Below are 110,345 nucleotides of genomic sequence, written 5' to 3'. Positions count from 1 at the left end.
GCGGCGCGTTCGATTTCTTCCAGATTGCGGTCCAGGGCGTCGAAGTCCTCCGCCTCCAGTTGGGCATAGGCCAGCGCGACGCGGAGCGACCGGTCGCCGGGCTGCGTGGCAAGCGAGTGCTGGTAGTAGCGCATCGCATCCCGCGGCCGGCGCACCAGCATCGCGGCGTCGCCCGCCGCCTGCAGGGCGTAGGGCGGCAGCGCTTCGCCGCCGGCTTCGAGCAGAGCGACCTGGTCCCACGCTTCGCTGCCGGCGCCGCGGGCGACCAGGGCGACGAGGCGGTCCTGGCGCAGGCTGCGCGCCACTGCCGCCAGCCCGGGGTCGGCGGCCGCCAGCTCGAGCAGCGCTGCGTTGTGCGCCAGCGCCTCGTCGATCAGGCTGTAGCGCCGGGCCGTCCAGTCGTCCTCCATCTGCCGGCGGCCGGCGCGGATCTGGTCGGCGTTGTCGGCCTGGCGCTTCCACAGCTCGGCCGCGGTCGGCCGCGGCACCGGCTCATCGGCGGCGGCCGGGGAGATGCAGAGGAAGGCAGCCAGCGCTGCGGGTGCGACGGACCTCAGGTGGGCTGTGCGGGGCATTCGGACGGGCTTCCGGGCAAAGCACCGGACTATATCGATGCGGCCGGACGTGGGTGGAGTGATTAATGCACGATGCGTGGCACGATCCCGAAAACCTCACCGTCATTTCCGGGCCGCGGAGACGTCCGCAGGCAGGGGATCGCAACGAAACGGCACTTCTCGGCGCGAGTGTGACAAGGTCCTCGGCCGGCCGCCGGCATGCGACGTAGACTCGTGTCAAACCGTTGAGGAGTCCTCCCCCATGTCAGCACTTTTCCGATCGATACAAGCCGCTCTCGCCGCAATCGCGGTGGTTTCCGCGCAGGGAGCCATCGCCGCCCCGGCGCTCAATCCTCTCAGTACCGCCGCCCAGGCCGTGGGCGACGGGTTGTCCGCCACGTGGGTCCAGGTCCGCGACGATGCGCGCTTCAGTTCCCAGCCGTGGGCCGAGCCGGGCCAGGCGCCGATGCCGATCGGCAGCTACGGCTGGGGCGACGGCATCTGGGGCACGGTGGACGTGCCCTATCTGCAGGGCCTTGCCGACGGCGATCCGAGGATCGTCGGCCGCGTCAGCGGCACGTCGGCGATCAGCTTCGCCAACGCGACCTACAACGATCTCGCCGCCGGCGGCGCCTACGGCACGTGGGGGTACGACTACGCCCGCACGCTCGCGCCGATCATCGGCCTGACCGGGCAGCAGACCAACTACGCCGCCAGCTTCACCGGCTACATCTACATCGCCGCGGCCGGCCTCTACGACTTCGGCCTGTTCGCGGACGACGGCTTCGTGTTCTCGCTGAGCGGCAGCGACGGCGAGTATTCGGTCGCCCACTCCACCCACGCCGGGAGCACGAACGGGCGCGACTACTACACGCTGAGCGGCGCCAACGGCGACTCGGCGGTCGAACTCGCCATCGGCTACTACGGCGTGTCGCTGGATTACTACAACCGCCTGGAAGCGGGGGTCATCGACCTCGCCTGGTGGCAGCCGGGGTCCGAAGCCTGGCACAGCATCGGGACGGACAACCTGTTCGACCAACTGCCTGTGTCGAGCGTGCCCGAGCCCAGCGTGCCCGCGATGATCGGCGTCGGCGGCCTCGTCATGCTGCTGCGCCGCCGGCGCATGTAATCCCCGCCCGGCCAGACGGCATCGATCGGCACCTGCGGGTGCCGATTTTCTTTGCGGGCACCGTCTTGGTGCATCCGCGGTGTTGCGGTGCATTGGTCGCGGGCATGGAGCGCCGCGGCATCCCGCCCTGGCGCATCCGGCCCGCGCGCCCGCCTTGCCCGTTGCCGCGCCGGGAACCGCTGGCGCCGCGGCCCTTGCGCCCGTCCGCATCATGCCCGCCGGGTCTTTGCGGGTTCTGGCACACCCCTTGCTGAACATGAAGCGACAACGCGCTGGCGTTGTGCCTTCTCTCAGCTCATAACAAGGGGTCCGTCGATGAATCGCCGCAATTTCGTCAAAGCGCTCACGCTGTCCGCTTCCATCGCCGCCATCGGCCTGCCCGCCGGGGCGCATGCGGCCGACCCGATCAAGGTCGGCATCCTGCATTCGCTGTCGGGGACGATGGCGATCTCCGAGACCGCGCTGAAGAACGTCGCCCTGATGACGATCGAGGAGATCAACGCCAATGGCGGCGTGATGGGCAGGAAGCTCGAACCGGTGGTGGTCGACCCGGCCTCCAATTGGCCGCTGTTCGCCGAGAAGGCGCGCCAGCTCGTCAGCCAGGACAAGGTGGCGGCGGTGTTCGGCTGCTGGACCTCGGTGTCGCGCAAGTCGGTGAACCCGGTGTTCAAGGAACTGAACGGCCTGCTGTTCTACCCGGTGCAGTACGAGGGCGAGGAACTCGAGAAGAACGTGTTCTACACCGGCGCCGCGCCCAACCAGCAGGCGATCCCGGCGGTCGAGTACCTGATGAGCGAGGAAGGCGGCGCCGCCAAGCGCTTCGTGCTGCTGGGCACCGACTACGTGTATCCGCGCACCACCAACAAGATCCTGCGCGCCTTCCTCAAGAGCAAGGGCGTGGCCGATGCGGACATCATGGAGGACTACACCCCCTTCGGCCATTCCGACTACCAGACCATCATCGCCAACATCAAGAAGTTCGCCGCGGCGGGCAAGAAGACGGCGGTGATCTCGACCATCAACGGAGACTCCAATGTGCCCTTCTACAAGGAACTCGGCAACGCCGGCCTCAAGGCCACGGACGTGCCGGTGGTGGCGTTCTCGGTCGGCGAGGAGGAACTGCGCGGCGTGGATACGAAACCCCTGGTCGGCCACCTCGCGGCGTGGAACTACTTCATGTCGGTGAAGAACGCGGAGAACTCCGCGTTCGTGAAGAAGTACCGCGACTGGGCGAAGAAGAACGGCGTGCCCAATGCCGACACCGTGGTCACCAACGACCCGATGGAAGCCACCTACGTCGGCATCTACATGTGGAAGCAGGCGGTCGAGAAGGCCAAGTCCACCGACACCGACAAGGTCATCGCCGCGCTCGGCGGCCAGACCTACAAGGCGCCGTCGGGCTTCACGCTGACCATGGACAAGACCAACCACCACCTGCACAAGCCGGTGTACATCGGCGAGGTGCGCGCCGACGGCCAGTTCGACATCGTCTGGAAGACGAAGGAGCCGATCCGCGCCCAGCCGTGGAGCCCCTACATCCCCGGCAACGAGTCCAAGCAGGGGATCTGAGCGCAGCGTTTCTCCCCGGAGCCGGCCGGTCTGCCCGGCTCCGCGGCGGAAGGCGAGTCCGCCGTGCGGCATGCAGACCGTACTCTCCTCCCGCAGCAACTTGGGGCCGGCGCAGGCCGGCCCGTCTTTCTCTCCGGATGGAGATGCCATGTTCCGACTGATTCTTTCCGGACGCATGCTGGGCCTCGCCCTGTGGCTGGTGCTGGCTGCCGCTCCGGTCCGGGCCGCGCTCGATCCGTCCCTGCTCGCGGGCTTCGCCGGCGATTTCCAGAGCCGCATGAACGCCATCGAGGCGCTCGGCGTCGCCGGCGGCGACGATGCGCGGCGCGTGCTCGACGCGCTCGAGGCCGGCAATCTCGGCGTGGCCGCGGACAAGGCGGTGATCGTCGATGGCGACACGGTGCGCGATGCCGCCAGCGGCGAGGCGCTGGCCGGCGGACGCGACGACGTCGAACTCATCACCGTCAACAACCGCGTGCGCCGCACGCTGGCCGGCGCGCGTGCCGCACTGGCGCTGACGTCGGCAGACCGCGCCGAGCGCCTGGGCGCCGCGATCACGCTCGGCGACAATCCCAACGAGACCCTGCTGCCGGTGTTCGAGCGCGCGCTGGCCGCCGAAACCGACGAGGAGATCCGCGGCATCCTGGCGCGCGCCGCCGCGCGCATCAACCTCGCCTCGCCCGACGCTCCGACCCGCCTGCGCGCGGTGCGGGCGCTGGGCGAATCGTCCGACCCGGCGGTGAAGAACCTGCTCGAAGGGCTGCTGCAGAAGCACGACGGCGACTGGGTGGAGGCACATGAGGACGTGCGCGCCGCGGCCGGCACGGCGATCGCCGCGATCGACCGCCGCATCGCCGTGGCCGAGGGCGTCGGCACCGTGTTCTCGGGCCTGTCGCTCGGCTCCATCCTGCTGCTGGCCGCGCTGGGCCTTGCGATCACCTACGGCGTGATGGGCGTCATCAACATGGCGCACGGCGAACTGCTGATGGTCGGCGCCTATGCCACCTTCCTGGTGCAGGGCCTGTTCCGCAGCCATCTGCCGGCGTGGCTGGACTGGTACGTCGCCGCCGCCATCCCGGCCGCCTTCCTGTCTGCCGCGCTGGTCGGTGTGGCGATGGAGCGCCTGGTGCTGCGCCACCTGTACGGCCGCCCGCTGGAAAGCCTGCTCGCCACCTGGGGCCTGTCGCTGGTGCTGATCCAGGCCGCGCGCGTGGTCTTCGGCCCGCAGAACCTGGAACTCGCCAACCCGGCCTGGATGTCGGGCGGCGTCGAACTGGCCGCCGGCGTGGTGCTGCCGTACAACCGCATCGCCATCATCGGCTTCGCGGTGTTCGTGCTGACGCTGATCTGGCTGATGATGCAGAAGACGCGGCTGGGCATGTTCGTGCGCGCCGTCACGCAGAACCGCCCGATGGCCGGCTGCGTCGGTGTGCCCACCGCGCGCGTCGACACGCTGGCCTTCGCCATCGGCTCGGGCGTGGCCGGGCTGGGCGGGCTGGCGCTGTCGCAGATCGCCAACGTCGGCCCGGCGATGGGCACCGGCTACATCGTCGATGCCTTCATGGTCGTCGTGCTCGGCGGCGTGGGACAACTGGCCGGCGCGGTGTGGGCGGCGCTGGGGCTGGGCATCGTCTCCAAGTTCCTCGAAGGCTGGGCTGGCGCGGTGATCGCCAAGATCCTGGTGCTGGTGTTCATCATCGTCTTCATCCAGAAGCGGCCGCAGGGGATTTTCGCGCTGAAGGGGCGGTTTGCGGATGGCTGACTCGTTTGTTTGCTGCGCCGTCGCGGGGGAACGCGTCGGCCGGGGGTGTCCGCTCCAGGGCTGCGGAACTCGCTGCGCTCGGACAGTCCTCGCCCTTGCGCGGACACCCCCGGCCGACGCTGGCGCGGCGGGCCGGAAAGGCCGAAAAAACCGGCGGTGAATACAGGCAAGCGAGGCATGCACGGCGCTATTTCAGCGTGGTTTTGACGGCCTGCAGGCCCGAGGCGATGCAAGCGGTGGCGGGGATATTCGTGGCGCAGGCGAGGACTGTCCGAGCCAAGCGAAGCGACGGCGAGTTCCGCAGCCTGCAGAACGAATACCCCCGTCGGCGCGGTTCGCAGGCACTCAGCCGACGGAACCCCAAGAAGTCTTGAACCCAGGAAACAAGGAGGCGCCAACCCAATGCGCACCCCATTCACGATCAGACTGATCCAAAGCACGCCGCGCTCCGGCTGGCTCGCGATCGCGCTCTTCGCCGCCGTCACGCTGGCCGGCGTGCCGCTCGCCCATCTCGTGCTGCCGGAATCGAATCCGCTGCACCTGTCGGCCTACACCGTCAGCCTGCTCGGCAAGATCCTGTGCTACATGGTCGTCGCCGTGGCGATGGACCTCATCTGGGGCTACGCCGGCATCCTCAGCCTCGGCCACGGGCTGTTCTTCGCGCTGGGCGGCTACGCCTTCGGCATGTACCTGATGCGCCAGATCGGCCGCGACGGCAGCTACGGCGCCGACATCCCCGACTTCATGGTCTTCCTCGACTGGAAGGAACTGCCCTGGTACTGGGCGGGCTCGGACGCCTTCCTGTGGGCGCTGTTCCTCGTCGTCGCCGTGCCGGGCATCGTCGCCTTCGTGTTCGGCTGGTTCGCGTTCCGCTCGCGCATCAAGGGCGTGTACTTTTCCATCATCACCCAGGCGCTCACCTACGCCGCCATGCTGCTGTTCTTCCGCAACGAGACCGGCTTCGGCGGCAACAACGGCTTCACCGACTTCAAGCGCATCCTCGGCCATTCCATCACCTCGCCCGAGATGCGGGTGACGCTGTTCGCGCTGTCGGCCGCGCTGCTGATCGCCTGCCTCGTCCTCGGCCGCTACCTCGTCACCTCGCGCTTCGGCCGCGTGCTGGCGGCGATCCGCGACGCCGAGAGCCGGGTCATGTTCATCGGCTACAACCCGCTGCACTACAAGCTCTTCATGTGGACGCTGTCGGCGGTGCTGTGCGGGCTGGCCGGCGCGCTGTACGTGCCACAGGTGGGCATCATCAACCCCTCGGAGATGAGCCCCGCCAATTCGATCGAGATCGCGGTGTGGGTGGCGGTCGGCGGGCGCGGCACGCTGGTCGGCGCGGTGCTCGGCGCCGGCATCGTCAACCTCGCCAAGAGCTTCTTCACCGTCACCGTGCCGGAATACTGGCCGTTCTTCCTCGGCTTCCTGTTCATCGCGGTGACGCTCTACCTGCCCGACGGCGTCGTCGGCCTGTGGCGCAAGCTGCGCGCCCGCCGCGCACCGCCCGCTGCGCCCGTGGCAGCCGCCGCGCCACGGCGTACCGCCGACCGCCCCGGCAAGAGCCGGGACGATGCCGCTACTACGGCCAAAGGAGCGACCGCATGATGCAGACCACCGAACTCGACCGCGCCGAGGCGCTGGCCGCCGCGCAGGCTGCCGAGCGGGCCAACCAGAGCCGGGAGCAGTGGGAGGGCGAGGCCACCATCGGCCACGTGGTGAAGCCGGGCGAACTCGACCTGTCGCACAACGTCATCCTGTACCTGGACGACATCACGGTGAGCTTCGACGGTTTTCGCGCGCTGAACAGGCTGTCGCTGACCATCGACGCCGGCGAACTGCGCTGCGTCATCGGCCCCAACGGCGCGGGCAAGACGACGATGATGGACGTCATCACCGGCAAGACCCGCCCCGATTCGGGCAAGGCTTTCTTCGGCCAGACCATAGACCTCACCCGCCTGACCGAGCCGGAGATCGCCCATGCCGGCATCGGCCGCAAGTTCCAGAAGCCGACCATCTTCGAGCAGCACACCGCCTTCGAGAACCTCGAACTGGCGATGAAGACCGACAAGCGCGTGCGTCGCACGCTGTTCGCCAGCCTGCGCGACGACGAGCGCGACCGCATCGCCGAGGTGCTCGAGCAGATCCGCCTGACCGGCGAGGCCGACCGCCCGGCGGGCTTGCTGTCGCACGGCCAGAAGCAGTGGCTGGAGATCGGCATGCTGCTGATGCAGGAGCCGCGGCTGTTGCTGCTCGACGAGCCGGTGGCGGGCATGACCGACGACGAGACCGAACGCACCGCCGAACTGTTCGTGAGCCTGGCGGGCAGGCACTCGCTGATGGTGGTGGAGCACGACATGGCTTTTGTCGAGGCGCTCGGCGGCAAGGTCACGGTGCTGTGCGAGGGCTCGGTGCTGGCGGAGGGGGATCTCGCCACGGTGCAGGCGGACCCGCGGGTGATCGAGGTTTATCTGGGGCGCTGAATCGGGGGTGCCGTGGCTGGGTTGTGGTGGGTGACGGGTGGGGGTTGCGGTTCCGACCGCCGGCTGCGCGGGGTATTCCTTCCAGGGGCTGCGGAACTCGCCCTGCGGGCTCGGACAGTCCTCGCCCCTTCCAGGAATACCCCGCACATCCGGCTTGGCGTGGTTGCTGGCTCCGCGTCCGAAGGGTCGTGCAGGCAGGCCGGATCGCCGGGTTTGCCAGCCGTCGGGCACCGCCGGCGCCAAGCGCGACACGCGGGGCATTCGTGGAGAGGGCGAGGACTGTCTGAGCGAGCGCAGCGAGCGAGTTCCGCAGCCCTCGGAACGAATGCCCCGCGTGGCGCGCGGTTACGGGCATGAGCCGCAGAGCTTCCCCAAAACGGCGAGTCACCGGACCAACCACCCATGAAACGAATACGCCGTGAAATCCGGAAACACGGCCATGAGCCAAAAAAGGATCGAGCGATGCTGAAGGTCGAAAACCTGAACCAGTACTACGGCGGCAGCCACATCCTGCGCGGCCTGTCCTTCGAAGTGCCGGTGGGCAAGGTCACCACGCTGCTGGGCCGCAACGGCGTCGGCAAGACCACGCTGCTGAAAACGCTGATGGGGCTCGTGCCCGCCGCCTCCGGCAGCATCGGTTTCGGCGGCCGCGACATCACCCGCGCGCCGTCCTACCAGCGCGTGCGCGCAGGCATCGGCTTCGTGCCGCAGGGGCGGGAGATCTTTCCCCGCCTCACCGTGGAGGAAAACCTCCTCATGGGGCTGGCCACCCGGCCGCGCGGCTCCGCCATCCCGCCGCGCATCTTCGACATGTTTCCGGTACTGCGGCAGATGATGGGCCGCCGCGGCGGCGACCTCTCGGGCGGCCAGCAGCAACAGCTCGCCATCGGCCGCGCGCTCGCCTTCGGGCCGAAGCTGCTGATCCTCGACGAACCCACCGAGGGCATCCAGCCCTCCATCATCAAGGACATCGAGCGCGCCATCCGCAGCCTCGCCGCCACCGGCGAGATGGCGATCCTGCTGGTCGAGCAGTACTACGACTTCGCCCGCGCGCTCGCCGACCAGTACCTGGTGATGGAGCGCGGCGAGATCGTCATGCGCGGCGCGGGCGCCGACATGGATGCCGACGGCGTGCGGCAGGTGCTGTCGGTCTGACGCCGGCGGCGCTCAGGCCGGCACGCCGAGGATCACGTTCGACGCCTTGATCACCGCGGTGGCGGGCACGCCGGGGGCGAGGCCGAGTTCGGTGACGGCGTCGTTGGTCACGATGGCGACGATCTCGGTGCCGCCGGGCAGGGCGACCACCACCTCCGCATTCACCGCGCCGGGGGTCACCGTCTTCACCGTGCCGGCCAGGCAGTTGCGCGCCGACAGGCGGATGCCGCTGCCGTCGGTCATCAGCATCACCCACGGCGCCTTCACCAGGGCGACGACCTTCCCGCCGGGTGCCAGTTGCAGCGACCGGGCGCTTTCCAGCGTGATGATGGCGACGAGCTTGTCGCCGCTGGCCAGATCGATCCCCACTTCGGCATTGACCGCGCCGGCGGTCACGGCGGCGACGGTGCCTTCGAATTTGTTGCGCGCACTGATCTTCATGGCGTTCTCCTGATGGACGGGTTGCGATGGGCGGGACACGTTGCGGTGTTTACTACATATAATCCGTAGCGACCTTGCAGCGCGGTCTCGAACGGGACTGTACGCAGAAGCGCTGTAGAAAATCGACCATGGAAATTCCGCGCCGCGGCGGGGTGTCCTTTATATAAACCCGGGAACATAGTTCGACGAAGACCATGGCCGGCAACCGCTTCCTCGCCCGGATGTCGCTCGAGAACGAGATCGGCGTGGCGCTTTCGGACACCCGCATCCGGCTGCTGGAGGAAATCGGCCGCAAGGGCTCGATCAACCAGGCGGCGAAGGCGGTGCCGCTGTCGTACAAGGCGGCGTGGGACGCCATCGACACCCTGAACAACCTCGCGCCCGAGCCGCTGGTGGTGCGGGTCATCGGCGGGCGCCAGGGAGGCGGCACCGAACTGACCGAATACGGGCGCAAGATGGTGGCGATGTACCGCGCGCTCGAGATCGAATACCAGGCCGCGCTCGACCGCCTGTCCGAACGTCTGGACGAGGCCGGCGGCTGCGACGTCGGCGGCTTCCGGCAACTGATGCGCCGCATGAGCATGAAGACCAGCGCCCGCAACCAGTTTTCCGGCGTCATCACCGGGCTGCGCGACGGCGGGGTGGATTACGAAGTCCGCATCCGCATCGACGCGAACACCGAGATCGCCGCCGTCATCACCCGCACCAGCGCGGAAAACCTGGCGCTGGCCATCGGCAAGGACGCGTTCGCGCTGGTGAAGTCGTCCTCGGTGATGCTTTCCGTCGACCCCGGGTTGCGGCTGACCGCGCGCAACCAGTTGTGGGGCGAGGTCGCGGCGGTGCACGAAGGGCCGGTCAACAACGAGGTGACGCTGGCGCTGCCTTCCGGGCGCAGCGTCACCGCGGTGGTGACCGGCGACAGCTGCAGGGCGCTGGGCATCGCGCCCGGCGTCGCCGCCTGCGCGTTCTTCAAGGCGTCGAGCGTGATCCTCGCCGCCGCAGACTGAATGACTGCCGTTTTCTTTCTTCCACTGGAGCCAGACATGAAGCCGTCGCTGTCCCGCCTGATCGCCGTCCTGGGTGCGAGCCTGCTCGCGTGCGCCGCGCACGCCGCCGAAGTCCAGATCGCCGTCGCCGCCAATTTCACCGCGCCGATCAAGGACATCGCCGCCGAATTCGAGAAGGACACCGGCCACAAGGTGGTCGCCGCCTTCGGCCCGACCGGCGGCCTCTACACCCAGATCAAGAACGGCGCGCCGTTCGAGGTCTTCTTCTCGGCCGACGACACCACGCCGGCCAAGCTCGAAACCGAGGGCGACGCCGTCGCCGGCTCGCGTTTCACCTACGCCATCGGCAAGCTGGTGCTGTGGTCGGCCACCGCGGGCTATGTGGACGACAAGGGCGAGGTGCTGAAGAAGAACGCGTTCAGGCACCTGTCGATCGGCAACCCGAAGACCGCGCCCTACGGGCTGGCCGCTACGCAGGTGCTGGACAAGCTCGGCCTGGCCGACGCGGTGAAGCCCAAGCTGGTCGAAGGCACCAACATCACCCAGGCTCACCAGTTCGTCGCCACCGGCAATGCCGAGCTGGGCTTCGTCGCGCTGTCGCAGGTGTACAAGGACGGCAGGATCACCGGCGGTTCGGCCTGGATCGTGCCGGACAACCTGTACGAGCCGATCCGCCAGGATGCGGTGATCCTCGCCCGCGGCAAGGGCAACCCCGCCGCGGCCGCGCTGGTCGAGTACCTGAAGGGGCCGAAGGCCGCGGCGGTGATCAAGGCTTACGGCTACGACCTGTAAGGGCACACTTCCGGCATGAGCACGCCCCGCCCGGCAGCCCGAACGGGGCCCGCCCTCCCGGGGGAGTGGCGCCGCGCGGCGGCGGGAAGGTAGTCCGGTGAGCCTGTCCGCGTCCGACCTCGCCGCGATCTGGCTGACGCTGGAACTGGCGTCGCTGACTACCGCGCTGCTGCTGGTGATCGGCACGCCGGTGGCGTGGTGGCTGGCGCGCACGCGCTCGCGGCTGAAGGGGCCGATCGGCGCGGTGGTGGCGCTGCCGCTGGTGCTGCCGCCCACGGTGCTGGGCTTCTATCTGCTGGTGACGATGGGGCCGCACGGCCTGGTCGGCAAATTCACCGCCGCGATGGGGCTGGGCACGCTGCCCTTCACCTTCGCCGGGCTGGTCGTCGGTTCGGTGTTCTATTCCATGCCCTTCGTCGTACAGCCGCTGCAGAACGCCTTCGAAGCCATCGGCGAGCGTCCGCTGGAAGTGGCGGCCACGCTGCGTGCCGGGCCGTGGGACACCTTCTTCACCGTGGTGCTGCCGCTGGCGCGGCCGGGCTTCGTCACCGCCTCCATCCTCGGCTTCGCCCACACCGTGGGCGAATTCGGCGTGGTGCTGATGCTGGGTGGCAACATCCCGGGCAAGACGCGCACGGTGTCGGTGCAGATCTTCGACCACGTCGAGGCGATGGAATACGCCCAGGCGCACTGGCTGGCCGGCGGCATGGTGGTGTTCTCCTTCTTCGTGCTGCTCGCCCTGTATTCCGGCCGGCGCTTCAAGGCGGGGCCGGGCTGATGCGGGGGAAGTCGTAGTGAATGCCGCCGATCCCCCGCTGGCCGACCCTGCCTTCGCCCGCGCCGCCGGTGCCGCCAGGGGCGGCATCCGCGCCCGCTTCAGCGTCCGCTACCCGGGGTTCGCGCTCGACGTCGACCTCGATCTGCCGGGGCGCGGCGTCACCGCGCTGTTCGGCCATTCCGGCTCGGGCAAGACCACCTGCCTGCGCTGCATCGCCGGCCTGGAGCGGGCGTCCGAGGGGCGGATCGAGATCAACGGCGAGCTGTGGCAGGACAGCGCCGCGGGTATCTTCGTGCCCACCCACAAGCGCTCGCTCGGCTACGTGTTCCAGGAGGCCAGCCTGTTCCCCCACCTGTCGGTGCGGCGCAACCTGGAATACGGCATGCGCCGCGCGGGTGCGAACAAGGTGTCGTGGGAGCAGGCGGTGGAACTGCTCGGCATCGGCCATCTGCTCGACCGCATGCCCGGCCACCTGTCCGGCGGCGAGCGCCAGCGCGTCGGCGTGGTCCGCGCGCTCCTCACCAGTCCGCGCCTGCTGCTGATGGACGAACCGCTGGCCGCGCTGGACCTCAAGCGCAAGCACGAGATCCTGCCCTACTTCGAACGCCTGCACGACGAACTCGACATCCCGGTGCTGTACGTCAGCCATTCGCCCGACGAAGTGGCGCGGCTGGCCGACCACGTCGTGCTGCTCGACGAGGGCGGAGTGGTGGCCCAGGGGCCGCTGGCCGACACGCTGGCGCGGCTCGACCTGCCCACCGTCTTCACCGACGATGCCGGCGCGGTGGTCGAGTCGGTGGTCGCCGAGCACGACGACCGCTACCACCTGACGCGGCTCGATTTTCCCGGCGGCAGCGTGCTCGTCGCCCGCCGCCCCGAGCCGCTCGGCCGCCGGCTGCGCTTTCGCGTGAATGCGCGCGACGTCAGCCTCGCGCTGGAGCGGCTGGATGGCAGCTCGATCACCAACCTGCTGCCGGTCACCGTGGCCGGCGTCGCCGATGCCGACACGCCGGCCCACGTGCTGGTGCGCCTCGACGCGCAGGGCACGCCGCTGCTGGCGCGGATCACGCGGCGCTCCTGCGATCAACTGGGCGTCGCACCCGGCAGGCCGATGTGGGCGCAGATCAAGACCGTGGCGCTGCTGGGCTGAACGGCGGCCGTCCGCCGTCCCGCCGGCGGCGGTGGAGCGCGCATGGTGGCAGGTGTGCCGCCGCTCGCCCGCGGCGAAGCCGTGCCGGGTGCTGCCGTTGGCGAGCGTCCGTGTCGCCGCTCCAAGCCCTGCAGTCGCCGCGAATGCCAAAGGAGCCTGCATGAACGCCCGTTTCTCCGCCTCCCCCGGCCGCCGCCGGGCCCTTGCCTTGCTGGCCCGGGGCGTGCTGATGTTGCTTGTGCCGCGCCACCTGCGCGCAGCCGCTCCGATGCCGGTGGTGGTGCTCACCGGCTATCCCGAGGAAATGACGAGCCGCTTCGAGGCGGCGTTCGCAAAGGCCCATCCGCAGTACCGGCTGAGCATCCGGTGGTACCACGGGGCCGAGGCACTGTCCCTGCTGTCCGGCCCCGGGCAAGGCGGCGTGGATGTCTACTGGGCGGCGTCGCCGCGCACCTTCGACCGGCTCAAGGCGGCGGGAGCCTTCCAGTCGGCCGGCATCGACCGCGACGGCCTGCCCGACCATGTCGGCGGCACCCGCATCTCGGATGCCGACGGCTACTACCTCGCCACCGAACTCGCCGGCTACGGCTTCGTCTTCGATGCGGCGGAACTCGGCCGCCTCGGCGTCGCCGTGCCGCGGGACTGGACCGACCTGGCCGATCCGCGCCTGGCCGGCCGCATCGCGCTGCCGAATCCGGCCCGGGTGGGCTTCGCGCAGGTGATGGCGGACATCGTGCTGCAGTCCTACGGCTGGGAGCGCGGCTGGGCGCTGTGGAGCGAGATCGCCGGCCTGTCGGTGCTGGTGGGCAGCGGTGGGCGGCGTGTGGCCGAGGCAGTGGGGCCGGGCCGCGCCGCGATCGGCCTGTCGATCGATTTCCTCGCCGCGGCGGCGATCGCCGGCGGAGCGCCGCTGGGCTTCGCCTATCCGCGGCACGGCGGCATCAATCCCGCGCACATCGCGATCACCGCCGGCGCGCCCAACCCGGACGGCGCGCGGGCCTTCGCCCGCTTCGTGCTGTCCGGGGAGGGGCAGCGCCTGCTCGCCGATCCGGACATCCGCAGGCTGCCGGTGCGCCCTGCGGTCTATGCCGGCCTGCCCGTTGGCTACCACGATCCGTTCGCCGCCGCAGCCGCCGGCGGCTACGCCTACGACAACGCTGCCGGGCGGGACCGTCTGGCGCTGGTGGCGTCGGCGTTCGAGCAGATGTACGTGCAGGGGCACGAGCATCTGGCTGCGCTGTGGGGGCGCATCCACGCCGCCGAACGCCGCGGGCTCGACGCCCGCGCCATGCGCGCCCGCCTGTGCGCGCCACCGCTGTCCGAGACGGAGGCCGCGGCCCCCGTGATGCTGGCCCGGTTTCGCGACCGCCCCGACGGCGCCGAAGGGGCGCCTCGCCGCGTCGAGATCGACTGGCAATGGGCGGCGGCGAAGGCTCGCAGCGAAGTCGGGCGCATGCTGGACGAAGCCGGCGCATGAGGGCTCCTGCCGGCTGCTTCGGCCCGGGGCCGGCGTGCCCGATCCGCGCCGGCAGGCCGTGCCGCCGGACGAGGGAGCGGGCAGTGCCGCCCGCGTAGAATCGGGGAATGAATCCGCCCGCCACCCCTTTGCCGGCCGCCTGCCCGGTCTGCCTCGCCGCCGCGCCGCGCTTTTTCATGCACATCGGCGGGTTCGACTACGGGCGCTGCGACGCCTGCGAGGCGACCTTCATGCTGCCGGCGCAGCATCCGTCGAAGGAGGCGGAGCGCGCGGAGTACGTGCTGCACCGCAACGATCCGCTCGACGAAGGCTATCGGCGGTTCCTGGACCGCCTCGCGCGGCCCCTGCTGGCGCGGCTGGGGCGGGCCGGCGAGGGCCTGGACTATGGCTGCGGGCCGGGGCCGCTGCTGGCCGGGATGCTGGGCGAAGCGGGGCACAGTGTTGCGCTGTACGACCCCTTCTTCGCTCCCGACGAGGCCGTCCTGCGGCGCAGCTACGACTTCGTCACCTGCACCGAGGTCGTGGAGCATTTCCACCGCCCGGCCGCGGAATTCGCCCGGCTCGACGCGCTGCTGCGCCCGGGTGGCTGGCTCGGCATCATGACCTGCTTCCAGACCGACGATGCCCGCTTCGCGCGCTGGCACTACCGGCGCGATCCGACTCACGTGGCGTTCTATCGCGAGGCGACGTTCCGCGTGCTGGCGCGGCGCCGCGGCTGGCAGTGCGAATTCCCGGCGAAGGACGTGGTGCTGATGCACAAGCCCGCGCGGTGACGGCGGGCTGCCGCCGGAAGCGTCCGAAGGGATGTTCCGGCCGGGCCGGGCGGCTGTGGCGCCCGGTCCGGCTGGCGGGGCTCAGGCCGCGCGGCGGCGGCGCCCCAGCCCCAGCCCGGCGAGGCCGGTCGCGAGCAGCGCCAGCGAGGCCGGCTCGGGCACGCTGGCCGGCGGGTCGGCGGTGATCATGTCCTGCGCGCCGGGCGCCTCGAAGGTCATCACGTAGCGCTTGTCCAGGCTGTCGGCGAGCGGGATGGCGTCGAAGAACTTCTGGACCCAGTCCTTCGTTTCGCGCTCGAGGTCGTTGATGCGCACGGAAAAATCGCCCGAGGCCAGGTTCCACTTGTCGCGGGTCTCGTAGAGGCTTTCCCAGATGCCGAGCTGGACCGCCGCGCCCTGCAGCCCGGTGAGCGGGCGCGCCCAGGCGTAGGGGTCGGTCCAGTCGTTCGAATCGCCGTTCAGCACGTAGTTGACCGCGCCCAGGAAGTCCAGCGTGCGCTGCGCGGGGCCATTGAAATTGATGGCGTAGCGCACGACCTGGCCGCCGTCGATGTTCTCGTACAGGTCGTAGCAATACATGAAGAGCTTGCCGACGCTGTCGATGAAGATGCTCGGGCCGACGCCTTCGAGCTGGCTGGCGGTGCCGCTGAAGCGCCCGGCCATGACGCTGACCTCGGTATGGCCGGGGTAGCTGACGCGCACCGTATCCGACGCCGCGCCGCTGAAGTAGCCGAAGATCGGGTTGTCGAAGGTGACGGTCAGGGCTGCGGCGTTGGCGCCGCCCGCGGTGAGCAGCAGCGAGGCGAGCAGGGCGGGGGTCGAGAGTTTCATGGCGGACTCGATGGTTGGTGACGTTGCTCCCTACTGCACGGTCCATGCCACATTCTTTATCGGTTTGATTTATATGGTTTTCTGCGAATGCGTGCGGGGCGGGTCGGGGCCGGTGTAAGAAAGATCGACAAATATCGTTTAAAAACAAAAAGATAGATTTCGAATTCGGTTGGCAGGAACGGTTTTGGATGCGATGACTTCCGTCACGCTGCCGGTTCCGGTCCGGATCGGCCTGCGTGACGTATTGACGCCGGTGATGGAAATGGCCTGTGGGTGGGGACGATGGGGAAGAGCGGAGATGCACCGGAATCGTGCATGACGGCGCAGATGCCCCGTTCCGGTGCGCGTATTCCGGGGCGGCATGTGGAAAATGGGCCGACAGATCGCGGTTCGCCCGGTTTTTCCGCCGGATTTCCTTCGCGGTCAGGCGCATGCATTCCGGCAGGGCATTCATGCGATTGCCCGTGCATGCCGGACGAAGGCGCTGGCCTGGAATTTGCATATCGGGCTGCATGAACGATGTGGCGATCGCTTCCCCCGACCTTCCCGGCCGCATTCCGCCCGTCGCGGGGCGCTGGCATGCCGCGCTGCGGCTGGCCTACGAGAAGCGGGGCACGCGCACCGTGCTCGCCGGGCGTGCCCATCGCGGCCCGCTCGTGGTGCAGCGGCCGCTGTATCCGGAGGGCGACGCCGTGTGCCACACCATTCTGGTGCATCCGCCCGCGGGCATTGCCGGTGGGGATGAATTGCGCGTCGACGTGACGGTGGGCAGCGGCGCCCACGTGCTGGTGACCACGCCGGGCGCGGGCAAGTGGTATCGCAGCGCGGGCGCGCGGGGCGGGCTGGCGCAGCGCATCGACGTTGCCGCCGGCGGCATCTGCGAGTGGTTGCCGCAGGAGAGCATCGTGTTCGACGGGGCGCTCGGCGATCTCGCGACCGAGGTGAGCCTGCATGGCGATGCCTGCTTCGTCGGCGCCGAGATGCTGTGTTTCGGGCGCACGGGCTCGGGTGAGCGCTTTCGCCACGGCGAACTGGCGATGCGCACCCGGATCGTGCGCGACGGGCGGCCATTGTGGCTGGAGCGTGGCGTGGTCGAGGGCGGCGGGGCGCTGCTGGGTTCGAAGGCGGGGCTGCAGGGCCGGCCGGTGGGCGGCAGCCTGCTGGTGGCGTCGCCGCGCTGTACCGCGGATTTGCTGGAGGCGTGGCGCGGGGTGGAGCCGGCGGCGGGCGCCGGGGCGGTGACCTTGCTGCCGGGGCTGCTGGTGGCGCGCTGGCTGGGGCCGGCGTGCGAGCCGGGGCGGGGGTGGTTCACGCGCTTGTGGGCGGCGGCGCGGCCGGTGGTGGCGGGGCGGGAGGCGCGGATCCCGCGCATCTGGAATACCTGATGGATCTTGCTGGCGGCGCATCGGCGCCGCGGGGGGAACGATGGAACTGACTCCACGAGAGAAGGACAAGCTGCTGATCTTCACCGCGGGGCTGCTGGCGGAGCGCCGGCGCGCGCGCGGGTTGAAGCTGAATCATCCGGAGGCGGTGGCCTTCATCACCTGCGCGATCCTGGAGGGCGCGCGGGACGGGCGCACGGTGGCGGAGCTGATGGGCTACGGGGCGACGCTGCTGAGGCGCGAGGACGTGATGGAGGGGGTGGCGGAGATGATCCCGGACATCCAGGTGGAGGCGACCTTTCCGGACGGGACCAAGCTGGTGACGGTGCATGACCCGATCGTGTAGTTCGTTGCGCATGGTTCAGGTCGTGTAGTCCGTTGCGGATGGCCCGCGCCCGTCGCACGGGGTATTCGCTGCGCAGGCTGCGGAACTCGCCCTGCGGGCTCGGACAGTCCTCGCCTGCTCCGCGAATACCCCGCACGCCGGGCGCTACGTTCGACTGTGCCGGGTCTCCGGGCGCAAAGGAGACAACGTTGCTGCGCTCGTTTGGGAAGTCCTGGCCTGCGCTGCGAATGACCGGCATGGCGGTCGCTGCCGCTGCGGCTTTCCGGACGCGGTCCGTGTATTTGGGAGATGAAGGGATGATTCCCGGAGAACTTTTCGTCGCCGACGGCGACATCGAACTCAACGCCGGCCGCGCCACCGTGACGGTGGTGGTGACCAATACCGGCGACCGGCCGATCCAGGTCGGTTCGCATTACCACTTCGCCGAGACCAATGCCGCGCTGGATTTCGACCGGGCGGCGGCGCGCGGTTTCCGGCTGGACATCGCGGCGGGGACGGCGGTGCGCTTCGAGCCCGGCCAGTCGCGCACCGTGGCGCTGGTGGCGCTGGATGGCGAGCGCGAGGTGTACGGTTTCAACGGCCTGGTGATGGGGGCCCTGGACGAGCCGCGCCCGCCCGCTCCCGGGGCGGTTCGGGGGGAGGACTGAGATGGCGAGGATTTCGCGCCGCGCGTATGCGGAGATGTTCGGCCCGACGGTGGGCGACAGGGTGCGGCTGGCCGACACCGAGCTGGTGATCGAGGTGGAGAAGGACTTCACCATCCATGGCGAGGAGGTGAAGTTCGGCGGCGGCAAGGTGATCCGCGACGGCATGGGACAGGGGCAGGGCGTGGCGGCGGACGTGGCCGACACCATCGTCACCAATGCGCTGATCGTCGATGCGGTGGCCGGCATCGTGAAGGCGGACGTCGGCCTCAAGGACGGGCGCATCTGGAGGATAGGCAAGGGCGGCAATCCGGACGTCCAGCCGGGGGTGACGGTGCCGGTGGGCGCCGGCACGGAGGTGATCGCCGGCGAGGGCATGATCCTGACCGCGGGCGGCATCGACAGCCACATCCACTGGATCTGCCCGCAGCAGATCGAGGAGGCGCTGGCGAGCGGCGTGACGACGATGCTGGGCGGCGGCACCGGGCCGGCGACCGGCACCTTCGCGACGACCTGCACGCCGGGGCCTTGGCACATCCACCGCATGCTGGAGGCGGCCGAGGCGTTTCCGATGAATCTGGGCTTCTTCGGCAAGGGCAACGCCAGCCTGCCGGCGCCGCTGAAGGAGCAGGTGGCGGCCGGCGCGATGGGGCTGAAGCTGCACGAGGACTGGGGCACCACGCCGGCAGCGATCGACAACTGCCTGACGGTGGCCGACGAGATGGACGTGCAGGTGGCGATCCACACCGACACGCTGAACGAGTCGGGCTTCGTGGAAGCCACGCTGGCCGCGTTCAAGGGCCGCACCATCCACACCTTCCACACCGAGGGCGCGGGCGGCGGCCATGCGCCGGACATCATCAGGGCGGTGGGGCGGGCCAACGTGCTGCCGTCCTCGACCAACCCGACGCGGCCCTACACGGTCAACACCATCGACGAGCACCTGGACATGCTGATGGTGTGCCACCACCTCGATCCGGCGATCGCCGAGGACGTGGCCTTCGCCGAGTCGCGCATCCGGCGCGAGACCATCGCCGCCGAGGACATCCTGCACGACACCGGCGCGTTCTCGATGATGAGTTCCGACTCGCAGGCGATGGGCCGCGTCGGCGAGGTGGTGATCCGCACCTGGCAGACCGCGCACAAGATGAAGGTCCAGCGCGGCGCGCTGCCGCAGGATGCGGGCGCGGGCAACGACAATTTCCGCGTCAGGCGCTACATCGCCAAGTACACGATCAACCCGGCGATCACGCACGGCATCTCGCACGTGGTCGGCTCCATGGAAGAAGGCAAGCTCGCCGACCTGGTGCTGTGGCGGCCGGCCTTCTTCGGCGTCAAGCCCAGCCTGATCCTGAAGGGCGGCATGATCGCGGCGGCGGCGATGGGCGACCCCAACGCTTCCATCCCGACGCCGCAGCCGGTGCATTACCGGCCCATGTTCGGCGCCTTCGGCAAGGCGCTGAAGACCTCGGTCACCTTCGTCTCGCAGGCCGCGCTGCACAACCCCGAGGTCGCCGCGCTCGGACTGGCCAAGCCGCTGGTGGCGGTGCGCGGCTGCCGCAGGCTGGGGAAGGGCGACATGGTCCTGAACGATGCGATGCCCGCGATCGAAGTCGATCCCGAAACCTACGCCGTGCGCGCCGACGGCGAACTGCTGGTGTGCGAGCCGGCGGACGTGCTGCCGATGGCGCAGCGCTATTTCCTGTTCTGAGTCCCGCCATGCGCATTTCCGTCACGTCGCGGCAGGAGGGTGATCCAATGGATATCGAATCCCGGAGCGTGAGTCCCGCACCCGCGGTGCTGCTGATCGAAGCCTTGTACGACGGCGATGCGCCGGCCACCGACGCGCTGGAGCTGGACTTCAACTACCGCACCAAGAGCCGGTTGCGCGCAGCGCTGGCTTCCGGCGCCGAGGCCGGCCTGTTCCTGCCGCGCGGCACCGTGCTGCGCGGCGGGCAGAAGCTCGTGGCGAGCGACGGCCGCATCGTCGCCGTGGTCGCGGCGGAGGAGGACCTGCTCGAGGCGCGCTGCGCCTCGGCCGTCGACCTGGCGCGCGCCGCCTTCCACCTGGGCAACCGCCACGTCGCGGTGCAGGTCGGCAGCGACGCCGGCGGCGACTGGCTGCGCCTGCAGGCCGACCACGTGCTGGAGGGCATGCTGGCGGGGCTGGGCGCGCGGCTGCGTGCGCTGCGCGCGCCCTTCGAGCCCGAGGCGGGCGCCTATGCGCCCGGCCATCAGCATCCCGGCGACGGTTCGGGCGCACGCATCCACATGATGGCGGGGCAGTGAGCATGGGTGCCGGCGGCGCTGCCATGTTCCATCCGGCGGAGGGCGCCCCCGCCACGGCGGCGAGATCCGGCGGCGCATCCGCCTCCTGTGTCGCGGCGCCGGACGGCCTGCTGCCGCTGGTGCGCCTGCTGCAACTGGCCAGCCCGACGCTGCCGGTGGGCGCCTACACCTACTCGCAGGGGCTGGAGTGGGCGGTGGAAAGCGGCATGGTGCGCAGCGAGGCGGACGCGGCGGCGTGGATCGGCGACCTGATGGAATGGAGCCTGGCGCGCTTCGAGGCGCCGCTGATGGCGCGCCAGCTCGCCGCCTGGGCGGCGGGCGACGACGGCGAGGTCGTACGCCTCAACGGCGACTTCCTCGCCAGCCGCGAGACGGCCGAACTACGCGCCGAGACGGTGCAGATGGGCTGGTCGCTGGCCGGGCTGCTGGCCGGGCTCGACGCCTTCGCCGCACTGCCCGGCTGGCGCGGGCGCCTGCTGTCCGTCGATACGCCCTGCTTTCCGACCGCCTGGTCGGCCGCGGCGGCAGCGTGGCAGGTGCCGGCCGGGCAGGCGCTGGCGGCCTACCTGTGGGCCTGGGCGGAAAACCAGGTGGTGGCGGCGGTGAAGGCGGTGCCGCTCGGACAGAGCGCCGGCCAGCGCCTGCTCGCCGCGCTGGGCGGCGGCATCCCGCCGCTGGCCGCGCTGGCGCGGGACCTGCCCGAGGCGCGCTGGAGCAACTACACCCCCGGCCTGGCGATTGCCAGCAGCCGGCACGAGACCCAATACACGAGGCTCTTCAGATCATGACCACGACCTCATCCCCGCATCGCGGCCCGTTGCGTGTCGGCATCGGCGGGCCGGTCGGTTCCGGCAAGACGGCGCTGACGCTGGCGCTGTGCCTGGCACTCCGCGGCCGCTACGACATCGCCGTCGTCACCAACGACATCTACACCGCGGAGGACGCGCAGTTCCTGGTGCGCAACCGGGCGCTCGCGCCCGAGCGCATCATCGGCGTGGAGACCGGAGGCTGCCCGCACACCGCGATCCGCGAGGACGCCTCCATCAACCTCGAGGCGGTGGACCGGCTCAACGCGCGCTTTCCGGCGCTGGACATCATCTTCGTCGAATCCGGCGGTGACAATCTGGCGGCCACCTTCTCGCCCGAGCTGTCGGACCTGACGATCTACGTCATCGACGTGTCGGCGGGCGACAAGATCCCGCGCAAGGGCGGGCCCGGCATCACCCGCAGCGACCTCCTGGTCATCAACAAGATCGATCTCGCGCCGCTGGTGGGCGCCTCGCTCGAAGTGATGGACCGCGACGCGAGGAAGATGCGCGGCGAGCGGCCCTTCGTCTTTTCCAACCAGAAGACCGGACAGGGGTTGGTGGATATCATCACCTTCATCGAGCGGCAGGGACTGCTGGCCCCTGCCGCCGGCAACGCATTCCAAACCTCAGCAGGGGAACCCTCATGAACACCCGCAAACTCCTGGTTTCCGCCGCCCTCGCCGCCGCGTCGGGCACCGCGCTCGCCCACCCGGGCCACGAGACCGCCAGCTTCTTCAGCGGCTTCTCGCATCCCTTCGGCGGGCTGGACCATCTGCTGGCGATGCTCGCCGTGGGCCTGTATGCCGCGCAGCGGCAGGGCGCGGCGCGCCTGGCGCTGCCGGCCGGCTTCGTGCTGGCGATGCTGGCGGGCGCCGGGCTCGGCGCGATGGGCGTCGCGCTGCCGGCGGTGGAGTCGGGCATCGCGCTGTCGGTGCTGGTGTTCGGCCTGCTGATCGCGCTGGCGGCACGCCTGCCGCTGGCCGCGGGGCTGCCGCTGGTGGCGGCGTTCGCGCTGTTCCACGGCTACGCCCACCATGCCGAGATCGGCGGCGCGGCGCTGGCGAGCTATGCCGCGGGCTTCGCGCTCGCCACCGCCGCGCTGCATGCCTGCGGCTATCTGCTGGCGCGCTGGATGCCGGAAACGGCGGCGGCGCAGCGGCTCAAGCGCGCCGCGGGCGCGGCGATCGCAGGCGTCGGGGCGGTGCTGCTCGGCGCCTGATTTCCGCGGCGCGGGCCGCGGCCGTCGGGGTCAGAGCGCGTTCTTTCTGCGCCTGGTGCCCGCGGCAGCTCCGCCCGCGCGCCGCTCTTCCTTCCTAGACGACCCGGTTCGGCGGCGTCTGCCCGGCGAAATGGGCGCTGAGGTTGTCCACCGCCATCAGGCCCATGCCGGTGCGCGTCTCGCGCGTCGCGCTGCCCAGGTGCGGCAGCAGCACGACGTTTTCCATCTCCAGCAGGGCGGCGGGCACGCGCGGTTCGTGTTCGTAGACGTCCAGCCCTGCGCCGGCGATCAGGCCGTGGCCGAGGGCATCGGCCAGCGCGGCCTCGTCCACCACGTCGCCGCGTGCGGTGTTGATCAGGAAGGCGTGGCGCTGCATCGCGGCGAAGCGGGTGGCGTTCATCAGATGCCGCGTTTCCTCGCCGCCGGGGCAGTGCAGCGACACGAAATCGGCCTGCGCCAGCACTTCCTCGACGGTGTCGCATTGCAGCGCGTCCAGGCCGTCGAGCCGTTCGGGCGCGAGCCGGCTGCGGTTGAAGAACACCACCTTCATGCCGAAGCCGTGCTGCGCGCGCCGCGCGGTGGCCTGGCCGATACGGCCCATGCCGATGATGCCCAGCGTCTTGCCGCTCACCCGCGTGCCGATCATGTGCGTCGGCCGCCAGCTCCGCCACCGGCCGGCGCGCACCAGCCGCTCGCCCTCGCCGGCGCGGCGGGCCGTCATCAGCATCAGCATGATGGCGAGGTCGGCGGTGCAGTCGGTCAGCACGTCGGGGGTGTTGGTCACCGCGATGCCCAGCGCCTTCGCCGCGTGCACGTCGATGTGGTTGTAGCCCACGCCGTAGTTGGCGATGATGGTCGCGCGCCGGCTGGGCACGTCGAGCACCTCGGCGGTGAGGCGGTCGGCCACGGTGGTCAGCAGGCCGTCGGCGGTCTGCAGCGCCTCCTGCAGCTCGCGCGCGGTGAAGGGGCGGTCGTCGGTGTTGAGCTGCGCATCGAAGCGCGCCTGCAGTTCGCGCTCGACTTCCTCGGGCAGGCGTCCGGTCACGATCACCTTGGGTCTGGCGGCAGCAGTGTTCATGGCGAGATCCTCTTCATTCCGGATGCGAAGGTGGGTGGGCGGATGATGCCGCCAAAGCCGGACGCCCGCCAGCCGTGCGCGAAGGTCCCGCGCGCTGCTACATTCCGGCCTGCCAGCGTGGCGCGGCCGGCGCGCCCATGCTGTCGCCTTTCCCATACGCCAAAGGAGTGATGACGATGACGAGCCCCAACATCCTGGTCATGGCAGGCAGCGCCCGGCGGGAGTCGCTGGCGCGCCGCCTGGCGCAGGCTTGCGTGGCGCCGCTGCAGCACGCGGGCGCCGAGGTGAACCTGGTGGAGCTTTCCGACTACCCCGCGCCGCTGTATCACGGCGACCTGGAGGCCGAATCGGGCCTGCCCGACTGCATCGTCAGCCTGCAGCAGCAACTGGCCGCCTGCGACGGGCTGCTGGTGGTCAATCCCGAATACAACGGCTCGATCTCGCCCCTGCTCAAGAACACGCTCGACTGGTGCTCGCGCCCCAATGCCGAAGACCCGGCACGCTCCGGCGGCGCGGTCTATGCCGGCAGGGCCGCGGCCGTGGTGGCGAGTTCGCCGGGGCCGCTGGGCGGCATGCGGGTGCTGTTCCACGTGCGCGACATCCTCGGCTACCTCGGCATGCAGGTCATCCCGCAGCAACTGGCGGTGGGCCGTGCCAACGAGGCGATCGGGCCCGACCATCGCCTGGCGGACCCCAGGCAGCAGGCCACGCTGGAGGGCGTGACGCGGGCCCTGGTGGAGACGTCGCGGCGCCTGCGCACCTGAACATCGGCGGCGGCCGGCACGGCATCCGCCCGACTCCGCCAGCCGCCGCGCCCGTAGCGCTGGCGCATGCGTGCCGGTTTCCGGCGAATGTTCGCGCTGCGTGAACAATGTTTTTCGTCCGTTGCGACCGTGTCTGGCCTCACCCACAATCGTCGGGCTTCTCGGGACAACGACATCTGACAACGGAATGGAGACCCCATGCAGCGTCGCGACTTCCTGGGAAGCCTCAGGCGGCGCCGCGGCGGGCGCGTTTACCACTTCTTCGTCAACAGGATCTTCAGCGGGTACGGCAAATTCCGCCGTACCTCCAACGCCTGGTTCAGTGTGGCGGAGATGAACGTCGCCGCTTCCTGCAGGCAGCGAAGTGAGTGCACCGCCGGCCGCCCTTGCGGCGGCCGGCGGTGCGGATTTCCGGGGCCCGGTCATTCTGCACCCCTCCCTCTCCTCGTGCCGGGCCCCTGTTGCGGGTCGCCGTTCCGCCAGGGACGGCGACCTTTTTTTGCACCTTCGGCGCCACGCGCCCCGTCGGCCGGCCTCAGGGCAGGGCGGGGTAGTCGGTGTAGCCCTTCTCGCCGCCGCCGTAGAAGGTGGCCGTGTCCCAGGCGTTGAGCGGCGCCTTTTCGCGCAGGCGGCGCACCAGGTCCGGGTTGGAGATGAAGGGCTTGCCGAAGGCGACGATGTCGGCCCTGCCTCCGGCAACGGCGGCTTCGGCCAGTTCGCGGTCGTAGCCGTTGTTCACCATCCACGCCGCGCTGCCGCCGGCTTCCCGGTAGGCCGCGCGCAGCGCCACGTAGTCGAAGGGCTCGTCGCCCTGCTGGTAGTCGCGCGCGCCGCCGGTCTGGCCTTCGATCACATGCACATAGGCCAGCGGCCAGCGTGCCAGTTGCTGCACCACGTAGGTGAACAGCGGCTGCGGATCGGGATCGGCAGCGTCGTTGGCCGGCGTCACCGGCGAGATGCGGATCGCGCAGCGGCCGGCGCCGATCTCGTCGACGACGGCCTGCATCACCTCCACCAGCAGCCGTGCGCGGTTCTCGATGCTGCCGCCGTAGGCATCGGTACGGTGGTTGCTGCCCGAGCGCAGGAACTGGTCGATCAGGTAGCCGTTGGCCGCATGCAGCTCGATGCCGTCGAAGCCTGCCTCCATCGCCGCGCGCGCGGCGCGGCGGTAGTCGGCGATGATGCCCGGGATTTCGGACAGATCGAGCGCGCGCGGCTGCGAGGTGGGCACGAAGCTGCCGTTGCCGTCGGCGTCGATGATGTAGGTCTTCGTCCTGGCGGCGATGGCCGACGGCGCCACCGGCGCGCCGCCGCCCGGCTGCAGCGAGTCGTGCGACACCCGGCCGACGTGCCAGAGCTGCGTCACGATCCGGCCGCCGGCGGCATGCACCGCGTCGGTCACGCGCTTCCAGCCGGCGATCTGCTCGGGTGCGTACAGCCCGGGCACGTGGGCATAGCCCTGGCCCTGCTGGGTGATGGCGGTGGCCTCGGTGATCAGCAGGCCGGCGCTGGCGCGCTGGGCGTAGTAGGTCGCGGTGACCGGCGCCGGCACCGCGCCGGGCGAGCGGTTGCGGGTGAGCGGCGCCATCGCGATGCGGTTGGCGAGTTGCAGATCACCGGCGGCGATCGGGTCGAACAGGGTCGTCATGCGCGGGCTCCATCGAATGCGGTGGTTGAGAAAGGGAACCATCATTGTCGCTCACATCGCGGCGCGCATGCGACCGCGGTTCCCGTCGGCGCTTGGCTACAATCGCCCGGGATGGGGCAGGGCATCGAGGCCGGGGCGGACGGCGCCCGGCATCCGGCGCCCGATGAAGCCCCGGAACGAGAGCCGAAACGGAACCCGGAAAATGCTCAGGCGCAGACTCTACCGCGGGCGCGATGCCGTCCGCGCCCAGGACATCGCGGACTTGCGCGCGATGGCGGCGCGGCGCGTGCCCAATTTCTGCTTCGAATACCTCGAGGGCGGGGCCGACGACGAACTCGGCCTGGCGCGCAACCGCGCGGCCTTCGACGGCATCGACCTGCTGCCGCGCACCCTGGTCGACGTTTCCGCGCGCGAGTTGGGCTGCACCTTGTTCGGCGAACGCATCGCCATGCCCGCGCTCATCGCCCCCACCGGCTTCAACGGCCTGCTGGCGCGCGAGGGCGACCGCCTGCTGGCGGAGGCCGCGCGCGACGCCGGCATCCCGATGTGCCAGAGCATGGTGTCCACCGTCGCGCTGGAAGAGATCGTCGCTACCGGCGTGCGCCACTGGATGCAGATCTACCCGTTCAAGGACCGCGCCAACCTCGCCGGCGTGGTGCGGCGCGCCGAACGCGCCGGCTCGGAGGCCATCGTGCTCACCACCGATGCGACGGTGTTCGGCAACCGCGCGTGGGACCGCCGCAACTACCGTGCGCCGATGAAGCTCGATGCGCGCAACCTGCTCGACGCCGCGCTGCATCCGCGCTGGATCGCCGACGTGCTGGTGCCGCACGGCATGCCGCGCTTTAGCAACCTGGGCGACTTCCTGCCGCCGGGCATGGACAGCGCGCGCAACGCCGCCGCCTTCCTGTCGGCGCAGATGGATCTCACCCTGAGCTGGCGCGACATCGGCTGGCTGCGCGACCTGTGGCCGCGCAAGCTGCTGATCAAGGGCATCCTGCTGCCCGAGGACGCCCTGCGCGCGAAGGAGGCCGGCGCCGACGGCATCGTCGTCAGCAACCACGGCGGCCGCCAGCTCGACACCTGTCCGGCGCCGGTCGAGATGCTGCCTGCCATCCGCGCCGCCGTCGGCCCGGACATGACCGTCATCGTCGACAGCGGCCTGCGCCGCGGCAGCGACTTCGTCAAGGCCCGCGCGCTCGGCGCCGATGCGGCCATGTCGGGCCGCGCCACGCTGTATGGCCTCGCCGCCGCCGGCAAGGCCGGCGCCGCCCGCGCCATCGGAATACTGCGCAGCGAGATGGAGCGCACGCTGGGGCTGATCGGGTGTCCGGCGATGGCGGACGTGACGGCGGAGTGGGTGCGGCGGCGCAGCGCGCCGTGAAGGCACGACGCGCGACCGCGGGGAACTGCCGGGATGCGCCGGGCCGCCCGCCCCGGCGCATGGATTCCGCTCAGCGCATCGATTCCGTATTCCCCAGCCGCCGCGCGATCGCCTCGGCGCATGCCTTGACGAGGCGGGCGGTGTTGCCGTCCCAGCCGGTGTCGAAGGTGCCGGCCGGGCCCATGGCGGTGATGGCCAGCGTCAGCTTGCCGCTGTCGTTGAAGACCGGCGCGGAGAAGGCGTTGATGCCGGGGATGGGGTAGCCGAGCGCGCGCGCGAGGCGGTGGCGGCGGACTTCGGCGATGGCCGCTTCGGTGTCTTCGGCCGGGGGCTGGCCGGATTCCGCGGCGAGGCGGGCGAGTTCGTCCTGCAGCAGCGGCCGCACGACGCGGTCGGGCAGGAAGGCGGCGAAGCAGCGGCCGGTGGCCGAGCGCATCAGCGGCACCATCACCGTGCCGGGACGCATGTTGACGTGGATCTGCTTGTTGCATTCCTCGATGTGCACCACCGTCGGGCCCATGTTGCCCCATACCGCGATGGCGACGTTGAGCTGGATGTCGTCGGCCAGGCGGGCGACCTCGGGCATCGCCGCCTTCAGCGGGTCGAGCGCGTGCAGCGCGGTGAGGCCCATCTGCAGCGAGAACGGCCCCAGGCCGTAGCGGCCGGTAAGGGCGTCCTGCTCGATGAGGCCGAGCTTGCCGAAGCTCACCAGGTAGGGATGCGCCTTCGCGGGTGGCATGCCGGCTTCGCGCGCGAGGTCCTTCAGCATCATCGGCGCGCCGTTGCGCACCAGCGCCTGCAGCAGCAGGCCGCCCACCTCGATGGACTGGATGCCGCGGCGGTCGCCGCGTTCGCCGGGGCGCTGGGCGTCGTCCCGCACTTCTGCGGCCTCGCCGGTGGCGGGGCCGGGCGCCGTCGCGCTGCCGCGCGGGCGTCCGCGTCCGCGCCTGGGTTCGCCGCCTGCCGTTTCGTCTTCCTGCATGTCCGTTCCTCCACGGCGGGTGATGTTAGCAGCAATGTTCCGGTGCAGAAGTCCGCACCGGAGCGGCTGTCCGGCTGTTCAAAATTAGATAATAAAAAATAAATTGACCATAAACGAACAAATGTCTAGGATTCGCAGCATCCACCCCGGAGTGCCAAAGGAGAACCCATGAGCACCAAGCAATTCGCCTCGCAGGCCGACCTCGAAGAAAAGAAGATCAACTGGGAAAAACTGTCCGACAACGCCTACGCCTACACCGCCGAGGGCGATCCCAACACCGGCGTGATCATCGGCGACGACTCGGTGATGATCATCGACGCCACCGCCACGCCGGTGGCCGCGCAGGGCGTGATCGCCAAGGTGCGCGAGATCACCGACAAGCCGATCAAGTACGTGGTGCTGACGCACTACCACGCGGTGCGCGTGCTCGGCGCCTCGGGCTACAAGGACGAAGGGCTGCAGCAGATCATCGCCAGCCGGGACACCTACGACCTCATCGTCGAGCGCGGCCAGCAGGACATGGATTCCGAGATCGGCCGCTTCCCGCGCCTGTTCCAGGCGGTGGAGAGCGTGCCGGGCCTGACCTGGCCGACGCTGACCTTCAGCGGCGAGATGACGCTGTGGCTGGGCAAGCTGGAAGTGAAGATCAGGCAACTGGGCCACGGCCACACCAAGGGCGACACCATCGTCTATCTGCCGTCGCAGAACATCTGCTTCTCGGGTGACCTGGTCGAGGCCGACGCCGCCTGTTACACCGGCGACGCCTACCTGGCCGACTGGCCGCAGACGCTGGACAACCTGGCGGCGATGGAATTCGACAAGCTCGTGCCCGGCCGCGGCCCGGCGCTGACCACGCCCGGGCGCGTGAAGGCGGGCCTGGCCTACACCCGCGACTTCGTCTCCACGCTGTACCGCAGCGCGCAGGAGGCGGTGGCGCAGGGCATGGACCTGAAGGCGACGATGGCGCACACCCGCGCCAACATGGACCCGAAGTTCGGCCAGGTCTTCATCTACGAGCACTGCCTGCCGTTCGACGTCACCCGCGCCCACGACGAAGCCAGCGGCATCCGCGACCCGCGCATCTGGACGGCCGAGCGTGACCGCCAGATGTGGCACGCACTGCAGGAATAAGGCGCAAGGAGCCCGCCGAGGGACTTCACCCCGGTCAGGCGCCCAGCAGAGGCCCGGCCGGACAGGCAGCAACATCCAGGAGGAGACAGCCGTGCTCAGCACGTTCCAGTACCCGAAGTTCGAATACGTCCGCCCGCCCGAGATCGCCGAGGGGCGGGACGGGCGCTACCCGGTGGTGATCGTCGGCGCCGGCCCGGTGGGCCTGGCCGCCGCGATCGACCTCGCGCAGCAGGGCCAGCGCGTGCTGCTGCTCGACAACGACGATACGGTGTCGATCGGCTCGCGCGGCGTGTGCTACGCCAAGCGCGCGCTCGAAGTGCTCGACCGCCTCGGCTGCGGCGAGGAAATGGTGCGGAAGGGCGTGTCGTGGAACGTCGGCCGCACCTTCTTCCGCGAGGAGGAAGTGTTCAGCTTCGATCTCTGCCCGGAGCCCGACCACCATCGCCCGGGCATGATCAACCTGCAGCAGTACTACCTCGAGGACTACCTGGTGAAGCGGGCGCGCCGGTTGCCGAACCTGGAGATGCGCTTCCGCAGCAACGTCATCGCGGTCACGCCCGGCGACGACGGGGTCACGCTGCGCGTCGAGACGCCCGACGGCGCATACACGCTCGCCGCCGACTGGCTGGTCGTGGCCGACGGCGCGCGCAGCCCGATCCGCACCATGCTGGGGCTGGACATCGAAGGCAAGATCTTCATGGACCGCTTCCTCATCGCCGACGTGGTGATGAAGGCCGAATACCCCACCGAGCGCTGGTTCTGGTTCGACCCGCCCTTCCATCCCAACCAGTCGGTGCTGCTGCACCGCCAGGCCGACAACGTCTGGCGCATCGACTTCCAGCTCGGCTGGCAGGCCGATCCGGAAGAGGAGAAGAAACCTGAGAACGTCATCCCGCGCATCAAGGCGATGCTCGGGGATGAAAGGGAATTCGAGCTGGAATGGGTCAGCGTCTACACCTTCCAGTGCCGGCGCATGAACCGCTTCAACCACGGCCGCGTGCTGTTCGCCGGCGACTCGGCGCACCAGGTGTCGCCCTTCGGCGCGCGCGGCGCCAACTCGGGCATCCAGGACACCGACAACCTGATGTGGAAGCTCAAGCTGGTGATGGACGGCAAGGCGCCGGCCGCGCTGCTCGACACCTACACCGAGGAGCGCGGCTACGCGGCGGACGAGAACATCATGAACTCGACCCGCTCGACCGACTTCATCACGCCCAAGAGCATGGTCAGCAAGACCTTCCGCAACGCGGTGCTGGACCTGGCCGAGCACTATCCGTTCGCACGCGCGCTGGTCAATTCCGGGCGGCTGTCGGTGCCCAGCTTCCTTGCCGACTCGCGCCTGAACACCGCCGACGGCGAGCGTTTCGCCGGCAACATGATCCCCGGCGCGCCGATGGACGATGCGCCGGTCGAGGCGGCCGACGGCACGCAATGGCTGCTCGGCGGCGTCGGCAGCCGCTTCCAGGCGCTGTACTACGCCGAGGATGCCGCGGCGCTGGATGCCGGTACCGTCCACGCGCTGGCCGGGCTCGCCGATGCGGCGGTCCCGGTCGAGGCCGTCGTCGTCGCCGCGCGCGGCACCGCGCCGGGCGGGCTCAGGACCCTGATCGACGCGAAGGGCCGCGTCCGCGAGCGCTACGACCTGCAGCCGGGCACCACCTACCTGCTGCGCCCCGACCAGCACGTGGCCGCGCGCTGGCGCAACCTCGACATCGCCAAGCTGCGTGCCGCGGTGGCGCGTGCGACCTGCAACGCCTGACGGAGACCGCCATGCCCCTGAACACGCAACCCAACCTCTCCGAACCCGGCAAGCGCTATTTCCGCGCCTTCAGCCCCGGCGACGACTTCTACGAGGCGCTGATCGAAACCCACCGCGACCTCAGCGACGAGCAGAGCGCGATGGTGAACGCGCGGCTCATCCTGCTGCTCGCCAACCACATCGGCGACATCCCGGTGCTGCGCGAGGCGATGCGGGTCGCGCGCGAAGGCGTGGCCGGCGCGGGCTGAGAGACCGCGCGGCGCGGGCGGCTGCCTCCGCGCCGCATCCCGCCGCCAGCGGCAGCCATCGGCGACGGCCCCGCGAAGGGGCCGTCGCGTTCGTGCGTCCCGGCATGGGCGCACTCCTGCCGGCGCAGGGCGATCCTTCCCTTGGGCACGTTTCCCGATCTCCGCTGGCCGGGCGCGCAGGGGCCGGTACCCCGGTCCGGCGGAGGCTAGCGATTGTTGCTGCGCTCGACGATGGCGCTGCGCACGCCGCTGATCTGGCCGCGCACGACCTTCCAGAAGTTGGCGGTGCCGTCGATCAACTTCCAGGCGTTGGAGCGATGGGCCAGTTCCCCCACTTCGGGCAGTGCGTCCCGCAGATTCCGCAGCCCGAGGATCTTGACGTATTTGCGCACCGTGCTCGGACTATGAATGAGCAGCACGACGCGCCAGCCGTATCGGCGGCCGAGCATGAGCATGCCGATGGCGCTGCCGAGGTCGTTCAGGTTCCCGGTAAAGTCGTTGATCGCACGATCGACGACTTCGAGGATCTCCTGATCATTCATTCCAGCCAAGTGTGTCTCTCCAGTCGCATCGCAGGCCGGCAATCTTGTAGCGTCACCTCGCTGCCGAATCAAGTCCCCCGAAAAAGAACGTGCTCCATTTCATGGATTGGCAAGTCCCGGCGTTCACCGCGACGGCAGCGGCGGCCGTCGCTCCTTATGAACGCCTGGCCGCCTGTCTGCGCATTGCTGGCAGGTTATCAGCAGGGTCGGGGCATTGGGGCCGATGGCCACGCCATGCTCGGCTGCGGACCGGTACAGCGCTTCATGGAGCGTCCGCTCGTGAATCGTCGTCTCGGCCTTGCAGTAGCGGCAGATGAAACGAAGCGTGCCGGCAGCCGCCGTACAGGGCACCCAATATATGATTTTCTTGCCGTCCAGATCGCGCCCCACCAGGTGATGGGCCTCCATCACGCGCAGGGCGGCATAGACCGTCGACAGGCTGAGACGGCGGCCGCGGTGTCTGAGTGCTTCGAACAGCGATTCGACGGTGGAGCGCATGCCGGGCGCCGCGATCAGCGACTCCATGATCCAGAGGCGACAGTTCGTCACCGCCAGTCCGCTATCGCGAAAGCGTTCGGAAATCTCGGTCATGTCCGGAAGGATCAAAAGGAAATGCCTTCGCGGTTTTCCGCGAAGGCAGAAGTGCCGGCGGAAGATCAGAATGCCGCGTTCAGCGACACGCGGAAGGTGCGCGGCGCGCCCGGCGTGATGTTGGTGTTGCTGTTGGCGTTGATGTAGTACTTCTTGTCAAACAGGTTCTCGACGTTCAGTTGTGCGCTGAGCGACTTGCTGAGGGTCAGGAAGACCGCAGCGTCGACCCGCGTATAACCGGGCAAGGTGACGTTCGGATACGCGTTGCTCGCAGTCGCGACCTGTTCGGTCGATGCGAGCATCTTCGTGCGGTGGATCACGCCGACACCCGCGCCCCACATCGGCGAGAAGTCGTAGCGGTTCCACAGCGTGAAGGTGTGGCTCGGCACCTGCCCCAGTTCGGCCCCGTCGCGGATGGTGGCGGACGTGTCTGCGAGCATCTTGGCATCGACATACGAGTAGCCGCCCGAGACGCTCCACGCCGAAGTCAGGTTGCCGGCCAGTCCGATCTCGATGCCCTTGGAGCGCTGCCCGTCGGCGAGCATCGTCCGGGTGTTGGTCGGGTCGGTCGGGTCCAGCACGATGACGTTGGTGCGATCCAGTTGGTACAGCGCCAGCGAACCCGTCAGGTTGGACGCCATGTCCCACTTCACGCCGACTTCGTAGTTCTTGAACTTCTCCGGCTTCAGCGTCGCGTTGGTCACGCTGAGCGAGGAGAGCTGGTCCCCTGCGCGCGGCTGGTAGGCAATGCTGTAATTGGCATAGATCGAAGCGGCCGGCACCGGCTTGTAGATCACGCCAACCCGGGGCGACATCAGATGATCGTCCGCATTGATCGTCTGGCCGTTGCGATTGTTGCGGAAGTCGACTTCGAAGCGGTCGTAGCGCAGGCCGCCGATGACGAAGAATTGCGGCGTGAGTTCGAGCTGGTCCTGCACGTACAACGCCGAGACCGTCGATTTGCTCGAATTGTCGGCATCGGAGGCGGACTGGCGATAGGTCACGGGCAGATTCGTCGTCGGGTCCGAAAGCGGCACGTTCACGCTGGTGACGTTGCCGGGGAAGTAGCCGGTCTTGCGGAAGTTGGTGGTGTCCTGCTTGCCCAGCTCCATGCCCACCAGCAGCTTGTGCCGCACCGGCCCGGTCTGGAAGTCGGCGATGACGTCGGTCTGGTTGAACAGGCTGTCGCGGCTCGTCGCGTTGTTGTACGCGCTGATCGCAACCCTGGTGCCGGCGGCATTCACGGCGCCGGGAAAGACGTTCTGGTAGAACTTGTCCTGCGTGGACCAGCGCGTGCGGTTGCGCAGCACCAGTCCGTTGTCGAACTGGTGCTCGATCGAAGCGCTGACTGCGTCGAGTTCCGTCCCCGTCGGGCTGCCCTTGGCATTGCCGAAGAAGGTCGAACGGTCGGTGCCGACCGGCGCGCCGCGGTAGGAACTGATGCCGCGGTCCGCGATACGGTCGTCCTTGAAGTGTTCGTACCCGGCAGTGACGAGCGTCTTGGAGGACGGGCGCCACGACAGGGTGGGGTTGATGCCCGAGCGCTCGAGCGTCACGCCATCGCGATAGCTGTCGGAGTTCTCGTACATCCCCGTGATGCGCACGGCCGCCACATCGTTGATGGGCTGGTTGATGTCGGCGGTGACGCGGCGGTTGTCGTGGGAGCCCAGGGTCAGCGACGCACCGTACAGCGGCTGCCAGTTGGCCTGCTTGCCGATGCGGTTGATCAGGCCGCCCGTAGCCCCGCGTCCGAAGATCATGGCATTCGGCCCCCGGAACACCTCGACGGCCTCGATGTTGTACAGATCGCGGTAGTACTGCACGTCGTCGCGAATGCCGTCGATGAAGAAGTCGCCGGTACTGCTGATGCCGCGAATGATGGGCGTCTCGCGGTTGCCTTCGCCCTGCGCGAAGCTCACGCCGGGGACGTAGCGCACCGCTTCCGCAATGTTCTGCACGGAGCGGTCGCGCATCTCCGCGGCTGTCACCACGCTGATCGACTGCGGCGTGTCGCGCAGGGGGGTGTCCGTGCGCGTGGCGGTACTGGTTGCGCGGGCGTTGTAGCCCGTGTCGCGTTGATCGCCGGCGGTCACGACTACGGCGGGCAGCACCGGTTCGACCGATTGCGCGTGCACCTCCACTGGGGCCGTCGAACCAAGCGTTGCCAATACCATCGGCAGGGCCGCGGCCAGCGGGAGCAGAGCGGGGCGCGGCGGAGCGATCACCGCGGACTGAAGGTCAGGTTTCATTTGGAAGATAGACAGGACGCTGAGTTATGGAGGTCGGGATATATGCGAGCCACAAATAGGATTGATTCGCATTTACTCAGTCTATCCATCGAAAAGTAGTACTGTCAACGACTACTATTCGTACTTTGGTTGTCTACTTCGCACGAACTACCCTTGACTGTGCCAAGACCGGATCCGGCCGTGCAATGGCAATCGCCGGTGTGGCGCGCTTCCGGCGGGCGGATCGCCTCGATGGCGCTCCGTTTGGCACGCGCCGCCGCGAAGTGGTTATTGACAATGCGACTTCCGGGCTCTAGATTCGCTCGCCACTGAGAATGGATCTCATTCGTGGCTCGCCCCGACGGTGCCGGCGTTCCGGCCCCGGCCTTGCCACCCGCGAGCGAACGTCATCGCGGCACGGATCCGGTGCCGTATCGGCTTCGGTGCCGGCCCATCTACCGGCCATGTATCTGCCTGTCGCGGCGACACCATAGGGACACCATGCTGGACATCTTCATCGTCATATCGCGCGAGCTGGCCGAAGCGCTGCTCGTCATCGCCTCATTGCGCCTCATGGCGTGGGAGACGGATAGAAGGATCACCGCCAGCCCCATCGTCTGGAGTGCCGTGCTGGGCGCCATTGCCGGCGTCCTCCTGATGTCGGCGCTGACCCGGATTGCGCTCGATGTCCGACTCAACGCACTCGTTTCGATTGCGTTCAGCCTGAGCGTGCTCTGGACCGCGACCTCCACCTACGCTTCGGCCAACAGCCTGTATGGCCATGTGGAAGACGCGGTCGACACATGGCTGCATCGACTCGCCCGGGGGCCGGCCGTCATCGGCATTGCCTTCCTCGTCACCTTCCGCGAAGCGCTCGAAGTGATGGTTTTCCTGAGGGGCGTACAGGTCGACCCGTGCTCCGTCGCCAGCCTTTCCGCGCTCGGACTGGCCTTGTCGATGCTCGTGATTCTTGTCGGAGCGTTCAGATCGATCGCCACGCGCAGATCGTTGCTCGCCGCCTTCCGGCTGTCTGCCCTGCTCCTCGCATTCGTCGCCATTCGCCACCTGCTCATCGGCATCGGCTCTTTGCTGCAGGCCATGGTCCCGCCGGACATGACCGCGCCTCTTGCCGGATTCCTCGCAGGCGGTCCATGGCATGCTTTCCTCATTGCCGCATTGATGATTCCCGTGCTGACCGGATTCGTCGGAAACTGGTGGAAGGAAAGTACTCCCGCTTTTCTGCTCGGATCATCCGACACGACTCCAATACGCCGCTAGCCGCGTTTCCACTGGAAGCCCTTCAAGATCCTCGAACATCGGATGGTTCCCGACGGGAATCCTGCGGATGTCGGGGCCGCCCTGCGGCTTCGCCGCGGATCTGTAGCCGGTGCGATGCCGGGCGGGCGCCGCAGCGCCGATGGCGGTGCCGGACAGGTGCATCCGCCACGGCAGCGTTTCTACCGTCAGACGCGGCACGCGTTCGCTTTGGCGGTTCTTGGGCGACGCCGCTAATTGCACCGCCAAGACCGGCTTTCAGTGGCGGCGGCCCGCCGTCAGCGGCCGCAGTCCCCGTGCTCGCGGACATGGCGGAACAGACAGGCCCTGAGGCTTTCCGCCGCCGGCGTCAGCGACCGCCCGTTGCGGGTGAACACGTAGAAGCGGCGGGTGATCTCCGGCGCGATCAGCGGCCGCATCTCCAGCCGGTGCAGGCGCACCAGCGAGGCGGCATAGGGGATGCAGATGGTCACGCCGAGGCCGGCGGCGACCATGCTGAGCGCGGTGGACATGAAGGTCACGACGGTGCTGGGGTCGAGATCGAGTTCCCGCATCGCATTGTGCAGGTCGACCGACAGGCGTTCGGTGAACTGTCCCTGCAGCGTGATCAGCGGGTAGTCGACGAGGTCGGCCCAGTGCACGCGCTCGAGTGCGGCCAGCGCGTGGCCGGGGGGAAACACGGCGTGGAAGGGCAACTCGAAGAGCGGTGTGGCGTCGATGTCGGAGTTCGGGTCGCGCTCGGGGCCGACGCCGAAATCCACTTCGCCCGAGAATACGCGCGAGGCCACGCTTTCCACCGCGCAGTCGATCAGCCGGATCTGCACGTTGGGAAAGTCCCTGCCGAAGGCGGCGATCACTTCCGGCAGCAGCGTGCATGCCATCAACTGCGGCGCGGCGACCCGCACCACGCCCGTCTTCAGCGCCTTCAGGTTGGCGACTTCGTCCAGCACGCCGTCGAGATCGAGCAGGATCTTGTCGATCAGCGGATAGATGCCGCGCCCCACGTCCGACAACTGGATGCGCCGCGTGCTGCGGTCGAACAGGCGCACGCCGAGCGACTGCTCCAGTTCCTTGATCAGGCCGCTCAGCGCGGACTGGGTGACGAACAGGCTTTCCGCGGCGAGGGTGAAGCTGCCGGTGCGGGCCACCGCGATGAAGGCGCGCAACTGGCGTAGCGTGATATTCATCGGATCATCCGATAAGTGGATCTGAAAAAGCCGTTTGAATGATAGAAGCTTTTGAACTGTAATTCCGTTGCACCGCATCGGATACGGACGTGATTGGCGCCGCGGCGCGCGCAATCACCGCAAATACAAGGAGAGGAGACTGCAATGGGCTCAATCGTGCAAAAGATCCACCACGTGGCATACCGCTGCAAGGATGCGCTGGAGACCGCGCGCTGGTACGAGAAGCACCTCGGCATGAAGCTGGTGCTGTCGATCGCCGAGGACGCCGTGCCGTCCACCGGTGAGCCCGACCCCTACATGCACATCTTCCTCGATGCCGGCATGGGCAACGTGCTGGCCTTCTTCGAGCTGCCCACGCGCAAGCCGATGGGCCGCGACGAGAACACCCCGGCGTGGACCCAGCATCTGGCGCTACAGGTCGATTCCATGGAGACGCTGCTCGCCGCCCAGGCGCGCCTGCAGACCGCCGGCATCGAGGTCGTCGGTCCGACCGACCACGCGCTGTTCCAGTCGATCTACTTCTTCGACCCCAACGGCCACCGGCTCGAACTGGCCTGCAACACGCACCTCCCGGGCATGCTCGAGGCGCTCGACAAGGTCAAGTGGGACATGCTTGAAGAATGGGCGCAGACCAAGAAGGCCCCGAAGCACGCGGCCTGGATGCACGACGGCAGCTACAAGGAGATGTTCAAGTGAAACTTGCCACCCTCAAGCAAGGCGGCCGCGACGGCACCCTGGTCGTCGTCAGCCGCGATCTCGCCCGCTGCCGCGCGGTGCCCGCCATCGCCAACACGCTGCAGGCCGCGCTCGACAACTGGGCCGACTGCGAGACCCGGCTTCGCCAGGTGTATGAAGCGCTCAACAGCGGCGCGGTGGATTCCCTGCCCTTCGACGAGGCGGCCTGCCACTCGCCGCTGCCGCGCGCCTACCAGTGGGCCGACGGCTCGGCCTACATCAACCACGTGGAACTGGTGCGCAAGGCGCGCAATGCCGAGATGCCGCCGTCCTTCTACACCGACCCGCTGATGTACCAGGGCGGCTCGGACAGCTTCATCGGCCCGCGCGACGCGGTGGCGGCCGACGAGAGCTGGGGCATCGATTTCGAGGCCGAGGTCGCGGTGGTGACCGGCGACGTGCCGATGGGCGCCACGCCCGAGGAGGCGGCGAAGGCGATCCGGCTGGTGATGCTGGTCAACGACGTCAGCCTGCGCAACCTGATTCCCAACGAACTGGCGAAGGGTTTCGGCTTCTTCCAGAGCAAGCCGGCGAGCGCTTTCAGCCCGGTTGCGGTGACGCCCGACGAACTCGGCGGCGCGTGGCGGGACGCCAAGGTGCATCTGCCGCTGGTGGTGCATCTCAACGGCAGGCTGTTCGGCCGCCCCGAGGCCGGCGAGGACATGACCTTCGACTTCGGCCAGCTCGTCGCCCACGTCGCCAGGACGCGCGAACTGGAAGCCGGCTCCATCGTCGGCTCCGGCACGGTGTCGAACAAGCAGGGCGACCTGTGGGGCTCGTCGATCGAGCACGGCGGCGTCGGCTACTGCTGCCTCGCGGAGGTCCGCACCTACGAGACGATCGAGCAGGGCAGGCCGGCGACGCCCTTCATGCGCAACGGCGACGTCGTGCGCGTCGAGATGTTCGATCGCGACGGCCGCAACGTCTTCGGCACCATAGAGAACCGTGTCGCTGCGCCTGGCGCCTGACCGGCCGCGATCCGGCCCGCCGCAGTAAAATGATGGCCCGGGCCCGGGCCCGCGGGCGCGTCCGCGCGTAGAGGGCACGGATATCGAACGGCCGGGGCCGGGATCCGCGGTGGATGTGTTCGATTCGAGGGATCGTTTCCAGGGGACATGCCGATGAGGCTCTACACCTACTTCCGCAGTTCGGCTGCATACCGCGTGCGCATCGCGCTGAACCTGAAGGGCATCGCCTACGACGCGGTGCCGGTCCACCTGGCGCGCGCCGGGGGCGAGCAGCATCTGCCGGATTATCGCGCGGTGAATCCCGCCGGCCTGGTGCCGGCTCTCGAGGCGGATGGCCGGGTGCTGACGCAGTCGATGGCCATCATCGAATACCTGGACGAGACCCATCCGCAGCCCGCGCTGCTGCCGGGATCGCCGGCCGACCGGGCGCGCCTCCGCGCGATCGCGCAGGCGATCGCGTGCGACATCCATCCCATCAACAACCTGCGCGTGCTGCAGTACCTTCAGCGCGAACTGGGAGCGGACGAGGGGCAGAAGAACGCCTGGTACCGGCATTGGGTGATGACCGGGCTGGAGGCGGTGGAAGCGATGCTCGCGGACGATCCGCGCACCGGCGCGTTCTGCCACGGCGACACGCCGACGCTGGCCGACTGCTGCCTGGTGCCGCAGGTGTTCAATGCGCGCCGCTTCGACTGCAGCCTCGAGTCCTGCCCCACCGTCGCACGCATTGCCGGGCGCTGCGAGGCGCTGGAGGCGTTCCGCAAGGCGGCGCCGGCCGGCCAGCCCGATGCGGAGTAGGGGCGGGGCGGCGCGGGCCGGGAAGCGCAGGCTCCGCGGCGGGCCTGGCGCGACCGACCGGATAGAGCCGGGAGTCGGCGCGGCAGGCCGGGCGTCGTTGCGAGGACGGCGATCCGCTATCCCGCGGCGGCAGGCGGGGCGCGCCGCAGTGCCCGGTGCGCCTGCCGCTGTCCTGCGGCCCCGTCCCGGGAGTCCCGGCCAGCCCCCTACTCGCCCCAGATGACCGGGACGCCTTCCTTCTGCGCTGCTTCGAGCATGTCGAGCAGCGGCCAGCCGCGCTGCGCGAGGCCGACCGGCGCGGCCATGCCGGTGCGCCCGGCCTCGCGATCGGCCGCCTCGTCGGCATCGGCGCGTGCGGCCTGCCGGGCGCGATCTGCCTCGATGGCCGCGCGCAGGCCGGCGATGGCCGCCGGCAACTGTTCGACGGTGACGATGCCCTGGCCGTCGTCCGGGTCCTTGCCGAGGATGCCGATGAGTTTCTTCGCCACGTCGCCGAACATGATGACGTCGGCGCTGGCGGCGGATTTGAAGGTGACCAGCATGTCGTGCCCTCCTCAGAGGCCCTTTACCGCATAGATGCCCGGCGCGTTGCGCCAGTAGCCCTTGTAATCCATGCCGCAGCCGAACAGGAAGCGGTCTGCGATGTCCAGCCCGGTGAAGTCGGCGCGCATGCCGGGATAGGCTTTGCGCTCGTGCACCTTGTGCACCAGCACTGCGGACAGGACTGCGCGCGCGCCTTCGGCCTTCAGGTAGTCGATGATCGCGGCCAGGGTGCGGCCTTCGTCCAGAATGTCGTCGAGCACCAGTACCGCGCGGCCGCGCAGGTCCTGCGTCGGGCGTACGCGCCAGTCGAGCCGCGCGCCCTTCAGGGCGTGGCCGTAGCGGGTCGCATGCAGATAGCCGACTTCGAGCGGGAACGGCAGCCGCGGCAGGATGCGGCCAGCCAGGATCAGGCCGCCGTTCATCACCGTATAGACGACCGGGTTCGCATCCGCGAGGCGGGCGGTGATCTCGTCCGCCATGCGGTCGAGGGCGGCTTCGACGCTGGCTGCGTCGGCCAGGCAATCGGCCTCCGCGAGCGCGCGTTCGATTTCTTCAAGATCGATGGGCATGGCCGCTGCGCCTCATTTTCCCGGCGCGCCGCCGTCGAGCGCGGCGCGCAGCCGGGAGAGCAGCCGCAGCAGCACCGACGCGACGGCCGGCTTGAGGCTCGCCCCGCCCTTGCCCTTCAACCGGCGCCACAGCAGCCAGCCGATCCAGGCGCGCCGTGCCAGCCTGAAGGTCTGGCGTGGACGCACGGCCAGCACCACGAGCGTAGCGACCGACAGCAGTGGCGCCTGTTCGCGTGCCCACCGCAGGCTGCCGCGGATGCGGTCGTGCACCCGGTCGGCGGCATCGAGCACCGAATCCACCGTCGCCAGGTGGCGCAGCAGTTCGTCGCGCTCGGCTTCGGCGCGCATCTGCAGGCGTTGCTTGAGCAGCGCGAGTTCGAGGGCGCGAGGGTTCATTCCTTGCGTCGGACGGCGTCGCGGTCGCGGGCGAGTTCGGCCAGGCTGGCGGCGAACAGGCGGCTGCCGCGCCTGAGTTCGCGCGCGGCATTCGTCGCCGTCAGCAGGCCGCCGCAGATGAATGCCGCACACGCAAGCCCGAGCGCGAGCAGCCGGTGCTCCTCCCAGAACAGGACGGTGAGGAAGATCGCCACGAACACGAGACCGAAGCCCAGCAGCACCGCCGACAGCAGCGTGTTGAACAGCAGGCTGGCCAGGCGCAGTTTTTCTTCCTGCACCTCGACCGCGAGCAGTTCGAGCCGGGTCTGTACCGTGTGCAGACCGGTGTCGAGCATGCCGTGGAGGCTGTCCGCCAGGCGCGGCCGTTGTGCGTCACTCATGCGTCGTGTCGCCCGGGAAAACCGCAGGCATGTCGATGACGTGCGGACGGATCAACGACGGCCGGCCAGCAGGCCGAGCAGGAATGCGACCCCCGCGGCGACGCCCACCGACTGCCAGGGGTGGTCGTGTACATAGTCGTCGGTGGCGCGCGCGGCCTTCTTGCTGCGGTCGACCAGGGCCGTCTCCGCGTCGGCGATGCGTTCCTTCGCCACGGAGAGGCGATCTCCCAGGCGGGTGCGCACGTCCGACAGTTTCTCGCCTGCCTGGCCGGCCGTGAGCTTGAGAAGTTCTTCGGCATCCGCGACGACCACTTTCAGATCGCTGACGAGCTTGTCCCTGGAGGGATGGGCGGTTTCACTCATGACATTCTCCATAATCGGGTTTTATGACGTTTGAGCTGCACGGGAGTTCCGGGTCAACGCTAACCTCATTGGCGCAGGAAGGCAATTCCCGCTCGCCGCGACGTGGTCAGGGCAATTGCGTGGTGCGATTAGGGAAAAACCCGGATGACGTCGTGAATAAATACTGGTAATTTGACGATATAACTAGATAATCTCGAAATTCCGGGCCGGCAGTAGCGCTCGCGCAGAAGCGTGCCCGCCCGAATGCAGGTTTTGCAGACGTACCCAATGACCATCGCTCAATGAAACGAGGAGACAATTTCATGCAGCCCACCAAGCACATCATCGGCGTGACGGCCCTTTCCCTGGCCCTCGGTGCCGCGTTCGGCAGCGCCCATGCCGAAGACAAGATCAAGGTCGGCCTGATGCTGCCGTCGACCGGCACCTATGCCGCGCTGGGGGCGGCGATCACCAACGGCTTCAAGCAGTTCGTCACCGAGAACGGCGGCAAGCTGGGCGGGCGGGAGGTGGAGTACTACGCCGTCGATGACGAGTCCGATCCGGCCAAGGCGACCGAGAACGCCAACAAGCTGGTCAAGCGCGACAAGGTCGATGTGCTGGTGGGCACGGTGCACTCGGGCGTGGCGCTCGCCATGGCCAAGGTCGCCCGCGACAACAAGACGCTGATGATCGTGCCCAATGCCGGCGCGGACGAACTGACCGGCCCCCTGTGTGCGCCGACGCTGTTCCGCACCTCCTTCACCAACTGGCAGCCGGCCTACGCGATGGGCAAGGTGGCTGCGGAGAAGGGGCACAAGAAGGTGGTGACGCTCACCTGGAAGTATGCCGCGGGCCAGCAGTCGATCGAGGGCTTCAAGGAAGCGTTCGAGCAGGCGGGCGGCAAGGTCGTCAAGGAGATGACGCTACCGTTCCCGAACGTCGAGTTCCAGCCCTTCCTGACCGAGATAGCCGCGCTCAAGCCCGACGCAGTGTTCGTGTTCTTCGCCGGCGCCGGGGCGGCGAAGTTCGCGCGCGACTATTCGGCCGCCGGCCTCAAGGCGTCGATTCCGCTCTACGCCTCCGGCTTCCTGACCGACGGGACGCTGGAGGCGATGGGCGACGCCGGCAAGGGGCTGCTGACCACCCTGCACTATGCCGACGGGCTGGACAACAAGAAGGACGCCGCCTTCCGGCTGAACTACGCCAAGGCGTACAAGATACAGCCCGACGTCTATGCGGTGCAGGGCTACGATGCCGCCCAGCTCTACCAGGCCGGCCTGGCCGCCGCCGGCGGCGACCCGTCCAAGCAGGACGCGGTCATCAAGGGCATGGAGGCCGCCAAGATCGACAGCCCGCGCGGCGCCTTCACGCTGTCCAAGGCGCACAACCCGGTGCAGGACATCTACCTGCGCCAGGCCGAGGGGAGCGCCAACAAGATGATCGGCACGCCGATCAAGGCGCTCTCGGACCCGGCGCGCGGCTGCAAGATGTAAAGACAGGCCGAGCCGCGGCCGCGTCGCGGGCCCTGGCGCCCGCCGCGCGGCCGCGGCGGCGCCTGCGTGCCCACTCCTTTCCATCCTGCCCCCGGCCGGCGACGTCGCGCGATGGCCGGGTCGGAGTTCGTCATGGATTTCGCAACCTTCCTGATCCAGACGCTGAACGCCTTGCAGTACGGCCTGCTGCTGTTCCTCGTGGCAAGCGGCCTGACGCTCGTCTTCGGCATCATGGGCATCATCAACCTGGCGCACGGCAGCTTCTACATGATCGGCGCCTACCTCGCCTTCGTGCTGACGAGCGCCACCGGCAGCCTGGTGCTGGCGGTCGTGCTCGGCATTCCGCTGGCGCTGATCTTCGGCGCCTTCCTCGAATGGGCACTGTTCTCGCACCTTTACAAGCGTGACCACCTCCAGCAGGTGCTGCTCACCTATGGCCTGATCCTGGTGTTCGAGGAACTGCGCAGCCTGCTGGTGGACAACGACGTGCATGGCGTGGACATTCCCGCCTTCCTGGATGCTTCGATCCAGCTCACCGACGTCATGACCTACCCGGTCTACCGGCTGGCGATCTCGGTGGTGTGCATCGTGCTGGCGGTCGCGCTGTACATCGTCATCCAGCGTACCCGGCTGGGCATGATGATCCGTGCGGGCAATGACGACCGCACCATGGTCGAGGCGCTGGGCATCAACATCAACATGATCTATCGCGTCGTGTTCGCGCTCGGCGTGGCGCTGGCGGCGCTGGCCGGCATGCTGGCCGCGCCGATCTCGTCGGTGTTCCCGAACATGGGCAGCCAGGTGCTGATCATCTCTTTCGTGATCGTGGTGATCGGCGGCATCGGTTCGGTATGGGGGGCGCTGGTGGCGGCGCTCATCGTCGGTTTTGCGGACACCTTCGGCAAGGTGCTGCTGCCGGAGATCTCGGGCATGGTGGTGTACCTGGTGATGGCCGTGGTGCTGCTGTGGCGTCCCGAAGGCATCCTGAAGAAGGGCTGAGACCATGAACACGCAAGCTTCCCTGATTCTCAAGCTGGTGGCGCTGGCGGCTCTGGCCTGTGTGCCGCTGACGGGCGAGTCCTTCTACGTCGAAATGATCGCGAAGATGCTGGTGATGGCAATCTTCGCGATGAGCCTGGACCTGCTGGTGGGCTTCACCGGCCTGGTCAGCTTCGGCCATGCCGCCTACTTCGGCATTGCAGCCTATGCGGCGGCGTTGCTGAGCCCGAAGTACGAGGCGGCCAACCTGTGGCTCCTGTTCCCGGCGGCCGTCGGGCTGTCCGCGCTGGCGGCCCTGGTGATCGGCCTCTTCGTGCTCCGGACCAAGGGCATCTACTTCATCATGGTGACGCTCGCCTTCGCGCAGATGGCGTATTTCGTGTTCCACGACACCCCGGTGGGCGGCGGCTCGGACGGCATCTACCTCAACGTCAAGCCGTCGGCGGCGATCGGCGGCTGGGAGCCGTTCGATCTGGGCGATGGCCATCACCAGTATTACTTCATCCTGGTGACGATGGTGCTCGTCTACCTGTTCCTCGGCCGGGTGCTGCAGTCGCAGTTCGGGCGGGTGCTGGTGGGCATCAAGAGCAACGAGCACCGCATGCAGTCGATGGGCTACCTGACCTTCCGCTACAAGCTGGGAGCCTTCACGCTGGCCGGCGCCCTCGGCGGGGTGGCGGGCTTCCTGTATGCCGTGCTGTTCGGCTTCGTGACCCCGGAGCTGCTGTCGTGGCACGAATCGGGCAACGTGCTGCTGATGGTGATCCTGGGCGGCATGGGCAACCTCGTGGGGGCCATCGTCGGCGCCTTCGCCTTCGAGGGCATGCGGGGCGTGTTCGAAAGCTGGACCGAGCACTGGCAATTGCTGATGGGCGGGGTGATCGTCGCCCTCGTGCTGTTCCTGCCGGGCGGCCTGTCCAGCGTGCCGGGGCGCATCCGGCGGGCGTTGCAGGGAGGGGAAGGCAAATGAACGAGGCGAAGACGGGCGAAATCCTGCTGCAGGCGAACAAGCTCACCCGCCGCTTCGGCGGGCTGGTGGCCAACCAGGACGTCAGCGTGAGCATCGCGCGCGGCATGATCCACGTGCTGCTCGGCCCCAACGGCGCGGGCAAGTCGACCTGCATCAACATGCTGTCGGGCGATCTGCCGCCGAGCGAAGGCACCATCGACTTCATGGGCCGGGACATCACCGGGCTGTCGGCGGCGCAGCGCTCGCGGGTGGGCATCGGGCGCAGCTACCAGCGCACCAACATCTTTCCGCAGTTTACCGTGCTCGAGAACGTGCGGCTGGCGGCGCAGTCGCGCAAGCAGCAGCCGTGGCGGCTCTTCAGCAAGGCAATGGAGCAGAAGTGGGCGCTCGAGAAGGCGCGCGCCTGCATCGAGGAGGCTGGGCTCGGCGGGCGGGTGGACTGGGCGTCCGGCGTACTGAGCCACGGCGAACAGCGCCAGCTCGAGATCGCCATGGTGCTGGCCACCGATGCGCAGGTGCTGCTGCTCGACGAGCCGCTGGCGGGCATGGGCTCGGACGAGTCGGCGAAGATGGTCGAACTGCTCAAGCGGCTGCGCACGACGCGCGGCATCCTGCTCGTCGAACACGACATGGATGCGGTGTTCGCGGTGGCCGACGTCATCACCGTGATGGTCAACGGCCAGATGCTCGAATGCGGGCCGCCCGCGCAGATCAAGGCCAGCGTGGCGGTCCAGCAAGCCTATCTCGGTACGGAGGACAGCTTCCATGTCTAACATGCTGCTAGAAGCGAAGGAACTGCATACCTACTACGGCGCCAGCCACATCCTGCACGGCATCGACTTCCACATCCGCCAGGGCGAGGGCATCGCGCTGATGGGGCGCAACGGCATGGGCAAGTCGACGCTGATCAAGAGCATGCTCGGCATCGTGCGTCCGCGCCACGGCATCGTGCGGGTCCGCGGCGACGACTACACCAGGGCGACGACCTACCGCACCGCCCAGCAGGGCATCGCCTACGTGCCGGAGGGGAGGGGCATCTTCAAGAGCCTGACGGTGCGCGAGAACCTGCTGATGTCGGCGCGTGCCGGTGTCGATGGCCAGCGCAACTGGACCTTCGAGCGGGTCATGGAGACCTTTCCGCGGCTGGGCGAGCGCATCAACAACGGTGGCTGGCAACTGTCGGGCGGCGAGCAGCAGATGCTCACCATCGGCCGCGCGCTGATGACCAACCCGGATCTGCTGATCCTGGACGAGGCCACCGAGGGCCTGGCGCCGCTGATCGCGATGGAAATCTGGCGTATCGTGAAAGAGATCCGCAAGACGGGGATCGCCACGATGATCGTGGACAAGAACCATGCGGCGGTCACCAGCATCTGCGACCGGGCGATGATCCTGGTCAAGGGCGAGGTGGTGTTCGACGGCACCAGCGACGAAGTGCGGGCCGACCCGGAACTGATCCAGAAGCATCTCGGGGTGGGGCACTGAGGAGAATCGGCATGAACAAATCACTGAACATCATTCACGGCGAGCACCGTGCGATCGCGGCGATGATGCATGGCCTGCGCCAGATCGTGGCAGGCATCGAGGCCGGCAGGATGAAGCCCGATTTCGTGCTGTTCCGCGCCATGATCGAGTACATCGACAAGGTGCCGGAAAAGGTGCATCACCCGAAGGAAGACGAGTACCTGTTCGCGCGGCTGCGCCAGCGCTGCGCCGAGGCGCTGCCGGCGATCGAGGCGCTGGAGGCCGAGCACCGCCTCGGCGATGCGCGCATCCGTGCGCTCGAGGCGGCGATGCTGCAGTACGAGCGGGCGGGCGAGGCGGGTTTCGCGGCCTTCAAGGCGGCGGTGGACGAGTACGTCGAGGCCGAGTGGAAGCACATGAACAAGGAAGAGCACGAGGTCTTCCCGCTGGCCGAGAAGCATCTCACCGGCGAGGACTGGGCCGCGATCGACGCCGCCTTCCTGTCCAACGAGAATCCGTGGAAAGGGGCGGCGGGCGAGTACGAACAACTGTTCTCGAAGATCGTGAACATCGCGCCGGCGCCGGTGGGGCTGGGGCCGGGCTGAGCGGCCCGCCGCTACAGCGGCCAGTCGTAGTCGACGGTCAGCGGCGCGTGGTCGCTGAAGCGCTGTTCCTTGTAGACGCCGGCCGACTTCGCGGTGCCGGCGATGCCCGGCGTCGCGAGGTGGTAGTCGATGCGCCAGCCCACGTTCTTCGCCCACGCCTGGCCGCGGTTGGACCACCAGGTGTAGCTCTCGCCGGTCGTGTCCGGATGGAGGCGGCGATACACGTCTATCCAGCCCTGGTCGTCGAACAGGCCCGACAGCCAGGCGCGCTCCTCGGGCAGGAAGCCGGAGTTCGTCTGGTTGCTCTTCCAGTTCTTGAGGTCGATCTCGCGGTGGGCGATGTTCCAGTCGCCGCAGATCACCACCTCGCGCCCGCTCGCGCGCAGCGCGGCCAGGTGCGGCGCGAAGCGTTCCATGAAGCCGAACTTGATCTGCTGGCGCTCGTCAGAACTCGAGCCGGACGGCAGGTACAGCGACACGACCGACAGCGGGCCGAAGTCGAGCTGCAGATAGCGCCCCTCGGCATCGATGTCGGCGATGCCCAGACCCTCGACGACGCGGTTGGGCGCATGCCTGCTGTATATGCCCACGCCGCTGTAGCCCTTCTTCTCGGCATGGTGGAACCAGCCCGAGTAGCCTGCCGGCGCGCGCATCGCATCGCTCATGTCCGCCGCCTGCGCCTTCAGTTCCTGCAGGCAGACGATGTCGGCGTCCTGGGCCGGCAGCCAGTCGAGAAAACCCTTCGTGGTGGCCGAGCGGACGCCGTTGAGGTTGAGGGAGATGATGCGTAACATGGACGGGTTTCCAATTCCTCGCTGCACTGCAGCCTGAACCGTGGATTTTAGCCGGGATTTCATCTCACTCGCCTGCCGCAAGGGCGTCCTTCGCTTCGGTACCTTCATCACCAAGGCGGGGCGCAGCTCGCCGTACTTCTTCAACGCCGGGCTGTTCGACGACGGCGCTTCGTTTCGCGAGCTGTGCGGCTACTATGCCCGCGCCATCCGCGCCTCGGATATCGACTGCGACATGCTGTTCGGCCCGGCCTACAAGGGCATTCCGCTGGTGGCGGGTACCGCCATCCGCCTGGCCGAGGAGGGAGCGAGCCTGCCGTTCGCCTTCAACCGCAAGGAAGCCAAGGACCACGGCGAGGGCGGCACGCTGATCGGTGCGCCGCTTGCCGGGCGCGTGCTGATCCTCGACGACGTCATCTCCGCCGGCACCTCGGTGCGCGAGTCGGTCGAGATCATCCGTGCCGCCGGTGCGGTTCCCGCAGGCGTCGTGATCGCGCTGGACCGCATGGAGCGCGGCAACGGAACGCTGTCCGCGGTGCAGGAGGTGACGGAGACCTTCGGCATCCCCGTGGTCGCAGTCGCGACGCTGGAGGATCTGATCGCCTTCCTGGCGGACAGTCCCGAGCTTGCCGCGAACCTCGATGCCGTGAAGGGCTACCGGAATACCTATGGGATCACGTCGCCTCGCTGATCTCGCCTTTGCCGCCGCGCTGCTCGTGCCGCTGGCCTGCGCATCGCCGGCCGCGGCGCAGGTGACCAAGAGCATCTTCTGCTGCGAGGTGGGCGGCCAGCCGATCTGCGGCGACGTGTTGCCGGGTGCCTGCTACGGGCGCGCGTACCGCGAACTCAGCCCGCAGGGCACGGTGCGGCGCGAAGTGCAGGTACCGCTGACGGCGGAGGAGGCCGCGAAGCGGGAAGAGGAACAGCGCCGCCGCCGCCTGCTGGAGGCCGAGGCGCTGAAGCAGCAGCGCATCGACCGTGCGCTGCTCGAGACCTACCGCAGCCTCGACGACCTCGACATGCGGCGCGACCGGGCGCTGGCCGAACTCGACCGGGCGATCGAAACCCTGCGCCAGCGCGAAGCCGACCTGACGCAGCGCCAGCGCGACCTGATCCAGGAGGCGGCGACGAGCGATGTGCGCCACGTGCGGCAGGACATCGCCGAGGACATCCGCAATCTCGATGGCGAGATCGTCGCGCAGCGCATGGTCATCGACGTGAAGGTGCGCGAACGCGAGGCGGTACGCAACCGCTTCGAAGAGGACAGGCGCCGCTATGTCGAACTCACCCGGCCGGCTCCCCGTTCCTCTTCTCCACAGCCGCCGAGGCGCTGACGGCCGGTTGCCGGCCGCACGCCCGCGCGCATGGCCCCGGGGCTGTCCTGCGCCGCAGGCCCCGGCCCGAAACCCGCGGGATGAACCGATGAGCAAAGCACCGCACGCCGTGGTCCGCGCCGCCTGTCCGCACGACTGCCCCGACACCTGCGCGATGGAGGTCACCGTCGCCGAAGGGCGCGCGGTGAAGATCCGCGGCGCGTCCGACATGCCCTTCACCAACGGCACGCTGTGCACCAAGGTCGCGCACTACCTCGACCGCGTGTATTCGGACCAGCGGCTGCGCTACCCGATGAAGCGCGTCGGGCGCAAGGGCGAGGGACGGTTCGAGCGCATCTCGTGGGACGAGGCGCTCGACACCATCGCGGCGAAGTTCCGCGCGATCGCCGCCGACGATCCGCGCGCGATCCTGCCCTACAGCTATGCTGGCACGATGGGGCTGGTGCAGGGCGAGAGCCTGGACCGGCGTTTCTTCCATCGCCTGGGCGCGTCGCTGCTCGACCGCACGATCTGTGCCTCGGCCGGCGCCCTGGGCTGGAAGGCGACGGTGGGCGCCTCGATCGGCACCGACCCGGAGGCGGTGGCCGGCGCGAGGCTGATCCTCATCTGGGGTGGCAACCCGGTGGTGTCCAACCTGCATGGCTGGCGTCACCTGCAGGAGGCCAGGCGCCGCGGCGCGAAGCTCGTCTGCATCGATCCGCGCCGTTCGGAGACCGCCGCCAAGTGCGACGTGCATCTCGCGCCCTGGCCGGGCACCGACGGCGCGCTGGCGCTGGCGATGATGCAGGTGCTGATCGTCGACGACCTGCTCGACCACGACTACATCGCTCGCCATACCGTCGGCTTCGCCGCGCTCGCCGGGCGCGTGCGCGCCTGCACCCCGGAATGGGCGGCGCCGCTGACCGGCCTGTCGGCGGACACGATCCGCAGCCTGGCGCGCGAATACGGCACCGCCAGCCCTGCGCTGATCCGCCTCAACTACGGCCTCAACCGCTGCGCCGGCGGCGGCATGGCGGTGCGCAACATCGCCTGCCTGCCCGCGCTGACCGGCGCCTGGCGCCATGCCGCCGGCGGCGCGCTGCTGTCGACCTCGGGCAATTTCCCGATCGACCACAAGGCGCTGCAGCGGCCGGACCTCTATCCGCGGGATGCGCGGCCGCCGCGCACGATCAACATGGCCTTCATCGGCGATGCGCTGCTCGAGACCCGCGACCCGCCGATCCGCGCCCTCTACGTGTACAACTCGAATCCCGTCGCGGTGGCACCCGACAGCAACCGGGTGAAGGCGGGCTTCGCGCGCGAGGACCTGTTCTGCGTCGTGCACGAACTGTTCCAGACCGATACCGCCGACTATGCCGACATCTTGCTGCCGGCCACCAGCCAGCTCGAGCATCGCGACGTGCATGGCACCTACGGCCACCTGTATGCGGTCGCCAACTACCCGGCGATCGAGCCGCTGGGCGAAGCCAAGCCGAACACCGAGGTGTTCCGGCTGCTCGCCGCGCGCATGGGCTTCACCGAGCCGGCGCTGTTCGAATCGGACGACGAACTCGCCGCGGCTGCGTTCAGGCCAGGAGACCAGCGTGCGCTGGGCGTGACGCCGGCACGGCTCGCCGAGCGCGGCTGGGCCCGGCTCAACCTGCCGCAGCCGTTCGCGCCCTTTGCCGAAGGCGGCTTCCCGACGCCCTCGGGCAGGTGCGAGTTCCATTCCGGCCTGCTCGCCCGGATGGGGCTGGACCCGCTGCCGGCCTGGCACCCGCCGGCCGAGTCGCCCGTCAGCAACCCGGTGCTGGCGGCGCGCTATCCGCTGGCGCTGATCACGCCGCCGGCGCGCAATTTCCTCAACACCAGCTTCGCCAACCTGCCGCGCTTTCGCGACGGGGAAGGCGGGCCGAAGCTGCAGATCCACCCCGAGGACGCGGCGGCGCGCGGCATCGCCGACGGCGAGCGGCTGCGCATCCACAACGACCGCGGCGAGTTCCATGCGCGCGCGGTGGTCACCACCGACGTGCGGCGCGGCGTGGTGGTGAGCCCCTCGGTGTGGTGGCAGAAGCTCTCCGGCGACGGCAACAACGCCAACGCGGTGACGTCGTCCGCCTCCACCGACATGGGCGGCGGGCCGATCTTCTACGACTGCCTGGTCGAGGTGGCGCGCGCATGAACCGGAAACGCGAACTCGATGCCGCCGCCGCGTTGCTGGCCGATGCGCGGCGCATCCTCTTCATCACCGGCGCCGGCATCTCGGCCGACTCCGGCCTGCCGACCTACCGCGGCATCGGCGGCCTCTACCACGAGCGCCTCACCGACGAAGGGCTGACCATCGAGCAGGCGCTGTCCGGCCAGATGATGGCGTCGCATCCCGGGATCACCTGGAAGTATCTCGCCGAGATCGAGGCGAACTGCCGCGGTGCGCGGCCCAACATCGCGCACCACATCATCGCCGCGCTGGAGCGCGAAAAGCCGGGCGTGTGGGTGCTGACGCAGAACGTCGACGGCCTCCATCACCTCGCGGGTTCGCGCAACCTGATCGAGATCCACGGCAGCGTGCACCGCCTGCGCTGCACCGAATGCCCGCACGCGCGCAGCATCCCCGATTTCGCCGGCATGCAGATCCCGCCGTCGTGCCCGGTGTGCGGCGGCATGATGCGGCCCAACGTCGTGCTGTTCGGCGAGGAACTGCCCGCGCGCGGCATCGAGCGCCTGGAGGGCATCCTCGCCAGCGGGCTGGACCTCGTCGTGTCCATCGGCACCACCAGCGTCTTTCCCTACATCGCCGGGCCGGTCGTGTGGGCCTATCGCAACGGCGTGCCCAGCATCGAGATCAACCCGGGCGAGACCGACGTCAGCCCCATCGTGACGCACCACCTGCGCACGCGCGCCGCCGATGCGATGCCGGAACTGTGGCGCCGTATGCACCCATCGGAGCCGGCGGAGGACTGACCGCCGGCCGATGACCCGGGGAGGGCCGGAAAACGGCGTGGGCCGGGGCTTGCACCTGCCCGGCCCGCACGTCCGACGCGTCCGACTGCCTTACAGCAGCACGCGCTCGATGCCGCCGTTGTTGGCCTTGTTCACGTACTCCGGCAGCCAGTTCTCGCCCAGCAGGTGCCTGGCGAGTTCGACGACGATGTAGTCCGGCTCCACGCCGCCGGCATCGTTGGCGTAGCGGTGCATGCCCTGCAGGCAGCTCGGGCAGGAGGTGAGGAGCTTGATCCGGGCGTTCGGGTCGTCCTCGCGCAGCCTGGCGGCGCCCTCCTCGATCTCTTCCTGCTTGCGGAAGCGCACCTGGGTCGACACGTCGGGGCGCGCCACCGCCAGCGTGCCGGACTCGCCGCAGCAGCGGTCGGAGAGGTCGACGCGGGTGCCCATCAGCTCGTTGGCGACCTTGATGCCCTGGTATTGCTTCATCGGCGTGTGGCAGGGCTCGTGGTACATGTACTTCACGCCCTGCACGCCATCGAGCCTGACGCCCTTTTCCATCAGGTATTCGTGGATGTCGAGCAGGCGGCAGCCGGGGAAGATCCTGTCGAATTCGTACTTCAGCAACTGGTCCATGCAGGTGCCGCAGGACACGATCACCGTCTTGATGTCGAGGTAGTTCAGCGTGTTGGCGACGCGGTGGAACAGCACGCGGTTGTCGGTGGTGATCTTCTGGCCCTTGTCTTCCTCGCCGGCGGCGGTCTGCGGGTAGCCGCAGCACAGGTAGCCCGGCGGCAGCACCGTCTGCGCGCCGACGTGGTAGAGCATGGCCTGGGTGGCGAGCCCCACCTGGCTGAACAGGCGCTCCGAGCCGCAGCCGGGGAAGTAGAACACCGCCTCGGCCTCGGCGCTGGTCTTCTGCGGGTCGCGGATCACCGGGATGACCTTGTCGTCCTCGATGTCGAGCAGCGCGCGGCTGGTGCGCTTGGGCAGGTTGCCGGGCATCGGCTTGTTGATGAAGTGGATCACCTGCGCCTTGATCGGCGCCTTGCCCAGCGTGGCCGGCGGCGCCTTCACCTGCTGCTGCACGAGGCCCAGCTTCTTGCCGACCCCGTGGGCGAAGCGCTGCGCCTTGTAGCCCCACTCGATCATGCCGGTGCGGATCAGCTTGATCGTGGCCGGGTCCTTGATCGTCAGGAAGGCCATCGCCGCCGCCTTGCCCGGGTTGAACGACTTCTTGCCCTGCTTGCGCAGCAGGTTGCGCATCTTGATCGACACGTCGCCGAAGTCGATGTCCACCGGACAGGGTTTCTCGCACTTGTGGCAGATCGTGCAGTGGTCGGCCACGTCCTCGAACTCGGCCCAGTGCGCCAGCGACACGCCGCGGCGGGTCTGTTCCTCGTACAGGAAGGCTTCGATCAGCAGCGAGGTCGACAGGATCTTGTTGCGCGGGCTGTACAGCAGGTTGGCGCGCGGCACGTGCGTGGAGCACACCGGCTTGCACTTGCCGCAGCGCAGGCAGTCCTTGATGTCGTGCGCGATGTCGCCGACGTCGGTCTGTTCCATGATGAGGGATTCGTGCCCCATCAGGTTGAAGCTGGGCGTGTAGGCGTTGTCGAGGTTGCCGCCCTTCATCAGCTTGCCGCGGTTGAAGCGGCCGTCCGGGTCCACCTTCTGCTTGTAGGCCCAGAAGTCGGCCATCTCGGCCTCGGTCAGGTAGTCGAGCTTGGTGATGCCGATGCCGTGCTCGCCGGAGATCACGCCGTCGAGGCTGCGCGCCAGCGCCATGATGCGGTCGACCGCGCGGTTGGCGGTCTGCAGCATCTCGTAGTGGTCGGAGTTCACCGGGATGTTGGTGTGCACGTTGCCGTCGCCGGCGTGCATGTGCAGCGCGACGAACACCCGGCCGCGCAGCAGCTCGCGGTGGATGTCCTGGACGCGCGCCATCACCGGCGCGAACACCGCGCCGTCAAAGGTGCTCTTGAGCAGCGGACGCAGCTCCTTCTTCCACGACACGCGGATGGAATAGTCCTGCAGGCGGTGGAACAGGCGCGGGTCTTCGGCGCGGTTGCTGAGCGGATCGGCCTCGATGCCGTAGGTGGCAAACTGCGGTTCGGCCTCGGCCAGCGGCAGGTCGAGGTTGTCGAGCAGCCACTGCCAGCGCCGGCGCACCGTGGCGATCTGTTCGAGCGCGGCCTGGCGGTGGTCGCCGATCAGTTCGTCGCGCGCCACGTCGGCGTCGCCGGTGTCGAGCGGCAGGTCGCCCTGCAGGAACTCGGTCAGCGTGTCGCACAGGTCGATCTTGTTCTTCGTCGACAGTTCGATGTTGATGCGCTCGATGCCGTCGCAGTACTCGCCCATGCGTGGCAGCGGGATGACCACGTCCTCGTTGATCTTGAACGCATTGGTGTGGCGCGAGATCGCCGCCGTCCTGCTGCGCTCGAGCCAGAAGCGCTTGCGCTGCTCGGCGCCGACGGCGATGAAGCCCTCGGCGCTGCGCGCGTTGGTCATGCGCACCACCTCGGAGGCGGCGGCCATCACCGCGTTCTCGTCGTGGCCGACGATGTCGCCGATCAGCACCATCTTCGGGCGGCCGTGGCGCCTGGCCTTGGTCGCGTAGCCGACCGCCTTCACGTAGCGCTCGTCGAGGTGTTCGAGGCCGGCCAGCAGCACGCCGGCCGAGTTGCCGGCGCCGCCTGGCTTGAAGTAGTCGGTGATCTCGACGATGGCCGGCACCGCCTCGCGCACCTGGCCGAAGAACTCCAGGCAGACGGTGCGGGTGTGCGGCGGCATGCGGTGCAGCACCCAGCGCGCGGCGACGATCAGGCCGTCGGTGCCTTCCTTCTGCACGCCCGGCACGCCGCCGAGGAACTTGTCGGTGACGTCCTTGCCCAGGCCGATCTTGCGACAGCTCGCGCCGGGCATCGACAGGATCTCCTCGCCCAGCGGCTTGTAGCTCAGGCCGTCGAAGCGGCGCAGGCGGAAGCGGACGGTTTCCTGCTCGTGGATCTTGCCGAAGTTGTGGTCCAGGCGCTCGACTTCCAGCCAGTTGCCGTCGGGCGTGACCATCTTCCACCACGCCAGATTGTCGAGCGCGGTGCCCCACAGCACCGCCTTCTTGCCGCCCGCGTTCATCGCGATGTTGCCGCCGATGCACGAGGCGCTGGCCGAGGTCGGGTCCACCGCGAACACGCGGCCGGCCGCCGCGGCGGCTTCCGACACGCGCTCGGTGACGACGCCGGCGCCGGTGCGGATGGTGGCGCAGGGCGCGGCCATCGGGCCGTCCCCGCCGGGCAGCACGACCTCTTCGACCGGGCTCATCGCCAGCAGCTTCTCGGTGTTGATCACCACTGAACTGGCGTCGAGCGGAATGGCGCCGCCGGTGTAGCCGGTGCCGCCGCCGCGCGGGATGATGGTGAGGCCGAGCGTGATGCATTCGCGCACCAGCGGCGCCATTTCCTCCTCGGTGTCCGGGTACAGGACGACGAAGGGGTACTCCACGCGCCAGTCGGTGGCGTCGGTGACGTGCGACACCCGGGCGTGGCCGTCGAAGCAGATGTTGTCCTTGCGCGTGTGCCGCGCCAGCGCCTTGAGCGTGGCCTTGCGGCGGCGGGCGGTGGTCTCGAACCAGTGCTCGAAGCCGGTCACCGCGTCGCGCGCGCGGGCGATCAGCAGCGCGACGCGGTCGTTGCCCTGGCGGCGGGATTCGACCGCGTTCAGCCGGTGGTTCAAGGCGCCGATCAGCGCCTCGCGGCGCTCGCGGCTGGCGAGCAGGTCGTCTTCCAGGTAGGGGTTGCGCCGTACCACCCAGATGTCGCCCAGCACCTCGTAGAGCATGCGCGCCGACCGGCCGGTGACGCGTTCGCCGCGCAGCTCGTCGAGCACCGACCAGGCGTCGGTGCCGAGCAGGCGGATCACGATCTCGCGGTCGGAGAACGAGGTGTAGTTGTAGGGGATTTCTCGCAGGCGTTGCGTCATGGGGGTAGCAGAAACGACGGCTTGGGGACTCAGGATTCTAGCAAACGCAGTGCAACACGCGCAGAAATCAAGACCTTGCGTGAAGTGGGGGGATCCCCGCCAGCCCGGCGCCCGCACGATCGCGGCGTGGTGCATCCGCTTGCCGGCCGCCATCCGGAGCCGGCGACCGGCAAGCGGCAGGCGCGGTACGCAGGTGGTCGTCGGCCACGGCACGGCGGATTATCTCTTTGACATTCGTATATGACGATTGCAGAATCAGGTCCGTCCCTCCGGACGACATCGACATATAGGAGATCGAAAAATGAAAAAGCTTATTTCCGCGCTCGCCGCCACCTGCGCCCTCGCGGTGCTCGCGCCCGCCGATGCGCTTGCCGGTCCGCAGCAGGAACGGATGAAGCGTTGCAGCCAGGAGGCGCGCGAGCAGGCGCTGAAGGGCGACGCGCGCAGGCAGTTCATGAGCACCTGCCTGAGGGGCAAGCATGAGCAGGCGGGCGCAGGGGAGGTGCCGGCATCCGCCGCCGCAGGCGGAAAGGCCGCCAAGGCCGGAGCGGGCGGGCAGGCGGATTCCGATGCGCCGTCCGGGCGTGCCGGCGCCGCAAAGCGCAAGGCGTGCAACCAGGCCGCCACGGAGCAGTCGCTCAGCGGCGCCAAGCGCAAGACCTTCATTGCGGAATGCCTGAGCGCCTGACGGCGGGACCGGGCGGTGGCCGACCGCCGCCCGGCAAAAGGGCACCGTCCGGGCGCGGCTCAGACGATGTCGAAGAACACCAGGTCGCGTTCGATCTCGCCGGCGGAGAAGCCGCAGCCGAGGCGGCCCGGCCCGAGCAGCGGCAGTTCGCCATGCCGGACGCAGGTTTCCTTGGCGCCGTCGACCGATATGTAGGTGCCGTTGGAGCTTTCGTCGATCAGGATGAAGCCCTCGCGCCGGCGTTCGATGCGGGCGTGCTGGCGCGAGGCGCGCGGGTCCATGATGACCACGTCGTTGCCGAGTTCGCGCCCGAGCAGCAGCACGGGGCGCTGCTCCTCGACGAAGATCACGTCCTGCTGGTGGCGCAGCCGCAGGCGCTGCGACAGCCGCGAGGTCGGCGGCAGCGAAGTGACCATGCCCACGCGCTGGCCGACGGTATGCACGGGGAACTCGAGCGCATCGATCTCGGTGCTGCGGATTGCCTGCGGGCTGGCGGCGTGCCGGGCGGCAGGCGTCAGCAGCATGATGGCCTGCCCGCTGGCCAGGGCCTGTTCCGGCCGGGCCAGCGCCGCCAGCCGCAGGGCGATGTCCACGCCTTCGCCCTGCGCCGGATCTCCTTCGACCACGCCGTAGTGCAGGCCGATGCAGACGGTCTGCCGGCTCCCGCTCAGCGGCGGCAGGCTGCGTACCCGCTCGAGCATCTCGCAGGCGGCGAGGACGCCGGCGTCACAGCGCTCGAACGTGGCGACGATCGATTCGGCCTGATGCCGGACGACGCTGCCGCCATGTCCATCGATGGACCGCTCCATGCGCCGCATGCAGCGGTCCACCGCATGTGCGGCCTCGTCCGCGCCCAGGCGCGCGGCAAGGCGTGCATCGCTGGGAAGCGTTGCGGCGAGGACACACAGGTTCTTGCGCTCGGGCATCGGATTACCATGGGCTGGCGGCGGGTGCCGGGGAGGACTCTGGAATAATGATGAAACGTCCCCCGCGATGCAAGGGGCCCGCCGCGGGTCAGTCCTCGCCGGAAGAAATGCCGAAGAAGCGTACCGTTTCACCGCCCATGCGCGGAAGCTCGGGCGGATCGAAGGCGGTGTCGCCTTCTTCCACCTGCGTCTGCCGCGTGAGGCCGGCGAAGTCGAACAGCCGGGCATCGGCCAGGTGCGAGGGCACGACGTTCTTCAGCGAGGTGGCCAGCGATTCGATGCGTCCGGGATAGTCGCGCGCCCAGCCCTGCAGCATCGCCTTGATCTGCCTGCGCTGCGCGTTTTCCTGCGAGCCGCACAGGTTGCACGGGATGATGGGGTACTCCATCGCGCGGGCGAAGCGGGCGATGTCGTTTTCGGCGCAATAGGCGAGCGGGCGGATCACCACGTGCCTGCCGTCGTCGCTGACCAGCTTGGGCGGCATGGCCTTGATCTTGCCGCCGAAGAACATGTTCAGGAACAGGGTCTCGAGGATGTCGTCGCGATGGTGGCCGAGCGCGATGCGGGTGGCGCCGACCTCGGTGGCGGTGCGGTAGATGATGCCGCGGCGCAGGCGCGAGCACAGCGAGCAGGTGGTCTTGCCCTCGGGGATCTTGTCCTTGACGATGGAATAGGTGTCCTCGGTGACGATGCGGTACTCGACGCCGATCGATTCGAAGTAGGCCGGCAGCACGTGGTCGGGAAAGCCCGGCTGCTTCTGGTCGAGGTTCATCGCCACGATGCGGAAATCGACCGGCGCACGCTCGCGCAGCGCGAGCAGGCAGGACAGCAGCGTGTAGGAATCCTTGCCGCCCGACACGCACACCAGCACGGTATCGCCGTCGCCGATCATGTTGTAGTCGGCGATGGCCTCGCCCACGCTGCGCTCGAGCTTCTTCTTCAGGCGCAGGAAGGTGTTGGAATGGCGGCCGGCGGTGGCGGTGTCGGCGGGCTGGACGGGAGCGAGGGCGGCGGTCACTGACGGGCTCGGTCTGAAAAATGGTGCGGAATTATACGCTTAGCGCGTGTTCCCGGATCACAGGCGGATGCTGCGCCCGCCGTCCACCGCGAGGATCTGGCCGGTGACGTAGGGCGCGTCGAACAGCAGGAAGCGCACGGTGCGGGCGATGTCGGCGGGGCTGCCGGTGCGCTGCAGCAGGGTGTGGGCGACGATGCGCTCGCGTTCCTCGGGCGGGAACTGGCCGTCCTCGGGCCAGTCGATCGGCCCCGGCGACACGCCGTTGACCCGCACCTCGGGCGCCAGCTCCAGCGCCAGCGCACGCGTCAGGCCGGCCAGGCCGGACTTGGCGACCGAATACAGCAGGTAATGCCGCAGCGGCTGTTCGGCATGGATGTCGACGATATTCACGATGGCGCCGCGCGCAGCCCGCAGCGCGGGGGCCAGGGCCTGGCTCAGGAACAGCGGCCCCTTCAGGTTGGAGCCGATCAGATCGTCCCAGGCGGCGCGGTCGATGCGGCCGACCTCGGTGGGAAAGAAGCTGGAGGCGTTGTTGACCAGGCCGTCGATGCGGCCGAAGCGATCCAGTACGGCCTGCGCCACCTGTTCCGGCACACCGTCCTCACCCAGGTCGCCGCCTACGGTGAAGGCCGAACCGGCGCGCGCGGCGGCCAGCGCGGCCGCCAGCCGTTCGGCCTCTTCCGCGCTGCGGTGGTAATGCAGCGCGACGTACGCGCCGGCATCGTGCAGGTTGCGCGCGATCTCGGCGCCGACGCGGCGCGCGGCGCCGGTGACGAGGATGACGGGAGCTTGGGCCGGGTCGTTCATGTCGCGATGGATGTGGCGTGGTTCAGTCCATGGAAGCCAGGCGGGCGCGGCAGCATTCGAACGCCGCCCAAGGGGCCAGCGCGTGCGCGCAGCGCTCCGCCAGTGCCGCCTGGGAGCTCATGGTGGCATGCTCGACGAGCACGACGCGGCGAATCGCGGTGAAATCGCCGCGCAGGGGGCCGGCGTTGAAGGCGGAGAACGCCATCTGCGCCGCCGACAGGCCGGGGTTGTGCGCCGCATTCTCCACCGTGCGGCCGACGACGATCCCGCCGTCCGCAGTCTGCAATGCGCAGCCGGCGAAGGCGCCGGTGTAGGGGGCGTAGCTTGCGCTGGCGGCCTGCAGCGCTGCTTCGCGCACCGCATCCCGCGCTTCGTCGAACACAAGCCGCGGCGCGCTGCCGCGGTTCGCCATGAAGCCGCCGGCGATGCCGAGGATGTGAGGGCCGAAGGCGTCCGGCAGCAGCCTGGCGAGCGTCGTCGTGCGGTAGCCGGGCGCTTCCTCACTTGCGCTCAGGATCTCGAGCGCCTGCGCATCCTCCAGTTCGTACAGGAACTGGCGGCAATGCCCGCAGGGCGGGGACGAGGCGGCCAGGGCCGACAGGCCGGTCTCGCCCGCCAGCCATGCATGGGCGGCGGCGGCCTGCTCGGCATGGACCGACAGCGTGGGGAATTCGCCGCCGACCTCGAAGTTCGCGCCGAGATAGAGCGCGGCCCGGCCGTCCGGCGTGGTACGGCCGGCAGCCACCGCGCCGACCGCGAATGCGGAAATCGCCGGATGCGCGAAGGCGGCGGCGACGGGCAGCAGCGCGATCATCAGGCTGCGGCGGTCCGTGCCGAGCAGTTCGCCGAGCCGCTCCGCCTCCGCGGCCGGGATGGCACCGCGGCGATCCGGCAGCGTGCGCAGCAAGTCTGCAGCCTCGTCCGGGAAGCGGGCGAGGGCGTGCTCGAATGCGGTGAGGCCGTCGGTCATCGGTGTGGTCTCGGCTCGGATGTCGGGAGGGAAAGGACGGGATGGGATGGGCGTTCGGGGCGGATCATGTGGAGACGGATGGATGGATGGATGGCGGCGGTCACAGCTCGCCATACTCGATCCGGATCAGCGTCCGCGGCTGATCGTCCAGACGGCGCTGCACGCTTTCGAGTTCCCGGACGATCAGATCGCCCAGCGGTTCGAGCACCGTTTCCTTGTCCAACTCGCATGCCAGGATGTCGATGTTCAGTACTCCCAGCGCGGTGCCGTCACGGCTCATCACCGGAGTGGAGATGATCCACTTCAGGTCGGGATGGATGACGTTGCGCAACTCGTCGGTCAGTTCGAACTCGCGTACGCCGATGATGCGCTGCTGGCATTCGTCGAAAACCGTCGCCGTCACGCCCTGGCCCGGCGCGAAGCGGATGGAGAATTCCTCCGGGCGGTCCATCTGGCGGCGCAGGCGTGGTTCCATGAACAGCCGGAAGCCATGGCCGGCATTGCCCTTCACATGGTAGTCGGGCAGGAACACGTTGGCGCGCACGCGGTCGTTGCGGATGCCACAGCCGGGCGACAACGCCCGGACATGTTCGACGCATTGCCTGCGGATGCCCTCGACCGCGGCGCCGAGCGCCTCGAGCAGCGCATCCGCCAGCGGCAGCCGCAGCACGGTGCGTGTGAACGTCGTCTCCACCTTGCGCGGACGCGGCGTGAGCCGATGGCGGGCGTGGATCTCGGCGTATCTCGCCTGTATCTGCGGCCATGCGGCCGACAGCGCCTGGTCGACCTGTGCCGCTGCGGGCGGCGGTTCGAGCATGCCGCCGATGTCCTTCACCAGCCGCGCGAATTCGGCCTCGGAGAAGGCCCGATGCTGGAAGCGGGACAGTGGCTTGGGCACGTCCTCCTTGCGCAGGCCGCCGATGAGCAGCGCGCAGAGCCGCTGCGCCTTGTGATTGGTCAGCGCGCCCGCCTCGTACAGTAGCCAGGCGCTGTCGACGTTGTCGGGCGACAGGCAGACGATCGCGAACCGGCTCTCGCGCAGCTTGGCCGCCAGCACCTTGGCCCAGTCCGTGCCGGACGGAATGTCGTGCTCGGACAAGAAGGGCTCGACGCCCGCCAGCAGCCGGGGCAGGTGCTCGTGCAGCAGCGTGGCGATTTCGCGGCTGGCATCGCCCGACCAACTGAGGAACACTTTCATGGGGGACGTGAGGGGTTCGTTGGAGCCGGATTATAGGGGCGGGCCCGCCATGTCCGGCGGTCGGGCGCGTCCCTTCCCGCTCCCGGCCCCGGCCCCGGCCATGGGCGACGGCCCACCACCTCGGCAGGCGTCCCGCCCGAGTGCGCGGCGGGCCGTCGCCGGTACAATGCCGCCTCGCCCGATCCACTGCCCCGCTGCCATGTCACCGCTGCCCACGCCTTCTCCCGATGCGCTCGACCAGAGCGCCCGCCTGCTTCGACGCATCGAGGCCGAGATCGCGGATGCGGGCGGCTGGATTCCGTTCTCGCGCTACATGGAACTCGCGCTCTATGCGCCCGGCGAAGGGTACTACAGCGGCGGGGCGCGGAAGTTCGGTCCCGGGGGCGATTTCATCACCGCGCCGGAACTGACGCCGCTGTTCGGCCAGGCGCTCGCGGCGCAGGTCGAGCAGATCATGCGCGCGAGCGAGGCCCGCATCATCGAGGTCGGCGCCGGCACCGGCCTGCTGGCGGCCGACCTGCTGCTGGAACTGGAACGGCGCGGCGCGCTGCCCGAGCGCTACGACATCCTCGAGCTGTCCGGCGAACTGCGCGGGCGCCAGTTCGACACGCTGGCGCAGAAGGTGCCGCACCTGGCTGCGCGGGTGGGCTGGCTGGACGAACTGCCCGAGGCGTTCTCGGGGGCGGTGGTCGCCAACGAGGTGCTGGACGTGATGCCGGTGCATCTGCTGGCGTCCCGCCCCGAGGGGCTGTTCGAGCGCGGCGTCGCGTTCGCCGCCGATGTGGCGGGGACGAAGGCGTTGCGCTGGGCGGACACGCCCGCCGGGGGCGCTGTGGCCGAGGCTGCGCGTGCCCTCGTCCTGCCGCGGCCGCAGCACGGCGAGTACGTCACCGAGCTGAACCTGGCCAGCCGCGCCTGGGTGGCCGCCTGGGCCGACCGCCTGCGGCAGGGCGCGCTGCTGCTGATCGACTATGGCTATCCGCGCGCCGAGTACTACCTGCCCTCGCGCTCGAACGGCACGCTGCTGTGCTACTACCGCCACCATGCCCACGGCGATCCCTTCCTGTGGCCCGGGCTCAACGACATCACCGCCTTCGTCGATTTCACCGCGGTGGCCGAGGCGGCCTTCGACGCCGGACTGGACGTGCACGGCTACACCAGCCAGGCGCAATTCCTGTTCAACTGCGGGGTGCTGCAGTGCCTTGAGCGGCGCGGCGCGCGCGAAGGTGCCGACTACATCCGCGCCGCGCGCGCGGTGCAGCGCCTGACGGCACCGCAGGAAATGGGCGAACTGTTCAAGGTGCTGGCGCTTGGCCGCGGCATCTCCGGGCCGCTGCTGGGATTCGTGCGCGGCGACCGTCTGCATGCGCTGTAGGGCGGCGCCTCATTCCTGGTTGCGATAGATCGCCCGCAGGAATGCGTCGACGTCCTCCGGCGGCGGCTTGCGCGGCGGATGCGGCGCCGGCACGGCTTCCGCCAGTCGCGGAACCAGGCCGGGCGGCAGCCAGCCGGCGTTGAGCACCTCGTCGTCATAGCGCTCGTTTTCGTAAGTCGCGATCTCTCTGTCCGGGCTCTTGCTCATGACGATCACCCCGCTGCCCTCCCGACATCCGCCGGCGCGTCCGGCGTCCCTGGTTACGCTCCTTGCATGGGGTGTGCCGCGATGGCCCCGCCGTCACTCGCGGCCAGGGCTGCGCTGTTCTTGGCAGCGCCCCGGTGCGTCCCTGATTGCATGATGGGGAAGCCATTCGGCGCTTTCCAGGGGAAAACGCACGAATTCGGGTTTTCCCCGACCGGCAGGGCCCGGGGCGGGCCCGTCAGAGGTCGCGCTCGGCAAGCCAGCCGGCGATGCGCCCGGCGACCTGTTCCCAGTTCCGCTCCAGCATCATGCCGTGGCCCGAGCCTTCGACGATTTCCGCCTGGCGGCCGTAGGTCGTCGCGGTCATGTGGACCTGGTCGGGCGGGATGAGGTGGTCGTGGGACGCCCCCAGGATCAGCATCGGCGGACGGTGCATGCGCGCCGGCTGCGGCAGGTTGAAGAGCGTCATGTCCCACAGTGCGCGATGCGATTCGGGCTGGCACAGGCGGTAGTAGCGGTGCAGCGCCGCCGCGTCGACGGGCTGGTGGAACAGCGCGTCCTGCAGGCTGCTGACGTCCACCTCGGTGCCGTTCATGATGTTGTTCAGATCGGCCAGCAGCGCAGGCTTCTTGAACATCAGCCCCACCGCCGATCCCATCAGGCCCTGCGGCGGCACCGATGCCATCAGCACGATGGCGGGGGCGTCGTGGTGCTCGAGGTATTTCTGCACCACCAGGCCGCCCATGGAATGGCCGACGAGGATGGGCGGGGCGGGAAGGCGCGCCGCGACCTCGGCGACGTCGCGCACGTAGTCGTCGATGGAGTAGGAATCGAGGTGATCGCGCCGGCGGCTCGGGCCGTGTCCCGACAGCGACAGCGCATAGGCCGCCCAGCCGCGGGCGGCGAACCAGGGCAGGAAGTGTTCGTCCCAGCACCAGGCCGACACATAGGCGCCGTGGACGAAGAGCAGGGGATGGTCGTGAGTCCCAACCGCCGGCGCGCGGCAGATGACCTCGAGATCGCCGAAGCGGCTGGTGTTCATCGGGGGACCTCCAGCCCGCGCTGCACGGCCGGGCGTGCGGCGATGGCGTCGAACCAGCGCTTGACCTCAGGGTAGCGGGCCAGGTCGATGCCCTGCCATTCGTGGCGGGCGATCCACGGGAAGGTGGCGATGTCGGCGATCGAATACTCCGTCCCCGCCAGCCAGTCGCGGCTGCGCAGGCGGCCGTTGAGTACGCCGTACAGGCGGGCCGCTTCCTTGGAATAGCGGTCGATCGCGTACGGGATGACGTCGGGGGCGAAGCGCAGGAAATGATGGGCCTGTCCGAGCATCGGGCCGATGCTGCCCATCTGGAACATCAGCCACTGCAGCGTCTCGTAGCGCGCGCGCACATCGGCGGGCAGCAGGCGGCCGGTCTTCTCGGCGAGGTAGATCAGGATGGCGCCGGACTCGAAGACCGTGATCGGATTGCCGTCGGGGCCGTCGCCGTCGACGATCACCGGGATCTTGTTGTTGGGATTCAGGGCGAGGAAGGTGGGATCGAACTGCTCGTTGCGCGTGATGTTGATCTTGCGCACGTCGTATTCGAGGCCGAGTTCCTCGAGCGCAATGGAGATCTTGTACCCGTTGGGGGTGCCCCAGGTATAGAGGGTGATCATCTTGGTGCCGTTCCGTGGGGTTGAGGGCCGCGCTTGCTGGCGAAGTGCTTTGCGGCTCTAATCAGGACTTTGCAGGAGAGCGGGAAATGCTCAAGTGGCTGCTCGTCGTTGCGCTGCTGGTGCTGGTGACCGGCCTGATGCAGCCCGGCCCGGCGCAGCGCCTGAGGCTGGGCCGCCTGCCGGGCGACGTCGCGTTCCGCTTCCGCGGGCGAGCATACCATTTCCCCTTCACCACCACCGTGCTGCTCTCCTTGATTGCCTGGGTCATTCTGCGGTCGATCTGAGGCGCATGTCAGTTGAATCCATCACGGCCCGCCCCATCGCCGGCGGGGTTTGCCGGCTGCGGCCGCGCAAGTGCGCGCACGGCGGCGACCCGCGCCGCATGCACGGCTGCGGGAATCCTTGACTTGTCGGCGCAGGCGTGCGCCACCGCGCCGGCATCGACTGCGCGGATGGCGCCGACCGCCGCCCGCCAGCGCTGCGCCGGATGCCAGTCGCGGCCGGCTTCGTCCTGCCCGCCGCGGCCCAGATGGTCGGCGGTGGCGGCTTCGAGCATCAGCAGGAAGCGCTCGGGACGCCGCAGCGCGTCGCAGCGTTCGAGGACCTTCACCATGGTTTCCGGCCGCAGGATGTCCGCCTGGCCGAGGATGCCGTGCTCGCGCGCGAGCATGATCGCGAGGTCGCGGCATTCGGTCGGGGCGCGCAGGCGGTCCGACACCTCGCGCGCGCGTTCGGCGCTCTTCGCCTCGTGGCCGTAGTGGTGCGGCAGCACGTCGGCGGGCGTGTCGGCCTTGCCCAGGTCGTGCAGCAGGCAGGCCCAGCGCGCGGCCAGGGGCAGGTCCATGGCCGCGGACTGGTCGATGACCATCAGCACGTGCACGCCGGTATCGATCTCCGGGTGGTGCTTCGCCGGCTGCGGAACGCCGAACAGCCTCTCCACCTCCGGCAGGAGGTGGGCGAGCGCGCCGCATTCGCGCAGCACGCCGATCATGCGCGACGGATGCGCTTCCATCAGCCCGCGCGCGAACTCCTGCCACACGCGTTCGGCGACGAGGTGCTCGACCTCGCCTGCCGCGACCATCCGGCGCATCAGCCCGAGCGTCTCGGGCGCGACGTGGAAATCGGTGAAGCGCGCGGCGAAACGGGCGACGCGCAGGATGCGCAGCGGGTCCTCGGCGAAGGCTGGCGACACGTGGCGGAACACGCGCGCCTGCAGGTCGGCGACGCCGCCGTAGGGGTCGATCAGCGTGCCGTCCTCGTCGCGCGCGATGGCGTTGATCGTCAGGTCGCGGCGCGCGAGGTCTTCTTCCAGCGTGACGTCTGGCGCGGCATGGCAGACGAAGCCGGCGTAGCCGTTGCCGCTCTTGCGCTCGGTCCGCGCCAGCGCGTACTCCTCGCCGGTGGCCGGATGCAGGAATACCGGGAAATCCTTGCCCACCGGCCGGAAGCCCTGCGCCAGCATCTCCTCGGGCGAACTGCCGACCACGACCCAGTCGCGGTCCTTGACCGGCAGTCCGAGCAGCGCGTCGCGGACCGCGCCGCCGACGATGTAAGCCCGCATCAGCCGTACAGGTCCTCGGACGGGATGGATTCGGTCTCCGCCAGCGCCGCCGTCTCCCACTCCTTCATCCACGGATTCGCGAGCATGGTGGCGAGATACTCGCCGGCGGTACCCTCCGGCTTCACCCCGTAGGTCCTGAAGCGGAAGCACACCGGGGCGAAGGCCGCATCGGCAAGGCTGAAACCGCCGAACAGGTAGTCGCCGCCGACCCCTCCCGCGCCGCTCCTGCAGTCCTTCCAGATCGCGGTGATGCGCGCGATGTCGGCATCGACCTCGGGCGTGTGGCCGTGGCCGGCGTAGTCCTTGCGGATGTTCATCGGCATCTTGCTGCGCAGGTTCTGGAAGCCGGAATGCATCTCGGCGGTCACCGCGCGCGCCGTCGCGCGCGCCGCGGCATCCTGCGGCAGCAGTTGCGGTGTCTTCTCGGCCAGGTATTCGCCGATCGCCAGCGAGTCCCATACTGCCAGGCCATGATCGATCAGGCAGGGCACCTTGCCCGAGGGCGAGTGCGACAGGATGCGCTCGCGGCTGCCCGGAATGAACAGCGGGATGCGGATCTCCTCGAAGGTGAAGCCGCCGGCGCGGGCGGCGATCCAGGCGCGCAGCGACCAGGAGGAATAGTTCTTGTTGCCGATGATCAGCTTCATCGCGGGCTCCGTGACGGTGGGACGGTAAGGGCGAATCCGGCGGCAGGCGCTCAGCGGCGGGCGTGGCGCCGGAAGGGATAGTAGCGCGCGCGCGTCGATTGCGCGCCCAGCCAGGCCGGCACCACCGCCTCGAGCGCCGTCGGGTGCAGCCCGAATGGCAGCGGCACGCCGCCGGCGATGTTGTCGACGCGCATGGAGCGCACGTTGTCGCGGCTCATCAGCGGTTGCGGCGCAAGCTCCATCAGCGTGGCCTGCAGCATCGCCAGGGATTCCGGCAGCGGAACGATCGGGCGCGGGCAGCCGACCTGGGCCGACACGTATTCCACCAACTGGCGCAGGGTATACACGGTGGGGCCGGCGAGTTCGAAGATCTGGCCGGCAGCGCCCGGGTCCTGCAGGCAGCGCCGGACGACCTCGGCGACATCTTCCACATGCACCGGCTGGAAGCGCGTCCGGGCGCCGGCCAGCGGCAGCAAGGGGAAGGCGCGGGCGAGGCCGGCGAACAGGTTCACGAAGCGGTCATCGCGGCCGAAGATCACCGACGGACGCAGGATGGTCCACGCGAGGTCGGCGCCGGTGGAGCGGATCGCCGCCTCGCCGGCGGCCTTCGAGCGCTGGTAGCCCGACGGGCCGTTGGCATCGGCGCCGAGCGCGCTGACGTGCACCAGCCGGCTCACCCCGGCGGCGCGGCAGGCGGCGACGATCTTTTTCGGCAGTTCGACGTGCGCCCTGGCGAAGTCCGGGCCGTAGGGCGTGCCGTAACGCGAGTGCAGGATGCCGACCAGGCTCACCACCGCGCCGGCGCCGGCGACGAGTTGCTCGAGCGCGGCCGGGTCATGCACGTCGGCCTCGACGACCTCGGTGTTGGGAAGCAGCAGCAGGTGGCCGGCGCGGCTGCGTCGGCGGGTCGGGACCAGGACGTCGATCCCGGCCTCGCACAGGCGGTTGGCGATGGCGCTGCCGACGAAGCCGGAGCCACCGATGAGGACGACACGGTTCGGTTTCATTGCGGATCTCGTTCGTTGGAAAGCACGGCGCCGTCGAGCGTGCGCGGGGCGATGGTGCCGAGGCGGGCCTTGAGCGACTGCGGCCGCTTCTCGAGCATGGCGGCATAGATGACGGTGTTCGCCATGACCTTGCGCACATAGTCGCGGGTCTCGTCGAAGGGAATGGTCTCGGCGTAGATCGCGCCTTCCAGCGGCTTGTCGTCGCGCCAGCGGCGCGCGCGCCCGGGCCCGGCGTTGTAGCCGGCGCTGGCCAGCACCGGATGGTTGTCCAGGTCCTCCAGGATCAGACGCATGTAGCTGGTGCCCAGCAGCACGTTGGTCTCGGGGTCGCCCAGGCGCCCGGGGTGGTAGCCGCGCAGCCCGATCTTGCCGGCGACCCACTTCCCGGTGGCCGGCATCACCTGCATCAGGCCCTGGGCGCCGACGCTGGAACGCGCCGGGACCACGAACCGGCTTTCCTGGCGCATCAGCCCATAGACCCAGCTCATGTCCAGCCCCTGGTTGTGAACCTGCGGCTCGATGATGCTGCGGTAGGGCGTCAGGTAGCGCAGGTCGAAATTGGCGTTGGAGCCGGAGCGCTCGGCGGTGTTGATCGCGCGGTCGTAGATCTCGTTCTTCAGCGCGAGGCGGGCGGCGGCGGCGGCGAAGCCGTCGTCCCGGCCGCGCAGCGCCCAGTTCCATTCCCGCACGCCCTCCGTGCGCATGTCGAGGCGGAACAGCGCCAGGGCGCGCCGCAGTCCGGGGTCGCCTTCCACCTGGCGCACGTGCTCGGCGGTGGCGGCATCACCGGGCGGTGGCGGCGCGAAGGGACGGCCGAGTTCCTCTGCGGCGAGGATGCCGTAGAAGCTCGGTTCGCCGGCGATGCGCGCGTACAGCGATTCGGCCTCCGTGCGCTTGCGCTCGGCGGCGAGCGCACGTCCCAGCCAGTAGGTCCATTCCGGCAACTCGCGTTCGGCCGCGGTCATGGCCTCGATCGCGCCGCGGACCCCCGGCCAGTCGAGCGCGCGCAGCGCGCTGCGCACCCGCCATGCCCGCTGCTGCGCGCTCATCGGCACGTTGCCGGCGGCGCGGAACCAGTCGCTGGCTTCGGGGCGCAGGCCGAGCGCGGCCTGCCAGCCGAGTACCGCGTAGGCATAGGCGCGCTCGCCGCCTTCCAGGCGGTCCTGGATGCGCAGCAGGCGCACGTGGGCGCCGCGCGCGTCGTCGCGCGCCAGGCGTGCCAGCGCGGCGAGCGCGAGTTCGCGTCCCGCCCGTGCGACGGCGAAGTTGGGCGGCAGCCGGTCCAGATACTGCGCGGGCGAACGGACCGCCTGGTCGAATTCGCCGATGGCCGGCAGGCCGGAAGGCAGCCAGGTCAGCGTGGGACGCGCGGCGGACGGCGTGCGGCCCTCGACCTGGCGGCGGACGCGCCACCAGACGTCGTCTTCGCCCACCAGGCCCAGTTCCACCGCGGCGCGCAGGGCCGGCTCGCACGCGGGGGGGCTGTCGACGAGTTCGCCCCACTGCGCCGCCACTTCCGCCAGCACGGCGCGGTCGCCCGCCATCAGACGGGCGGTGCGCGCGTGGCAGCGCAGTTCGGCATCCGGTGCCTGCAGGTCGGGGTAGATCTGTGCGAAGCCGGCCCAGTCGCCATCCTTGGCCAGGCGGCGCAGCCAGTCGGCCCGCAGCCGTTCGGCGAGCTGCGAGCCGGCTTCGTTGACGAGGAATTCGGCGAGTTCCGCCGACGGCGGCGATTCGGGGCGGGCGAGCCTGTTCGTCAGCAGCCAGTAGCGCACGTAGGCGTCGAGCACATGGCCGTCCTGCTCTGCGGCGAGCCGTTCCAGCGTGGCGCGCTCGCCGTTGCGCACCGCATCGCGGGCCGCCAGGATGCGCGCGTCGCCGGCCTCCCCCAGGGCGCCGCCCGACAGCAGCAGCCCCGCCGCCAGCGTTGCCCACAGCCTATTCTTCATGCCTTAACATCCTTTCGAACAGCGACGAACCATACCACAGCGACCATGTCATTTTCCGCCCCGGCGTCCCCGCGGCCGACGTCGACCACACCCGCCGCAGTATGCGCGACCAGGCGCTGGCGGCGCGCCAGGCATTGAGCGGCGAGCACCGTGCCGCGCTCACCGAACGCCTCGCCGGCCACCTGGATGGCCTCGTGGCCTGCCTCGCGCCGGCGGTGCTCGGTTTCTGCTGGCCGTATCGCGCCGAGCCGGATCTGCGCGGTTGGGTCGTGCGCTGGCTGGCGGGCGGCGGCGCGCGCATCGCTGCCCTGCCGGTGGTGATCGGGCGGGGACAGGCGATGGCGTTCCGGCCGTGGACGCCGGACTGCGCCATGCAGCCCGATCGCCACGGCATTCCGCATCCCGTCGAGGGCGGGTTCGTCGTGCCGGACGTGGTGCTGGTGCCGTTGAACGCATTCGATGCCGAGGGCTTCCGCCTCGGCTACGGCGGCGGCTATTTCGACCGCACGCTGGCGCGCATGCGGCCGCTCGCGGTGGGCGTCGGCTTCGAGGTCGGCCGGGTGGCCTCGGTGTGCCCCCAGCCCCATGACGTGCCCATGGACTGGATCGTCACCGAGGCAGGCGCGGCGCGGGCGATCCGGCGTTAGGCGCCGCGGTCAGCCGAGGAACAGGCGGTAGGCGGGGTTGTCCGTCTCCGGCGCGCACTCGTAGCCGAGCTGCTTCAGGAACTCGTCGAAGGCGGCCTGGTCCGCCGGCGGCACCTGCATGCCGACCAGCACGCGGCCGAAGTCGGAGCCGTGGTTGCGGTAGTGGAACATCGAGATGTTCCAGTCGGAGCGCAGCCTGGTCAGGAAGTGCATCAGCGCGCCGGGGCGCTCGGGAAACACGAAGCGGTAGACGAGTTCGTTGTCGGCCCGCGGCGAATGGCCGCCGACCATGTAGCGCACGTGCGTCTTGGCCAGTTCGTCATCGGTGAGATCGATGGCCGGCAGGTCGTGGCGGTCGAGCATCTCGACCAGCTTGCCGGCCTCGCCGCGGTTGTGCACCGTGACGCCGACGAAGATGTGCGCCTGCTGCGGGTCGGCGTAGCGGTAGTTGAACTCGGTGATGTTGCGATTGCCCAGCACGCCGATGAACTTGCGGAAGGAGCCGGGCTTTTCCGGGATCGTCACCGCCAGCACCGCCTCGCGCTGCTCGCCCAGCTCGGCGCGTTCGGCGACGAAGCGCAGGCGGTCGAAATTCATGTTCGCACCCGAGGCGACCGCCACCAGGTGCTTGTCGCGCAGCTTGTGGCGCTTGGCGTATTCCTTGGCGCCGGCCACCGCGAGCGCGCCGGCCGGCTCGAGGATGGAGCGGGTGTCCTCGAACACGTCCTTGATCGCGGCACAGATCGCGTCGTTGTCGACCACGACCATCTCGTCCACGTACTGCTGGCACAGGCGAAAGGTCTCGGCGCCGACCTCCTTCACCGCCGCGCCGTCGGCGAAGATGCCGACCTGCTCGAGCGCGATGCGCCTGCCCGCCGCCAGCGAGCGCGTCATCGCGTCGGCGTCGACGGCCTCGACGCCGATGATCCTGGTTTCCGGCCGCAGCCGCTTGATGTAGGCCGCCACCCCAGCGATCAGCCCGCCGCCGCCGACGGCGCAGAACACGGCGTGGATCGGCTGCGGATGCGCGCGCAGGATCTCCATGCCGATGGTGCCCTGGCCGGCGATGACGTCCGGGTCGTCGAAGGGGTGGACGAAGGTCAGCTTCTCGGCCTTCTCGAGTTCCAGCGCATGGGCGTAGGCGTCCGAATACGATTCGCCGGCGAGCACGACCTCGCCGCCGCGCGAGGCCACCGCGTCGATCTTGATCTGCGGCGTCGTGCTCGGCATCACGATCACCGCGCGCACGCCCAGCCTTTGCGCCGACAGTGCCACGCCCTGCGCATGGTTGCCGGCGGACGCGCAGATCACGCCGCGCCTGAGCGCCTGCGGCGACAGCTTGACCATCTTGTTGTACGCGCCGCGGAGCTTGAAGCTGAACACCGGCTGCATGTCTTCCCGCTTCAAGTGGACGCGGTTGTGGATGCGCGCGGAGAGGTTCGCTGCGAGGTCGAGGGGGGTCTCCTCGGCCACGTCATACACCTGGGCGTTGAGGATGCGTTCCAGGTAGTCCGGTGTGGCGGTCATGGCGGCTGATGCTCTGCGGTAAAGGGATCGAGCGTATCAGCCGCCGTGCCGCGGCGGCAAGGCCGTGGTCAGTCGCCCGCGTCGCCGTCGCCGTGGTCGCCGCCCTGCCCGAGCGCGCGCGTCTGGCGTTCGATGAAATCCTGCGTGGAATCGATGCCCCGCAATTGCAGGATGGCGGAGCGGACGGCGGTCTCGAGCAGCACCGCGAGGTTGCGCCCGGCCGCCACCGGCAGCACCACCCGCTGTACCCGGACGCCGAGGATGGCCTGGCTTTCGTGCTGCATCGGCAGGCGCAAAGGGTCGTTGGTGCCGGGCTGGCGTCGCTCGAGATGGGTGATCAGGCGCAGGCGCATCTTGCGCCGGCACGCGGTTTCGCCGAACACGGTGCGGATGTTGACGATCCCCAGGCCGCGGACCTCGATGAAGTCCTGCAGCATCTCCGGGCAGCGCCCCTCGAGGACGGTCGGTCCGATGCGCGAGAATTCCACCACGTCGTCGGCCACCAGACCGTGGCCGCGGGAGATCAGTTCGAGCGCCAGTTCGGACTTGCCCGCCCCCGAGTCGCCGGTGATCAGCACGCCGACGCCGAGCACGTCCATGAAGACGCCGTGCAGCGAGATGCGCTCGGCGAGCCTGCGCGACAGGAACAGCCTCAGGTGGTCGATGACGCTGGCCGAAGGCTGCGGCGTGGTGAGCAGGGGCACGTCGTGCGAGCGGCAGGCGGCGAGCACGGAAGGCGGCGGCTCGCAGCCATCGGCGACGATGATCGCCGGCGGCCGCGCCGAGAGGATCTCATTGAGGTGGTGGGCGACCTTGTCGTCGGGCTGGCGCTGCGCCCAGGCCAGTTCGGCGGTGCCGAGGATCTGCAGGCGCGTCGGATGGATCAGGTTCAGGTGGCCGACGAGGTCGGCGCCCCAGATGGCCTCGTCACCGACCGAGAGCTGGGCATCAAGGCTGCCGCTGACGCGGCTGAGCTGGAGGCGTTCTCGCTGTGCCTCAAACAGTTGCGCTACGCTGATCTGCCGCATCGGGGCCCCAGTTTGCGAACAGCGCGTGCAGGGCCGCCGTATCCGCCGCATTCAGCAACGACTCGCGGAAACCGCGGTCGCTGAACATCTGCGCCAGTTCGGACAGCAGTTGCAGATGCGTTTCGTTGGCCTGCTCCGGCACCAGCAGCACGAAGATCAGGTTGACCGGGCGTCCGTCCGGCGCATCGAACTGGACGGGCGCGGCAAGCCGCAGGAAAGCGCCGGCGGCTTCCTTCAGCCCCTTGATGCGGCCATGCGGGATGGCGACGCCCTGGCCGAGCCCGGTGGAGCCCAGCCGTTCGCGGGCGAACAGGCTGTCGAACACCGTGCTGCGGGCGATGCCCTGATTGTTCTCGAACAGCAGTCCCGCCTGCTCGAAAACGCGCTTCTTGCTGCTCGCGTCGAGATCGGCGACCACATTGGACAGCGGCAGTAGTCGGGAAATGAGGCTCATGTCGGGGGCGTGTGCCGTTTCGCGGAAACGGGGCGCGGCTGTGCGGGATGGTGGCTCGGGGTGAGGGTGGCGCGTGCGGAAAACGCGCCGATTATACGCTCACCCCGGAAGGAGGGCGGAAACCCGCCGCCTCAGGCTTCGGGGCTCTGATGCTTGAGCGCGTCGTGGTTGTGGTCGCTCTGCTTCTGCTTGTACTTCTGGACCTGGCGGTCGAGCTTGTCGGCCATCGAATCGATCGCCGCGTACATGTCGTTGTCGTCGCTCTCGACGAAGATGTCCTTGCCGCGCACGTGCACGGTGACTTCCGCTTTCTGCTTCAGCTTCTCGACCGACAGAATGACGCTCACGCTGGTGACGTTGTCGAAGTGGCGGACGACGCGGTCCAGCTTGGTGGACACGTATTCGCGGATGGCCGGAGTGACTTCGACGTGACGTCCGGTGATGTTCAGATTCATGGCAACTCCTCTTGTTATCAAAGCGTTTTGCGCAGACTGACCGGCGGGATATTGAGGGATTCGCGATACTTGGCGATCGTCCGCCGTGCGACCACGATACCCTGCTGGCCCAATAGATCGGCAATCCTGGCGTCCGACAAGGGTTTTTTCCTGTCCTCGGCCTCCACCAACTGGCGAATCAGCGCGCGAATCGCAGTGGAGGATGCCGCACCGCCGGTGTCGGTGGAGACGTGACTGCCGAAGAAATACTTGAGTTCGAACACACCGCGCGGCGTCGCCATGTACTTCTGCGTCGTCACGCGCGAAACGGTGGATTCGTGCAGCTCGAGCTGGTCCGCGATCTCCCGGAGGGTGAGTGGCCGCATTGCCACGTCCCCATGATCGAAGAACTGCCGCTGCTGGTCAACGATCGCCTGTGACACGCGCAGGATGGTGTCGAAGCGCTGCTGGACGTTCTTGATCAGCCAGCGCGCCTCCTGCAACTGGCCCGTCAGTCCGCCGCCCTGGCCGCGGTGCTGCTGCAGGATGCTGGCGTAGAGCTGGTTGATGCGCAGGCGCGGCATCGCCTCCGGGTTGAGCGACACCGTCCAGCGGTTGCGCACCTTGCGCACCACCACGTCGGGCAGCACGTAGCGCGTTTCCTCGGCGGAGTGCTGCGAGCCGGGGTGGGGGTCGAGCCGGCCGATCAGCGCCTGGGCGGCGCGCAGGGCGTCGTCGTCGCAGCCGGTGAGCCGCTTGAGCTTGGCGAAGTTGCGCTCGGCGAGCAGTTCGAGGTGCCTGTCGACGATCTCCAGCGCGAGGTTGCGGTCGGGCGAGGGCGGCTGGGCGCGCAACTGCAGCGACAGGCATTCCTGCGGCGTGCGCGCGCCGATGCCGGCCGGTTCCAGGTTCTGCACGTGGCGCAGGGCGATCGTGAGTTCGTCGAGATCGATCTCGAGTTCGGCCGGCAGCAGCTCCAGCAGATCCTCCAGCGTCTGGTGCAGGTAGCCGTCGTCGTCGAGCGCCTCGATGATGAAGCGCACGAGCGCGCGGTCGCGGTCGCTGAGCGGCGACAGCGCCACCTGCAGGTCGAGGTGGTCGCGCAGCGAGATGCCGGCGGCCTGGAATTCCTGGTAATCGACGTCGTCGTCGTCGCGGTTGGACGGGCTGCCGTTGCCGACGCTGGACCAGTCCATGCCTTCGTCGAGGCCGGCGGCGGACTCGCCCTCGCTGCGCGTGTCGCCGCCTTCGCGGCTGTCGGATGCCTCGTTGCCGCGGTCGGTTGCCGCCGTGGTGCTGCCGGGGGCCGGCGGAGGCGGTGCGAACTCGCTGCCGTCGCCTTCCTCGCGCTCCAGCATGGGGTTCTCGAGCAGGAAGCGCTCGATCTCCTGGTTGAGCTCGAGCGTGGACAACTGCAGCAGCTTGATCGACTGCTGCAACTGCGGCGTGAGCGTCAGGTGCTGGGAAAGCTTGAGCTGGAGACTGGGTTTCATGGACGAGCAGGGTTCAGAGGCGGAAATGCTCGCCGAGATAGACCTGGCGAACCTGTTCGTTGGCGATGATCTCGGCCGGCCGGCCGCTGGCGAGCACGCGTCCCTCGCTGATGATGTAGGCGCGATCGCAGATGCCGAGGGTCTCGCGCACGTTGTGGTCGGTGATGAGTACGCCGATGCCGCGCTCCTTGAGGAAGCGGATGATCTTCTGGATGTCGAGCACCGCGATCGGGTCCACGCCGGCGAAGGGCTCGTCGAGCAGGATCAGGCGCGGGTTGGTCGCCAGCGCGCGCGCGATCTCGCAGCGCCGGCGTTCCCCGCCCGACAGCGACACCGCGGTGTTGTCGCGCAGGTGGGCGATGCCCAGTTCCTCGAGCAGTTCGTCGAGCCGCGTTTCGATCTGCTCGCGTGCCAGCCCCTGCAGTTCCAGCACCGCGCGGATGTTCTCCGCCACGGTGAGCTTGCGGAACACGCTCATCTCCTGCGGCAGGTAGGACAGGCCGAGGCGGGCGCGGGCGTGGATCGGGCGATGGGTCAGCGCGCTGTCGTCGAGCAGGATCTCGCCGCCGTCGGCGCGCACCAGGCCCACGATCATGTAGAAGCAGGTGGTCTTGCCGGCGCCGTTGGGGCCGAGCAGGCCGACGACTTCGCCGGCGTCGACGTCGAAGCCGACGTCGTGCACGACGGTGCGCGCCTTGTAGCGCTTTTGCAGGCCGGTGACCTTAAGCAGACTCATCGGGTTGCTCTTTCAGCAGCTTGCGGATCACCTCCGCCGCGAAGCCGCGGGTTTGCAGGAAGCGCGCCTGGCGAGCCCATTCGCGCGCATCGGCCGGCGCCGTGCCGAACTTCGTGCGCCATACGGCACGGGCGCGTTCGAGTTCCGATTCTACGCACTCGGCGGCAAGCGCCGCGTCGACCAGTTCGCGCTCCACGCCACGCCGCGCCAGTTCGTTGCGCAGGCGCGCCGTGCCGAAGCGGCCCGCCTTGCCGCGCACCCAGGCTTCGGCGAAGCGCCGGTCGGACTGCAGGCCAAGCTCGCCCATGCGTGCGACCACCTCGGCGACTTCCTCGGCGCTGCCGTGGCCGGCCAGCTTGCGCGCCAGTTCGGCGCGCGAGTGGTCGCGCTGCGCAAGGTAGCGCAGCGCGCGCTCGCGCAGGGTGGTTTCGCTCATGCCGGGCCCCGCGGGCGGCGGGCTCAGGTGGAGGCAGTCGCGGCCACGGCCGCGACCGGCTGCATCTCGGGCAGGCCGACCGCGACGCGCACCTTGTTCTCGATCTCGCGCGCCAGCGCCGGGTTGGCGCGCAGGAACTCGCGCGAGTTGTCCTTGCCCTGGCCGATCTTGTCGCCGTTGTAGGCATACCAGGCGCCGGACTTGTCGACGATCTTGTGTTCCACGCCGAGGTCGATGATCTCGCCTTCGCGCGAGATGCCCTCGCCGTACAGGATGTCGAAGTGCGCCTCCTTGAACGGCGGCGACACCTTGTTCTTGACGACCTTCACGCGGGTTTCCGAGCCGATCACCTCGTCGCCCTTCTTGATCGTGCCGGTGCGGCGGATGTCCATGCGCACCGAGGCGTAGAACTTGAGCGCGTTGCCGCCGGTGGTGGTCTCGGGGCTGCCGAACATCACGCCGATCTTCATGCGGATCTGGTTGATGAAGATCACCAGCGTGTTGGTGCGCTTGATGCTGGCGGTGAGCTTGCGCAGGGCCTGCGACATCAGGCGGGCCTGCAGGCCGGGCAACTGGTCGCCCATCTCGCCCTCGATCTCAGCCTTGGGCGTGAGCGCGGCGACCGAGTCGATGACGATGATGTCGATGCCGCCCGAGCGTACCAGCATGTCGGCGATCTCGAGCGCCTGTTCGCCGGTGTCGGGCTGCGAGATCAGCAGGTCCTCGATGTTGACGCCGAGCTTTTCGGCATAGACGACGTCGAGCGCATGCTCGGCGTCGATGAAGGCGGCGGTGCCGCCGAGCTTCTGCATCTCGGCGATGACCTGCAGCGTCAGCGTGGTCTTGCCGGAGGATTCGGGGCCGTAGATCTCGACCACGCGGCCGCGCGGCAGGCCGCCGAGGCCGAGCGCGATGTCGAGCCCGAGCGAGCCGGTGGAAACGGTCTGGATGTCGCGCTCGACGTTGCCGTCGCCCATGCGCATGATCGAACCCTTGCCGAACTGCTTCTCGATCTGGGAGAGCGCGGCGGCGAGCGCCTTGGCCTTGTTGTCGTCCATGAGAGTCTTTCCTGAGTGATGTCCGGATTATGGCACAGAGATTGCAGGGATGTTGTCGCGGCTCCCTGACGGCGGCAGTGTAGTAGCTGTTTATTTTTACAGCAATGCCGCCCGACGAGCGGCGCCGCGCTGCTCAGCCGGCGAACCGGATCAGTTCGCGCAGCGCGTGCTCCACCGTCTGTCGCCGCACCGCTTCGCGGTCGCCGCCGAAATGCATCGTGACCGCCTGCGGTGCCGCGCCGCGCCGCGCCCAGGCCAGGCACACCATGCCCACCGGCTTCTCCGTGCTGCCGCCGCCGGGGCCGGCCACGCCGGAGACGGCGACCGCCACCTGGGCGCGGCTGCGGGCCAGCGCACCGGCCGCCATCTCGCGCACCGTCTGCTCGCTGACCGCGCCGTGCACCGCGAGTGTGGCCGGCGACACGCCGAGCATGTCCATCTTGGCCTCGTTGGAGTAGGTGACGAAGCCGCGGTCGAACCAGCCCGAACTGCCCGCGGTGGCGGTGACGGCTTCGGCGATCCAGCCGCCGGTGCAGGATTCTGCGGTGGCGAGCATCCAGCCGCGCGCGGCCAGCGCCTGGCCGAGCGCCGCGGACAGGGCGTCGAGCGCGGCCGTCATCATGGCCGGAACGCCGCGACGAGGACGGCGAGCGCCAGCAGCGTATAGCCGGCGGCGATGAGGTCGTCGAGCATCACGCCGAAGCCGCCCTTCAGCGCGCGGTCGGCCCAGCGCACCGGCGGCGGCTTGACGATGTCGAAGAAGCGGAACAGCGCCACCGCGACGGCCTGCCACAGCAGAGTCTTGGGCGCGAACACCAGCACCAGCCAGGTCGCGACCATCTCGTCCCAGACGATGCCGCCATGGTCCGGCACGCCGAGCGCGCGGCCGGTGCGCTCGGCGGCGAGGATGCCGGCCGCGAACAGGCTGGCGAGCAGCGCGAGGAAGACGAACTCCGACAGCGGCGTGCGGATCAGCGGATATAGCAGCCACGCCAGCAGCGTGCCCATCGTCCCCGGCGCCCAGGGCGACAGGCCCGAGCCGAAGCCGAGCGAGATGAAGTGGGCGGGGTGGCTCAGCATGAAGCGGGCGGTGGGGTGCATGGGCAGGATCGCGGATGGGCGTTGGAATGGGTGCGGCGCTAGCCGAAGTGATCGTAGCCCGTGGCGGGGCTTGCCTGCAGCGTGCCGTCGGCCTCGCGCAGCAGCAGCGCGCCGGACTGGTCGGTGAGGGTGCCGATGCGGTGCAGCGGCAGGCCCAGGCGTGCGCCGATGGCCTGCACCGCCTCGCGCCGCGCGGGCGGGGCGGCGAACAGCAGCTCGTAGTCGTCGCCGCCCGACAGCAGGCAGCGCCGCGCGAGCGCGGCATCGGCGCCGGTGGCGAGCAGCGCGGCGAACGGCAGCGCCGCGGTATCGACGACGGCGCCCGTGCCGGAGCGCTCCAGGATGTGGCCGAGGTCGCCGAGCAGCCCGTCGGAGACGTCCAGCATCGCGCTGGCCACGCCGCGCAGCGCCAGGCCGAGCGCGGTGCGGGGCCGCGGTTTGTGCAGGGCGTCGAGGCAGCGCTGCAGGCCGTCCGCGGCGAGCGCGGCGTCGCCGCGCAGCGCCGCCAGGCCGAGCGCCGCCAGGCCGGGCTGGCCCGACACCCACAGTTCGTCGCCCGCGCGGCCGCCGCCGCGGGTGACGGCCTCGCCCGTCGGCACCTCGCCGATGAGGGTCACCGTCATGTTGAGCGGTCCGCAGGTGGTGTCGCCGCCGACGAGGTCCACGCCGTGGGCGCGCGCGCAGTCGAACAGGCCGCCGGCGAACGCGGCGATCCACCCCTCGTCGGCCGCCGGCAGCGCGATCGCGAGCAAGGCCCAGCGCGGTTCGGCGCCCATCGCCGCGATATCCGACACATTCACGGCGAGCGTCTTCCAGCCCAGCAGGGCGGGGTCGGCATCGGCGAAGAAATGTGTGCCGGCGACCAGCATGTCGGTCGACACCGCGAGCTGCATGCCGGGCCGCGGCCGCATCAGCGCGGCATCGTCGCCGACGGCGAGGTCGCAGTGCGCGGCCGCGCGGTCGAAGTGGCGCCGGATCAGGTCGAATTCCGAAGGCATGGCTGGGCGTGGCGGCGAGCGGGAAGTCCCGGGGGGCGCAAGCTTACCGCAGTGCCGGGGCGCGGGCACGGTCGAGCGCGCGCCGACACCGCGCGCGAGCCTTCCGGCGCCGGATCTCAGCCTTGCCGCTGGCCGCCCAGCCTGGCCTTCAGCGCATCCCAGTCGATCGCGTCGAGCGTGTTCTTCACCAGCAGGCCGAGGTCGGTGTCGCCTTCCATGCGCAGGCGGCGGCTGAAGAACAGGGTGTCGGGGTCTTCCTCGCGCAGCGCCAGCGCGAGGTAGTCGCGGGCGGTGGCCGAGACGACCAGGTCGGGCTTCGTACCGGCGGCCGGCGCGACGCGGCGGAAGCCCCGGCCGGCAAGGGTGAAGTCCAGCCTCAGGCCGGCGTCGAGCACGCGCATCTGCAGATGGCGGCCGGTGAGCGGCGACAGCGTGTCGCGCGGCAGGACGCGGTCGAGCGCGAGGTTGAGCGCCAGCGTCAGCGCCTGGGTGGGCGGCTGCTGCGGCAGGTGCGCCACCAGCCGGGCGACCGGTCCGGGCACGGTGAAGTCGGGAATGCGCAGGTTCTGCAGGCGTTCGCCGATGCGCCGGCGCAGGCTGCCGGGCAGCAGTTCGGCCAGGCTAGGCGGGCGGGGCAGGGTGGGCAATGCAGGCATGTTCGATCTCCGGTCTTGCGCGCGACGGGGCGCGGGCGTGTGTCGATTTCCGTTCCCGGCTGCGGGCGGACGTCTCCGGCGCGCGCGCTTTCCGTCGCGGGGGCCGGCCGGCGCATCACGCTCCGACGTATTGTTCGACCCCGGCGCGGCCGTGCCAGAAGCCGTTGCACGGCGCCTCCACCATCAGCGCGCGGCTGTCGGCCAGGGCCTGGGCGGGGCTGAGCGTGCCGTCGAGCGTGGCGCGGAAGAGGCCGGCGATGGCGTGCGTATGCGCGCCCTGCGGGCTGATGCGCAGGACTTCGGCCTTGCCCCGCACGTCGCCGAGGTCGCCGAGCAGGTTATGCACCCGCGCCGATTGCGTCTGCACGCCGTTCAGGGTCAGGAAGGGTTCGCCTTCGCGCGTGCGCAGCGTGATGCCGTCGGTGATGGCCAGGCAGCGGAACTCGCAGGTGTCCTTCTGCAGGTTGAAGTGGCGCGCGGTGAAGCAGCGCGCCGAGTGCGCCAGCGGCAGCCGGCCGTAGGCGAACACCTCGGTCTCGAGCGGTGCGGCCAGCGCCGCGCGCACCTCGGCCAGCGCCGTCCCGGAAACCTCGGGGGCGACCGCCCAGCGCGTGGCGCCGGCGTCGATCATCAACTGCAGCGTGGCCGGGTTGAAGATGTTCAGCGTGGGGCCGGCGACCCAGTTGCGCACGCCCGCCTCGCCGAGCAGGCGGACCGCGCCCATGTCGTTGGCTTCGATGCGGAACCCGGTCTGGCGCACGATGCGGCGCAGCGTCTTGAGGTCCGATTCGGATTCGATCAGGCCCTGGGTGCTCATCACCACTTCCTTGCCGGCGGCGGCGAGCACCCTGCCGACCTCGAGCCAGTCTTCCAGCCGGAGTTCGTGGCGGCGCGAGCATACGGTCTCGCCGAGATACACGCTATCGACCGGACTGTCGGCCATGTCGGCATAGAAATCGAGCACGCTCTGGTGCGGCCAGTAGTAGAGCAGGGGGCCGAGGGCGAGTTTCATCGCAAGAATCTCAAGCAAGAGGGGGCGGCGTGACCACGGCAGGCGCCGGCATTTCCGGCCGGGCTCACTTCCACGGCCGGTAGTAGGCGCCCAGCGTGTGGCTCTGGCCTTCGGACACCTTGTTCAGCTCGGCCATCCACGCCGGCGCCACCTGGAAGGCGTCCGGCGCCGCGTGCAGCCGGTCCAGCGCCGCGCGCCACACCTTCGTCACCTGGGCGACGTAGGCGGGGCTGCGCTGGCGGCCCTCGATCTTGATCGCGCGGATGCCGATGCGGGCCAGCTCGGGCAGCAGTTCCAGGGTGTTGAGGCTGGTGGGTTCTTCCAGCGCGTAGTAGGTCTCGTCGTTGACCTCGAAGCGGCCCTTGCACAGCGTCGGGTAGCCGGCGCGCTCGCCGTCGGCGAAGCGGTCGATCAGGATGCCGTTCAGGCGCGTCTCCATGCCGCGCGGCGTGTCTTCCCAGCGCACGTGCCGGCCCGGCGAGCAGGCGCCGTTGCAGTTGGGGGATTCGCCGGTGGCGTAGGCCGACAGGGCGCAGCGGCCTTCCACCATGACGCACAGGCCGCCGAAGCCGAACACCTCGATCTCCGCCGCGGTGTTGGCGACGACGTGCTCGACCTGGGCCAGCGACAGCACCCGCGGCAGCACCGCGCGCTGGATGCCGAAGCGCTCGCGGTAGAAGTCGATCGCCTCGTAGCTGGTGGCCGAGCCCTGCACCGACAGATGCAGGCGCAGGCCGGGGTGGGTCTTCGCCGCATAGGCCATCAGGCCGGGATCGGCGAGGATCACCGCGTCGACGCCGAAGTCGGCGGCGCGGTCGATCGCCGCCGTCCACGACGGCCAGTTCGCCGCCTGCGGATAGGTGTTGAGCGCCAGCAGGACCTTGCGGCCGCGCGCATGGGCGTAGGCGATGCCTTCGCGCACCTGCGCCGGCTCGAAGTTGAGGCCGCTGAAGTTGCGCGCGTTGGTGGCGTCCTTGAAGCCGAGATAGACGCAGTCGGCGCCCTGGTCCACGGCCGTCTTGAGGGCGGGCAGGCTTCCCGCGGGGCAGACGAGTTCGATCCGGTTCATGTATTCCCGCCGAGTGCTGGGCAGGCGGCGAGAATAGCCGAGCGCTCCGCCACCGGCTTTGACACCTGTCAAAGCCGGTGGCGGTCCGGACCGCGATCAGTGTCCCGGGTGCTGCGGCTGGATCTGCAGGTGGGCGGTGTGGCCGTGGCTGGGGCGGGCGAGCTTCTGCGGCAGCAGCGAGCCGAGCACCATCGCCACGATGCCTGCGAGCATGCCGGCGAAGTGCGGCGGCACGTCCGCTTCGGGTACCAGGATCTCGAGCACCACCCACACCACCAGGCCGATGAAGATGGACGCCAGTGCGCCCTGCGTGGTGGCGCGCTTCCAGTACAGGCCGAAGGCGAGCGGCACGAAGGCGGTGGCCAGCGTCACCTTGTAGGCATTCTCGACCATGCCGTGGATGCTCTCGCTGGTATGCGTGGCGTACCAGGTCACCAGCAGCGAGAAGCAAACCACGACGAGGCGCGTCATCCACAGGAACTGGTGGTCGGTCATGCGGCGGAAGGTGCTGCGCAGGATGTTCTCGGAGAACGTGACCGAGGGCGCCAGCAGCGTGCCCGAGGCGGTGCTCATGATCGCCGACAGCAGTGCGCCGAAGAACATCACCTGCGCGAACAGCGGCGTGTGCTGCAGGATGAGCTGCGGCAGGATCTGCTGGCTGTCGCTCTCCTGGTAGCTGGCGACCAGCGCCGGGTCGATCAGCGTGGCCGAATAGGCGATGAACAGCGGCACGAAGGCGAACAGGAAGTAGCCGGTGCCGCCGAGCAGCGTGCCGGCGACGGCGGCGTGCTCGTTGCGCGCCGAGTTCACGCGCTGGAACACGTCCTGCTGCGGGATCGAACCGAAGCCCATGGTCAGGATGCCGGCGAGGAAGGCGACGATGTCCTTCGGGTCCAGCGCCGGCAGGAAGTTGAGCTTGCCGGCCTCGCCGGCGTGGCTCACCACCGCCTCCACGCCGCCCGCCATGCCGCCGACCAGCCAGGCGATGTACAGCAGGCCGATGACGATGATGATCATCTGCATGAAGTCGGTCAGCGCCACCGACCACATGCCGCCGAACAGCGTATACACCAGCACGATGCCGGCGCCGAGCAGCATCCCGGCGTTGTTCGAGATGGCGCCGTCGGACAGGATGTTGAACACCAGCCCGAGGGCGGTGATCTGCGCCGACACCCAGCCGAGGTAGGAGATCACGATCGCGATCGAGCACAGCACCTCGACCGTGCGGCCGTAGCGGATGCGGTAGTAGTCGCCCAGCGTCAGCAGGTTCATGCGGTACAGCGGGCGGGCGAAGAACAGGCCGACCAGGATCAGGCACAGCGACGCGCCGAAGGGGTCGGACCACAGGCCGCGCAGGCCCTCGTCGATGAAGGTGGCCGAGATGCCGAGCACGGTTTCCGAACCGAACCAGGTGGCGAATACCGTCGCGGTGACGATGTACAGCGGCAGGTGGCGGCCGGCGGCGACGTAGTCGGTGGAGTTCTTCACCCGCGTGGCCGCATAGAGGCCGACGCCGATGGAGACGAGGAGATAGGCGATGACGAAGCCGATCAACATGGCGTGGGCAGTCCTTGGGCAGACGCAGGGGCCAGAAAGAGGGCGGCTTCGATCGCCGCCCATGGATCTCGCGACCGCCTTGCCACACAGCCGCAGGGCGCGAATATAGCCGCATCGTCCCGCGCCGGAAAAGAGTTTCCGAAGTGTGGCTGCAGGGAGTGCGCGCGGCCTGTCGCGCCGTGCGTCGCCGGCGGGCGGATGCCCCGTTTCAGTGCATCGCTTCGGCCGTCCTGGCCGGTTGTGCGAGCACGCCGGACAGCGCGTCGAAGGCCAGATCCAGCTCCGCCTCGTCGACGATCAGCGGCGGCGCCAGCCGGACCACGTTGCCGTTGGTGTCGCGCGTGGCGATGCCGCGCGCCAGCAGATGCTCGGCCACCCGCGCGGCGCTGATCGCGGGGTCGAGCACGACGCCGATCAGCAGCCCGCGCCCGCGCACCTCGATCACGCCCGGCAGCCTCGCCGCGCGCAGCCGGGCGAGGAACTGCTCGCCGAGCCGGTCGACGCGTTCCCAGATGCGGGTCTCGGCCAGCAGCGCCAGCACCTCGGTCGCCACCGCCGCGCCCAGCGGGTTGCCGCCGAAGGTCGAGCCGTGGTCGCCGGGGTGGAAGACGTCCATCACCTTGCGGTCGGCGAGGAAGGCCGACACAGGCAGCAGGCCGCCGCCCAGCGCCTTGCCGAGGATCACGCCGTCCGGGCGCACGCCCTCGTGGTCGCAGGCCAGCAGGCGGCCGGTGCGGGCGAGGCCGGTCTGCACCTCGTCGGCGATCAGCAGCACGCCGTGGCGGGCGCAGATTTCCGCGCAGCGGCGCAGGTAGCCGGCCGGCGGCACGACGATGCCGCCCTCGCCCTGGATCGGCTCGACGAGGAAGGCGGCCGTGTCGGGGGTGATCGCCGCCTCCAGCGCCTGCGCGTCGCCGTAGGGGATGCGCTCGAGGCCGGGCGGGAAGGGCCCGAAGCCGTCGCGGTAGTGCTCGTTCGACGACATGCCGACGATGGCGATCGAGCGGCCGTGGAAGTTGTTGTCGCAGGCGATGATCCCGGCCCGATCCGGCGCGATGCCCTTGACCTTGTAGCCCCACTTGCGCGCGGCCTTGAGTGCCGTTTCCACCGCCTCGAGGCCGGTATTCACCGGCAGCGCCCGCTCGTAGCCGAAGGTGGCCGACAGGCGCTCGAACAACACCGGCAGGCGGTCGCTGGAGAACGCCCGCGAGGTCAGCGCCAGGCGCCGCGCCTGGTCGGTCAGGGCCCGCAGCAGGCGCGGATTGGCGTGGCCGAAGCCGACCGCCGAATAGGCGCTCATCATGTCGAGGTAGCGCCGCCCCTCGACGTCCCACAGCCACACGCCTTCGCCGCGATGGAATACGGCCGGCAGCGGCGCATAGTTGGACGCGCCGTAGTGGCGCTCCTTCTCGCGCAGCCGGTAGGACCCCGGGCCCAGCGCGGCGCCGGCGAACTCCGCCACCCAGCGGGCGCCGTCGCCCTGCGGATCGAGGTCCGGGCGGTACTCGACGATCTCCAGCCCGATGAAGTCGCCGCAGCCGCGCAGGGTCAGCAGCAGGTCGGCGAGCGCCTGCGGATCGATGCCCCCCGCCTCGGGGCAGGTCACCGCCGGCAGCGCCTGCGGGTCGAGGGCATCCAGGTCGATGCTGACGCCGAAGCCGCCTTCCCTGCCGGTGCCGCTGCGCGCGATCGCCAGCGCGTCGAGGAACACCGCCGCCAGCCCGCGCTCGCGCACCTGCTGCATGTCGAAGATGCGTACGCCCAGGCGGTCCAGCCGGGCGCGCTCCTCCGGCTCCCAGGCACGTGCGCCGACGATGCAGGTCCGCGCCGGGTCCAGCCGCGGCCCCGGGATGCCGGCGAGCGCAGGGTCCCCTTCGCCCAGCAGCGCGGCCAGCGGCATGCCGTGGATGTTGCCGGAATGGGTGGTGCCGGCGGTATGGCTGTCGAGGTGGGCGTCGATCCAGACCAGGCCCGGAGCGCCGCCCGCGCGCCGCGCCAAGCCGCGCCAGGTGCCGACCGCGACCGCATGGTCGCCGCCCAGCACCAGCGGGAAGGAGCCCGGGTCCAGCGCGGCGAGGTGGTCGGCCAGCCTGCGCGCGAACTCCGCATTGGCCGCCAGGCGCCCTGCCATGTCGGTACCGTCGGGCGGGGCCGCGAGCGGCTTCAGCGTTTCCAGCCATTCCGCCGCGATGCCGAGCCCCTGCAGGCGCTCGACGAGGCCGCTCGCCTCCAGGGCGTCGGGGCCGGCGGCGGAACCGGGATGCGGTGCACCGAGCGCCGAGCCGGCGCCGATGATCTTGAGCAGGCTGTGGGGGCCCGAAGGCACGTGGGCAGCAAGCGTCATGGCACACCTCTGGTTCCGTTTCGCCGGCCGGCGGCGCGGGCGCCGGTCTTGCGGATTGGATGAGCGGCGGCGTGAATCGTTCAGCGCGCGGCGCCCGCGTTCCGGTTCGGGCGCCGCGGCCGGCTCAGCCCAGCAGCCGATGGATCTCCAATGCCAGCAGGCCGGCGGCGAGCAGCCCGACCACCGCCAGCATCCGGCCCTGCCGCCGCTGCACCGCGGCCATGTCGGCCAGGCGGTCCTGCTGCGCGGCCTTGTGCCGGGTGGAGCCGGCCAGCGCCTCGTGCACCAGCCGCGGCAATTGCGGCAGCGTGCCGGCCCAGTTGGGCGCTTCTTCCCTGACGCCGCGGACCAGTGCGCGCCAGCCCATGCGCTCGTCCATCCAGCGTTCGAGGAAGGGCTTGGCGGTCTTCCACAGGTCGAGGTCGGGGTCGAGCTGGCGGCCCAGGCCCTCGATGTTGAGCAGCGTCTTCTGCAGCAGCACGAGTTGCGGCTGCACTTCCATTTCGAAGCGGCGCGCGGTCTGGAACAGACGCAGCAGCGTCTTGCCGAAGGAGATCTCCTTCAGCGGGCGGTCGAAGATCGGCTCGCACACGGTGCGGATCGCCGACTCGAACTCGTCGACCCGGGTGTGCGGCGGTACCCAGCCGGCCTCGATGTGGGCCATCGCCACGCGTTTGTAGTCGCGCTTGAAGAAGGCCAGGAAGTTCTGCGCCAGGTAGTTCTTGTCCACCTCGTCGAGCGTGCCCATGATGCCGAAGTCGAGCGCGATGTAGCGCCCGTCGCCATGCACGAAGATGTTGCCCGGATGCATGTCGGCGTGGAAGAAGCCGTCGCGGAACACCTGGGTGAAGAAGATCTCGACGCCGGCGCGCGACAACGCCGCGAGGTCGGTGCCCTGCGCGCGCAGCGCGCTGGTCTGGGAGATGGGCACGCCGTACATGCGCTCCATCACCATGACCTTGCCGCCGCACCAGTCCCAATAGACCTCGGGCACGATGAGCAGCTTCGAATCGGTGAAGTTGCGCCGCAACTGCGAGCAGTTGGACGCCTCGCGCATCAGGTCGAGTTCGTCGTGCAGGTACTTGCTGAACTCGGCGACCACTTCGCGCGGCTTGAGCCGGCGGCCTTCCGGCCAGAGCTTCTCGAGCACGGCGGCGGCAACCTCCAGCAGCGCCAGGTCGTGCTCGATGACGCGCTCGATGCCCGGGCGCAGCACCTTGACGGCGACTTCGGTGCCGTCCGGCAGCTCGGCGAAATGGACCTGCGCGACCGAGGCCGAGGCCACCGGCGTGCGCTCGAAGTTGTTGAACACCGCGTCGACCGGCCTGCCGTAGAAGTCTTCCAGCAGCGCGAGCGCCTGTTCCGTGGGGAAAGGCGGCACGCGGTCCTGCAGCAGCGCGAGTTCGTCGGCAAGGTCGGGCGGCAGCAGGTCGCGCCGCGTGGACAGCATCTGGCCGAACTTGACGAAGATCGGGCCGAGCGATTCGAGTGCGCGCCGCAGCCGGGCGCCGCGCGGCTCGGCGAAGGTGCGCCAGAAGAACACCACGTGCCACAGCCGCGCCAGCCGGCCGCTGGAGTCGGCGTCGAGGATCATGCGATCGAGGCCGAAGCGCAGGCCGACGGAGACGATCTTGGCGAGGCGGAAGAGACGCACGGTGGGGAGCGCGGGAGGGGCGGCGGAAAGGCCGGACTTTAGCCGGAAAGCCGGGGGCGGGGGAAGGGCGCCGGCCCGTTCCGCCTAGCGTGTTTCCGCCTGCCGCAGCGACTTGACGAGATCCCGCACCACCTGCTGGTGCGCCTCGGTGAGCGCGGCGATGTCGCGCATCAACTGGTAGTCGAACTCCCGCCTCGGTTCTTCGGAGCAGGAAAACTCGGTGCCTTGGCCGAAGCGCAGCCACTCGGCGGTGACGCCGAGCCAGTCGGCGAGCACGCGCAGCTTGTCCTGCGCCGGGATCGCCTCGCCTTCCAGCCACTTGCGGGTCGCATGCAGCGTCACCGGCGTGCCGGCATAGCGCCGGTTGAACTCCCGCGCCAGCGCGGTGGGGCGAGCCAGACCGGGCGCAGTCCGCGCCAGAACTTCGCGCAGGCGGGCACTGAAGGCGTCGCGTTCAAGGTAAGGCTGCATGCGCACAACGCTAGCAGCCGCTTTGTCGTTTAATAGTCGATGTATTTATATTGACTACATGTAGATATGCAGGCATATTTCAATCCATCGCTTCGCACCGAAGGAAAAAGACCATGCCTGTCCTGATTCCGGTGGCTGCAATGCCCTGAAGACAAGCGGTCGATTGCGGATGAGCGATCGGACAAGATGTGATGGTCATCATGACGAGGGAGAATCCATGAACGCCCGGCAGCAGTTCGTTGCGGCATATCCGTCGATCGGGTTTCCGTATGCGCTGCATGCGTGGCCCCCTGGCGATAGCGCGCACAGGGGATTCTTCTACGAGCCCGGACAGGGGCGGGTCCGGCCCGCCGTCATGTTTTCCTCGGCTGGAAAGATAGTGGGCGCGGCATTGGTCGTCGCTGTCGTCGCATTGATTGCGCTTTCATGGGAGTCAGTGCGATGAATCCGGTTGCGGGGACGGCTGCACCTTCGATGGCGCATCCGGAAAAGCCTGCTCGTGCGTCTTCGGAGAAATCGAAGATGGATATTCCAGGGACGAACTTCTCGATATGAAGACAGGAATACTCCCAAAGGGTCTCTCCGAGTCCATGCCGAAGACGCTGCCTCAGCGTGTTCGCGGCAATTGATCGTATGAAATCATCGACGATCGTAGCCGCGTTCGCACTCGTTTGCATGGTGGCCGGATGCGGGGAGGAGCGGCTGAACATGTCCGGCGACTCCGATTCCCTCCAGAGGGTGATGCAGGGAATGACGGTGGCAGAGCAGGCGAGCTTTCTGAACGATGTCCAATTGCTCATCGTGCTCTACGGCGGCGACCAGCGCCGGCTCGATGGACATACCGTGAGCGAGGTTCGCCAGAAGGCGGCTGCCGGAAGAAAGTATGTCGGCGAACGGAACGTCGCATTCCTCGGCCAGCTCATCCGGGACATGAGCCGCAGATCGATCCAGTCCGTCGAACTGCATGTCGATGATGCGGGGATCTTTTCGGGGCCGCAGGTCGGATACCGTCCGACGTCCTATTCCCTCGACAAGCTCAAGGCGATCTTCGTGAAATACGGCGGTGTCGTCGATACGGCTGCGCGGGCCGCCACTGTCGCCGCTCGCGCGTCGAGGGACTCCGCGCCGGTCGCCCCGGCAGGCGATGGCTGCGCGAATCCGCTTTCGCTCGCGGAGGCCGGACGGGTCTGGGAGCGTATCCGGTCCGACCGGCAGGCATTCGTCGAGAACTGCACTAAAGCCGACGGCGCACTTGTCGCCAGGCCGGGGGGTGTCCCGCCGCAAGAGGCTGCCCGGAATGCCGCGAGTTCATGCGCGGCCGAGGCGGAGAGGGTGTCCGCCTGCATGGCCCGCGCCGGCGCCAGGGCGAACGACTGCATCTGCAGCGGCGGGGAGTAGCCGCGCGGCCCGGCGGCCGCAGCCGCCGGGGATCGCGCAGACGCCGGCTTCAGAAGCTCAGCCTCACCCCCATCGTCAGGTTGCGCCCGGTCAGCGGCGCGGCGTCCTTGATGAAGGACGTGTGACTGTAGGCCAGTTCGTCGGTGAGGTTGGAGACCTTGACGTAGAACAGGTAGGGCACCGAATCGATGCGGCCGGCGTAGCTCGCGCCGAGGTTGAGCATGTTGTATCCCGGCGTGCTGCTCTCGAATTCGGCGACCTGGCGCTGGCGGGTGACGCGGTACAGCTCCACTTCGCCCGCCCAGCCTTGCCAGTGGGCGTCCAGCCGCAGGCCGATGCGGTGCGCGGGGATGCGCGGCAGATCGCGGTCGCCGTCGCTCGAGGCGAGGCGGGCGCGCACGTAGTCGCCGAACAGGGTGAGTCCGAACATCGTGTTCAGGCGCTGGCGGACCTGCCCTTCGATGCCGGTGAAGACGGCGTCGCGCTGGGCGTATTCGATGAGCTGCAGGCCATCGTGTTCGTCCAGGGTGTGGGCGTAGATGAAGTCCGATACCCGGTTGTGGAAGGCGCTGACGCTGAAGGTGGTGGGGCCGGCGAGCTTCTTCAGGCTGAGATCGATGTTGTGCGAGGTCTCGGCGTCGAGGTCGGGGTTGCCGCGTTCCAGCGTGCGCGTCGCCATGTGCAGGCCGTCGGCATAGAGTTCCTCGGCCGTGGGCAGGCGCTGGGCGCGCGACAGCGACAGGCCCAGCGCATACTGCGGCGCGAAATTCCAGACCGCGCCGACGGATACCGAGTTGCCGCGGTGGCTGCGGTCGCGCGATGCCGAGTCGACGTCGATCTTCTGCCATTCGTGGCGCAGGCCGGCCTCGAACCGCCAGTCGCCGGCGGTGTATTCCTCGACCAGGAACACGCCGTGGCGGCGGGTGAGGGTGGGCTGCACATAGGCTTCCTCGCCGACGGCCGAGAAATCCCGGCGCGTGCTCTGCAGGCCGAGCACGCCGCGCCAGCCGCCGAGCGGCTGGTGCTCGAGTTCGATGCGGCCGTCGCTGGCCTTGTTGCGGAAGCGGGTGGCGACCGCACCGTCCTCGATCTCGTCGTGGCCGTAGTTGGTGTGGCTGGCGCGCACCCGCAGCCGCGCGAAGCCCGCGAACGGATCGAGGTATTCGCCGCGCAGGTCCCAGCGCTCGCTGTCGAGCCGCACGTAGGGCACGCCGCCTTCGGCGTGGTCGTGATCGTGCTCTTCCTCGTCCTCGTGGCCGTCGTGCGCGCCGCAATGCAGGTGGTTGCCGTGCGTGTGGCAGTCCTCGAGTTCGTGGGTGTGGCCCGGCAGGCCGTAGTCGTTGCGCTGGCGGGTCCAGGCGATGCCGAGGTAGCCGCGCTCGCCGATCCAGGAGATGCCGAGGCTGCCGGTCTCCGTCTCGTTGTAGCTGCCGTCGACGCGGCTGCCGCCGGACCAGTCGTCGCCGACGCGGTAATCGCGCGCGTCGCGCTTGAGTCCTTCGGCGTGGACGGCGATGCTGCCTGAACCGGCGGTGATTTCGAAGGCGCCCGCGGCCTCGCGGGCGGCGGTGTTGCCGCGCAGCTCGACGCTGCCTTCGACGCCGCGCTCCGGTATGGCGACCGGGATCTTGCGGTCGAGCACGTTTACCACGCCGCCGATCGCACCGCCGCCGTAGGCGAGCGCCGACGGGCCGCGCAGGACCTCGATCCGCTCGCTCAGCATCGGTTCGACGGCCACCGCGTGGTCGGGGCTGATGGTCGAGGCGTCCATGATCTCGGCGCCGTCGGCCAGCACCTTGACGCGCGCGCCGTCCATGCCGCGGATGACCGGGCGGCTGGCGCCGGCGCCGAAGTGGGTGGCGTGGATGCCGGGTTCGTTGGCGAGCGTCTCGCCCAGGGTGGCGGCGCGGCGCCGTACCAGTTCGTCGCCCTCGAGCACGCTCGCCGGCGTGCTCATGGCGTCGCTGCCGACGCCCAGGGCACTGGCCGAAACGGTGACGGCGCGCAGTTCGGCGGGCTTGTCGCCGTCCGGCGCCGCGGCCGGTTGCGGGTCGGCGGCGAGCGCCGGGTGGGCGAGAGCGATCATCAGCGCGAGGCTGGGGGGGTGGATTCTCGTGGTCATCGTGTGTGTCCTGCGTATCGTGGCGGGCGCGGCCGCCGGGCGTCGCCGCGCTTGGAGGCGCGGGCGCCGCGGCCGCGCACGGCCGCTCCTGCAGGGCGCAGGCGAACTGCGCCGCCGGGCTGGAGCGGATGTGCTGTCCGGGGGGATCGGAGACGGGCCGGTAGCGCCGGTGGCGGGCGGCCGCGCCGATCGGTGCGAAGGGATCAGCCGGGCAGGGGCGGCGCCCGGCAGCGCGGGCGCAGCGCCGCGGCCCGCGCCGGTGCCGCCGGAGCGGCGGCCGGCGGTGCGAAGCCCGCGGCGGTGAAGGATGCGTGGCCGGGGCTGCCTTCCAGCGGCAGATCCAGCCCGCCGAGGGCGAGGCAGTCGAGGCAGACGTCGGGGATGGCGGCGGGGGCGCCGTCCTCGCTCAGCGCGCTCCCCCGCTCGGAGCGGGCATGCGGCACGTCGGCGAGGTGGCCGACGAGATGGGCCAGGGCTCCCGTCTGGGCAAGGACGAGGGCGAGCGCCAGCAGCAGGCGCGCGATCAGCGCGCGTGCGCCGTCATCCGGCCCGCGGCCGAAGGCCGCGGACGCATGCGCGCGGGCAGGCCGGGCGCGGCGGGCGCCCTGTCGTGCAGCCACGGGGAGGGATGACGGAAACGGCATGGCGGCATTCTAGGAGTTGCTTGCATTCTCTTGCAACTTTGTTGCGAATCCATGGCGCAGCGCGACTGGAGGAATTCCGCAACGCCTGCTCACACGCAGCGGCAGGGCGGTGTCGGCGCATCCGTTATAATCGCGCGTTTAGTTTGCCTGCCGAGTGCCATGAGCGCCGACCCGAAACTCCTGTTGACCGATCTGCTGCAGTCCGCGCTGAAGAGCGTGGCGCCGGATCACGCCGACACCGCCATCCTGCTGGAGCGCCCGAAACAGGCGAACCACGGCGACTTCGCCACCAATCTCGCGCTGCAACTGGCCAAGCCGCTCAAGCGCAATCCGCGCGATCTGGCCGCGCTGCTGCTGGCCGAACTGCCGCCGTCGAAGTTGCTCGCCAGGGCCGAGGTCGCCGGTGCCGGCTTCATCAACTTCACGCTGGCATCCGATGCCAAGACCGCGGTGGTGCAGGAGGTGCTCGCCAAGGGCGCCGGCTTCGGCCGCGGCGCACCCAAGGGCGTCAAGGTGCAGGTGGAGTTCGTGTCAGCCAACCCGACCGGGCCGCTGCACGTCGGCCACGGCCGCGGCGCGGCCTACGGCGCCTCGCTGTCGGACGTGCTGGCCTTCGCCGGCTACGACGTGACGCGCGAATACTATGTGAACGACGCCGGCCGCCAGATGGACATCCTGGCGCTGTCGACCTGGCTGCGCTACCTCGTCTTCTTCGGCATCGAGATCCCGTTCCCGCCCAACGCCTACCAGGGCGACTACGTGATCGACATGGGGCGGGACATGCGCGACGCCCACCAGGACCGCTTCGCCGGGGTCACCGCCGCGCAGATCCTCGCCGGCACGCCCGGCCTGCCCGCTGCCGAGCGCAAGGATGACGAAGCCAAGCAGCAGCGCGAGGAGCATCTCGATGCGCTGATCGCCAACGCCAAGCGCCTGCTCGGCGAGGACTATGCCTGGGTGCATGGCTTCGCCCTCAACGAGCAGCTCGGCGACGGCCGCGAAGACCTGCAGGAGTTCGGCGTGCGCTTCGACAAGTGGTTCTCGGAGCAGAGCCTGTTCGATACCGGGCTGGTCGAACGCGCGGTGTCCCAGCTCGAGAAGCAGGGCCACATCTACCTGCAGGACGGCGCCAGATGGTTCCGCTCCACCGCCTTCGGCGACGAGAAGGACCGCGTCGTGCAGCGCGAGAACGGCCTCTACACCTATTTCGCGTCCGACATCGCCTATCACCTGAACAAATACGAGCGTGGCTTCGACCGCATCATCGACATCTGGGGCGCCGACCACCACGGCTACATCCCGCGCGTGAAAGGGGCCATCGCCGCGCTCGGCCTGCCGCCGGAAAGGCTCGAGGTGGCGCTGGTGCAGTTCGCGGTGCTGTATCGCGGCGGGCAGAAGACCTCGATGTCGACCCGCTCGGGCGAGTTCGTCACGCTGCGTGAGCTGCGCAAGGAAGTCGGCAACGACGCCTGCCGCTTCTTCTACGTGCTGCGCAAGTCCGACCAGCACCTGGATTTCGACCTCGACCTCGCCAAGAGCCAGAGCAACGACAACCCGGTCTACTACGTGCAGTACGCGCACGCCCGCGTGTGTTCGGTGCTGAACCAGTGGGGCGGGGAGCCGGGCGAACTGGCGGCGGCCGACCTCGGCCTGCTGCGCAACGAGCGCGAACTCGCGCTGTGCGCCCGCCTGGCGGCCTTCCCTGAACTGGTGCAGAACGCCGCGGCCGATTACGCGCCGCACCAGATCGCCTTCTACCTGAAGGATCTCGCCGCCGACTTCCACAGTTGGTACAACGCCGAGCGCATGCTGGTCGAGGACGAAGCGGTGAAGCTCGCCCGCCTGGCCCTGGCGGCGGCGGTGTGCCGCGTGCTCGCCACCGGCCTGGCGATGCTGGGCGTGTCGGCGCCCGAATCGATGTGAGTGGCGGAGAATCCCGTGAGTCGTGATCGCAAGCCCGCCCGCAAGTCCGCCCGCCCGCCCGCCCGCAGCGGCGGCGGCACTCTGATGGGCATCTTCATCGGCCTGATCCTCGGTGCCCTCATCGCGGCCGGCGCCGCCTGGTATTTCACCCGCGCGAACCCGTTCCAGGCGGCGCCCGGGGCTCCGCCGCGCGCCTCGGTGGCGGACCAGCCGCCGGCGGCGCTGCCCGGCAAGCCCGGCGACCGGCCGGTGGTGAAGCAGGACTTCGAGTTCTACAAGATCCTGCCGCAAGGCGACGGCACGACGTCCGAACAGCAGCCGGCGCCGGCCCGGACGGCACCGGAAAGGGCCGCGGAAAAGCCGTCGGACAAGGCGGTCGCGCCGGTGAAGGAGGCGCAGCCCAAGCCGGTGGAGCGCCTGTACCTGCAGATCGGCTCGTTCGAGAATCCGGCCGAGGCCGACAACCTGAAGGCGCGCCTCGCGCTCGCCGGCATCGAGGCCAGCGGGCAGCGCGTGCAACTGGCCGACGGCCGTACCGTGCATCGCGTGCGCATCGGCCCCTTCTCCAGCCCGGAAGAGATGAACCCGGCGCGCGCGCGCCTGGCCGAGGCCGGCTTCAGCGCCACCATCAGCCGCGCCGGCAATCCGCAATGATTGCTTGCCGGTGCGGCGGGAACGTCTGCGCTCCGGCGCGCGTCTGACCGCAGTTTCCGTCAAACAAGGAGTACCGCATGAATCGCCGTGACGCCCTGAAGCAACTCGCCGTGCTCGCCGCCCTGGCGGCGCCCGTCGCCGGTGCGTGGGCCGAGGATGAAGCCTTCCAGGTGCTGAACCCCGCGCAGCCGACCAATGATCCGTCGAAGATCGAGGTGGTGGAGTTCTTCCACTATGGCTGCCCGCACTGCCGCAACTTCGATCCGCTCATCGAGGACTGGGTGAGGAAGCTGCCGCAGGACGTTGTCTTCCGCCGTGTGCCGGCGATCTGGAACAACCAGCAACTGGCCGGCCTGGCCCGCCTGTACTACGCCGCCGAAGTCAGCGGCGACCTGTCGGCCCTGCATGGCAAGGTGTTCGGCGCGGTGCAGGACGAGAAGCGTCCTCTGCATACCGAAGCCGGCATCAGCGAGTGGATACAGGGCAAGGTGGCCGATCCGAAGAAGTTCATGGACGCGTACAAGTCGTTCGGCGTCAGCTCGATGCTGCAGCGGGCCGACCAGCTCGCCCGCGGCATGAAGATCCAGGGCGTGCCCACGCTGGCGATCGACGGCAAGTTCCTGACTTCGGCGTCGATGGCAGGCAGCCACGAGGCGGCGCTGAAAAAGGCCGACGAACTCATCGCCCGCGTGCGCAAGGAACGCGGCAAGTAAGCAGAGGCAGGCAGGGAGCGCCGCGGCGACGGGGCCTGGAGAAGAGGAGCGGGAAACAGCATGAGCGATGAATCCATCGGGGGCGACGGCGCTACCGCCGCGGTCGAAGTCGGCAACGCGGACCGCCGCGTGCGGCAGCGCTTCGTCGCGCGCCGCCATGGCCGGCCGTGTTTCTGGGTACTGGCCGACAGCGGGCGCCTTGCCCTCAACGATCTGTCGCTCGAAGGTTTTTCCGCCCCCTTTCCGCAGCCGCCGCACGGTGAGTTCGAGGTCGTGCTGCAGCGCGAGGGCGTGCCGGACGAGATCCGCGGCCGCGCCACCGTCGTCAACCAGGTGCCCGGCCCCGCCGGCGCGGCAGTGGGCTGCCGTTTCAGCCGCCTGTCCGCGGAGGATGCCGAGCGCCTGCAGGAGTGGCTGGTCGCGCACGTCATCATGAGCGCCACCGTCCGCATCACCGAGAAGGACGCCCTGGCGATCGTGCAGGGGCGCTCGCTGGTGTGAGGCGCGGAACGCCGGTTCCGCAGGGTGGGCGCGGCGGGGCCGGGGCGTGACGCCGGCAACGCCGCCGGCGGACGGGCCGGCGCCGATTCGTCGCGAGGCCGGGGTGGACGGCGGCTCCGCCGGCGTCGATGCCGCCGGCACCCGCCACCTGCCGGCGCGCGGCGAGGTGCGCATCGTTTCCCTGGTGCCGTCGCTGACCGAGCTGTTGTGCGAGCTGGGCCTGCGGGATCGGCTGGCAGGGCGCACCGGTTTCTGCATCCATCCGCGCGAGGCGCTGCACGGCGTTCCCAAGGTGGGCGGCACGAAGGACGTGAAGCTCGACGCCGTGCGCGCGCTGGCACCGACGCACCTGATCGGGAACATCGACGAGAACCGGCGCGAGACGGTCGAGGAACTCGCCGCCTCCGTGCCGCACGTGATCGTCACCCACCCGTGCGCGCCGCGCGACAACCTTGCGCTGTACCGGCTGTTCGGCACCGTGTTCGGCTGCGAAGCGCGTGCCGCCGCGCTGGAGGCGGACCTGCTGGCGGCGCTGGACGAGGCCGCCGCCGTCGTGGCGGATCTGCCGCCGGAGCGCGTGCTCTACCTCATCTGGCGCGAACCGTGGATGACGGTGGCGCGCGACACCTACATCGCGGCGATGCTGGAGGCGGTGGGCTGGCAGACGCTGCCCGATGCCGCCGGCGGCGCGTCCGGTGCGGCGCGGTATCCGGCCTTCGGCTGGAACGAGCCCTGGCTGGCGGGCGTGGAGCGCGTGCTGCTGTCGTCCGAACCCTATCGCTTCCGCGACGCGCACGTCGCCGAAGTGCAGTCGCTCGCCGGCCGGCCGGCGATGCTCATCGACGGCGAGATGGCGTCGTGGTACGGCAGCCGCGTCATCGCGGGGCTGCGATACCTGGCGGCATTGCGGCGACGAAACGCTCCGGCGTGAGGATGGCGAAGCGGTCCCGCACCATGCGGTGACGCGCGAGCTTGAGCAGCGCCTTGTCCCGGGTGACGAGATGCGTGGCGGGCGCCTGGGCGGCGATCTCGAGGAACTTCTGGTCGTCGCGGTCGCGACACGGCGGCAGCACTGCCGGCGGCACGTGCCCGGACGTGCCCGGGAAGCCGGCGGGCGGGAGCCGCACTACCCGCTCGCGGTAGGCGGCGAGTATGCCGGCCTGGGTGACTGTGTCGGCGCCGAACTGCGCATAGGCGAGCACGCGGCGCAATTCCTCCAGCGCATCGTCGCGGCTGTACAGCATCGTCGCGCCGCCGTCGATCAGGGCCGCCAGCGCCGTCAGGCCGGGGTCGCGGAACAGCCACAGCGCCAGCACGGTGTTGGTGTCGAGGACGAGGTGCAGCGGAGCGTTCACCGGACTACCCTATCGCTACGCGACGCAGTGCGGACCTTGCACGGCCGGCCCGTTCCGCAGGCGCACGAAACCCCTGCTCCACGCTCCGGAGGAACGAGCGCCGTCTTCGGGCAGGCGAGTAGGAGAGCTCATCGGCGGGAGGCAACAAAAAAGGGAAGGGTCACCCCTTCCCTTTGCGCTGACGGGCGGGTGCCGTCAGGCGGCCTGCTTGGCGTCGATGCGGATCTTGACGAAGGAGCCCGGCGCCTCTTCCAGCACCTTGAGCTTGCCCTTGGCCGGGTCGCGCGGCTCGACCTGCTCGCCGTCGTGGGCGGTGACCCAGGACTGCCAGTCGGTCCACCACGAACCGGCGTGCTGCTGCGAGCCGTTGAACCAATCGTCAGAGGTGGCGGGCAGCTTGGCGGCCGGGTTGATCCAGTAGCCGTACTTGTTGGCGGCCGGCGGATTGACGATGCCGGCGATGTGGCCGGAGCCGCCGAGCACGAAGCGGACGGGGCCGCCGAAGCAGCGCGCGCCGATGTAGGTGCTCTTCCACGGCGCGATGTGGTCTTCGATCGTGGAGATGAAGTAGCACGGCACCTTGATCTTGCCGAGGTCGATCTTCACGCCGCCGATCTCGATGCCGCCCGGCTCGACCAGCTTGTTCTCCATGTACAGCCGGCGCAGGTAGAAGCTGTGCATCTTGGCCGGCATGCGGGTGGAGTCGGAGTTCCAGTACAGCAGGTCGAACGGGAACGGGTCCTTGCCCATCAGGTAGTTATTGACGACGAAGGACCAGATCAGGTCGTTCGAGCGCAGCATGTTGAACGTGCCGGCCATCTCGGAACCTTCGAGGTAGCCGCGTTCGAACATCTTCTTCTCGAGGCTGGAAACCTGGGTCTCGTCGATGAAGACGCCCAGTTCGCCCGGCTCCGAGAAATCGGTCATGGTGGTGAAGAAGGTCGCCGAGGTGATGCGGTCGGCCTGCTTCTTGCCGGCGAGGTAGGCCAGCGTGGTGGCGAGCAGCGTGCCGCCCAGGCAGTAGCCGGCGGCGTTGATCTGCTTTTCGCCGGTCTGCTTCTCGATCGCGTCGAGCGCGGCGAGGATGCCTTCTTGCACGTAGGACTCGAAGGTCTTCTCCGCCAGGCTCTCGTCCGGGTTCACCCAGGAGATCACGAACACCGTGTGGCCCTGGTCCACGCACCACTTGATGTAGGAATTCTTCTCGCGCAGGTCGAGGATGTAGAACTTGTTGATCCAGGGCGGCACGATCAGCATCGGGCGCTTGTACACCTTGTCGGTGCTGGGCGAGTATTGCAGCAACTGCATCATGTCGGTCTGGAAGACGACCTTGCCCGGCGTGGTGGCGACGTTCTTGCCGAGTTCGAAGGCCGAGGTGTCGGTCATCTTCACGCGCAACTGGCCGCCGCCTTCCTCGACGTCGCGCAGCAGGTTGTTCAGGCCCTTGATCAGGTTCTGGCCGTGGCTCTTGACCGTCTCGCGGAACACTTCCGGGTTGGTCAGCGCGAAGTTCGACGGCGACAGCGCGTCGATGTACTGGCGGGTGTAGAAATTGACCTTCTTCTGCGACTGATCGTCCATGCCCTCGACACAGCACACGGTGTCGTGGATGTGGCGCGCGGCGATCAGGTAGGACTGCTTGATGAAGTCGAACAGGAAGTGCTGCTCCCACTCCTCGTCCTTGAAGCGCTTGTCGCCCTTTTCCGGCGCGACGACGGGCGCCGCGTTCATGCCGGCAAAGCGCATCATCGAGTGCTGCCACAGCGAGAAGTAGTCCCACACCAGGTTCATCTGGGTCTGGGCCAGCTTGTACGGATTGGCGAGCAGCTTGGCCATCATGTCCATGAACGCCTGGGCGATGCCCAGTTCGTCGGCCGGGGCGGCGACGCCCTTCTTGAGCTGGCGCTGGACGTGGTCGCTGATCAGGCTCGAAGCGCGGCGGGCGACTTCGGCATAGGTCTTGGCGACTTCCTGCGGATCGGGCAGTTCGGCGTACTGGGTTTCGGGGGTGGGTGCAGCCATGTTCTTGGGAACTCCTGTTTTTACGATCGTTCTGGGCGGTTCAGCTTGTCCGGACGTACCGGATCAGCTCATCGCTGCCGACCACTCGACGAAGCGCGCTCCGCTTTTCGAGGTGGTTGAGGTGGGCAATGGCCTCCCCCATGGCAAACATGCTCTGGTGGGTATCGAGCTCGCGTGGAAAAAGCGTGCCGAGCAGTTCGCCCGCACAGCGCGGCGCACCGCATTCGGACAATAGTGCGGCGCAGCGGTCGCGGTGATGCTCGACGAGTTGATCCACCCTCGCGCGTATTCCCTTGAAAGGTTTACCGTGCGATGGTAGCACGAGCGTGTCGTCGGGCAACTCGCAGAATTCCCCGATCGAGTCGAGGAAGCGGCCGAGGGGATCGTCGTACGGCGTCGCGGCATAGACGCTGATATTGGTCGAGATGCGCGGCAGCAGCATGTCGCCGGAGATCAGGATGCCGAGCGCCTCGCAGTACAGGCTGGCGTGCTCGGGCGCGTGGCCGTAGCCGATGATGACGCGCCATTCCCTGCCGTCGATGCTCAGGTGCTCTCCGTCCACCAGGCGGTCGAAGTTCGCCGGCATCGACGGGATGCCGTGGCGGTAGGCGTTGCCGCGATGGGCGAGTGCCGCCGCGCGCTCCTCGGCGAGGCCGTGGGCGCGGAACTGCGCCACCATGTCGGCGACGGAATAGCCGGGAAGCTGATGCCAGATCGCCTGGCCGCCGAGGTATTCGCCCAGCGTCATGTGGATCCGGCCGCCGTCGCGCGCGGCCAGCCAGGCGGCGAGGCCGACGTGGTCGGGGTGGTGATGGGTGACGACGATGCGGCCGAGCGGGCGCGATTCGGCTTCGAGGATGCGGTTCCAGGCGTCGCGCGTGCGGTCGATGCCGTAGCCTGAATCGACTGCCGTCAGCGCGTCGCCGTCGTCGAGCAGCCACAGGTTGATGTGGTCCAGTGCGAAGGGCAGGGGCATGCGGACCCAGCGTACGCCGGGCGCGATCCGCACCGCGGTGCCTTCGGCGGGCAGGTCGGGGAAGGGATAGTGCAGGATGCTGTCTGGGGCGTTCATGGGCTCTCTGTCCTGGGGCCGCCCGGAGCGGCAGGGACGTGCGCGCTGCCGCAGGCGGCCGGATCGATGGTCATCCGCGTTTCTGATGCCAAACCGGCGTTTGGCGGAGTTTGAAGCTAGAATTTCGAAATTCTGACATTTTGAAATTCTGACGTATTACGGCGGCCATGGGCGACGAAAAAACCTACACCATCACCGAACTCGCGCGCGAGTTCGACATCACGCCGCGCGCCATCCGATTCTACGAGGACGAGGGCCTGCTGACCCCCACCCGCGCCGGCCGCTCCAGGGTGTACAGCAAGGCCGACCGCACGCGCCTGAAGCTCACCCTGCGCGGCAAGCGCCTGGGGCTGTCGCTGGCCGAGATCCGCGAGTTGATCGAAATGTACGGCGGCGTGCGCGATTCCGCGCCCCAACTGCAGCGCTTCCTGACGGTGCTCTCGGCGCGCCGCGCCGCACTCCGGCAGCAGCAACTGGACATCGAGGCGGTGCTGCTCGAGATCGACATGCTCGAACAGCAGTGCCATGCGCTGCTCGGCAAGAATGCCGAGGGTGCGGAGGCGGCGCGCGAGGAACTCGAGAAGCACATCAACAGCACCAGCGACGCCTGATTTTTTCCACGATTAGTTTACGTTTACGTAAACGTAATTACAATAGCGCAGCCCGACCGAACGGGCGACCCCGAGGAGACGAACCATGCGCCCCGAACTGCCGCAGTTCCAGCCACGCGATCCGGACTACGCCGACCGGGTGCGCGCCAGCTTCGGCCTGCAGCAGGCGATGGAGCTGATCGGCGCCGAGCTTGCGGTGGTCGAGCCGGGCTACGTCGAGATCCACCTGCCGCACCGGCCGCAGATCACGCAGCAGCACGGCTACATCCACGGCGGGGTGGTCGGCATGGTCGCCGACTCGGCTGCCGGCTACGCCGCCAACACGCTCACCCCGGCCGATGCCAGCGTGCTGACGGTGGAATACAAGATGAACCTCGTCGCGCCGGCCGACGGCCAGCGCCTTGTGGCGCGCGGCGAGGTGGTGCGCCCGGGGCGCACGCTGATCGTGACGCGCGCCGACGTCTATGCGATCCGCGACGGGCAATGGACCTTGTGCGCGATCATGCAGCAGACCATCATGGCCATGCACGGCAAGATGGAGCGCGAGGGCTGATGCGGTTCCGCGCCGTCCGTTTCCCGCCGTCCCGCCCCGTTTCCCGGCAGTCGATCCGATGAGGGCTGCGACATGACCATCCGCCTGCGTGCACTGTCGGCGTCCGACACCACCGAACTGGAACAGGTGCGCCGGTTCTTCCGCCACTACGCCGCCTGGTTGGGCGTGGACCTGAGCTTCCAGGGCTTTGCCGACGAGGTCGCGAACCTCCCCGGCGCCTACGGCCGGACCGACGGACGCCTGTTCTTCGCCGAGGCGGATGGCCGCCCCGCCGGCTGCGTGGGCATCCGCCGCTTCTCCGAGGGCGTGTGCGAGATGAAGCGGCTCTACGTCGATCCCGGGATGCGCGGCCACGGCCTGGGCCGGCAACTCGCGCTCGCGGCCATCAAGGCCGCGCAGGCGCTGGGCTATCGCCGCATCCTGCTCGACACGCTGCCGGCGATGCGCATCGCGGTGAAGCTGTACCGCGAACTCGGTTTCACCGATGCGCCGGCCTACTATCCGACGCCGATCGAAGGCACGATCTTCCTCACCCTCGACCTCGCGAAATGGTCCGAGGGCGAAGCCGGCAACGAAAACCTCGTCCATCTGTTCGACTACAACGTGGCGTGGTCGCGCCAGATGCAGCAGATCGACCCCGGCTTCTTCGAGAAGCTGTCGCACCTGCAGAGCCCGGAATACCTGTGGATCGGCTGTTCCGATTCGCGCGTGCCGGCCAACCAGATCGTCGGCCTGCTGCCAGGCGAGGTGTTCGTGCATCGCAACGTCGCCAACGTCGTCGTGCATACCGACCTCAACTGCCTGTCGGTGATCCAGTTCGCCGTCGACGTGCTGAAGGTGAAGCACGTCATGGTGGTCGGCCACTACGGTTGCGGCGGCGTGAAGGCCGCGCTCAACCGCGAGCGCGTCGGCCTGGTCGATCTCTGGCTGCGCCACGTGCAGGACGTGCATGTGAAGCACCTGCGCACGGTGGACGATCTCGCGCCCGAACTGCGCCACGACCGCCTGTGCGAACTCAACGTGCTCGAACAGGTGGTGAACGTGGCGCAGACCGTGGTGGTGCAGGACGCCTGGCGGCGCGGCCAGCGCCTGACCGTGCATGGCTGGATCTACGGACTGAAGGACGGCCTGATCCGCGACCTCGGTCTCAACGTCAGCCACGGCGAAGACCTCATGCCGCGCTACGTCGCGGCGCTCCAGGCGCTCGGCAGTTGAGTGCACCGTTTCCCGACGAATTCAACAGGAGAACCCCATGTCCGATCCCGTCGTCATCGTTTCCGTCGCCCGTACGCCGCTGGGCGGCTTCCAGGGCGAACTGTCCAGCCTGACCACGCCGCAGCTCGGCGCCGTCGCCATCAGGTCTGCGGTGGAGCGTGCCCGCCTCAAGCCCGAGCAGGTGCAGGAGGTGATCATGGGCTGCGTGCTGCCTGCCGGCCTCGGCCAGGCGCCGGCCCGGCAGGCGGCGCTGGACGCCGGCCTGCCGCTGTCGGCCGGCTGCACCACGATCAACAAGGTGTGCGGTTCGGGCATGAAGGCGACGATGCTGGCGCACGACCTCATCCTTGCCGGCAGCAACGAGGTCGTGGTCGCCGGCGGCATGGAGTCGATGTCGAACGCGCCCTATCTGCTGCCCAAGGCGCGCGGCGGCTACCGGCTCGGCCACGGGCAGATGTTCGACCACATGTTCCTCGACGGCCTGGAAGACAGCTATTCGAAGGAGAGCAAGGGCCGCCTGATGGGCACCTTCGCCGAGGATTGCGCCAGCCATTTCGGTTTCAGCCGCGAGGCGCAGGACGAATTCGCCATCGCCTCGACGACCCGCGCGCAGGCGGCGATCGAGGGCGGCGACTTCACCTGGGAGGTGGTGCCGGTCACCGTTTCCGGGCGCAAGGGCGATGTGCTCGTCGCCAGGGACGAGCAGCCGCTGAAGGCGCAGATCGACAAGATCCCGTCGCTGAAGCCCGCGTTCAGGAAGGATGGCACGGTCACGCCGGCCAACTCCAGTTCCATCTCGGACGGTGCCGCCGCGCTGGTGCTGATGCGCAGGTCGACCGCCGACAGCCTCGGCCTGAGGCCGGTGGCGACCATCGTCGACCATGCGACGCATGCGCAGGAGCCGGCCTGGTTCACCACCGCACCGGTGGGGGCGATGCAGAAGGTGTTGGCGAAGGCTGGCTGGAGCACCGGCGACGTCGATCTGTGGGAGATCAACGAGGCTTTCGCGGTGGTGACGATGGCGGCGATGCACGAGATGAATCTGCCGCACGACAAGGTCAACGTGAATGGCGGCGCGTGCGCGCTGGGCCATCCGATCGGCGCCTCCGGCGCGCGCATCCTGGTGACGCTGATCGGCGCGCTGCGCAAGCGCGGGCTGAAGCGCGGCGTCGCCAGTCTGTGCATCGGCGGCGGCGAGGCGACGGCGATGGCGATCGAGGTCGATGCGTCGGTGGGCTGCGGCGGCTGAGCGTTGTCTTGGGTCATTGGGCTGTCGGGTTTGCGGGGAAGCCGTCGCGGGGGGGGGTTGCGCGTTGAACCGCCGGCCGTGGCAGGGACTCCTTCCGCCTCCTGCGGAACTCGCCCTTCGGGCTCGGACAGTCCTCGTCGGCTCCACGAGTCCCCGCCACGGCCGGCTTGGCCGTGGTGCGGGACCACATTCTTGAAACCACACTCACATTGATAGGGGCGGCGGCGATCGCCTTGGGAGAGGGAAATACATGATTCTGACTGCCGAACAGGAACTGATCCGCGATTCCATCCGCGCCTTCGCGCAGGAGCGCCTGGCGCCCTTCGCCGCCGAGTGGGACCGCAACCACACCTTCCCGCGCGAGGCGCTGAAGGAACTCGCCGAACTCGGCGCGCTGGGCATGGTGGTGCCCGAAGAGTGGGGCGGCGCCGGCATGGACTACATGAGCCTGGTGCTCGCGCTGGAAGAGATCGCCGCCGGCGACGGTGCCACGTCCACCATCGTCAGCGTGCAGAACTCGCTGCCCTGCGGCATCCTCAACCGCTTCGGCACCGATGCGCAGAAGGAAGCCTGGCTCAGGCCGCTGGCGAGCGGCGAGCGGCTCGGCTGCTTCTGCCTCACCGAGCCGCACGTCGGTTCGGATGCGTCCGCCATCCGCACGGCCGCGGTGCGAGTGTCCGACGATGAGGGTGGCGGCTGGGTGCTGAACGGCGTCAAGCAGTTCATCACCACCGGCAAGCACGCCGACGTCGCCATCGTCTTCGCCGTCACCGACAAGGACGCCGGCAAGAAGGGCATCACCTGCTTCCTCGTGCCGGCGGATGCGCCCGGCTACCAGGTCGGCCGCATCGAGGAAAAGATGGGCCAGAAGGCTTCGGACACCACCCAGATCCTGTTCGAGAACTGCCGCGTGCCGGCGGATTCGGTGATCGGCCGCGAAGGCGAGGGCTACAGGATCGCGCTCTCCAACCTCGAGGCCGGCCGCATCGGCATCGCCGCGCAGTGCCTGGGCATGGCGCGCGCCGCGCTGGAGGCGGCGGTCAAGTACGCGCAGGAGCGCGAGAGCTTCGGCAAGCCGATCTTCGAGCACCAGGCAGTCAATTTCCGCCTCGCCGACATGGCGACGCAACTGGAAGCCGCGCGCCAGCTCGTGTGGCACGCCGCCAGCCTGAAGGACGCCGGCCGGCCGTGCCTGAAGGAAGCCTCGATGGCCAAGCTGTTCGCCTCGGAGATGGCCGAGCGCGTGTGCTCGGATGCCATCCAGGTGCATGGCGGCTACGGCTACGTCACCGACTTCCCGGTGGAGCGCATCTACCGCGACGTGCGCGTGTGCCAGATCTACGAAGGCGCCAGCGACATCCAGCGTCTGGTGATCGGGCGCGCGCTGGCGGGCTGAGGGGCGTCGCGCCTGTCCTCGCGGCCGGGCCGTCCGTCGGGGCGCCCGGCCGTTCGTTTTCTTGCCATCCCCATGCACGAGGCCCCGCCGTCCTCGTCGGCGCGGCAACGGTGCCGTCGCCGCTGCTCCGTGGTGCGGCCCGGCGCGCGGACGAACTATCATGGCGTCCTGCCACCATACCGGGGAGGAGGGCGAGTCATGGATATCGAGCAGTTCATGCAGGGCTACAAGGCGGCATGGGAGCAGCGGGACGAATCCCTGTTCTGCGCCCTTTTCGCCGCCGACGGCGAATACCGCAACACGCCTTTCGCCGTTCAGCGCGGCCAGGCGCAGCTCGCGGAATACTGGCGCCGCGTCAGGCTGCAGGAGGACGTGGAGGTGCGGTTCGAGATCCTCGCCGCTTCGCCGTCGGGCGGCATCGCGCACTGGCACGTCACCTACCAGGTCGCCTCGGAGGAACTGTTCCAGATCTGGGCGCGCTCCACCGGCACCAACCTCGTCGCACGCAAGCCGGGCGATCCCTTGCCCAGGATGGTGCTGGACGGGGTGCTGAAGGCAGAATTCGAGAACGGCCTGTGCCGGGAATGCCGGATCTGGTGGCACGGCATGCCGGCGGGCTGAGCCCGGCGGAATGGATGCATCGCCGCCGCCGGCGGCACGTCATGGAACAATGGAGAAACCCGATGCCGTTCCCACCGGAAGAGCGCAAGGCCCTGCTGGGCGTGAAGGGCGTCGGCCCCACCGTGGTGGCCCGCCTCGAGCAGATGGGATACGAGTCGCTTGCCCATCTGGGCAAGGCCGAGGTTCTGGATGTCGTTTCCCGCGCCGCGGCCATCGTCGGTTCCACGTGCTGGAAGAACAGTCCGCAGGCGCGTGCCGCGATTCAGGCCGCGATTGCGCTGGCGCGGTCGCGTCATGCATGACGGGCCGGGCGGGCGCCGGCAAACCGTGCTGATTGGCGTCCGCCGCGTTTTTCGCTCCGGCGCCGCTTGCCTGGGGTACCGGACGCCGAGGGAGCGGAACATATGCTGAACGTGCAGCAGACCATCCCGATCCTGCGCATCTTCGATCTGGCGAAGGCGCGCGAATTCTACGTCGGTTTCCTCGGCTTTCGCGTCGATTGGGAGCATCGGTTCGAACCCGGCGCGCCGGTGTATCTTCAAGTCTCCCGGGGCAACTGCGTTCTGCACCTCAGCGAGCACCACGGGGATTGCTGCCCCGGCTCGGCGGTTTTCATCCGGGTTTCCGGCCTGGAGCAGTTCCATCGGGAAGTCACGGCCAAGGGCTATGCGTACATGCGCCCGGGAATCGAAATGGCACCCTGGAATGCGAAGTTGATGGAAGTCACCGACCCCTTCGGCAATCGGTTGCGGTTCAATGAAGACATCGCCTGAATCGCCCCACCGGGGCGGTGCGAAGCCGGTGGCGGGTGCGGGCGTGCAGCGTATCGGACGAACATCTTTTGAGCAGGAGCTTGCCATGCACGGCAAATGCCTATGCGGAGCGGTGGGCCTGACGGCGGCGGCCCGGCGCCATTTCCATGCCTGCCACTGCGACACCTGCCGGCGCTGGTGCGGCGGCCCGTTGCTGGCCGTCCATTGCGGCACCGAGGTCGTCCTGGAGGGCGAGTCCGGCATCACCTGCTACGCCTCGTCCGAATGGGCCGAGCGCGGATTTTGCAGCCGCTGCGGCACCCACCTGTTCTTCCGCCTCACGGCCAGCGGCGACTACTACGTTCCCCTCGGCCTGTTCGACGATGCCGGGGACCTCGTCTTCGCCAGCCAGGTCTTCATCGACCGGAAGCCGGCGGCCTACTCGTTCGCGGAAGCGACCGAGAAGCTCACCGAGCGGGAATTCCTGGCGCGCTACGCGCCTGGATGACGTGCCGGCGCTTCTTCGCACCATCGGCGAGGAGAAGCACCGAAAGGCCGTCCCGCCGCGACCCTGGAGGATGCCCGTGAAAATCGACTACCGCGACGATGCGCCGATCTCGGTGGAGCAGGCCATCGACCTCTACCGGCGGTCGACGCTGGCCGAGCGCCGGCCCGTCGAGCGCCCGGACGTCTTCGAGGACATGCTGAAGAATGCCAGCCTGGTCGTCTCCGCCTGGCACGGCGAGCGCCTCGTCGGCATCGCCCGTACGCTGACCGACTTTGCCTACGTCGCCTATCTCGCCGACCTGGCGGTCGATGGCGACTATCAGCGGCAGGGCATCGGCAAGCGCCTCATCGAAGAGACGAAGCGCTGCCTGTGGCCGGAGTGCATGATCGTGCTGCTCGCCGCGCCCAGGGCCAACGACTACTATCCGCGCCTGGGTTTCGAACACAATCCGCGGGCATGGATGCTGAAGGGCGGATAGTTGCCTGGCGCGGTACGCGACCGGCCGCGGGGTGGCGAAGGCAGGCGTTCCGCCGGCGCAGGCGGAACGCGATGTGAGCGGGCAGCCGATGTCAGGCGCCGTCCCGCTTCGCTGCGGACGCGTCCTCCTGCGGATGCAGATGCTCCGCGGCTCCCGCCCTGAAGGCGCCCGGCGCCACTCCCGTCCAGTCGCGGAACGCCCGTGCGAAGCTCTTCTCGCTGTCGAAGCCCACCGCCGCGGCGATCTGCTTGATCGGCTTGCGGGTCTGCAGCAGCAGCCTCGCGGCGCGTTCGCGGCGGGCCTCGTTCTTCAGCCGCTGCAGCGACACGCCTTCGTCCTTCAACTGCCGGTGCAGGGTGCGCACCGACAGGTTCAGTTGCGCGGCCACGTCCTCGGCGGTGTGGGCGGCGGCGGGGGCGGCGGCGAGGATCTGGCCGACGCTGTGCACCAGCAGGCGGTCGCGGCGGTATTGCAGCACGGTGAGCGGCAGGGCGCGCTGCAGCATGGTTTGCAGCGCGCGCTCGTCGCGGCGCACCGGCAGGGCGAGGTAGCGGGCGTCGAACGAGAGGGCCGCGCTTTCCGCCTCGAAGCGCACCGGGCCGGGGAAGAGGTAGCGGTAGGCGTCGGCATGCGGCGGGGCGGGGAAGGGGAAGGTGGTTTCGGCGAGCGCGATGCGCGAGTCGACCAGCCAGCAGGCGTAGCCGAGCAGGTAGCGCAGGCTGCTGACGAGGCAGAACTCGCGCAGTCGGCCGAGCGCGGTGTTCTCGGCGATGCGGATCGTCGCGCCGCCGCGCTGCTGGCCGAAGTGCAGCACGATGTCGTCCGTGAGCAGGCGGTGGTGGCGGCACCAGCGCTTGAGCGCCACTTCCAGCGTGGGCGAGGTGAGCGAGGCGCGGCACAGCATGCCGTAGCTGCCCCACGGCAGGCGGCGCGAGAACCAGCCCAGCGCCTCGTCGTCCAGCTCCTGCATGGCGATGCCCGACATCACCTCCATCTGCGCTGCGGTGACGCGGGCGGCGGGGTCGTCCAGCAGCCCGGCGGGGATCTGCGCCTGCCGCAACGCGCTGGCCGGATCCATTCCCCGCTGCCGGTATCCGAGGACGATCGCGCGGATGAAGGCGATCGGCGTGGCGGCGCGGCCCAGCGTGAGTTCGGCGGGCGAGGGGGCGAGGATCTTCATGTG

113 protein-coding genes (1 of these 113 only partly in view) are annotated in these 110,345 nt (G+C 69.1%); 59 read left to right on the top strand and 54 right to left on the bottom strand.

Going from position 1 to position 110,345, the window contains the following annotated elements; all coding sequences use genetic code 11:
• Positions 1-575: the start of a poly-beta-1,6 N-acetyl-D-glucosamine export porin PgaA gene (gene pgaA / locus CCZ27_RS17225; RefSeq protein ID WP_096450231.1), read on the bottom strand. 1,258 nt of this gene lie to the left of the window's left edge; only the first 575 of its 1,833 coding nucleotides appear in the window; it begins with the start codon at positions 573-575; its stop codon lies beyond the left edge, outside the window.
• Between the two features lie 241 nt (positions 576-816).
• Here pgaA and CCZ27_RS17220 point away from each other — a divergent pair, with 241 nt between their 5' ends.
• The 6 genes from CCZ27_RS17220 (at position 817) to urtE (ending at position 8,652) form a co-directional block, all read left to right on the top strand.
• Positions 817-1,683, top strand: coding sequence for a PEP-CTERM sorting domain-containing protein (locus CCZ27_RS17220; protein ID WP_157748618.1), 867 nt, complete (start codon positions 817-819; stop codon positions 1,681-1,683).
• A gap of 315 nt (positions 1,684-1,998) precedes the next feature.
• Entirely contained in the window at positions 1,999-3,252 is a 1,254-nt protein-coding gene (urtA, locus tag CCZ27_RS17215; RefSeq protein ID WP_096450229.1) for an urea ABC transporter substrate-binding protein, read from the top strand.
• Between the two features lie 148 nt (positions 3,253-3,400).
• Entirely contained in the window at positions 3,401-5,014 is a 1,614-nt protein-coding gene (urtB, locus tag CCZ27_RS17210; protein WP_096450227.1) for an urea ABC transporter permease subunit UrtB, read from the top strand.
• A gap of 402 nt (positions 5,015-5,416) precedes the next feature.
• On the top strand, positions 5,417-6,622 hold the full coding sequence (gene urtC, locus CCZ27_RS17205) for an urea ABC transporter permease subunit UrtC (RefSeq protein WP_096450225.1): 1,206 nt from the start codon (positions 5,417-5,419) through the stop codon (positions 6,620-6,622).
• Positions 6,619-7,497: an urea ABC transporter ATP-binding protein UrtD gene (urtD, locus tag CCZ27_RS17200; RefSeq protein WP_096450223.1), complete on the top strand. Its 879-nt coding sequence runs from the start codon at positions 6,619-6,621 to the stop codon at positions 7,495-7,497. The genes urtC and urtD overlap by 4 nt, the downstream gene beginning before the upstream one ends.
• Before the next feature lie 462 nt (positions 7,498-7,959).
• Positions 7,960-8,652 carry an urea ABC transporter ATP-binding subunit UrtE gene (gene urtE, locus CCZ27_RS17195; protein ID WP_096450221.1) on the top strand — a complete coding sequence of 231 codons (693 nt, stop codon included), beginning with the start codon at positions 7,960-7,962 and terminating at the stop codon, positions 8,650-8,652.
• A gap of 12 nt (positions 8,653-8,664) precedes the next feature.
• On the opposite strand, the gene CCZ27_RS17190 is transcribed toward urtE, so the two are convergent.
• Positions 8,665-9,093: a TOBE domain-containing protein gene (locus tag CCZ27_RS17190; protein ID WP_096450219.1), complete on the bottom strand. Its 429-nt coding sequence runs from the start codon at positions 9,091-9,093 to the stop codon at positions 8,665-8,667.
• Positions 9,094-9,287: 194 nt separating this feature from the next.
• On the opposite strand from CCZ27_RS17190, the gene CCZ27_RS17185 reads away from it, so the two are divergent.
• From CCZ27_RS17185 to CCZ27_RS17160, 6 genes are all read left to right on the top strand, one after another.
• Positions 9,288-10,100 (top strand): TOBE domain-containing protein, encoded by an 813-nt coding sequence (locus CCZ27_RS17185; RefSeq protein ID WP_096450217.1) that lies wholly within the window; start codon positions 9,288-9,290, stop codon positions 10,098-10,100.
• Positions 10,101-10,136: 36 nt separating this feature from the next.
• A complete protein-coding gene (gene modA / locus CCZ27_RS17180; RefSeq protein WP_096450215.1) occupies positions 10,137-10,892 on the top strand; it encodes a molybdate ABC transporter substrate-binding protein in 756 nt (251 codons plus the stop codon).
• Between the two features lie 103 nt (positions 10,893-10,995).
• A complete protein-coding gene (gene modB, locus CCZ27_RS17175) occupies positions 10,996-11,670 on the top strand; it encodes a molybdate ABC transporter permease subunit (RefSeq protein WP_443081560.1) in 675 nt (224 codons plus the stop codon).
• Between the two features lie 16 nt (positions 11,671-11,686).
• A complete protein-coding gene (gene modC / locus CCZ27_RS17170) occupies positions 11,687-12,820 on the top strand; it encodes a molybdenum ABC transporter ATP-binding protein (RefSeq protein WP_096450211.1) in 1,134 nt (377 codons plus the stop codon).
• A 160-nt stretch (positions 12,821-12,980) separates the two neighbouring features.
• A complete protein-coding gene (locus CCZ27_RS17165; RefSeq protein ID WP_157748617.1) occupies positions 12,981-14,297 on the top strand; it encodes an ABC transporter substrate-binding protein in 1,317 nt (438 codons plus the stop codon).
• Between the two features lie 107 nt (positions 14,298-14,404).
• The gene (locus CCZ27_RS17160; protein WP_232516452.1) at positions 14,405-15,070 is read left to right on the top strand and encodes a class I SAM-dependent methyltransferase; all 666 of its coding nucleotides are present in this window, start codon (positions 14,405-14,407) and stop codon (positions 15,068-15,070) included.
• Positions 15,071-15,151: 81 nt separating this feature from the next.
• Here CCZ27_RS17160 and CCZ27_RS24380 read toward each other — a convergent pair whose 3' ends face one another.
• Positions 15,152-15,901, bottom strand: a complete 750-nt coding sequence (locus CCZ27_RS24380; protein ID WP_096450209.1) for a PEP-CTERM sorting domain-containing protein — start codon at positions 15,899-15,901, stop codon at positions 15,152-15,154.
• 512 nt (positions 15,902-16,413) lie between these two features.
• Here CCZ27_RS24380 and CCZ27_RS17150 point away from each other — a divergent pair.
• The 8 genes from CCZ27_RS17150 to CCZ27_RS17115 all read left to right on the top strand — a co-directional run bounded on the left by CCZ27_RS17150 (position 16,414) and on the right by CCZ27_RS17115 (position 22,590).
• On the top strand, positions 16,414-17,286 hold the full coding sequence (locus tag CCZ27_RS17150) for an urease accessory protein UreD (protein WP_096450207.1): 873 nt from the start codon (positions 16,414-16,416) through the stop codon (positions 17,284-17,286).
• Positions 17,287-17,326: 40 nt separating this feature from the next.
• Complete coding sequence (gene ureA, locus CCZ27_RS17145) at positions 17,327-17,629, top strand: urease subunit gamma (RefSeq protein ID WP_096450205.1); 303 nt, start codon at positions 17,327-17,329, stop codon at positions 17,627-17,629.
• 296 nt (positions 17,630-17,925) lie between these two features.
• Positions 17,926-18,276: an urease subunit beta gene (locus CCZ27_RS17140; protein WP_096450203.1), complete on the top strand. Its 351-nt coding sequence runs from the start codon at positions 17,926-17,928 to the stop codon at positions 18,274-18,276.
• 1 nt (position 18,277) lies between these two features.
• Positions 18,278-19,984 (top strand): urease subunit alpha, encoded by a 1,707-nt coding sequence (gene ureC, locus CCZ27_RS17135; RefSeq protein WP_096450201.1) that lies wholly within the window; start codon positions 18,278-18,280, stop codon positions 19,982-19,984.
• Between the two features lie 47 nt (positions 19,985-20,031).
• A complete protein-coding gene (gene ureE, locus CCZ27_RS17130; RefSeq protein WP_096450199.1) occupies positions 20,032-20,562 on the top strand; it encodes an urease accessory protein UreE in 531 nt (176 codons plus the stop codon).
• Positions 20,563-20,564: 2 nt separating this feature from the next.
• Positions 20,565-21,350 carry an urease accessory protein UreF gene (locus CCZ27_RS17125; protein WP_385961347.1) on the top strand — a complete coding sequence of 262 codons (786 nt, stop codon included), beginning with the start codon at positions 20,565-20,567 and terminating at the stop codon, positions 21,348-21,350.
• Positions 21,347-22,018, top strand: a complete 672-nt coding sequence (gene ureG / locus CCZ27_RS17120) for an urease accessory protein UreG (protein ID WP_096450197.1) — start codon at positions 21,347-21,349, stop codon at positions 22,016-22,018. The genes CCZ27_RS17125 and ureG overlap by 4 nt, the downstream gene beginning before the upstream one ends.
• Entirely contained in the window at positions 22,015-22,590 is a 576-nt protein-coding gene (locus CCZ27_RS17115; RefSeq protein WP_096450195.1) for a HupE/UreJ family protein, read from the top strand. The genes ureG and CCZ27_RS17115 overlap by 4 nt, the downstream gene beginning before the upstream one ends.
• A 94-nt stretch (positions 22,591-22,684) precedes the next feature.
• Here CCZ27_RS17115 and CCZ27_RS17110 read toward each other — a convergent pair whose 3' ends face one another.
• On the bottom strand, positions 22,685-23,668 hold the full coding sequence (locus tag CCZ27_RS17110) for a 2-hydroxyacid dehydrogenase (RefSeq protein WP_096450193.1): 984 nt from the start codon (positions 23,666-23,668) through the stop codon (positions 22,685-22,687).
• Positions 23,669-23,844: 176 nt separating this feature from the next.
• Here CCZ27_RS17110 and CCZ27_RS17105 point away from each other — a divergent pair, with 176 nt between their 5' ends.
• On the top strand, positions 23,845-24,432 hold the full coding sequence (locus CCZ27_RS17105) for an NADPH-dependent FMN reductase (RefSeq protein WP_096452724.1): 588 nt from the start codon (positions 23,845-23,847) through the stop codon (positions 24,430-24,432).
• A 535-nt stretch (positions 24,433-24,967) separates the two neighbouring features.
• Here the strand turns inward: CCZ27_RS17105 and CCZ27_RS17100 are convergent.
• Positions 24,968-26,080, bottom strand: a complete 1,113-nt coding sequence (locus tag CCZ27_RS17100; protein WP_096450191.1) for an alkene reductase — start codon at positions 26,078-26,080, stop codon at positions 24,968-24,970.
• Positions 26,081-26,282: 202 nt separating this feature from the next.
• Between CCZ27_RS17100 and CCZ27_RS17095 the strand changes: the two genes are divergently transcribed.
• Entirely contained in the window at positions 26,283-27,464 is a 1,182-nt protein-coding gene (locus CCZ27_RS17095) for an alpha-hydroxy acid oxidase (protein WP_232516450.1), read from the top strand.
• Positions 27,465-27,534: 70 nt separating this feature from the next.
• On the opposite strand, the gene CCZ27_RS17090 is transcribed toward CCZ27_RS17095, so the two are convergent.
• Positions 27,535-28,446, bottom strand: coding sequence for an IclR family transcriptional regulator (locus tag CCZ27_RS17090; protein ID WP_096450189.1), 912 nt, complete (start codon positions 28,444-28,446; stop codon positions 27,535-27,537).
• Between the two features lie 168 nt (positions 28,447-28,614).
• Here CCZ27_RS17090 and CCZ27_RS17085 point away from each other — a divergent pair, with 168 nt between their 5' ends.
• The 3 genes from CCZ27_RS17085 (at position 28,615) to CCZ27_RS17075 (ending at position 31,584) form a co-directional block, all read left to right on the top strand.
• Positions 28,615-29,577 carry an MBL fold metallo-hydrolase gene (locus CCZ27_RS17085; protein WP_096450187.1) on the top strand — a complete coding sequence of 321 codons (963 nt, stop codon included), beginning with the start codon at positions 28,615-28,617 and terminating at the stop codon, positions 29,575-29,577.
• A 91-nt stretch (positions 29,578-29,668) separates the two neighbouring features.
• Positions 29,669-31,336, top strand: coding sequence for an FAD-dependent oxidoreductase (locus CCZ27_RS17080; RefSeq protein ID WP_096450185.1), 1,668 nt, complete (start codon positions 29,669-29,671; stop codon positions 31,334-31,336).
• Positions 31,337-31,347: 11 nt separating this feature from the next.
• On the top strand, positions 31,348-31,584 hold the full coding sequence (locus CCZ27_RS17075) for a DUF2783 domain-containing protein (protein ID WP_096450183.1): 237 nt from the start codon (positions 31,348-31,350) through the stop codon (positions 31,582-31,584).
• A 206-nt stretch (positions 31,585-31,790) separates the two neighbouring features.
• Here the strand turns inward: CCZ27_RS17075 and CCZ27_RS17070 are convergent, their stop codons facing one another.
• From CCZ27_RS17070 to CCZ27_RS17060, 3 genes are all read right to left on the bottom strand, one after another.
• Positions 31,791-32,135 (bottom strand): hypothetical protein, encoded by a 345-nt coding sequence (locus CCZ27_RS17070; RefSeq protein WP_198363163.1) that lies wholly within the window; start codon positions 32,133-32,135, stop codon positions 31,791-31,793.
• A gap of 114 nt (positions 32,136-32,249) precedes the next feature.
• On the bottom strand, positions 32,250-32,717 hold the full coding sequence (locus tag CCZ27_RS17065) for a transcriptional repressor (protein ID WP_096450180.1): 468 nt from the start codon (positions 32,715-32,717) through the stop codon (positions 32,250-32,252).
• 65 nt (positions 32,718-32,782) lie between these two features.
• Entirely contained in the window at positions 32,783-34,852 is a 2,070-nt protein-coding gene (locus tag CCZ27_RS17060) for a TonB-dependent receptor (RefSeq protein WP_198363162.1), read from the bottom strand.
• Between the two features lie 594 nt (positions 34,853-35,446).
• Here CCZ27_RS17060 and CCZ27_RS17055 point away from each other — a divergent pair.
• Complete coding sequence (locus tag CCZ27_RS17055; RefSeq protein ID WP_096450175.1) at positions 35,447-36,223, top strand: FTR1 family protein; 777 nt, start codon at positions 35,447-35,449, stop codon at positions 36,221-36,223.
• Here CCZ27_RS17055 and CCZ27_RS23640 read toward each other — a convergent pair.
• Positions 36,194-36,469: a hypothetical protein gene (locus tag CCZ27_RS23640; protein WP_157748616.1), complete on the bottom strand. Its 276-nt coding sequence runs from the start codon at positions 36,467-36,469 to the stop codon at positions 36,194-36,196. The two genes, CCZ27_RS17055 and CCZ27_RS23640, sit on opposite strands and share 30 nt — an antisense overlap.
• Positions 36,470-36,498: 29 nt before the next feature.
• A complete protein-coding gene (locus CCZ27_RS17050; RefSeq protein WP_096450173.1) occupies positions 36,499-37,407 on the bottom strand; it encodes a LysR family transcriptional regulator in 909 nt (302 codons plus the stop codon).
• A 144-nt stretch (positions 37,408-37,551) separates the two neighbouring features.
• Here CCZ27_RS17050 and CCZ27_RS17045 point away from each other — a divergent pair, with 144 nt between their 5' ends.
• From CCZ27_RS17045 to maiA, 3 genes are all read left to right on the top strand, one after another.
• On the top strand, positions 37,552-38,103 hold the full coding sequence (locus CCZ27_RS17045) for a VOC family protein (RefSeq protein WP_096450171.1): 552 nt from the start codon (positions 37,552-37,554) through the stop codon (positions 38,101-38,103).
• Positions 38,100-39,110, top strand: coding sequence for a fumarylacetoacetate hydrolase family protein (locus CCZ27_RS17040; RefSeq protein ID WP_096450169.1), 1,011 nt, complete (start codon positions 38,100-38,102; stop codon positions 39,108-39,110). The genes CCZ27_RS17045 and CCZ27_RS17040 overlap by 4 nt, the downstream gene beginning before the upstream one ends.
• Positions 39,111-39,263: 153 nt before the next feature.
• The gene (maiA, locus tag CCZ27_RS17035) at positions 39,264-39,908 is read left to right on the top strand and encodes a maleylacetoacetate isomerase (protein WP_096452720.1); all 645 of its coding nucleotides are present in this window, start codon (positions 39,264-39,266) and stop codon (positions 39,906-39,908) included.
• 206 nt (positions 39,909-40,114) lie between these two features.
• On the opposite strand, the gene CCZ27_RS17030 is transcribed toward maiA, so the two are convergent.
• Genes CCZ27_RS17030 through CCZ27_RS17010 form a run of 5 tightly spaced genes read right to left on the bottom strand, consistent with a single transcriptional unit; the run spans position 40,115 to position 42,159 of the window.
• Positions 40,115-40,450, bottom strand: coding sequence for a DUF1840 domain-containing protein (locus CCZ27_RS17030; RefSeq protein WP_096450167.1), 336 nt, complete (start codon positions 40,448-40,450; stop codon positions 40,115-40,117).
• Positions 40,451-40,462: 12 nt separating this feature from the next.
• Positions 40,463-41,020 carry a hypoxanthine-guanine phosphoribosyltransferase gene (locus CCZ27_RS17025; protein WP_096450165.1) on the bottom strand — a complete coding sequence of 186 codons (558 nt, stop codon included), beginning with the start codon at positions 41,018-41,020 and terminating at the stop codon, positions 40,463-40,465.
• 12 nt (positions 41,021-41,032) lie between these two features.
• Positions 41,033-41,416: a YqjK-like family protein gene (locus tag CCZ27_RS17020; RefSeq protein WP_096450163.1), complete on the bottom strand. Its 384-nt coding sequence runs from the start codon at positions 41,414-41,416 to the stop codon at positions 41,033-41,035.
• On the bottom strand, positions 41,413-41,796 hold the full coding sequence (locus CCZ27_RS17015) for a phage holin family protein (protein WP_096450161.1): 384 nt from the start codon (positions 41,794-41,796) through the stop codon (positions 41,413-41,415). Before CCZ27_RS17015 ends, CCZ27_RS17020 begins: the two co-directional genes overlap by 4 nt.
• Positions 41,797-41,847: 51 nt before the next feature.
• Positions 41,848-42,159 (bottom strand): ElaB/YgaM/YqjD family protein, encoded by a 312-nt coding sequence (locus CCZ27_RS17010; protein ID WP_096450159.1) that lies wholly within the window; start codon positions 42,157-42,159, stop codon positions 41,848-41,850.
• A 302-nt stretch (positions 42,160-42,461) separates the two neighbouring features.
• Between CCZ27_RS17010 and CCZ27_RS17005 the strand changes: the two genes are divergently transcribed.
• The 6 genes from CCZ27_RS17005 to CCZ27_RS16980 all read left to right on the top strand — a co-directional run bounded on the left by CCZ27_RS17005 (position 42,462) and on the right by CCZ27_RS16980 (position 47,669).
• Complete coding sequence (locus CCZ27_RS17005; RefSeq protein WP_096450157.1) at positions 42,462-43,631, top strand: ABC transporter substrate-binding protein; 1,170 nt, start codon at positions 42,462-42,464, stop codon at positions 43,629-43,631.
• A gap of 132 nt (positions 43,632-43,763) precedes the next feature.
• On the top strand, positions 43,764-44,630 hold the full coding sequence (locus tag CCZ27_RS17000; RefSeq protein WP_096452718.1) for a branched-chain amino acid ABC transporter permease: 867 nt from the start codon (positions 43,764-43,766) through the stop codon (positions 44,628-44,630).
• A gap of 4 nt (positions 44,631-44,634) precedes the next feature.
• Complete coding sequence (locus CCZ27_RS16995; protein WP_096450155.1) at positions 44,635-45,600, top strand: branched-chain amino acid ABC transporter permease; 966 nt, start codon at positions 44,635-44,637, stop codon at positions 45,598-45,600.
• Positions 45,597-46,373 carry an ABC transporter ATP-binding protein gene (locus tag CCZ27_RS16990; protein ID WP_096450153.1) on the top strand — a complete coding sequence of 259 codons (777 nt, stop codon included), beginning with the start codon at positions 45,597-45,599 and terminating at the stop codon, positions 46,371-46,373. The genes CCZ27_RS16995 and CCZ27_RS16990 overlap by 4 nt, the downstream gene beginning before the upstream one ends.
• Positions 46,366-47,085 (top strand): ABC transporter ATP-binding protein, encoded by a 720-nt coding sequence (locus tag CCZ27_RS16985; protein ID WP_096450151.1) that lies wholly within the window; start codon positions 46,366-46,368, stop codon positions 47,083-47,085. Before CCZ27_RS16990 ends, CCZ27_RS16985 begins: the two co-directional genes overlap by 8 nt.
• Positions 47,086-47,096: 11 nt before the next feature.
• Entirely contained in the window at positions 47,097-47,669 is a 573-nt protein-coding gene (locus CCZ27_RS16980; protein WP_096450149.1) for a hemerythrin domain-containing protein, read from the top strand.
• Positions 47,670-47,680: 11 nt separating this feature from the next.
• Here the strand turns inward: CCZ27_RS16980 and CCZ27_RS16975 are convergent, their stop codons facing one another.
• Positions 47,681-48,463, bottom strand: coding sequence for an exodeoxyribonuclease III (locus CCZ27_RS16975; RefSeq protein WP_096450147.1), 783 nt, complete (start codon positions 48,461-48,463; stop codon positions 47,681-47,683).
• 40 nt (positions 48,464-48,503) lie between these two features.
• Here CCZ27_RS16975 and pyrE point away from each other — a divergent pair, with 40 nt between their 5' ends.
• The 4 genes from pyrE (at position 48,504) to CCZ27_RS16955 (ending at position 52,734) form a co-directional block, all read left to right on the top strand.
• Positions 48,504-49,151, top strand: a complete 648-nt coding sequence (gene pyrE / locus CCZ27_RS16970; RefSeq protein WP_096450145.1) for an orotate phosphoribosyltransferase — start codon at positions 48,504-48,506, stop codon at positions 49,149-49,151.
• Positions 49,129-49,794, top strand: a complete 666-nt coding sequence (locus CCZ27_RS16965; protein WP_096450143.1) for a hypothetical protein — start codon at positions 49,129-49,131, stop codon at positions 49,792-49,794. The genes pyrE and CCZ27_RS16965 overlap by 23 nt, the downstream gene beginning before the upstream one ends.
• Positions 49,795-49,882: 88 nt before the next feature.
• On the top strand, positions 49,883-51,955 hold the full coding sequence (locus CCZ27_RS16960) for a molybdopterin-containing oxidoreductase family protein (protein ID WP_096450141.1): 2,073 nt from the start codon (positions 49,883-49,885) through the stop codon (positions 51,953-51,955).
• Positions 51,952-52,734, top strand: a complete 783-nt coding sequence (locus tag CCZ27_RS16955; RefSeq protein WP_096450139.1) for an NAD-dependent deacylase — start codon at positions 51,952-51,954, stop codon at positions 52,732-52,734. The genes CCZ27_RS16960 and CCZ27_RS16955 overlap by 4 nt, the downstream gene beginning before the upstream one ends.
• A 90-nt stretch (positions 52,735-52,824) precedes the next feature.
• Here CCZ27_RS16955 and CCZ27_RS16950 read toward each other — a convergent pair whose 3' ends face one another.
• Positions 52,825-56,691, bottom strand: a complete 3,867-nt coding sequence (locus CCZ27_RS16950) for a DUF3683 domain-containing protein (protein WP_096450137.1) — start codon at positions 56,689-56,691, stop codon at positions 52,825-52,827.
• A gap of 301 nt (positions 56,692-56,992) precedes the next feature.
• Here CCZ27_RS16950 and CCZ27_RS16945 point away from each other — a divergent pair, with 301 nt between their 5' ends.
• Entirely contained in the window at positions 56,993-57,379 is a 387-nt protein-coding gene (locus tag CCZ27_RS16945; RefSeq protein WP_096450135.1) for a PsiF family protein, read from the top strand.
• Positions 57,380-57,438: 59 nt separating this feature from the next.
• On the opposite strand, the gene CCZ27_RS16940 is transcribed toward CCZ27_RS16945, so the two are convergent.
• The 5 genes from CCZ27_RS16940 to CCZ27_RS16920 form a co-directional block, all read right to left on the bottom strand.
• Positions 57,439-58,305 (bottom strand): FHA domain-containing protein, encoded by an 867-nt coding sequence (locus CCZ27_RS16940; RefSeq protein WP_096450133.1) that lies wholly within the window; start codon positions 58,303-58,305, stop codon positions 57,439-57,441.
• An 88-nt stretch (positions 58,306-58,393) separates the two neighbouring features.
• Entirely contained in the window at positions 58,394-59,323 is a 930-nt protein-coding gene (gene ttcA / locus CCZ27_RS16935) for a tRNA 2-thiocytidine(32) synthetase TtcA (protein WP_096450131.1), read from the bottom strand.
• Between the two features lie 57 nt (positions 59,324-59,380).
• Positions 59,381-60,130 carry a pteridine reductase gene (locus CCZ27_RS16930; RefSeq protein WP_096450129.1) on the bottom strand — a complete coding sequence of 250 codons (750 nt, stop codon included), beginning with the start codon at positions 60,128-60,130 and terminating at the stop codon, positions 59,381-59,383.
• Positions 60,131-60,152: 22 nt separating this feature from the next.
• A complete protein-coding gene (gene cdd / locus CCZ27_RS16925) occupies positions 60,153-61,100 on the bottom strand; it encodes a cytidine deaminase (RefSeq protein WP_157748615.1) in 948 nt (315 codons plus the stop codon).
• Positions 61,101-61,200: 100 nt separating this feature from the next.
• On the bottom strand, positions 61,201-62,298 hold the full coding sequence (locus CCZ27_RS16920) for a toll/interleukin-1 receptor domain-containing protein (protein ID WP_096450125.1): 1,098 nt from the start codon (positions 62,296-62,298) through the stop codon (positions 61,201-61,203).
• Between the two features lie 199 nt (positions 62,299-62,497).
• On the opposite strand from CCZ27_RS16920, the gene CCZ27_RS16915 reads away from it, so the two are divergent.
• Entirely contained in the window at positions 62,498-63,673 is a 1,176-nt protein-coding gene (locus CCZ27_RS16915) for a class I SAM-dependent methyltransferase (protein WP_096450123.1), read from the top strand.
• Positions 63,674-63,682: 9 nt separating this feature from the next.
• On the opposite strand, the gene CCZ27_RS16910 is transcribed toward CCZ27_RS16915, so the two are convergent.
• The 3 genes from CCZ27_RS16910 to CCZ27_RS16900 all read right to left on the bottom strand — a co-directional run bounded on the left by CCZ27_RS16910 (position 63,683) and on the right by CCZ27_RS16900 (position 65,536).
• A complete protein-coding gene (locus tag CCZ27_RS16910; protein WP_096450121.1) occupies positions 63,683-63,880 on the bottom strand; it encodes a hypothetical protein in 198 nt (65 codons plus the stop codon).
• A gap of 235 nt (positions 63,881-64,115) precedes the next feature.
• A complete protein-coding gene (locus CCZ27_RS16905) occupies positions 64,116-64,919 on the bottom strand; it encodes an alpha/beta hydrolase (protein ID WP_096450119.1) in 804 nt (267 codons plus the stop codon).
• A complete protein-coding gene (locus CCZ27_RS16900) occupies positions 64,916-65,536 on the bottom strand; it encodes a glutathione S-transferase family protein (RefSeq protein WP_096450117.1) in 621 nt (206 codons plus the stop codon). Before CCZ27_RS16900 ends, CCZ27_RS16905 begins: the two co-directional genes overlap by 4 nt.
• Before the next feature lie 86 nt (positions 65,537-65,622).
• On the opposite strand from CCZ27_RS16900, the gene CCZ27_RS16895 reads away from it, so the two are divergent.
• Complete coding sequence (locus tag CCZ27_RS16895; RefSeq protein WP_096450115.1) at positions 65,623-65,820, top strand: DUF2905 domain-containing protein; 198 nt, start codon at positions 65,623-65,625, stop codon at positions 65,818-65,820.
• Between the two features lie 8 nt (positions 65,821-65,828).
• Here the strand turns inward: CCZ27_RS16895 and CCZ27_RS16890 are convergent, their stop codons facing one another.
• From CCZ27_RS16890 to CCZ27_RS16875, 4 genes are read right to left on the bottom strand one after another with little or no spacing between them, the layout of a single operon-like run.
• Complete coding sequence (locus CCZ27_RS16890; protein ID WP_096450113.1) at positions 65,829-67,097, bottom strand: multifunctional CCA addition/repair protein; 1,269 nt, start codon at positions 67,095-67,097, stop codon at positions 65,829-65,831.
• Positions 67,097-67,744 (bottom strand): glutathione S-transferase family protein, encoded by a 648-nt coding sequence (locus CCZ27_RS16885; RefSeq protein WP_096450111.1) that lies wholly within the window; start codon positions 67,742-67,744, stop codon positions 67,097-67,099. Before CCZ27_RS16885 ends, CCZ27_RS16890 begins: the two co-directional genes overlap by 1 nt.
• 50 nt (positions 67,745-67,794) lie before the next feature.
• Positions 67,795-68,751, bottom strand: coding sequence for a complex I NDUFA9 subunit family protein (locus CCZ27_RS16880; protein WP_096450109.1), 957 nt, complete (start codon positions 68,749-68,751; stop codon positions 67,795-67,797).
• Positions 68,748-70,700 carry a lytic transglycosylase domain-containing protein gene (locus tag CCZ27_RS16875; protein ID WP_096450107.1) on the bottom strand — a complete coding sequence of 651 codons (1,953 nt, stop codon included), beginning with the start codon at positions 70,698-70,700 and terminating at the stop codon, positions 68,748-68,750. Before CCZ27_RS16875 ends, CCZ27_RS16880 begins: the two co-directional genes overlap by 4 nt.
• A 101-nt stretch (positions 70,701-70,801) precedes the next feature.
• Between CCZ27_RS16875 and CCZ27_RS16870 the strand changes: the two genes are divergently transcribed.
• Positions 70,802-71,347 carry a 5-formyltetrahydrofolate cyclo-ligase gene (locus tag CCZ27_RS16870; protein ID WP_096450105.1) on the top strand — a complete coding sequence of 182 codons (546 nt, stop codon included), beginning with the start codon at positions 70,802-70,804 and terminating at the stop codon, positions 71,345-71,347.
• A gap of 9 nt (positions 71,348-71,356) precedes the next feature.
• Here CCZ27_RS16870 and ilvA read toward each other — a convergent pair whose 3' ends face one another.
• From ilvA to CCZ27_RS16780, 18 genes are all read right to left on the bottom strand, one after another.
• Positions 71,357-72,874, bottom strand: a complete 1,518-nt coding sequence (gene ilvA, locus CCZ27_RS16865) for a threonine ammonia-lyase, biosynthetic (protein WP_096450103.1) — start codon at positions 72,872-72,874, stop codon at positions 71,357-71,359.
• A gap of 68 nt (positions 72,875-72,942) precedes the next feature.
• The gene (gene hprK, locus CCZ27_RS16860) at positions 72,943-73,902 is read right to left on the bottom strand and encodes an HPr(Ser) kinase/phosphatase (RefSeq protein ID WP_096450101.1); all 960 of its coding nucleotides are present in this window, start codon (positions 73,900-73,902) and stop codon (positions 72,943-72,945) included.
• Complete coding sequence (gene ptsN / locus CCZ27_RS16855) at positions 73,871-74,356, bottom strand: PTS IIA-like nitrogen regulatory protein PtsN (RefSeq protein WP_096450099.1); 486 nt, start codon at positions 74,354-74,356, stop codon at positions 73,871-73,873. The genes hprK and ptsN overlap by 32 nt, the downstream gene beginning before the upstream one ends.
• Before the next feature lie 131 nt (positions 74,357-74,487).
• Positions 74,488-74,811: a ribosome hibernation-promoting factor, HPF/YfiA family gene (hpf, locus tag CCZ27_RS16850; protein ID WP_096450097.1), complete on the bottom strand. Its 324-nt coding sequence runs from the start codon at positions 74,809-74,811 to the stop codon at positions 74,488-74,490.
• A gap of 17 nt (positions 74,812-74,828) precedes the next feature.
• Positions 74,829-76,283: an RNA polymerase factor sigma-54 gene (locus CCZ27_RS16845; RefSeq protein WP_096450095.1), complete on the bottom strand. Its 1,455-nt coding sequence runs from the start codon at positions 76,281-76,283 to the stop codon at positions 74,829-74,831.
• Positions 76,284-76,296: 13 nt separating this feature from the next.
• Positions 76,297-77,019 (bottom strand): LPS export ABC transporter ATP-binding protein, encoded by a 723-nt coding sequence (gene lptB / locus CCZ27_RS16840; protein WP_096450093.1) that lies wholly within the window; start codon positions 77,017-77,019, stop codon positions 76,297-76,299.
• Complete coding sequence (gene recX / locus CCZ27_RS16835; RefSeq protein ID WP_096450091.1) at positions 77,006-77,455, bottom strand: recombination regulator RecX; 450 nt, start codon at positions 77,453-77,455, stop codon at positions 77,006-77,008. The genes lptB and recX overlap by 14 nt, the downstream gene beginning before the upstream one ends.
• Positions 77,456-77,478: 23 nt before the next feature.
• The gene (gene recA / locus CCZ27_RS16830) at positions 77,479-78,513 is read right to left on the bottom strand and encodes a recombinase RecA (protein ID WP_096450089.1); all 1,035 of its coding nucleotides are present in this window, start codon (positions 78,511-78,513) and stop codon (positions 77,479-77,481) included.
• A 133-nt stretch (positions 78,514-78,646) separates the two neighbouring features.
• On the bottom strand, positions 78,647-79,135 hold the full coding sequence (locus CCZ27_RS16825; protein WP_096450087.1) for a CinA family protein: 489 nt from the start codon (positions 79,133-79,135) through the stop codon (positions 78,647-78,649).
• Positions 79,132-79,614, bottom strand: a complete 483-nt coding sequence (locus tag CCZ27_RS16820) for a phosphatidylglycerophosphatase A family protein (RefSeq protein ID WP_198363161.1) — start codon at positions 79,612-79,614, stop codon at positions 79,132-79,134. The genes CCZ27_RS16825 and CCZ27_RS16820 overlap by 4 nt, the downstream gene beginning before the upstream one ends.
• Positions 79,615-79,652: 38 nt before the next feature.
• Positions 79,653-80,612 (bottom strand): thiamine-phosphate kinase, encoded by a 960-nt coding sequence (gene thiL / locus CCZ27_RS16815; RefSeq protein ID WP_096450085.1) that lies wholly within the window; start codon positions 80,610-80,612, stop codon positions 79,653-79,655.
• A gap of 116 nt (positions 80,613-80,728) precedes the next feature.
• On the bottom strand, positions 80,729-81,268 hold the full coding sequence (gene ubiT / locus CCZ27_RS16810) for a ubiquinone anaerobic biosynthesis accessory factor UbiT (protein ID WP_096450083.1): 540 nt from the start codon (positions 81,266-81,268) through the stop codon (positions 80,729-80,731).
• 115 nt (positions 81,269-81,383) lie between these two features.
• Positions 81,384-82,280, bottom strand: coding sequence for a U32 family peptidase (locus CCZ27_RS16805; protein ID WP_096450081.1), 897 nt, complete (start codon positions 82,278-82,280; stop codon positions 81,384-81,386).
• Between the two features lie 64 nt (positions 82,281-82,344).
• A complete protein-coding gene (gene ubiU, locus CCZ27_RS16800; protein WP_096450079.1) occupies positions 82,345-83,349 on the bottom strand; it encodes a ubiquinone anaerobic biosynthesis protein UbiU in 1,005 nt (334 codons plus the stop codon).
• Positions 83,350-83,445: 96 nt separating this feature from the next.
• Complete coding sequence (locus CCZ27_RS16795) at positions 83,446-84,906, bottom strand: high affinity choline transporter 1 (protein WP_096450077.1); 1,461 nt, start codon at positions 84,904-84,906, stop codon at positions 83,446-83,448.
• Between the two features lie 208 nt (positions 84,907-85,114).
• Positions 85,115-87,250, bottom strand: coding sequence for an ornithine--oxo-acid transaminase (gene rocD / locus CCZ27_RS24560; RefSeq protein WP_096450075.1), 2,136 nt, complete (start codon positions 87,248-87,250; stop codon positions 85,115-85,117).
• A 124-nt stretch (positions 87,251-87,374) separates the two neighbouring features.
• On the bottom strand, positions 87,375-88,904 hold the full coding sequence (ubiB, locus tag CCZ27_RS16785) for a ubiquinone biosynthesis regulatory protein kinase UbiB (protein ID WP_096450073.1): 1,530 nt from the start codon (positions 88,902-88,904) through the stop codon (positions 87,375-87,377).
• An 84-nt stretch (positions 88,905-88,988) separates the two neighbouring features.
• A complete protein-coding gene (locus CCZ27_RS16780; protein WP_198363160.1) occupies positions 88,989-89,375 on the bottom strand; it encodes a hypothetical protein in 387 nt (128 codons plus the stop codon).
• 708 nt (positions 89,376-90,083) lie between these two features.
• Here CCZ27_RS16780 and CCZ27_RS16775 point away from each other — a divergent pair.
• A complete protein-coding gene (locus tag CCZ27_RS16775) occupies positions 90,084-90,773 on the top strand; it encodes a hypothetical protein (protein WP_157748614.1) in 690 nt (229 codons plus the stop codon).
• A gap of 49 nt (positions 90,774-90,822) precedes the next feature.
• Here the strand turns inward: CCZ27_RS16775 and CCZ27_RS16770 are convergent, their stop codons facing one another.
• Together CCZ27_RS16770 and CCZ27_RS16765 are read right to left on the bottom strand one after the other, a co-directional pair.
• Entirely contained in the window at positions 90,823-92,895 is a 2,073-nt protein-coding gene (locus CCZ27_RS16770; protein WP_096450069.1) for a TonB-dependent receptor domain-containing protein, read from the bottom strand.
• A 203-nt stretch (positions 92,896-93,098) separates the two neighbouring features.
• Positions 93,099-93,515 carry a hypothetical protein gene (locus CCZ27_RS16765; RefSeq protein WP_096450066.1) on the bottom strand — a complete coding sequence of 139 codons (417 nt, stop codon included), beginning with the start codon at positions 93,513-93,515 and terminating at the stop codon, positions 93,099-93,101.
• Between the two features lie 183 nt (positions 93,516-93,698).
• Here CCZ27_RS16765 and argS point away from each other — a divergent pair, with 183 nt between their 5' ends.
• The 5 genes from argS to CCZ27_RS16740 all read left to right on the top strand — a co-directional run bounded on the left by argS (position 93,699) and on the right by CCZ27_RS16740 (position 98,261).
• A complete protein-coding gene (argS, locus tag CCZ27_RS16760; RefSeq protein ID WP_096450064.1) occupies positions 93,699-95,462 on the top strand; it encodes an arginine--tRNA ligase in 1,764 nt (587 codons plus the stop codon).
• 15 nt (positions 95,463-95,477) lie between these two features.
• Positions 95,478-96,116, top strand: a complete 639-nt coding sequence (locus tag CCZ27_RS16755) for an SPOR domain-containing protein (protein WP_096452712.1) — start codon at positions 95,478-95,480, stop codon at positions 96,114-96,116.
• Positions 96,117-96,193: 77 nt separating this feature from the next.
• The gene (locus CCZ27_RS16750; RefSeq protein WP_096450062.1) at positions 96,194-96,829 is read left to right on the top strand and encodes a thiol:disulfide interchange protein DsbA/DsbL; all 636 of its coding nucleotides are present in this window, start codon (positions 96,194-96,196) and stop codon (positions 96,827-96,829) included.
• A gap of 60 nt (positions 96,830-96,889) precedes the next feature.
• The gene (locus tag CCZ27_RS16745) at positions 96,890-97,330 is read left to right on the top strand and encodes a PilZ domain-containing protein (protein ID WP_096450060.1); all 441 of its coding nucleotides are present in this window, start codon (positions 96,890-96,892) and stop codon (positions 97,328-97,330) included.
• An 85-nt stretch (positions 97,331-97,415) separates the two neighbouring features.
• The gene (locus tag CCZ27_RS16740) at positions 97,416-98,261 is read left to right on the top strand and encodes a helical backbone metal receptor (RefSeq protein WP_096452710.1); all 846 of its coding nucleotides are present in this window, start codon (positions 97,416-97,418) and stop codon (positions 98,259-98,261) included.
• Here CCZ27_RS16740 and CCZ27_RS16735 read toward each other — a convergent pair.
• From CCZ27_RS16735 to CCZ27_RS16725, 3 genes are all read right to left on the bottom strand, one after another.
• On the bottom strand, positions 98,206-98,685 hold the full coding sequence (locus tag CCZ27_RS16735) for a putative toxin-antitoxin system toxin component, PIN family (RefSeq protein WP_096450058.1): 480 nt from the start codon (positions 98,683-98,685) through the stop codon (positions 98,206-98,208). The genes CCZ27_RS16740 and CCZ27_RS16735 overlap by 56 nt on opposite strands.
• Positions 98,686-98,880: 195 nt before the next feature.
• Entirely contained in the window at positions 98,881-100,707 is a 1,827-nt protein-coding gene (locus CCZ27_RS16730; RefSeq protein ID WP_096450056.1) for a PHA/PHB synthase family protein, read from the bottom strand.
• Between the two features lie 40 nt (positions 100,708-100,747).
• Positions 100,748-101,779: an MBL fold metallo-hydrolase gene (locus CCZ27_RS16725; protein ID WP_096450054.1), complete on the bottom strand. Its 1,032-nt coding sequence runs from the start codon at positions 101,777-101,779 to the stop codon at positions 100,748-100,750.
• 167 nt (positions 101,780-101,946) lie between these two features.
• Between CCZ27_RS16725 and CCZ27_RS16720 the strand changes: the two genes are divergently transcribed.
• The 10 genes from CCZ27_RS16720 (at position 101,947) to CCZ27_RS16675 (ending at position 109,162) form a co-directional block, all read left to right on the top strand.
• The gene (locus tag CCZ27_RS16720) at positions 101,947-102,390 is read left to right on the top strand and encodes a MerR family transcriptional regulator (protein WP_096450052.1); all 444 of its coding nucleotides are present in this window, start codon (positions 101,947-101,949) and stop codon (positions 102,388-102,390) included.
• Positions 102,391-102,475: 85 nt separating this feature from the next.
• Complete coding sequence (locus tag CCZ27_RS16715) at positions 102,476-102,943, top strand: PaaI family thioesterase (RefSeq protein WP_096450050.1); 468 nt, start codon at positions 102,476-102,478, stop codon at positions 102,941-102,943.
• Between the two features lie 72 nt (positions 102,944-103,015).
• Positions 103,016-104,158, top strand: a complete 1,143-nt coding sequence (gene can, locus CCZ27_RS16710; RefSeq protein ID WP_096450048.1) for a carbonate dehydratase — start codon at positions 103,016-103,018, stop codon at positions 104,156-104,158.
• 37 nt (positions 104,159-104,195) lie between these two features.
• Positions 104,196-105,407, top strand: coding sequence for an acetyl-CoA C-acetyltransferase (locus tag CCZ27_RS16705; protein WP_096450046.1), 1,212 nt, complete (start codon positions 104,196-104,198; stop codon positions 105,405-105,407).
• Between the two features lie 250 nt (positions 105,408-105,657).
• Positions 105,658-106,803 (top strand): acyl-CoA dehydrogenase, encoded by a 1,146-nt coding sequence (locus tag CCZ27_RS16700; RefSeq protein WP_096450044.1) that lies wholly within the window; start codon positions 105,658-105,660, stop codon positions 106,801-106,803.
• A gap of 198 nt (positions 106,804-107,001) precedes the next feature.
• Positions 107,002-107,424 (top strand): nuclear transport factor 2 family protein, encoded by a 423-nt coding sequence (locus CCZ27_RS16695; protein WP_096450042.1) that lies wholly within the window; start codon positions 107,002-107,004, stop codon positions 107,422-107,424.
• A gap of 62 nt (positions 107,425-107,486) precedes the next feature.
• Positions 107,487-107,726 (top strand): Pathogenicity locus, encoded by a 240-nt coding sequence (locus tag CCZ27_RS16690; RefSeq protein WP_096452708.1) that lies wholly within the window; start codon positions 107,487-107,489, stop codon positions 107,724-107,726.
• Between the two features lie 102 nt (positions 107,727-107,828).
• Positions 107,829-108,197: a glyoxalase superfamily protein gene (locus CCZ27_RS16685; protein WP_096450040.1), complete on the top strand. Its 369-nt coding sequence runs from the start codon at positions 107,829-107,831 to the stop codon at positions 108,195-108,197.
• 85 nt (positions 108,198-108,282) lie between these two features.
• Positions 108,283-108,684, top strand: coding sequence for a GFA family protein (locus CCZ27_RS16680; RefSeq protein WP_096450038.1), 402 nt, complete (start codon positions 108,283-108,285; stop codon positions 108,682-108,684).
• A 76-nt stretch (positions 108,685-108,760) separates the two neighbouring features.
• A complete protein-coding gene (locus CCZ27_RS16675) occupies positions 108,761-109,162 on the top strand; it encodes a GNAT family N-acetyltransferase (RefSeq protein WP_198363159.1) in 402 nt (133 codons plus the stop codon).
• Positions 109,163-109,253: 91 nt separating this feature from the next.
• Here the strand turns inward: CCZ27_RS16675 and CCZ27_RS16670 are convergent, their stop codons facing one another.
• Positions 109,254-110,342, bottom strand: coding sequence for an AraC family transcriptional regulator (locus CCZ27_RS16670; protein ID WP_096450036.1), 1,089 nt, complete (start codon positions 110,340-110,342; stop codon positions 109,254-109,256).
• Between the last annotated feature and the right edge of the window lie 3 nt (positions 110,343-110,345).

This window comes from Thauera sp. K11 (assembly GCF_002354895.1).
Classification (GTDB): Bacteria; Pseudomonadota; Gammaproteobacteria; order Burkholderiales; family Rhodocyclaceae; genus Thauera; species Thauera sinica.
Note: the sequence above shows the minus strand (reverse complement) of the source record. Positions and strands in the feature narration are given on the sequence as shown.

Coding starts and splice junctions, on each gene's coding strand:
- CCZ27_RS17220 (WP_157748618.1), top strand. CDS start 817: ATGTCAGCACTTTTCCGATCGATACAAGCCGCTCTCGCCGCAATCGCG.
- urtA (WP_096450229.1), top strand. CDS start 1,999: ATGAATCGCCGCAATTTCGTCAAAGCGCTCACGCTGTCCGCTTCCATC.
- urtB (WP_096450227.1), top strand. CDS start 3,401: ATGTTCCGACTGATTCTTTCCGGACGCATGCTGGGCCTCGCCCTGTGG.
- urtC (WP_096450225.1), top strand. CDS start 5,417: ATGCGCACCCCATTCACGATCAGACTGATCCAAAGCACGCCGCGCTCC.
- urtD (WP_096450223.1), top strand. CDS start 6,619: ATGATGCAGACCACCGAACTCGACCGCGCCGAGGCGCTGGCCGCCGCG.
- urtE (WP_096450221.1), top strand. CDS start 7,960: ATGCTGAAGGTCGAAAACCTGAACCAGTACTACGGCGGCAGCCACATC.
- CCZ27_RS17190 (WP_096450219.1), bottom strand. CDS start 9,093: ATGAAGATCAGTGCGCGCAACAAATTCGAAGGCACCGTCGCCGCCGTG.
- CCZ27_RS17185 (WP_096450217.1), top strand. CDS start 9,288: ATGGCCGGCAACCGCTTCCTCGCCCGGATGTCGCTCGAGAACGAGATC.
- modA (WP_096450215.1), top strand. CDS start 10,137: ATGAAGCCGTCGCTGTCCCGCCTGATCGCCGTCCTGGGTGCGAGCCTG.
- CCZ27_RS17165 (WP_157748617.1), top strand. CDS start 12,981: ATGAACGCCCGTTTCTCCGCCTCCCCCGGCCGCCGCCGGGCCCTTGCC.
- CCZ27_RS17160 (WP_232516452.1), top strand. CDS start 14,405: ATGAATCCGCCCGCCACCCCTTTGCCGGCCGCCTGCCCGGTCTGCCTC.
- CCZ27_RS24380 (WP_096450209.1), bottom strand. CDS start 15,901: ATGAAACTCTCGACCCCCGCCCTGCTCGCCTCGCTGCTGCTCACCGCG.
- CCZ27_RS17150 (WP_096450207.1), top strand. CDS start 16,414: ATGAACGATGTGGCGATCGCTTCCCCCGACCTTCCCGGCCGCATTCCG.
- ureA (WP_096450205.1), top strand. CDS start 17,327: ATGGAACTGACTCCACGAGAGAAGGACAAGCTGCTGATCTTCACCGCG.
- CCZ27_RS17140 (WP_096450203.1), top strand. CDS start 17,926: ATGATTCCCGGAGAACTTTTCGTCGCCGACGGCGACATCGAACTCAAC.
- ureC (WP_096450201.1), top strand. CDS start 18,278: ATGGCGAGGATTTCGCGCCGCGCGTATGCGGAGATGTTCGGCCCGACG.
- ureE (WP_096450199.1), top strand. CDS start 20,032: ATGGATATCGAATCCCGGAGCGTGAGTCCCGCACCCGCGGTGCTGCTG.
- CCZ27_RS17125 (WP_385961347.1), top strand. CDS start 20,565: ATGGGTGCCGGCGGCGCTGCCATGTTCCATCCGGCGGAGGGCGCCCCC.
- ureG (WP_096450197.1), top strand. CDS start 21,347: ATGACCACGACCTCATCCCCGCATCGCGGCCCGTTGCGTGTCGGCATC.
- CCZ27_RS17115 (WP_096450195.1), top strand. CDS start 22,015: ATGAACACCCGCAAACTCCTGGTTTCCGCCGCCCTCGCCGCCGCGTCG.
- CCZ27_RS17110 (WP_096450193.1), bottom strand. CDS start 23,668: ATGAACACTGCTGCCGCCAGACCCAAGGTGATCGTGACCGGACGCCTG.
- CCZ27_RS17105 (WP_096452724.1), top strand. CDS start 23,845: ATGACGAGCCCCAACATCCTGGTCATGGCAGGCAGCGCCCGGCGGGAG.
- CCZ27_RS17100 (WP_096450191.1), bottom strand. CDS start 26,080: ATGACGACCCTGTTCGACCCGATCGCCGCCGGTGATCTGCAACTCGCC.
- CCZ27_RS17095 (WP_232516450.1), top strand. CDS start 26,283: ATGCTCAGGCGCAGACTCTACCGCGGGCGCGATGCCGTCCGCGCCCAG.
- CCZ27_RS17090 (WP_096450189.1), bottom strand. CDS start 28,446: ATGCAGGAAGACGAAACGGCAGGCGGCGAACCCAGGCGCGGACGCGGA.
- CCZ27_RS17085 (WP_096450187.1), top strand. CDS start 28,615: ATGAGCACCAAGCAATTCGCCTCGCAGGCCGACCTCGAAGAAAAGAAG.
- CCZ27_RS17075 (WP_096450183.1), top strand. CDS start 31,348: ATGCCCCTGAACACGCAACCCAACCTCTCCGAACCCGGCAAGCGCTAT.
- CCZ27_RS17065 (WP_096450180.1), bottom strand. CDS start 32,717: ATGACCGAGATTTCCGAACGCTTTCGCGATAGCGGACTGGCGGTGACG.
- CCZ27_RS17055 (WP_096450175.1), top strand. CDS start 35,447: ATGCTGGACATCTTCATCGTCATATCGCGCGAGCTGGCCGAAGCGCTG.
- CCZ27_RS17050 (WP_096450173.1), bottom strand. CDS start 37,407: ATGAATATCACGCTACGCCAGTTGCGCGCCTTCATCGCGGTGGCCCGC.
- CCZ27_RS17045 (WP_096450171.1), top strand. CDS start 37,552: ATGGGCTCAATCGTGCAAAAGATCCACCACGTGGCATACCGCTGCAAG.
- maiA (WP_096452720.1), top strand. CDS start 39,264: ATGAGGCTCTACACCTACTTCCGCAGTTCGGCTGCATACCGCGTGCGC.
- CCZ27_RS17030 (WP_096450167.1), bottom strand. CDS start 40,450: ATGCTGGTCACCTTCAAATCCGCCGCCAGCGCCGACGTCATCATGTTC.
- CCZ27_RS17025 (WP_096450165.1), bottom strand. CDS start 41,020: ATGCCCATCGATCTTGAAGAAATCGAACGCGCGCTCGCGGAGGCCGAT.
- CCZ27_RS17020 (WP_096450163.1), bottom strand. CDS start 41,416: ATGAACCCTCGCGCCCTCGAACTCGCGCTGCTCAAGCAACGCCTGCAG.
- CCZ27_RS17015 (WP_096450161.1), bottom strand. CDS start 41,796: ATGAGTGACGCACAACGGCCGCGCCTGGCGGACAGCCTCCACGGCATG.
- CCZ27_RS17010 (WP_096450159.1), bottom strand. CDS start 42,159: ATGAGTGAAACCGCCCATCCCTCCAGGGACAAGCTCGTCAGCGATCTG.
- CCZ27_RS17005 (WP_096450157.1), top strand. CDS start 42,462: ATGCAGCCCACCAAGCACATCATCGGCGTGACGGCCCTTTCCCTGGCC.
- CCZ27_RS17000 (WP_096452718.1), top strand. CDS start 43,764: ATGGATTTCGCAACCTTCCTGATCCAGACGCTGAACGCCTTGCAGTAC.
- CCZ27_RS16995 (WP_096450155.1), top strand. CDS start 44,635: ATGAACACGCAAGCTTCCCTGATTCTCAAGCTGGTGGCGCTGGCGGCT.
- CCZ27_RS16990 (WP_096450153.1), top strand. CDS start 45,597: ATGAACGAGGCGAAGACGGGCGAAATCCTGCTGCAGGCGAACAAGCTC.
- CCZ27_RS16985 (WP_096450151.1), top strand. CDS start 46,366: ATGTCTAACATGCTGCTAGAAGCGAAGGAACTGCATACCTACTACGGC.
- CCZ27_RS16980 (WP_096450149.1), top strand. CDS start 47,097: ATGAACAAATCACTGAACATCATTCACGGCGAGCACCGTGCGATCGCG.
- CCZ27_RS16975 (WP_096450147.1), bottom strand. CDS start 48,463: ATGTTACGCATCATCTCCCTCAACCTCAACGGCGTCCGCTCGGCCACC.
- CCZ27_RS16965 (WP_096450143.1), top strand. CDS start 49,129: ATGGGATCACGTCGCCTCGCTGATCTCGCCTTTGCCGCCGCGCTGCTC.
- CCZ27_RS16960 (WP_096450141.1), top strand. CDS start 49,883: ATGAGCAAAGCACCGCACGCCGTGGTCCGCGCCGCCTGTCCGCACGAC.
- CCZ27_RS16955 (WP_096450139.1), top strand. CDS start 51,952: ATGAACCGGAAACGCGAACTCGATGCCGCCGCCGCGTTGCTGGCCGAT.
- CCZ27_RS16950 (WP_096450137.1), bottom strand. CDS start 56,691: ATGACGCAACGCCTGCGAGAAATCCCCTACAACTACACCTCGTTCTCC.
- CCZ27_RS16945 (WP_096450135.1), top strand. CDS start 56,993: ATGAAAAAGCTTATTTCCGCGCTCGCCGCCACCTGCGCCCTCGCGGTG.
- CCZ27_RS16940 (WP_096450133.1), bottom strand. CDS start 58,305: ATGCCCGAGCGCAAGAACCTGTGTGTCCTCGCCGCAACGCTTCCCAGC.
- CCZ27_RS16930 (WP_096450129.1), bottom strand. CDS start 60,130: ATGAACGACCCGGCCCAAGCTCCCGTCATCCTCGTCACCGGCGCCGCG.
- cdd (WP_157748615.1), bottom strand. CDS start 61,100: ATGACCGACGGCCTCACCGCATTCGAGCACGCCCTCGCCCGCTTCCCG.
- CCZ27_RS16920 (WP_096450125.1), bottom strand. CDS start 62,298: ATGAAAGTGTTCCTCAGTTGGTCGGGCGATGCCAGCCGCGAAATCGCC.
- CCZ27_RS16915 (WP_096450123.1), top strand. CDS start 62,498: ATGTCACCGCTGCCCACGCCTTCTCCCGATGCGCTCGACCAGAGCGCC.
- CCZ27_RS16910 (WP_096450121.1), bottom strand. CDS start 63,880: ATGAGCAAGAGCCCGGACAGAGAGATCGCGACTTACGAAAACGAGCGC.
- CCZ27_RS16905 (WP_096450119.1), bottom strand. CDS start 64,919: ATGAACACCAGCCGCTTCGGCGATCTCGAGGTCATCTGCCGCGCGCCG.
- CCZ27_RS16900 (WP_096450117.1), bottom strand. CDS start 65,536: ATGATCACCCTCTATACCTGGGGCACCCCCAACGGGTACAAGATCTCC.
- CCZ27_RS16895 (WP_096450115.1), top strand. CDS start 65,623: ATGCTCAAGTGGCTGCTCGTCGTTGCGCTGCTGGTGCTGGTGACCGGC.
- CCZ27_RS16890 (WP_096450113.1), bottom strand. CDS start 67,097: ATGCGGGCTTACATCGTCGGCGGCGCGGTCCGCGACGCGCTGCTCGGA.
- CCZ27_RS16885 (WP_096450111.1), bottom strand. CDS start 67,744: ATGAAGCTGATCATCGGCAACAAGAACTATTCCTCCTGGTCGCTGCGC.
- CCZ27_RS16880 (WP_096450109.1), bottom strand. CDS start 68,751: ATGAAACCGAACCGTGTCGTCCTCATCGGTGGCTCCGGCTTCGTCGGC.
- CCZ27_RS16875 (WP_096450107.1), bottom strand. CDS start 70,700: ATGAAGAATAGGCTGTGGGCAACGCTGGCGGCGGGGCTGCTGCTGTCG.
- CCZ27_RS16870 (WP_096450105.1), top strand. CDS start 70,802: ATGCGCGACCAGGCGCTGGCGGCGCGCCAGGCATTGAGCGGCGAGCAC.
- ilvA (WP_096450103.1), bottom strand. CDS start 72,874: ATGACCGCCACACCGGACTACCTGGAACGCATCCTCAACGCCCAGGTG.
- hprK (WP_096450101.1), bottom strand. CDS start 73,902: ATGCGGCAGATCAGCGTAGCGCAACTGTTTGAGGCACAGCGAGAACGC.
- ptsN (WP_096450099.1), bottom strand. CDS start 74,356: ATGAGCCTCATTTCCCGACTACTGCCGCTGTCCAATGTGGTCGCCGAT.
- hpf (WP_096450097.1), bottom strand. CDS start 74,811: ATGAATCTGAACATCACCGGACGTCACGTCGAAGTCACTCCGGCCATC.
- CCZ27_RS16845 (WP_096450095.1), bottom strand. CDS start 76,283: ATGAAACCCAGTCTCCAGCTCAAGCTTTCCCAGCACCTGACGCTCACG.
- lptB (WP_096450093.1), bottom strand. CDS start 77,019: ATGAGTCTGCTTAAGGTCACCGGCCTGCAAAAGCGCTACAAGGCGCGC.
- recX (WP_096450091.1), bottom strand. CDS start 77,455: ATGAGCGAAACCACCCTGCGCGAGCGCGCGCTGCGCTACCTTGCGCAG.
- recA (WP_096450089.1), bottom strand. CDS start 78,513: ATGGACGACAACAAGGCCAAGGCGCTCGCCGCCGCGCTCTCCCAGATC.
- CCZ27_RS16825 (WP_096450087.1), bottom strand. CDS start 79,135: ATGATGACGGCCGCGCTCGACGCCCTGTCCGCGGCGCTCGGCCAGGCG.
- CCZ27_RS16820 (WP_198363161.1), bottom strand. CDS start 79,614: ATGCACCCCACCGCCCGCTTCATGCTGAGCCACCCCGCCCACTTCATC.
- thiL (WP_096450085.1), bottom strand. CDS start 80,612: ATGCCTTCGGAATTCGACCTGATCCGGCGCCACTTCGACCGCGCGGCC.
- ubiT (WP_096450083.1), bottom strand. CDS start 81,268: ATGCCTGCATTGCCCACCCTGCCCCGCCCGCCTAGCCTGGCCGAACTG.
- CCZ27_RS16805 (WP_096450081.1), bottom strand. CDS start 82,280: ATGAAACTCGCCCTCGGCCCCCTGCTCTACTACTGGCCGCACCAGAGC.
- ubiU (WP_096450079.1), bottom strand. CDS start 83,349: ATGAACCGGATCGAACTCGTCTGCCCCGCGGGAAGCCTGCCCGCCCTC.
- CCZ27_RS16795 (WP_096450077.1), bottom strand. CDS start 84,906: ATGTTGATCGGCTTCGTCATCGCCTATCTCCTCGTCTCCATCGGCGTC.
- rocD (WP_096450075.1), bottom strand. CDS start 87,250: ATGACGCTTGCTGCCCACGTGCCTTCGGGCCCCCACAGCCTGCTCAAG.
- CCZ27_RS16780 (WP_198363160.1), bottom strand. CDS start 89,375: ATGCAGCCTTACCTTGAACGCGACGCCTTCAGTGCCCGCCTGCGCGAA.
- CCZ27_RS16775 (WP_157748614.1), top strand. CDS start 90,084: ATGTCCGGCGACTCCGATTCCCTCCAGAGGGTGATGCAGGGAATGACG.
- CCZ27_RS16770 (WP_096450069.1), bottom strand. CDS start 92,895: ATGACCACGAGAATCCACCCCCCCAGCCTCGCGCTGATGATCGCTCTC.
- argS (WP_096450064.1), top strand. CDS start 93,699: ATGAGCGCCGACCCGAAACTCCTGTTGACCGATCTGCTGCAGTCCGCG.
- CCZ27_RS16750 (WP_096450062.1), top strand. CDS start 96,194: ATGAATCGCCGTGACGCCCTGAAGCAACTCGCCGTGCTCGCCGCCCTG.
- CCZ27_RS16745 (WP_096450060.1), top strand. CDS start 96,890: ATGAGCGATGAATCCATCGGGGGCGACGGCGCTACCGCCGCGGTCGAA.
- CCZ27_RS16730 (WP_096450056.1), bottom strand. CDS start 100,707: ATGGCTGCACCCACCCCCGAAACCCAGTACGCCGAACTGCCCGATCCG.
- CCZ27_RS16725 (WP_096450054.1), bottom strand. CDS start 101,779: ATGAACGCCCCAGACAGCATCCTGCACTATCCCTTCCCCGACCTGCCC.
- CCZ27_RS16720 (WP_096450052.1), top strand. CDS start 101,947: ATGGGCGACGAAAAAACCTACACCATCACCGAACTCGCGCGCGAGTTC.
- CCZ27_RS16715 (WP_096450050.1), top strand. CDS start 102,476: ATGCGCCCCGAACTGCCGCAGTTCCAGCCACGCGATCCGGACTACGCC.
- can (WP_096450048.1), top strand. CDS start 103,016: ATGACCATCCGCCTGCGTGCACTGTCGGCGTCCGACACCACCGAACTG.
- CCZ27_RS16705 (WP_096450046.1), top strand. CDS start 104,196: ATGTCCGATCCCGTCGTCATCGTTTCCGTCGCCCGTACGCCGCTGGGC.
- CCZ27_RS16700 (WP_096450044.1), top strand. CDS start 105,658: ATGATTCTGACTGCCGAACAGGAACTGATCCGCGATTCCATCCGCGCC.
- CCZ27_RS16695 (WP_096450042.1), top strand. CDS start 107,002: ATGGATATCGAGCAGTTCATGCAGGGCTACAAGGCGGCATGGGAGCAG.
- CCZ27_RS16690 (WP_096452708.1), top strand. CDS start 107,487: ATGCCGTTCCCACCGGAAGAGCGCAAGGCCCTGCTGGGCGTGAAGGGC.
- CCZ27_RS16685 (WP_096450040.1), top strand. CDS start 107,829: ATGCTGAACGTGCAGCAGACCATCCCGATCCTGCGCATCTTCGATCTG.
- CCZ27_RS16680 (WP_096450038.1), top strand. CDS start 108,283: ATGCACGGCAAATGCCTATGCGGAGCGGTGGGCCTGACGGCGGCGGCC.
- CCZ27_RS16670 (WP_096450036.1), bottom strand. CDS start 110,342: ATGAAGATCCTCGCCCCCTCGCCCGCCGAACTCACGCTGGGCCGCGCC.